The organism is Reichenbachiella versicolor (genome assembly GCF_003171675.1).
In the GTDB taxonomy this organism is placed as follows: Bacteria; Bacteroidota; Bacteroidia; order Cytophagales; family Cyclobacteriaceae; genus Reichenbachiella; species Reichenbachiella versicolor.
Window position 1 is genome coordinate 1 of record NZ_QFZQ01000007.1, and the last position, 115,343, is coordinate 115,343.

Annotated in this window: 92 protein-coding genes and 1 tRNA gene (1 of these 93 running past the window's edge); 41 read left to right on the forward strand and 52 right to left on the reverse strand. The window is 38.2% G+C overall.

The genetic code is table 11. The features are described from left to right. Positions 1-156 precede the first annotated feature (156 nt). Both DKG80_RS14390 and DKG80_RS14395 read right to left on the reverse strand, forming a co-directional pair. A tRNA-His gene (locus DKG80_RS14390) sits at positions 157-232 on the reverse strand. A gap of 71 nt (positions 233-303) precedes the next feature. Continuing rightward, on the reverse strand, positions 304-1,644 hold the full coding sequence (locus DKG80_RS14395) for a dihydroorotase (RefSeq protein WP_109832066.1): 1,341 nt from the start codon (positions 1,642-1,644) through the stop codon (positions 304-306). A 63-nt stretch (positions 1,645-1,707) separates the two neighbouring features. Between DKG80_RS14395 and DKG80_RS14400 the strand changes: the two genes are divergently transcribed. The 4 genes from DKG80_RS14400 (at position 1,708) to DKG80_RS14415 (ending at position 8,275) form a co-directional block, all read left to right on the forward strand. Next, a complete protein-coding gene (locus DKG80_RS14400) occupies positions 1,708-2,973 on the forward strand; it encodes a DEAD/DEAH box helicase (RefSeq protein WP_109832067.1) in 1,266 nt (421 codons plus the stop codon). A gap of 360 nt (positions 2,974-3,333) precedes the next feature. Continuing rightward, positions 3,334-6,222, forward strand: a complete 2,889-nt coding sequence (gcvP, locus tag DKG80_RS14405; protein WP_109832068.1) for an aminomethyl-transferring glycine dehydrogenase — start codon at positions 3,334-3,336, stop codon at positions 6,220-6,222. Positions 6,223-6,323: 101 nt separating this feature from the next. Further along, positions 6,324-7,367 carry a hypothetical protein gene (locus tag DKG80_RS14410; RefSeq protein ID WP_109832069.1) on the forward strand — a complete coding sequence of 348 codons (1,044 nt, stop codon included), beginning with the start codon at positions 6,324-6,326 and terminating at the stop codon, positions 7,365-7,367. Between the two features lie 92 nt (positions 7,368-7,459). Beyond that, on the forward strand, positions 7,460-8,275 hold the full coding sequence (locus DKG80_RS14415; RefSeq protein WP_109832070.1) for a hypothetical protein: 816 nt from the start codon (positions 7,460-7,462) through the stop codon (positions 8,273-8,275). Between the two features lie 140 nt (positions 8,276-8,415). Here the strand turns inward: DKG80_RS14415 and hpf are convergent, their stop codons facing one another. From hpf to rpsU, 3 genes are all read right to left on the reverse strand, one after another. After that, entirely contained in the window at positions 8,416-8,718 is a 303-nt protein-coding gene (gene hpf / locus DKG80_RS14420; RefSeq protein WP_109832071.1) for a ribosome hibernation-promoting factor, HPF/YfiA family, read from the reverse strand. A 28-nt stretch (positions 8,719-8,746) separates the two neighbouring features. Continuing rightward, positions 8,747-9,622 carry a tyrosine-type recombinase/integrase gene (locus tag DKG80_RS14425; protein WP_185140171.1) on the reverse strand — a complete coding sequence of 292 codons (876 nt, stop codon included), beginning with the start codon at positions 9,620-9,622 and terminating at the stop codon, positions 8,747-8,749. A 67-nt stretch (positions 9,623-9,689) separates the two neighbouring features. Further along, positions 9,690-9,884 carry a 30S ribosomal protein S21 gene (gene rpsU / locus DKG80_RS14430; RefSeq protein WP_109832073.1) on the reverse strand — a complete coding sequence of 65 codons (195 nt, stop codon included), beginning with the start codon at positions 9,882-9,884 and terminating at the stop codon, positions 9,690-9,692. A gap of 218 nt (positions 9,885-10,102) precedes the next feature. Between rpsU and DKG80_RS14435 the strand changes: the two genes are divergently transcribed. The 3 genes from DKG80_RS14435 to DKG80_RS14445 all read left to right on the forward strand — a co-directional run bounded on the left by DKG80_RS14435 (position 10,103) and on the right by DKG80_RS14445 (position 13,566). Beyond that, on the forward strand, positions 10,103-11,416 hold the full coding sequence (locus tag DKG80_RS14435) for a UDP-glucose dehydrogenase family protein (RefSeq protein WP_109832074.1): 1,314 nt from the start codon (positions 10,103-10,105) through the stop codon (positions 11,414-11,416). Next, a complete protein-coding gene (rfbB, locus tag DKG80_RS14440; RefSeq protein ID WP_109832075.1) occupies positions 11,416-12,453 on the forward strand; it encodes a dTDP-glucose 4,6-dehydratase in 1,038 nt (345 codons plus the stop codon). Before DKG80_RS14435 ends, rfbB begins: the two co-directional genes overlap by 1 nt. 63 nt (positions 12,454-12,516) lie before the next feature. Beyond that, complete coding sequence (locus DKG80_RS14445) at positions 12,517-13,566, forward strand: nucleoid-associated protein (protein WP_162555902.1); 1,050 nt, start codon at positions 12,517-12,519, stop codon at positions 13,564-13,566. A 2-nt stretch (positions 13,567-13,568) separates the two neighbouring features. Here the strand turns inward: DKG80_RS14445 and DKG80_RS14450 are convergent, their stop codons facing one another. Together DKG80_RS14450 and DKG80_RS14455 are read right to left on the reverse strand one after the other, a co-directional pair. Continuing rightward, a complete protein-coding gene (locus tag DKG80_RS14450; protein ID WP_109832077.1) occupies positions 13,569-13,967 on the reverse strand; it encodes a response regulator in 399 nt (132 codons plus the stop codon). Between the two features lie 80 nt (positions 13,968-14,047). Next, positions 14,048-16,372, reverse strand: a complete 2,325-nt coding sequence (locus DKG80_RS14455; RefSeq protein WP_109832078.1) for a PAS domain S-box protein — start codon at positions 16,370-16,372, stop codon at positions 14,048-14,050. A 259-nt stretch (positions 16,373-16,631) separates the two neighbouring features. Between DKG80_RS14455 and glyA the strand changes: the two genes are divergently transcribed. The 3 genes from glyA to rpiB are packed head-to-tail and all read left to right on the forward strand — an operon-like array spanning position 16,632 to position 19,220. Beyond that, positions 16,632-17,921: a serine hydroxymethyltransferase gene (gene glyA, locus DKG80_RS14460; RefSeq protein ID WP_109832079.1), complete on the forward strand. Its 1,290-nt coding sequence runs from the start codon at positions 16,632-16,634 to the stop codon at positions 17,919-17,921. Between the two features lie 3 nt (positions 17,922-17,924). After that, positions 17,925-18,785, forward strand: coding sequence for a twin-arginine translocase subunit TatC (gene tatC / locus DKG80_RS14465; RefSeq protein ID WP_109832080.1), 861 nt, complete (start codon positions 17,925-17,927; stop codon positions 18,783-18,785). A 3-nt stretch (positions 18,786-18,788) separates the two neighbouring features. Further along, positions 18,789-19,220, forward strand: coding sequence for a ribose 5-phosphate isomerase B (rpiB, locus tag DKG80_RS14470; RefSeq protein ID WP_109832081.1), 432 nt, complete (start codon positions 18,789-18,791; stop codon positions 19,218-19,220). A 57-nt stretch (positions 19,221-19,277) separates the two neighbouring features. Here rpiB and DKG80_RS14475 read toward each other — a convergent pair whose 3' ends face one another. Next, positions 19,278-20,678: a hypothetical protein gene (locus tag DKG80_RS14475; RefSeq protein WP_162555903.1), complete on the reverse strand. Its 1,401-nt coding sequence runs from the start codon at positions 20,676-20,678 to the stop codon at positions 19,278-19,280. Positions 20,679-20,885: 207 nt separating this feature from the next. Between DKG80_RS14475 and rbfA the strand changes: the two genes are divergently transcribed. From rbfA to DKG80_RS14510, 7 genes are all read left to right on the forward strand, one after another. After that, the gene (rbfA, locus tag DKG80_RS14480; protein WP_185140172.1) at positions 20,886-21,299 is read left to right on the forward strand and encodes a 30S ribosome-binding factor RbfA; all 414 of its coding nucleotides are present in this window, start codon (positions 20,886-20,888) and stop codon (positions 21,297-21,299) included. A gap of 14 nt (positions 21,300-21,313) precedes the next feature. Then, entirely contained in the window at positions 21,314-22,531 is a 1,218-nt protein-coding gene (locus DKG80_RS14485; RefSeq protein ID WP_109832084.1) for an ABC transporter permease, read from the forward strand. A gap of 11 nt (positions 22,532-22,542) precedes the next feature. Next, entirely contained in the window at positions 22,543-23,046 is a 504-nt protein-coding gene (locus DKG80_RS14490; protein ID WP_109832085.1) for a TRAP transporter small permease subunit, read from the forward strand. After that, positions 23,046-24,368, forward strand: coding sequence for a TRAP transporter large permease (locus DKG80_RS14495; RefSeq protein WP_109832086.1), 1,323 nt, complete (start codon positions 23,046-23,048; stop codon positions 24,366-24,368). Before DKG80_RS14490 ends, DKG80_RS14495 begins: the two co-directional genes overlap by 1 nt. Before the next feature lies 1 nt (position 24,369). Beyond that, complete coding sequence (locus DKG80_RS14500; protein WP_109832388.1) at positions 24,370-24,597, forward strand: 4a-hydroxytetrahydrobiopterin dehydratase; 228 nt, start codon at positions 24,370-24,372, stop codon at positions 24,595-24,597. Next, positions 24,598-25,275, forward strand: coding sequence for a 16S rRNA (cytidine(1402)-2'-O)-methyltransferase (gene rsmI, locus DKG80_RS14505; protein ID WP_109832087.1), 678 nt, complete (start codon positions 24,598-24,600; stop codon positions 25,273-25,275). 91 nt (positions 25,276-25,366) lie between these two features. Beyond that, complete coding sequence (locus tag DKG80_RS14510) at positions 25,367-26,158, forward strand: inositol monophosphatase family protein (RefSeq protein ID WP_109832088.1); 792 nt, start codon at positions 25,367-25,369, stop codon at positions 26,156-26,158. A gap of 28 nt (positions 26,159-26,186) precedes the next feature. Here DKG80_RS14510 and DKG80_RS14515 read toward each other — a convergent pair whose 3' ends face one another. From DKG80_RS14515 to DKG80_RS14530, 4 genes are all read right to left on the reverse strand, one after another. Continuing rightward, positions 26,187-27,281, reverse strand: a complete 1,095-nt coding sequence (locus DKG80_RS14515) for a serine hydrolase domain-containing protein (RefSeq protein WP_109832089.1) — start codon at positions 27,279-27,281, stop codon at positions 26,187-26,189. 61 nt (positions 27,282-27,342) lie between these two features. Continuing rightward, entirely contained in the window at positions 27,343-28,167 is an 825-nt protein-coding gene (locus tag DKG80_RS14520; protein WP_109832090.1) for a sulfurtransferase, read from the reverse strand. A 37-nt stretch (positions 28,168-28,204) separates the two neighbouring features. Further along, on the reverse strand, positions 28,205-28,618 hold the full coding sequence (locus tag DKG80_RS14525) for a BACON domain-containing protein (RefSeq protein ID WP_109832091.1): 414 nt from the start codon (positions 28,616-28,618) through the stop codon (positions 28,205-28,207). 154 nt (positions 28,619-28,772) lie between these two features. Next, entirely contained in the window at positions 28,773-29,285 is a 513-nt protein-coding gene (locus DKG80_RS14530; RefSeq protein ID WP_109832092.1) for a cupin domain-containing protein, read from the reverse strand. A 449-nt stretch (positions 29,286-29,734) separates the two neighbouring features. On the opposite strand from DKG80_RS14530, the gene DKG80_RS14535 reads away from it, so the two are divergent. After that, positions 29,735-30,022 (forward strand): hypothetical protein, encoded by a 288-nt coding sequence (locus tag DKG80_RS14535; protein WP_109832093.1) that lies wholly within the window; start codon positions 29,735-29,737, stop codon positions 30,020-30,022. A gap of 665 nt (positions 30,023-30,687) precedes the next feature. On the opposite strand, the gene DKG80_RS14540 is transcribed toward DKG80_RS14535, so the two are convergent. The 4 genes from DKG80_RS14540 to DKG80_RS14560 form a co-directional block, all read right to left on the reverse strand. Then, positions 30,688-31,803: a caspase family protein gene (locus tag DKG80_RS14540; protein WP_109832094.1), complete on the reverse strand. Its 1,116-nt coding sequence runs from the start codon at positions 31,801-31,803 to the stop codon at positions 30,688-30,690. A 10-nt stretch (positions 31,804-31,813) separates the two neighbouring features. After that, the gene (locus tag DKG80_RS14545; RefSeq protein ID WP_109832095.1) at positions 31,814-33,748 is read right to left on the reverse strand and encodes a LamG-like jellyroll fold domain-containing protein; all 1,935 of its coding nucleotides are present in this window, start codon (positions 33,746-33,748) and stop codon (positions 31,814-31,816) included. 18 nt (positions 33,749-33,766) lie between these two features. Further along, positions 33,767-34,672, reverse strand: a complete 906-nt coding sequence (locus DKG80_RS14550; RefSeq protein ID WP_109832096.1) for a hypothetical protein — start codon at positions 34,670-34,672, stop codon at positions 33,767-33,769. Between the two features lie 493 nt (positions 34,673-35,165). Further along, positions 35,166-37,031, reverse strand: a complete 1,866-nt coding sequence (locus tag DKG80_RS14560) for a histidine kinase dimerization/phosphoacceptor domain -containing protein (RefSeq protein ID WP_109832098.1) — start codon at positions 37,029-37,031, stop codon at positions 35,166-35,168. A gap of 158 nt (positions 37,032-37,189) precedes the next feature. Here DKG80_RS14560 and DKG80_RS14565 point away from each other — a divergent pair, with 158 nt between their 5' ends. Together DKG80_RS14565 and DKG80_RS14570 are read left to right on the forward strand one after the other, a co-directional pair. Continuing rightward, positions 37,190-47,905, forward strand: a complete 10,716-nt coding sequence (locus DKG80_RS14565) for a Tc toxin subunit A-related protein (protein WP_109832099.1) — start codon at positions 37,190-37,192, stop codon at positions 47,903-47,905. Positions 47,906-47,910: 5 nt separating this feature from the next. Next, positions 47,911-55,521 (forward strand): SpvB/TcaC N-terminal domain-containing protein, encoded by a 7,611-nt coding sequence (locus DKG80_RS14570; RefSeq protein WP_109832100.1) that lies wholly within the window; start codon positions 47,911-47,913, stop codon positions 55,519-55,521. Between the two features lie 504 nt (positions 55,522-56,025). Here the strand turns inward: DKG80_RS14570 and DKG80_RS14575 are convergent. The 3 genes from DKG80_RS14575 to DKG80_RS14585 all read right to left on the reverse strand — a co-directional run bounded on the left by DKG80_RS14575 (position 56,026) and on the right by DKG80_RS14585 (position 59,579). Beyond that, entirely contained in the window at positions 56,026-56,883 is an 858-nt protein-coding gene (locus DKG80_RS14575; RefSeq protein ID WP_109832101.1) for a glycoside hydrolase family 25 protein, read from the reverse strand. A gap of 742 nt (positions 56,884-57,625) precedes the next feature. Continuing rightward, positions 57,626-59,059 (reverse strand): outer membrane beta-barrel protein, encoded by a 1,434-nt coding sequence (locus DKG80_RS14580; protein ID WP_109832102.1) that lies wholly within the window; start codon positions 59,057-59,059, stop codon positions 57,626-57,628. Then, on the reverse strand, positions 59,052-59,579 hold the full coding sequence (locus DKG80_RS14585; RefSeq protein ID WP_245907017.1) for an RNA polymerase sigma factor: 528 nt from the start codon (positions 59,577-59,579) through the stop codon (positions 59,052-59,054). Before DKG80_RS14585 ends, DKG80_RS14580 begins: the two co-directional genes overlap by 8 nt. A gap of 157 nt (positions 59,580-59,736) precedes the next feature. Here DKG80_RS14585 and DKG80_RS14590 point away from each other — a divergent pair, with 157 nt between their 5' ends. Continuing rightward, on the forward strand, positions 59,737-60,894 hold the full coding sequence (locus DKG80_RS14590) for a DUF6786 family protein (RefSeq protein WP_109832103.1): 1,158 nt from the start codon (positions 59,737-59,739) through the stop codon (positions 60,892-60,894). Positions 60,895-60,976: 82 nt separating this feature from the next. Here the strand turns inward: DKG80_RS14590 and ald are convergent, their stop codons facing one another. Continuing rightward, positions 60,977-62,092, reverse strand: a complete 1,116-nt coding sequence (ald, locus tag DKG80_RS14595) for an alanine dehydrogenase (protein WP_109832104.1) — start codon at positions 62,090-62,092, stop codon at positions 60,977-60,979. Between the two features lie 378 nt (positions 62,093-62,470). Here ald and DKG80_RS14600 point away from each other — a divergent pair, with 378 nt between their 5' ends. The 11 genes from DKG80_RS14600 (at position 62,471) to DKG80_RS14655 (ending at position 76,524) form a co-directional block, all read left to right on the forward strand. Further along, positions 62,471-62,812, forward strand: coding sequence for a type II toxin-antitoxin system RelE/ParE family toxin (locus tag DKG80_RS14600; protein WP_109832105.1), 342 nt, complete (start codon positions 62,471-62,473; stop codon positions 62,810-62,812). Continuing rightward, positions 62,796-63,098: a helix-turn-helix domain-containing protein gene (locus DKG80_RS14605; RefSeq protein ID WP_109832106.1), complete on the forward strand. Its 303-nt coding sequence runs from the start codon at positions 62,796-62,798 to the stop codon at positions 63,096-63,098. The genes DKG80_RS14600 and DKG80_RS14605 overlap by 17 nt, the downstream gene beginning before the upstream one ends. A 75-nt stretch (positions 63,099-63,173) precedes the next feature. Beyond that, entirely contained in the window at positions 63,174-63,671 is a 498-nt protein-coding gene (locus DKG80_RS14610) for a hypothetical protein (protein ID WP_109832107.1), read from the forward strand. Positions 63,672-63,822: 151 nt separating this feature from the next. Continuing rightward, on the forward strand, positions 63,823-66,624 hold the full coding sequence (locus DKG80_RS14615; protein ID WP_109832108.1) for a VPS10 domain-containing protein: 2,802 nt from the start codon (positions 63,823-63,825) through the stop codon (positions 66,622-66,624). A gap of 243 nt (positions 66,625-66,867) precedes the next feature. After that, complete coding sequence (locus DKG80_RS14620; protein ID WP_109832109.1) at positions 66,868-69,018, forward strand: TonB-dependent receptor; 2,151 nt, start codon at positions 66,868-66,870, stop codon at positions 69,016-69,018. An 11-nt stretch (positions 69,019-69,029) separates the two neighbouring features. Continuing rightward, complete coding sequence (locus tag DKG80_RS14625) at positions 69,030-69,437, forward strand: DUF2141 domain-containing protein (RefSeq protein ID WP_109832110.1); 408 nt, start codon at positions 69,030-69,032, stop codon at positions 69,435-69,437. A gap of 9 nt (positions 69,438-69,446) precedes the next feature. After that, entirely contained in the window at positions 69,447-70,079 is a 633-nt protein-coding gene (locus tag DKG80_RS14630; protein ID WP_109832111.1) for a tetratricopeptide repeat protein, read from the forward strand. A gap of 566 nt (positions 70,080-70,645) precedes the next feature. Beyond that, positions 70,646-71,719, forward strand: a complete 1,074-nt coding sequence (locus tag DKG80_RS14640) for a sensor histidine kinase (RefSeq protein ID WP_162555904.1) — start codon at positions 70,646-70,648, stop codon at positions 71,717-71,719. After that, positions 71,716-72,456 carry a LytR/AlgR family response regulator transcription factor gene (locus DKG80_RS14645; protein ID WP_109832114.1) on the forward strand — a complete coding sequence of 247 codons (741 nt, stop codon included), beginning with the start codon at positions 71,716-71,718 and terminating at the stop codon, positions 72,454-72,456. The genes DKG80_RS14640 and DKG80_RS14645 overlap by 4 nt, the downstream gene beginning before the upstream one ends. A gap of 133 nt (positions 72,457-72,589) precedes the next feature. Beyond that, positions 72,590-74,146: an alpha-L-fucosidase gene (locus DKG80_RS14650; RefSeq protein ID WP_109832115.1), complete on the forward strand. Its 1,557-nt coding sequence runs from the start codon at positions 72,590-72,592 to the stop codon at positions 74,144-74,146. Positions 74,147-74,259: 113 nt separating this feature from the next. Beyond that, positions 74,260-76,524 (forward strand): T9SS type A sorting domain-containing protein, encoded by a 2,265-nt coding sequence (locus DKG80_RS14655; protein ID WP_109832116.1) that lies wholly within the window; start codon positions 74,260-74,262, stop codon positions 76,522-76,524. 49 nt (positions 76,525-76,573) lie between these two features. On the opposite strand, the gene DKG80_RS14660 is transcribed toward DKG80_RS14655, so the two are convergent. The 5 genes from DKG80_RS14660 to prfB form a co-directional block, all read right to left on the reverse strand. Continuing rightward, positions 76,574-79,828, reverse strand: a complete 3,255-nt coding sequence (locus tag DKG80_RS14660; RefSeq protein ID WP_109832117.1) for a ligand-binding sensor domain-containing protein — start codon at positions 79,826-79,828, stop codon at positions 76,574-76,576. Positions 79,829-79,994: 166 nt separating this feature from the next. Beyond that, entirely contained in the window at positions 79,995-80,537 is a 543-nt protein-coding gene (locus tag DKG80_RS14665; protein ID WP_162555905.1) for an inorganic diphosphatase, read from the reverse strand. A gap of 9 nt (positions 80,538-80,546) precedes the next feature. Then, on the reverse strand, positions 80,547-81,869 hold the full coding sequence (locus tag DKG80_RS14670) for a YihY/virulence factor BrkB family protein (RefSeq protein ID WP_109832118.1): 1,323 nt from the start codon (positions 81,867-81,869) through the stop codon (positions 80,547-80,549). Positions 81,870-81,874: 5 nt separating this feature from the next. Then, positions 81,875-82,774, reverse strand: coding sequence for a Ppx/GppA phosphatase family protein (locus tag DKG80_RS14675; RefSeq protein WP_109832119.1), 900 nt, complete (start codon positions 82,772-82,774; stop codon positions 81,875-81,877). A gap of 62 nt (positions 82,775-82,836) precedes the next feature. Next, positions 82,837-83,938 (reverse strand): peptide chain release factor 2 gene (gene prfB / locus DKG80_RS14680; protein ID WP_109832120.1). Its coding sequence is split into 2 segments (ribosomal slippage): positions 82,837-83,877 and positions 83,879-83,938, totalling 1,101 coding nucleotides; the frame shifts between segments, so codons are not numbered across the junction. Positions 83,939-84,117: 179 nt separating this feature from the next. Between prfB and DKG80_RS14685 the strand changes: the two genes are divergently transcribed. Both DKG80_RS14685 and DKG80_RS14690 read left to right on the forward strand, forming a co-directional pair. Beyond that, on the forward strand, positions 84,118-84,597 hold the full coding sequence (locus DKG80_RS14685; RefSeq protein WP_109832121.1) for a hypothetical protein: 480 nt from the start codon (positions 84,118-84,120) through the stop codon (positions 84,595-84,597). Between the two features lie 95 nt (positions 84,598-84,692). Next, positions 84,693-85,112: a DUF7793 family protein gene (locus tag DKG80_RS14690; protein WP_109832122.1), complete on the forward strand. Its 420-nt coding sequence runs from the start codon at positions 84,693-84,695 to the stop codon at positions 85,110-85,112. Between the two features lie 69 nt (positions 85,113-85,181). Here DKG80_RS14690 and DKG80_RS14695 read toward each other — a convergent pair whose 3' ends face one another. The 3 genes from DKG80_RS14695 to DKG80_RS14705 all read right to left on the reverse strand — a co-directional run bounded on the left by DKG80_RS14695 (position 85,182) and on the right by DKG80_RS14705 (position 88,146). Continuing rightward, on the reverse strand, positions 85,182-86,240 hold the full coding sequence (locus tag DKG80_RS14695) for a branched-chain amino acid aminotransferase (protein WP_109832123.1): 1,059 nt from the start codon (positions 86,238-86,240) through the stop codon (positions 85,182-85,184). 118 nt (positions 86,241-86,358) lie between these two features. After that, entirely contained in the window at positions 86,359-86,901 is a 543-nt protein-coding gene (locus DKG80_RS14700; RefSeq protein WP_109832124.1) for a cob(I)yrinic acid a,c-diamide adenosyltransferase, read from the reverse strand. Positions 86,902-86,910: 9 nt separating this feature from the next. Further along, positions 86,911-88,146 (reverse strand): metallophosphoesterase, encoded by a 1,236-nt coding sequence (locus DKG80_RS14705; RefSeq protein ID WP_109832125.1) that lies wholly within the window; start codon positions 88,144-88,146, stop codon positions 86,911-86,913. Positions 88,147-88,251: 105 nt separating this feature from the next. Between DKG80_RS14705 and aroB the strand changes: the two genes are divergently transcribed. Then, on the forward strand, positions 88,252-89,301 hold the full coding sequence (gene aroB / locus DKG80_RS14710) for a 3-dehydroquinate synthase (RefSeq protein WP_109832126.1): 1,050 nt from the start codon (positions 88,252-88,254) through the stop codon (positions 89,299-89,301). Here aroB and DKG80_RS21185 read toward each other — a convergent pair. Beyond that, positions 89,294-89,467 carry a hypothetical protein gene (locus tag DKG80_RS21185; RefSeq protein WP_162555906.1) on the reverse strand — a complete coding sequence of 58 codons (174 nt, stop codon included), beginning with the start codon at positions 89,465-89,467 and terminating at the stop codon, positions 89,294-89,296. The two genes, aroB and DKG80_RS21185, sit on opposite strands and share 8 nt — an antisense overlap. 231 nt (positions 89,468-89,698) lie before the next feature. Between DKG80_RS21185 and DKG80_RS14715 the strand changes: the two genes are divergently transcribed. From DKG80_RS14715 to DKG80_RS14730, 4 genes are all read left to right on the forward strand, one after another. Beyond that, complete coding sequence (locus DKG80_RS14715; RefSeq protein ID WP_109832127.1) at positions 89,699-90,922, forward strand: 3-phosphoshikimate 1-carboxyvinyltransferase; 1,224 nt, start codon at positions 89,699-89,701, stop codon at positions 90,920-90,922. Between the two features lie 695 nt (positions 90,923-91,617). Continuing rightward, positions 91,618-93,771 carry a methyl-accepting chemotaxis protein gene (locus DKG80_RS14720; RefSeq protein WP_162555907.1) on the forward strand — a complete coding sequence of 718 codons (2,154 nt, stop codon included), beginning with the start codon at positions 91,618-91,620 and terminating at the stop codon, positions 93,769-93,771. Positions 93,772-93,814: 43 nt separating this feature from the next. Further along, a complete protein-coding gene (locus tag DKG80_RS14725) occupies positions 93,815-94,306 on the forward strand; it encodes a YfiR family protein (protein WP_109832129.1) in 492 nt (163 codons plus the stop codon). Positions 94,307-94,338: 32 nt separating this feature from the next. Next, positions 94,339-96,858 carry a TonB-dependent receptor plug domain-containing protein gene (locus DKG80_RS14730; RefSeq protein ID WP_109832130.1) on the forward strand — a complete coding sequence of 840 codons (2,520 nt, stop codon included), beginning with the start codon at positions 94,339-94,341 and terminating at the stop codon, positions 96,856-96,858. 48 nt (positions 96,859-96,906) lie between these two features. Here DKG80_RS14730 and DKG80_RS14735 read toward each other — a convergent pair whose 3' ends face one another. The 5 genes from DKG80_RS14735 to DKG80_RS14755 form a co-directional block, all read right to left on the reverse strand. Next, complete coding sequence (locus tag DKG80_RS14735) at positions 96,907-97,743, reverse strand: PstS family phosphate ABC transporter substrate-binding protein (RefSeq protein ID WP_109832131.1); 837 nt, start codon at positions 97,741-97,743, stop codon at positions 96,907-96,909. Between the two features lie 249 nt (positions 97,744-97,992). Next, complete coding sequence (locus DKG80_RS14740) at positions 97,993-98,637, reverse strand: hypothetical protein (protein ID WP_109832132.1); 645 nt, start codon at positions 98,635-98,637, stop codon at positions 97,993-97,995. 34 nt (positions 98,638-98,671) lie between these two features. After that, positions 98,672-99,454 carry a glutamate 5-kinase gene (gene proB / locus DKG80_RS14745; protein ID WP_109832133.1) on the reverse strand — a complete coding sequence of 261 codons (783 nt, stop codon included), beginning with the start codon at positions 99,452-99,454 and terminating at the stop codon, positions 98,672-98,674. Continuing rightward, complete coding sequence (locus tag DKG80_RS14750) at positions 99,438-100,628, reverse strand: glutamate-5-semialdehyde dehydrogenase (RefSeq protein ID WP_109832134.1); 1,191 nt, start codon at positions 100,626-100,628, stop codon at positions 99,438-99,440. Before DKG80_RS14750 ends, proB begins: the two co-directional genes overlap by 17 nt. 449 nt (positions 100,629-101,077) lie before the next feature. Then, positions 101,078-102,148 (reverse strand): M42 family metallopeptidase, encoded by a 1,071-nt coding sequence (locus tag DKG80_RS14755; protein ID WP_109832135.1) that lies wholly within the window; start codon positions 102,146-102,148, stop codon positions 101,078-101,080. A gap of 148 nt (positions 102,149-102,296) precedes the next feature. Between DKG80_RS14755 and DKG80_RS14760 the strand changes: the two genes are divergently transcribed. Further along, positions 102,297-103,214 (forward strand): Ppx/GppA phosphatase family protein, encoded by a 918-nt coding sequence (locus tag DKG80_RS14760; RefSeq protein ID WP_109832136.1) that lies wholly within the window; start codon positions 102,297-102,299, stop codon positions 103,212-103,214. Between the two features lie 12 nt (positions 103,215-103,226). Next, on the forward strand, positions 103,227-104,297 hold the full coding sequence (locus DKG80_RS14765) for an Ldh family oxidoreductase (protein WP_109832137.1): 1,071 nt from the start codon (positions 103,227-103,229) through the stop codon (positions 104,295-104,297). A 289-nt stretch (positions 104,298-104,586) separates the two neighbouring features. On the opposite strand, the gene DKG80_RS14770 is transcribed toward DKG80_RS14765, so the two are convergent. The 18 genes from DKG80_RS14770 to rplF all read right to left on the reverse strand — a co-directional run. After that, complete coding sequence (locus DKG80_RS14770) at positions 104,587-105,168, reverse strand: hypothetical protein (RefSeq protein WP_162555909.1); 582 nt, start codon at positions 105,166-105,168, stop codon at positions 104,587-104,589. A 13-nt stretch (positions 105,169-105,181) separates the two neighbouring features. Next, entirely contained in the window at positions 105,182-105,472 is a 291-nt protein-coding gene (locus DKG80_RS14775; RefSeq protein ID WP_109832139.1) for an FtsB family cell division protein, read from the reverse strand. Between the two features lie 78 nt (positions 105,473-105,550). Then, on the reverse strand, positions 105,551-106,033 hold the full coding sequence (locus tag DKG80_RS14780) for a hypothetical protein (RefSeq protein WP_109832140.1): 483 nt from the start codon (positions 106,031-106,033) through the stop codon (positions 105,551-105,553). Between the two features lie 170 nt (positions 106,034-106,203). After that, complete coding sequence (gene eno / locus DKG80_RS14785; RefSeq protein WP_109832141.1) at positions 106,204-107,481, reverse strand: phosphopyruvate hydratase; 1,278 nt, start codon at positions 107,479-107,481, stop codon at positions 106,204-106,206. Continuing rightward, positions 107,478-108,584: a glutamine-hydrolyzing carbamoyl-phosphate synthase small subunit gene (gene carA / locus DKG80_RS14790; protein ID WP_109832142.1), complete on the reverse strand. Its 1,107-nt coding sequence runs from the start codon at positions 108,582-108,584 to the stop codon at positions 107,478-107,480. Before carA ends, eno begins: the two co-directional genes overlap by 4 nt. Before the next feature lie 117 nt (positions 108,585-108,701). Further along, positions 108,702-109,268: a 50S ribosomal protein L17 gene (rplQ, locus tag DKG80_RS14795; RefSeq protein WP_109832143.1), complete on the reverse strand. Its 567-nt coding sequence runs from the start codon at positions 109,266-109,268 to the stop codon at positions 108,702-108,704. A gap of 4 nt (positions 109,269-109,272) precedes the next feature. After that, entirely contained in the window at positions 109,273-110,262 is a 990-nt protein-coding gene (locus DKG80_RS14800) for a DNA-directed RNA polymerase subunit alpha (protein WP_109832144.1), read from the reverse strand. Positions 110,263-110,292: 30 nt separating this feature from the next. Continuing rightward, on the reverse strand, positions 110,293-110,898 hold the full coding sequence (gene rpsD / locus DKG80_RS14805; RefSeq protein ID WP_109832145.1) for a 30S ribosomal protein S4: 606 nt from the start codon (positions 110,896-110,898) through the stop codon (positions 110,293-110,295). 20 nt (positions 110,899-110,918) lie between these two features. Next, positions 110,919-111,311, reverse strand: coding sequence for a 30S ribosomal protein S11 (gene rpsK / locus DKG80_RS14810; RefSeq protein WP_109832146.1), 393 nt, complete (start codon positions 111,309-111,311; stop codon positions 110,919-110,921). Between the two features lie 8 nt (positions 111,312-111,319). Then, entirely contained in the window at positions 111,320-111,697 is a 378-nt protein-coding gene (rpsM, locus tag DKG80_RS14815) for a 30S ribosomal protein S13 (RefSeq protein WP_109832147.1), read from the reverse strand. Positions 111,698-111,699: 2 nt separating this feature from the next. Beyond that, positions 111,700-111,816, reverse strand: a complete 117-nt coding sequence (gene ykgO, locus DKG80_RS14820; RefSeq protein WP_073122828.1) for a type B 50S ribosomal protein L36 — start codon at positions 111,814-111,816, stop codon at positions 111,700-111,702. Positions 111,817-111,822: 6 nt separating this feature from the next. Beyond that, positions 111,823-112,041, reverse strand: a complete 219-nt coding sequence (gene infA, locus DKG80_RS14825) for a translation initiation factor IF-1 (protein WP_109832148.1) — start codon at positions 112,039-112,041, stop codon at positions 111,823-111,825. An 8-nt stretch (positions 112,042-112,049) separates the two neighbouring features. After that, positions 112,050-113,369, reverse strand: coding sequence for a preprotein translocase subunit SecY (gene secY, locus DKG80_RS14830; RefSeq protein ID WP_109832149.1), 1,320 nt, complete (start codon positions 113,367-113,369; stop codon positions 112,050-112,052). Positions 113,370-113,374: 5 nt separating this feature from the next. Further along, positions 113,375-113,818, reverse strand: coding sequence for a 50S ribosomal protein L15 (gene rplO / locus DKG80_RS14835; RefSeq protein ID WP_109832150.1), 444 nt, complete (start codon positions 113,816-113,818; stop codon positions 113,375-113,377). A gap of 22 nt (positions 113,819-113,840) precedes the next feature. Then, positions 113,841-114,020 carry a 50S ribosomal protein L30 gene (rpmD, locus tag DKG80_RS14840; RefSeq protein ID WP_109832151.1) on the reverse strand — a complete coding sequence of 60 codons (180 nt, stop codon included), beginning with the start codon at positions 114,018-114,020 and terminating at the stop codon, positions 113,841-113,843. A 5-nt stretch (positions 114,021-114,025) separates the two neighbouring features. Beyond that, positions 114,026-114,544 (reverse strand): 30S ribosomal protein S5, encoded by a 519-nt coding sequence (gene rpsE, locus DKG80_RS14845; RefSeq protein WP_109832152.1) that lies wholly within the window; start codon positions 114,542-114,544, stop codon positions 114,026-114,028. Positions 114,545-114,550: 6 nt separating this feature from the next. Continuing rightward, positions 114,551-114,898: a 50S ribosomal protein L18 gene (gene rplR, locus DKG80_RS14850; protein ID WP_109832153.1), complete on the reverse strand. Its 348-nt coding sequence runs from the start codon at positions 114,896-114,898 to the stop codon at positions 114,551-114,553. A gap of 8 nt (positions 114,899-114,906) precedes the next feature. Beyond that, positions 114,907-115,343, reverse strand: the 3' portion of a protein-coding gene (rplF, locus tag DKG80_RS14855) for a 50S ribosomal protein L6 (protein WP_109832154.1). It continues 115 nt past the right edge of the window; only the last 437 of its 552 coding nucleotides appear in the window; its start codon lies off the right edge, out of view; the stop codon is at positions 114,907-114,909.

Consider the following 115,343-nt stretch of genomic DNA (forward strand, 5'->3'; position numbering starts at 1 on the left):
ACGCTAAGCACCCACAGTTGTTGCCGTAGAGCACGTAGAAAAAATTTTTCTCTAATAGAAAACAGCTTAGATCATCAGTTATTTAGGTAATCTATGCATTGGTATGAAGAGACTTTCAGAAAAAAAAGCAGTACTTGAAAAAAAGTACTGCTTTAAGGGTGAAAGACCGGTCTCGAACCGGCGACCTCCGGAACCACAATCCGGCGCTCTAACCAACTGAGCTACAATCACCATTTTAAACCCGTCCGAAAACGGGAGTGCAAATGTAGAAATTGAATCATTTTTTCAAAACGATTCCTGAAATTATTTTCTATCAAAAAGCAATCTTGATCCTAATTGTGATTCATCAAAAGCACCTTGATCATAGGCTAAATGGCCAGACACCCAAGTTTTATCAATAGAGTTTTTAAACTGATACCCTTCAAAAGGACTCCAGCCGCATTTAGAAAGCACATTAGCCTTTTCTACTATCCATGATTTTTTAGGATCTACCAAAACAAGATCTGCATAATACCCTTCTCTAATGAAGCCCCTTTTCTCTATTTCAAATAGAATGGCAGGTTTATGACACATCTTTTCGACAATCTTAGGAAGTGAAATCTTACCGTTTTCATAATGTTCCAACATAGCAGGTAAGGCGTGCTGCACCAAAGGACCTCCAGATGGCGCATTTAGATATTTGTTATTTTTTTCATCCAAGGTATGAGGTGCATGATCCGTTGCTATCACATCAATTTTATCATCCAACATTGCTTGAAAAATCACATCTCTATCATAAGCGGTCTTAACAGCTGGATTCCACTTAATAAAAGCTCCTTTTGTTTGATAATCCTCCTCACTAAACCACATATGATGAATACAAGCTTCTGAAGTAATCTTCTTCTGCTCTAGAGGAATAGAATTATCAAACAATTCTGTTTCCTTAGCTGTTGAAATGTGTAATACATGGAAGCGAGTTCCATTTTTCTTAGCTAGCTCCACCGCACGAGAAGAGGATATATAGCATGCATCTTCACTCCTTATCAGAGGGTGAGCATTAAAAGGAATATCTTCTCCATATTTCTCTTTATAAAGAGCAGTATTATTTCGAATGGTCTCTTCATCCTCACAATGAGCGGCAATCAACATATCTACTTTAGAAAATAGCTCTGAAAGTGTTTTCTCATTATCCACTAACATATTCCCAGTAGAAGACCCCATAAAAACCTTTACACCACACACATCTCTATGATTGGTTTTGAGAACCTCTTCTATATTATCATTACTAGCCCCCATAAAGAAGGAATAATTTCCTAATGAAGACTTAGCCGCAATATCATACTTATCTTGAAGCAACTCTTGTGTGAGAGCATTAGGTACTGTGTTTGGCATTTCCATAAAAGAAGTGATACCACCAGCTACTGCCGCTCTACTCTCAGTATAAATATTAGCCTTGTGTGTCAGTCCAGGCTCCCTAAAATGAACCTGATCATCTATCACTCCTGGCAATAAATACTTACCATCAGCATCTACAACAGTAGCCGTATCGTGTGATAGGTTCATTCCAATTTTCTCGATTTTATCATCCTTTATCAGGATGTCTTGTGCCCAAAGAGTTCCTTCATTAACTACTTGAGCATTTTTGATCAGTGTATACTTCGCCATTGACTCAGACTATTTTTGATAAATTGCAGCAAAATTAGCTCGATCCCCATCAATCTCAATGACATGGTGCAAAAGATAGAAAATTTCGAAGACCTCAAGCTCAATAAGCAGATACTAAATGCGATCCATGAAGCTGGATACCAAGAACCAACTCTAATTCAACAGAAAGCCATCCCTCTTTCTCTATCAGGCCATGATATAATGGGAATAGCCCAAACCGGAACTGGTAAAACAGCGGCATTTGTTTTACCTCTTTTAATGAAACTTAAATATGCTCAAGGAAATGACCCAAGAGCATTAATACTTACCCCTACTAGAGAGCTAGCGATACAGGTTCAAAAGAATATAGAAAAATACTGTACTTATCTTGATCTAAGACATACGGTGATATTCGGAGGCTCAGGTGCAAAAGCGCAAATAGAATCTTTCAATGATGGAATGGATATTATAGTAGCAACTCCAGGAAGGTTCATGGATCTTTATCGCAACAGAACTTTTATCACCAAACAGATTAAAACCTTAGTTATAGATGAAGCTGACAAAATGATGGATATGGGATTCATGCCTCAAATCCGGCAAATTCTTGAAATTATTCCAGTAAAAAGGCAAAACCTGCTCTTCTCTGCAACTATGCCTGAATCAGTAATGAAATTATCTGAAGAGTTTCTAGAATTCCCGGAAGTAGTAGAAGTGACTCCACAAGCTTCCACTGTTGATGCAATAGAGCAAAAACTGTTTAAAGTCCCGAACTTCAAAACCAAAATCAACTTACTTGGACATTTGCTTAACAAAGAAGAATTTACCAAAGTCATTGTCTTCGTAAAAACAAAAGGTAATGCTGACAATATCTTCAAGTTCATTGAAAGAAAAATCACCAAATCTGTTAAGGTGATCCACGGGAATAAAGGACAAAATACGCGTATTAACTCTATTGATTCGTTCAAAGACGGTGACACTCAAATTTTAGTATCGACTGACGTAACAGCTCGAGGATTAGACGTAAGTATGGTGTCTCATGTAATTAACTTCGATGTACCATTGATTTACGAAGATTACGTACACAGGATAGGGAGAACTGGACGAGCAAAAAATGATGGAGTTGCTATCACATTTTGTAACATGGCCGAAGAATACTACATCAAAAAGATCCAAAAACTCATCAATAAAGAAATAGATCTATTCAAAATACCAGAGGGAATTGAAATAGAAAAGACCCCTTTTATAGAAAATCAAGAGATGTTAAGAGAAATCGATCATCAAAAACGAAAAGAAAATCCTGATTTCAAAGGTGCTTTCCATGATAAGAAGAAGAAAAAAAAGAAGCGCTAATAACACTCGTCTAGAATATCAATCAATTGATCGAAAAAAAGGGTCGCTTCATCCAATAAAGATTTCTGAGAGCAGTAAAGAAGCTATACTTGTACTTAGAAAGATGGATATAACAATCTTTCTTTCCATAGCTGGTTGAAAAGATCTTGTGGGGAATAGGTACAACGGTACCTAATCCCACAAGCATCGAACTCCTAAATCGACCCCTCACACCTTTCAAACAAATAATTTTCTTCTCATAAGATACATTTCCTGACAATAAAACAGGTTTTTTCTATCTACCTATTTGATAGTTAACGACTAAATTTGCGGCTTTTATAGAATTTAGACAACCCCAGATTAACCCCCAAGGATTTTTACATGACGGCAAATCTTAACGAGCGAACAAAGTTTTCGCATAGACATAATGGACCTTCCTCAGAAAAAATAAAAGAGATGCTTTCTCTTATAGGGTCTGAGAGCCTAGATGCATTGATGAATGAAACTATTCCTGAAAGCATCAGAAGGTATGGAGAATTAAATCTTCCAGAAGCTTTAGATGAGTTTAGTTATCTCCAGTCAATGAGAGAAATCGCTGATAAAAATAAAGTTTTCAAATCTTTCATTGGTCAAGGCTATTATGGGTGCGTAACTCCTACAGTGATCCAAAGAAACATACTTGAAAACCCAGGTTGGTACACGGCCTACACCCCTTATCAAGCCGAAATTGCTCAAGGTAGACTAGAAATGTTAATCAACTTCCAAACTATGGTCTCTGACCTTACTGGGATGGACTTGACTAACGCATCTCTACTAGACGAAGGCACTGCTGCTGCAGAAGCTATGACCATGCTTTTTGCAGTTCGTAAAAAAGACAAAAAGCAAGCAAATAAATTCTTCGTTGATCAAAATGTTTTTGCTCAAACCATTGACATACTCAAAACTAGGGCTACGCCTATTGGAATTGAACTTGTCATTGGAGATATCAAAGAGTTTGACACTAGCAATTCGGAATACTATGGGATCTTTCTCCAATATCCGAATAGTAATGGAACCGTAGGAGAAATTTCTACTATCATCTCATCGGCCAAAGAGCAAAACATTTCTGTAGCTGTAGCATCCGACTTGATGAGCTTAGTACTATTAACACCTCCTGGCGAAATGGGTGCTGACGTAGTGGTCGGCACTACTCAACGTTTTGGTGTGCCTATGGGATTCGGAGGTCCGCATGCTGGATACTTCGCCACAAAAGAAGATTATAAAAGACAAATCCCTGGTCGAATTATTGGAGTATCCATTGACAAGCATGGAAAGAAAGCTTATCGCATGGCACTTCAAACTCGTGAACAACACATTCGCCGTGAAAAAGCTACTTCCAACATTTGTACGGCTCAAGTTCTGTTGGCTGTTACTGCCGGAGCATATGCAGTCTATCATGGACCCGCAGGACTTAAACGAATTGCCACAAGAATCCATGGGTTAGCTCAATTAGCCGACAAATACCTTAATGCTCTTGAATTCACACAGAACAACAAGACATACTTTGACACACTTGACATTAGTCTAGCTGAAGATAAAAAACAGAAACTTAAGAAGCATGCCGAAAATCTAGCGCTTAATTTCAATTATTTCCATGAAGGAAAGGTTTTGGTATCGTTTGACGAGACACACACTGTAAATGAACTGATACAAGTATTAGAAGCTTTTCAGGCTATTTCGAACTGTACCTTCAATAGTAAAATTGTAGTACAGGACGCAAATCATGTAGAAGTATCAATTGGTCAAGAACATAGAAGAACTTCGGACTTTTTATCTCATATCAACTTTAGAAAATATCAATCTGAACATGAGATGCTGAGGTATTTGAAACACCTCGAAAACAAAGATTTATCATTAGCTCATTCCATGATTTCATTAGGATCATGTACCATGAAACTTAATTCTACGACCGAGATGATCCCGATCACTTGGCCTGAATTTGCTATGATACACCCATTTGCTCCTGCTGATCAGACTCAAGGATATCATCAGATAATTAATGAATTAATCACTTGGCTATCTGAAATTACAGATTTTGATTCAGTTTCACTTCAACCAAACTCTGGAGCTCAAGGAGAATATGCTGGACTACTTGTCATCAAGGCATACCATGCAAGTCTTGGAGAAGAGCAAAGAAACATTACTCTCATCCCATCGTCCGCTCATGGTACAAACCCAGCCAGCGCTGTGATGGCTGGAAATAAAGTAGTAATCGTTAAATGTGACGAAAATGGAAATATTGACCTAGAGGATCTTAAGTCTAAGGCAGAACTACACAGAAATGATCTTTCATCGTTGATGGTAACTTACCCTTCTACACACGGTGTATTCGAAGAAAGTATCACTGAAATTTGTAGAATTATTCACAAGTTCGGAGGTCAGGTCTATATGGATGGAGCCAATATGAATGCACAAGTTGGTCTTACCAGTCCCGGAATTATAGGAGCGGATGTTTGCCACTTAAACCTTCATAAGACTTTTGCTATACCTCACGGAGGTGGAGGACCAGGTATTGGCCCAATTGGCGTTGCAGAACATTTAACCCCTTTCTTACCTGGAAATGCAGTAATTAATCCAGCTGGAGAAAAAGCATCAGGAGGAATTTCTGCTGCACCATATGGCAGTGCTGGTGTATTAGCTATTTCTCACGGATATATAGCAATGATGGGAAGAAAAGGACTTGAAAAAGCCACAATGTTAGCAATTCTAAATGCCAACTATATTAAGGATAGGTTAAAAGATGAATTTGATATCCTTTATACTGGAAACAATGATCGGTGTGCACACGAAATGATTCTTGATTGTCGCAAGTTCAAAACAGCTGGTGTTGAAGTAGAAGATATTGCTAAACGTTTGATGGATTATGGATTTCACGCCCCTACAGTTTCATTCCCCGTAGCAGGGACATTAATGATAGAACCTACTGAAAGTGAGTCTAAAGAAGAAATTGATAGATTCTGTTCAGCCATGCTTTCTATCCGAGAGGAAATCAAGGAAATAGAAAATGGAGGTGATTCAGAAAATAATGTCTTGAAAAATGCTCCTCACACGGCGGAGTTAGTCACTTCCGATAGCTGGGATTACCCTTATTCAAGAGAAAAAGCAGCTTTTCCTTTTGAATATAGTAAATCAAATAAATTCTGGCCATCAGTTAGTAGAATAGACAATGCTTATGGAGATAGAAATCTATTCTGTAGTTGCATTACCATGGAAGAAATGGTAGAAGACTAATTAGATTCTTTTCAGAATCACACATAATACTGATCTAGATCAATGTCAAGAAGAGTCGTTGATTAAGATCAGTATTATCTTTGCTTAACGCAATTCTTCAAATGGCATTAATAAGCAAAAAGAAAGTACCATATTCCGTAAGCCCAGTCTTAAGAAAGTACCTAAGCAAGTATCAAAGAATTACGAGAGTCAATATTGAGTACGAAGATCTTCTAAGGTACGAAAATGCTTTCCCTTTATATGATAAGGATGGAGAAGATACTCTTTGGGAAACTGTGATATTCTCACAGTCTGACATGAAAAGTATCCATCACAATCTCAAAAAAATATACGCTGTAATCAAAGCTGATGGTGATACAAGTGTAATGGAACACCTAGTTATTGACAGAGTAGATATTTGTCAATACGGAAACACAAAACCATTTAGAGTAAGAATAGTCAACGAAATCAATGACAATTTCGACTATTTCTATATCAAGCATGCCGATGCCTCTAGAGTATATGGACTGGAATTGGAAGATTTATTGTCCCCAAATAGAATCAGCTTTGTAGTTCATAATAACACTTTAATTGAAGAACATATCATCGGAATCCCAGGTGACCAATTCATTAAACAAAACCTTGCCGACCCTTCAATCAACCAGACTAGACTCGCGAAAGAGTTTATAAAATTCAATGAACGCTGTTTCGTAAGGCTATTAGGAGATATGCATTCAAGTAACTTTGTTGTTAATATGATTCCTGATTTCGAAGAAGTTTCGTATCGACTTAGGGCAATTGACTTTGATCAACAATCATATGAAGGCAGAAAAAACGTATATCTTCCTCAATACTTTAAACAAAATAATCCATTAATAGATATTGGATTAAAAAACATGACTCCAAAAACTGCCAGACAGTATCAAAAAGAAGAAAGATCAATGATTGCCAATAGATTGAGGATTTCTAGACATAGAATCATGGATTTATTACGAGCTATGACTCATGATAAAATTGCTCCTGAAAATTACGTAAAGTCACTTCGCCAAGAACTAGCGGACTATTACGAAGAACCCAAATTTATGAACTGCAGCAATATGGGGGAAATACTTAAAGTGAGCCTTTGGATGCTTATTAAAAAACCAAACTTATATTATTTACATTAAGTAGAATCTTGATTTGGCAGCATATTTGTAGAATTAGGATTTAGTTTTAAGCGAAATCTCAATAGATTTAAAATCTAAAATCATATAGTTCTATGAAGATCAAATACATTCTAGCATTAACTATTTTATCTACTCTTTTGACCTCATTTGACCTTGTAGCTAAACAAGGAGTCAAAATATCGTCGACAACCAGAGATCTTAAATCCAACAGTTCTTCAACCACTAGTATTTACATCTCTAATACTCATGTAGCTATTGAAAACTCAGGAAGTAAAAACTCTACTATCCTATACAACTCTCTTAAAGAAGAGTTCACTTACATTGACAATACTAAAAAAGAGTATTATTTATTTGACAAGGCCACTTTAGTACAATTGAAAGAACAGGTAAAAATGTTTGCGATGATGATGAAGCAATTTGCTAGTCAGATGCCAGAAGACCAACGCAAAAAGCTAGACAAAATTATGAATCCTAGCTCAACAAGCATCTCTTATAGCAAATCACCTAACCTTGAAAAAGTGAATACATGGACTACAAGTAGATATGAAGGTAAAAATTCAAATGAAAAAGTCATTTCACTTTATATCGCCAACTATCAAAGCATTGGAGTAGCAGAATCTAATTTCAACGCGATGAAAAAAATGCTTGAGTTTGCTAAACAAAACCTTCAAGAAATTGGAAGTCTTTTACCTGCTGGTGGGGAGTTATCAGCTTTCACAGTAGATTCCAACTCTCCTATCATGAAAGAAGGAATACCTGTAAAAACATTAGCTTATGAAAATGGGGCTTCTAAAAATGAGAACTTAGTAAATAAAATTGATCTCACAGATATACCTGATAATAAATTTGTGATACCTACTGGATACTCTCGAAAAACAATCGACATACAAAACCAACTAGGCAAGTAAAAAGGGGCTGTCTCAAAAGCTCAAGAAATAAAAAATTAACTGTATTGTTCTAATAAGTAACAATTATTTCGAGTTGCTAAGACTGGTTGAATTGCATCAAAAACAAAAGAGGCTGCCTTTTGAGACAGCCTCTTTTATTATTAATGATGTGCCAATTGCTTTTCTTTTTTCTTCTTCAACTGTCGTCTTAGAGACTCAATAGCTTCATCAGCCCCGGCCTCAAAAGATTTAGCTTGCTCCTTAGCGAATAACTGAGCACCAGGAATATTCAATTTAATCTCAATCACTTTGTTATCACGTGATTCATCTTTCTCTACACGCATAATAACTTCACCGTCGACTATCCTATCGTAGAAAGTATCCAGTTTATCTGCTTTTTTCTGAATGAAGTCGACCAACTTTTGATCTGCGTCAAAATGAATGGAATGCATCTGAAGTTTCATAAGATTAATATTTAAAATTTAACAAAGTTTAAGCTTTGGGGTGAGCCAAATCGAAAGCCGACTTGAGCTTTTCCAAAGAATTATGAGTGTAGACTTGCGTAGCTGCCAAAGAAGAATGACCAAGCAAATCTTTAACTGCATTTAAGTCAGCCCCATTGTCTAACATATGTGTAGCAAAAGAGTGTCTCAATACATGAGGACTCTTTTTATGAACTGTAGTAGAGCTAAGGTTCTTTTTTACTATTCTATTAATCATAACAGGATAAGACTTCTTACCTGAATTTGTAACTAAAAGGAAAGTACATTGTTTTTGAACTGTATCATCCCTTAGCATCTTATACGTTTTGATTAATTCTAAGTTAGACTTAGAAAGAGGTAATATTCTCTCTTTGTTTCTTTTTCCAAGAACCTTAATTGTGTGATTATAGACATCAATATCTTTATCTTGAATTCCAATCAATTCAGACAAACGTATACCTAAACCATATAATAATTCAAGAATTAACTCTACCCTCTTATCTTCGAAAGTATTATCAAACTCAGAACGATCCAACAAATCATCCATTTCCCTTGCCTGAACAAAATGAGGAATTGACTTGTCCACTTTTAATGGCCTGAGAGATTTAACTGGATTAACTACAATAACCTCTCTGCTTAATAAGAAATTAAAAAAGGATCTGAGACTTGCTAACTTTCTATTGATAGATCTAGAATTGATCTTAGCCTCAACTAAACTAAGCACCCAAGCTCTAACATGAATGGGTTGGGAGTGCTCAATATCTACAATTGAGCACGAATCATTTAGAAATGACTCATACTGTAAAAGATCAGTCTCATAAGAATTTAATGTATGATCACTGTATCTTTTTTCAGATGATAAGTATTTAATAAATTTTTTGACCATTAGTATTACCTTAAAGTCAAGGCAATACTAACTTATCAAAAACAAGACTAAAAAACTACTGATTCTATTAGTAGTTTTCTTTAGCATACATCTTTTGCTTGTATGCCGCTTTAATTAATTCTGCTCTTCTCTTTACAGACTTTTTCTCGTGAAAATTTCTAGCTCTCAAAGTTTTTAAAACACCTGTTTTTTCAAACTTCTTCTTAAATCTTTTTAAAGCCTTATCTATTGACTCGTTTTCTTTTACGTTGATTATTAACATCTGTCCAATTTTTAAAAGGGCTGCAAAGATAAAAGTTAACTTTAAAACACACAACACTTTAAAGATTTTATCAATTAAACCAACAACTATCGAGACAATAAGTCAATAGTGATACAAATTATACCTTCTAATTAGTTGAGATTTTACTTTGCTTACTCTGATGTATTTGATAGGTTACTTATAGATTTGCCAACGTTAACCATAAAGCGTCAGATAATATGAAAAAAATCGCAGTAGTAGGAACGGGCTATGTTGGGCTCGTGACAGGTACTTGTTTCGCAGAGACAGGTAATAAAGTAACTTGTATAGATGTAGATGAAAAAAAAGTAGAAAAGCTAAAAAACAAAGTGATGCCGATCTACGAACCAGGACTAGATGTGGTGTTCGAAAGAAACATTAAACAAGGTAGACTACACTTCACCACTAGTCTTTCAGAAGGAATAAAAGACGCTGAAATTATATTTTTAGCCCTACCAACACCTCCTGGTGAAGACGGGTCTGCCGACCTTAGTTATGTGCTTGGTGTAGCAAAAGACTTAGGACCAATCTTGGATAAGTATACTGTTATTGTTGATAAAAGTACTGTACCTGTAGGAACAGCAGAAAAAGTAACTTCAGCTATTGCAGAGAATGCAACAGTAGAATTTGATGTTGTTTCTAATCCTGAGTTTTTAAGAGAAGGAGTAGCTCTAGATGATTTCATGAAGCCAGATAGAGTTGTTATAGGCACGTCTTCCAAGAAAGCTACAAAAATCATGGAAGAGCTTTATGAGCCTCTTGTTCGTCAAGGCAATCCGATTATCACTATGGATGAAAAATCTGCTGAGCTAACCAAATATGCTGCAAACTCTTTCCTTGCAACAAAAATCACCTTCATGAATGAAATCGCCAATATGTGCGAACTCGTAGGTGCAGATGTTGACATGGTTAGAAAAGGTGTTGGCACTGACTCTAGAATCGGTAAAAGATTCTTATTTGCAGGTATAGGATACGGAGGAAGTTGCTTTCCCAAAGACGTTCAAGCTTTAGCTAAGTCTGCTTCTGAGGTAGATTATGATTTTGCAATCCTAAAAGCAGTAATGGACAAAAACAACGTACAAAAACGTAAGTTAGTTGACAGATTAAAGGAACATTATGGAGAAAATCTATCAGGTAAAACACTTGCAGTCTGGGGATTAGCTTTTAAACCATATACTGATGACATTAGAGAAGCTCCTGCATTAGTTAATATCAAAGAGCTTCTTGATTTAGGAGTTACTGTCAAAACTTATGATCCAGAAGCTATGGAAAATGTAAAGGGCATTATAGGAGACAAAATCACTTATTGTGATGATGAATACGAATCACTTGATGGAGCCGATGCACTTCTAATCATGACCGAATGGCCAGTTTTCAGAACTCCCGACTTTGACAAAATTAAGTCTTCATTAAAAGATCCAGTAATTTTTGATGGAAGGAATCTGTATAATACAGATACTATGGCTGAACTAGGCTTTACATACTATAGTATTGGTAGAGCAACTGTAAAGTAATGAATTATAGTAAGAAAATTTTGATAACCGGTGGAGCAGGCTTCATCGGTTCTCATGTGGTTAGACATTTTGTCAATACCTATCCAGAATATAAAATCTACAATTTAGATTTTTTGACATATGCTGGAAACAAGGAAAACCTTACTGATATTCAATTAAAAGATAACTACAGCTTTGTTAAAGGTGATATCGTTGACCATGTTTTCATTAACAGTCTATTCCAAAAAGAACAGTTTGATGGAGTAATTCACTTAGCTGCAGAGTCTCATGTTGATAGATCCATATCAGATCCAATGGCATTCGTGAAAACCAACATTATTGGAACTGTAAATCTTTTAAATGCTGCTAAAGAGGTTTGGAAAGAAAATCTCAATGATAAATTATTCTATCATATATCTACTGATGAAGTTTACGGGTCCTTAGATGAAGGAGGTTTTTTCTTAGAAACTACTTCTTACGACCCACAATCACCATACTCAGCATCTAAAGCTAGTTCCGATCACTTTGTAAGAGCTTATCAAAACACTTACAAACTTCCAATCATTGTTTCTAACTGCTCAAACAACTATGGTCCCAACCAATTTCCCGAAAAGCTAATTCCTGTTTGCATCGATAAAATACAAAATATGGAAGAAATTCCTGTTTACGGAAAAGGAGAGAATATTAGAGATTGGCTATACGTACATGACCATGTCACTGCTATTGATAGTATTTTTCACAATGGAAAATTGGGAGACACTTACAATATTGGTGGGTTCAACGAATGGAAAAATATTGATCTAGTAAAGTTATTATGTCAAATAATGGACAAGAAGCTAGATAGAGATACTGGAACTTCTGAGAAACTTATAACTTTTGTTACGGATAGGGCAGGTCACGACTTAAGATATGCCATTGATGCTAATAAGCTTTCATCAGAACTTAACTGGAAGCCATCTGTTACTTTTGAAATCGGCCTAGAAAAAACAGTGGACTGGTATTTAGATAATAAAGTTTGGATAGACAATATTAAATCTGGCAGCTATCTCGAAGCTTAATATAGCATCTCAAACTTCATGAATTAATTAAAATGCAGCTGTGAGAAACCTAACAGCTGCATTTTGTCCATAACCCCATTTATTCTTCAATCAATGGTTGTATCAAACGAAGTAATAACCAAATATCTAATTGTTCATCGAATAGTAGATGGTAAACTGGTTCCTTCTAGAGAGGGTGCAGTTGTCAGCTCACCCGAAATCAACACTTGGTTGACAAAGTTCTTATTCAAACCATTTAATGCGGATGAAAAATTTGCTTTTCAAATAGAGGAAGCTTTACCAGAATTAATGGATCAATGTTCCAGTATCTTTAATGATCAAAATAATCTATTAGAAAAGTCTATCGAGATCGTAGAGCTCTATTTATCTACAGCTCATTCAAATAAATCAAAGGACGGAGAGTTCATTGTAGCATTTTTCGAAGATTGTATAATAGGTGATGAAGTAACTGACGTTATTGGACTCTTCAGAATTGAACGAAAGGAAACATTTCTTAAACTTGAGCCTACATATGATGCCTTTACACTTCACAAAGATGAAGGGATAAGCCCAACTAAAATTGGTCAAGGCGCAATGATCTTCAATACAGATCAAGAATCTGGGTATCAAATCTTACAAATTGATAAAATTGGACCTAAAAATGAGGAATTTTTCTGGACAGAAAGTTTTTTAGGCGCGTCCAAAGTAGTAGATAGTTACTACCATACTCAGCACCTTATTAATAATATTCAAGAATTTGCTCAGACAAATTTTGATGAAGATCAAAGCACAGAAAAAATCACTTTTGTTAACGATTCTATTGAATTCATGAAAGAAAGTGAAGTATTTGATCAGCAAGCGTATTCAGAGCAAGTACTTCAAGCACCTGAACTAATAGAGCAATTTGAAAGTTTCCAAGGAGAAAAAACTCAAGAAAACCCATTCCTCGAATCTGAGCAATTTGAAATTTCTAAGCCTGCTATTAAAAGTACAAAAAGGTATATCCGATCAGTGATCAAACTAGACAAAAACTTCCATGTATATGTCCATGGAAACAGAGAAAACATCTTGAGAGGGTATGATGAAGAAAAGAAAAAACACTTCTACACCCTCTACTATGAAGAGGAGACTTGAAATTAACTAGTAGCAGCAGCTAGGAAAATTTCTTCTAACTTATCATTGGTTATTGGCTTACTAACAAATTCTTTAACATCACCATGTTGTGTAGCTCTATCTATATCTGACTGAATCACTGATGAAGTTACCATATATAAATTAATACCTTCCTTCATATCATCAGGTAGTTCCTTAAACTCTTCCAAAAAGCCCCAACCATCCTTGACAGGCATGTTTACATCTAGTAATACTAGATCAGGCATATTCTTTACATCCGATTCATTATTAAAAAAATCGATAGCCTCTTGCCCATTATAGAACTTCAAGATGTCGCACTCCAAGCCTTTCATCTCCAATTGTTTCCTAATTATCAACTGAAAAACCTCATCATCATCTATTACTGCAATCTTTCTACTCATCTTTTATTCTTAAGGTATAGTCTTTATTCTATTTATATATTGGAAAGAATCTAGTTATGTTCATAAATCTCCCCAAATATTTATAATTCTCCAAAGGTAATTTTGAAAATAGAGCCCTTTCCTACTGTACTCTCAACACTGATCTCACCGCCCATAGACTCCACCTGTGCTCTAGTAATAAATAAACCAACTCCTCTTGCGTCGGCATTTTCATGAAAAGTTTTTCGAAGTCCAAATAGTTTAGAACCAAATTTCTCTAGATCAATTCCAAGCCCATTGTCTTCCACTGTCAAGTAACCTATTCCTTCTTTGTGGAATGCTGTTACTTTCACTAAAGGGATTCTATCTTGACTTCGATATTTCAAAGCATTAGTAATTAGATTTTGAAGAATACTCTCTAAATAAACTTTAGGATAATATATTGAAGGCATTTCATCAAGATTTACTTGAATATCCGCTTTCAATTCTTTTATCTCCTGCCCGATACTCTCTAAAATCTTGTCAATTATCCCTTGAATATTGAGCATTCTTCGCTCTTTGTCCAACTCCCATGAAGTCTTAACTACATCATTGAGTTCAACAATTGTCTCATCCAAATTAATAATTGTTTTCCTGATATTCTCCCATACAAATGCCTCATTTTCTGGAGAAGGATCATCATCTTTGATCTTCATCAAAGACATCATATTAGTAATAGGCGCTCTTAGGTTATGAGAGGCAATATGAGCAAATTCTTCTAATTGGCCATTTTGCTTGGCTAGATGGTCATTTAGTCCTTTCAACTTCTCATCATTTTCAAGAATCTGGCGTTGTGCCTCTTTTCTTTCAGAAATATCATAGAAGGCAATTTGAACTGCAGGTACGCCATCATATTCCACTAGAGTACCCATAGCTTCAACTTCTATGATCGAACCGTCAACGCAAATAAACTTTTGCTCATTTCTATGAGGTAGTTTAGTATTATAAATATTCGAAATTCTTTCTTGAGCGACTTTTTTTGAATCAGGATGAACGAAACTCATAGCTTCTTTCCCTATAAAATCAAAAATAGTTGCTCCTTTGGCCAATCTAATTGCTTCTGAATTTACGTGTTTAATGATGCCATTTGAGTGGATTATAATTCCAACTGGAGAATTATCAAATAAGCTTTGATATCTATTTGCTGCTTCAACGACTCTAGCTTCTCGTTCCTTCAGTTCATTTTCAATTCGCCGCAACTCTGTTACATCATTCAGGTTGGTTACAATTTTCTCAAACACCCCATCTTCTCCTTTCACAATAGTTGCAGAAAAAAGAACATCAAGGACTTCTCCATTTTTTTTCTTACACTGAAGAGGTACGTCTTTGCAAAATCCCTGTCTTTTAAATTTTGGAAGAACTTTTGAAATGGCATATGCCAGTGACTTTTGTGTTACAAACTGAAAACAAGACTGTCCAACTACTTCCTCTCGTAAATACCCTGTCTTTTCTAAAAAGAAATCTCCCACTTCTATCACAACCCCCTCATTACTAATGGAATTAAACAATGCCGGCGTATTATTATATAAGGCTCGAAATTTTTGCTCACTTTTTTCGAGCTTTTTTAAATTTTCCATTCTCTCCAGTTCAGTAGCTGCCCTAGTCGAGAAAATGGACAAAATTTTATCTACCTGACGAAATGATTCTGGCGCTTCCGTATACATAGCCGCCATCATACCTATTGGCTTATTTATGAATTGATTGTAGAAAACTGGAACTGCCACAATTCCTGTAAGCTGCCTATCTTTCAACATGAAAAAGTCAGGAAACTGTTTCTCAAAACCTGAACGAATCTCAAGTAAGCCATTCGAGGCTATAATATCAAACGGAGAACTATCTCTTTTACCAATTTGATTTTTACTAATGACTCCATTATCACATATTGACACTGTTTTCAATGTAGTTTTGGAATCATCAAGTAAGAAAATTGCAGTACAGTCAGATTTTAAAGCTTTCCCCAATTGAATTGTCAAATGATCTAAATAGGCATGACCAGTCCATGAAGCTGTACCCTTGTAAATATTCTGAATCAAATCAGCATAATCTAACAACTCATTTTCGCGCTGCTTTTTTTTGGTTACTTCTTTAATCAAAGCGATTGCTCGTTCACCATCTTTAGGCTCTACAAGAACTTCATAATGCTTTAATTGAGCCCCATAGACGTACGAAAAATAAGTAGTCATTGAATCATTATCATCAATAGACTGTATTACACAATCATATAGATCTCTAAGAAAATCGAAATGCTGAATTTTTTTTCCTAGTAATTGTAAATCAACTATAGCTAAATCTACCTCGTCATTAACATGAAGGTCTACTACCAACCCTGATCGTTCTATCATCAAAATTGGATCCTTGACGATACTAAGTAGATCTGCACCAGTCATAGAAGAGTTCTTTTCATTTTAGCCCTGTTAAAATTTCTAGTTTTTGACAGACAGTTGGAATACTGAGACCAATTTGAATAGGTGAATCCTCAATATTAATTGAATTCTAATCAACTCTAATACGCTTTTAAGAAAATAATATAGGGTAAAACCTAAAGTAGGTGTAAGTATTGGACTCACTGCATTCTATCTGATATTAAATCTTTGTAAAATACGGTGCTTCACCTAATTTTGCGCTTCAATAGAAAAACTAAACATCATGCAGAGAGATCAGGAAATCTTTAAGTTGATCGATAACGAAAAACACAGACAGGAAAGCGGTATCGAATTAATAGCTTCAGAGAACTTCACTTCACCACAGGTAATGGAAGCAGCAGGTAGTGTATTAACTAATAAATATGCAGAAGGTCTTCCTGGTAAAAGATACTATGGCGGATGTGAAGTAGTTGACCAAATAGAAGATATTGCAAGAGAAAGAGCTAAAAAGCTTTTCGGAGCTTCGTGGGCCAACGTTCAACCACATTCTGGTGCTCAGGCAAATGCTGCTGTTTTCTTGGCATGTCTAAAACCCGGAGATACTACTTTAGGGTTTGATCTTTCACATGGTGGTCACCTTTCGCATGGTTCACCAGTAAATTTCTCAGGAAAATACTTCGATGCTCATTTCTATGGTGTCGAAAAAGAGTCTGGTCTTATCGATATGGACAAAGTAGCGGCTAAGGCAAAAGATATTAAACCAAAACTAATCATTTGTGGTGCTTCTGCTTATTCTAGAGACTGGGATTACGCGAGATTTAGAGAAATTGCTGATTCAGTTGGAGCATTATTATTAGCTGATATCTCACATCCTGCAGGGTTAATTGCAAGAGGTTTGTTAAATGATCCTGTACCTCACTGCCACATAATAACTACAACTACTCATAAAACTCTAAGAGGTCCAAGAGGTGGTATGATTTTCATGGGAGAAGATTTTGAGAACCCTTGGGGTCTAAAAACTCCTAAAGGTGTTACCAGAATGATGTCTCAGGTACTTGACTCAAGTGTATTTCCTGGAATGCAAGGAGGTCCATTAGAGCATGTGATTGCCGCTAAAGCCATCGCATATGGAGAGGCATTGACCGATGAATATATGGACTATGTGATTCAGGTAAAAAAGAATGCTTCAGTAATGGCAGAGTCTTTCGTAAAGAGAGGTTATAACCTAATCTCGGGTGGAACGGAAAACCATTTAATGCTGATAGATCTAGGTTCTAAAGGTATAACTGGTAAAGATGCTGAAAATGGTCTAGTCTCTGCCGAAATAACCGTAAACAAAAACATGGTACCTTTTGATGAACGTTCTCCATTCGTAACTTCAGGTATGAGAGTAGGAACTGCCGCTATTACTACTAGAAACATGAGAGAAGGGGATATGGATCAAGTTGTAGAGTTAATTGATACTGTATTAATGAATCTTGACAATGAGTCCAAAATCAAAGAAGTAAAAGAAGAAGTAAACAACTGGATGAAAGAGTTTCCATTGTACGCTAATATTCCTTCTCTAGTATAAACGATGTCGAATCTGCCCCTTGATCAACAAACAGAAGTCAAATATGATGAACCTGTAGATCAAACAGAAATGTCATTTTTGGACCATTTGGAGGAACTAAGATGGCACATTATTAGAGCTTTTGTGGCTATCGGAATCTGTACGATAGCTGCATTTCTTTCTAGTTCTATCGTATTTGGCGAGGTCATTTTAGGCCCTTCAAGAACAGACTTCTGGACATATCAGATGCTGTGTAAGCTTTCAGACTTACTAGACACTGCAGCATTGTGCATAGACAAACTCCCTTTCATCCTACAAAGCCGTCAGATGACAGGACAATTTACAATGCACATTACATCATCATTTGCAGTAGGTATTGTCGTAGCTTTTCCATATGCATTTTGGGAGGTTTGGAGGTTTATAAGTCCAGGTCTATATGTCAATGAAAAGAAAGTAGCCAGTGGAGCTGTATTCTATGTCAGTTTACTATTCGCAATAGGTGTACTATTTGGATACTTTATCCTTACACCTTTGAGCGTAAACTTTTTAGCAAACTATCAAATTGATCCAAGCATCTTAAATGAATTTGATATTGTTTCATATGTATCTACTGTGACAACATTGGTACTGGCTTGTGGGCTTTTGTTTCAGTTACCGATGGTAGTATTATTCCTGACAAAAAGTGGTCTACTGACCCCTGAGATCATGAAGCAGTATCGTAAGCACGGTATTGTGGTAATATTCTTTTTAGGAGCTATGTTAACTCCTCCCGACCCTTTTAGTCAAGTATTAATTGCGATTCCGTTGATTGGATTATATCAATTCAGTATCATGGTATCGAAAAGAGCATTCAAAAAAAGAGAACATCAACTTAAAAACGCATAACAAATGAATATCGGAATTGGTGGCGATCATGCCGGGTTCGAATATAAAGGTGAAATCATCAAGTTTATAGAATCTAATGGTCATAAAGCTACTGACTTTGGACCAGGTTCTGCTGAATCTGTAGATTACCCTGACCATGTTCACCCATTGGCAGAAGCAGTAAAAACTGGAGACTGTACTTTTGGTATTTTGATCTGTGGAAGTGCTAATGGAGTAGCTATGACGGCAAACAAGCATCAAGAGATTAGAGCAGGATTGGCATGGAACAAAGAAGTAGCCGAGTTGATTCGTCAACACAATAACGCTAACGTACTTTGTATTCCTGCAAGATTTACGACTCTTGAACAAGCTATCGAATTGGTAAGTACATTCCTAAATACTGATTTCGAAGGAGGAAGGCACAAAAGAAGGGTTGATAAAATAAGCTGTAACTAAACAGTTTACTTAACAGAAAATAATTTGATTTTTACATCACCGAATTAACTAAGCCCACTATTGCTTTAAAATATATATTCCCAATCCTTGAGCTTCATACTGTTGCTCTAGGCTTGGGATTCTTTCGAAAAGATTGGGTATTACTTTTTCCTTATCTATAATCACCTCAGGCAAACTGTTTTCCAATCCTTTATTCACCTCAACTATATTATCATAATAATTAAGTTCATTTAAAACCTTTTTAGAAAGTTCCCAGTTCAAAAAAGGCGAACCTAATCGATTAAGAGTGTATTCGTCAATATCTTCTCCTATGACCCATATTTTTTGTTGCTCACTCATTGTATTTGATTCTTCTACTATTGCATTTTCGTAAATCGCACTTTCCTTAACAAAGAACCAACCATTCAATGCAAATACATTATTAAGTACTAAGAGTACTACTAAAAATGCTCCTGTAATCTCAGCGAACAACCAAAACTTCATGGTTTGTATTAAATGTGCCATAAAAAAAGCTAGGCCTGGAACAAACCAAATCAATTGATAAGAAGAAATCTCATTAATTACCACAATAGACATTCCTCCACCGACTAAACTAAAGAGCATTACGTTTTGGATTCGTACTTGAAAGTTAATGTACCTACCTACTTGAAACATTTTAAAAAAGGCAAACAACAGTATCAGTAGAGGTATTAACACTGCTAAGAATAATTTTGAAAAACCTACATATGAATTAGACGGAATCGACCAAACTGTATGAAAGAAGAATGAGTGGTAATACTCTGAAGCATCATTCCAAAAGTAATATACAGACGCCAGTGTCATTACAATGAGATACGCTGTCACTAATAAGAGCATCCTTCTAACAATAGAACCTGTAAACAATAATAAAGCTATCACGGTTACTCCTAGAAAAAGTACCATACTTAATTCAAACAAAGTAGCAATCGCTAGATAAATCCCCGTATGCACAAAAAGATCATCTCTAGTAGTATTATCCATTCGTTTGAAGAGATTATTAAGAGCCATTAAGACAAACGTCATCGCCATAAGAATTGGCGAAAGCGTCATGAAATCATAAAATAGATTCATGGCGAGTCCATAACAAAACGCTGGAATATAAGTCGATTGACTGTATGCTTTATTGTTAAGCAAGGTTTCATTGAATAGAATAGATTGAACAATAACCAGAATGGTTGACAGAATGAAATAAACCAATCTAGATTGACCAAAAAGAATATCTATCCATTTGTAAACAGAAACTGACAAGGGTCCATAGACTTCCCAAATATCTCTATACATCATGAAGCCATCTGCCAAACGGTCACCGATTAGCATCCATTTGAGTTCAGGAATAATCAAAGGTATCCCTGATATATAAAACGGCAATCTGATCAGTAAAACCAATGCAATAACTCCGAGAATTCGATAAGGGTCGTTGGCTCTGAAATATGCTATCAATGGGAATATAGTTTAATGAAGTCCCCTTACCCATGCGGACAAGAAATCTTCGAAATTTTACTTAATCCCGACCAAAAGTCGGGAGTTTAAACCCAGTAGGGTATTGCCCTGCAGTTAAATCATAATTCAGCTAAGAGCTTTAAAGCGTACGAAAATACGGTTTTATGGAACATAATTTAAATTTATCGAGATATTTGCAACCACATTATGAGCACAACTAGACAACGAAAATATAGCGGTCTAATCCAAAAAGACCTTAGTGACATATTTCAGAAAGATTCAAGACATTGGTTTGGGAACACATTTATCACAGTAACTGAGGTCACTGTTAGTCCTGACTTAAGCTTTGCTAAAGTATATGTTAGTTTGATGATGGTTGCTAATCCTGAATCGTTCGTCAATCAGATGAACGAAATGAAAAAGGAAATCCGAAAAGCACTGGGGACTAAAATTGGCAAACAAGTTAGAATAGTTCCAGATCTGTATTTTGTATTAGACGAGACGCTAGAAAAAGCACAGAGAATCGATGATATATTGTCTGGTCTAGACATCCCCAAAGATACTAAAGTGGATGATGACGACTATGAAGATCTCGATAGTGTAGACCTGGATGATGATTGATTAATGGAAGATTAATGAACTTCTCCCTGTTTATTTCTCGTCGTTACTTTTTTTCTAAAAAGAAGAAAAACTTTATCAATGTCATAGCCATTGTCTCAATGGTAGTCGTTTCGTTGGCTTCAGCGGCGCTTATTATTGGGCTTTCTGTATTTAATGGTATGGAAAACCTATTAAAGAGTATTTATGGTGAATTTGATGCTGCTATTCAAATCACTCCCTCGATTGGTAAATCAATGAAGCTATCACCAGAGCTTAAGTCTAATATTCTCAAAATCGATGGGATCGAAGACATAGTAGAAGTCATAGAAGATAATGCCTTTCTCAAATACAACAATTCTCAGAAAATCGTAAAGGTCAAAGGGGTTAGCCAAAACTTCATTGATCAAAAACGATTAAAGTCTGCTATCCGAGAAGGGGTCTATGAACTTGATAACGGAGAAGAGCCTAGAGCTATTATAGGGAGAGGTATTCAATACAAATTGGGAATCATGATGAAGAATGAATTCACGGCATTGCAGTTCTTCTATCCTAAAAGTGGCAACCCTAGTCGTTCAGCGCCTTACAAAATGTATAATCGAGCTAACATTATGCCTGGAGCTAGTTTTGCTTTAGAACAAACCTACGATGACAACTACATCTTTGTACCTATCAGTTTTGCAGAAAGACTTTTCAGTTATAAAGACAAACGAACTTCGTTGGAACTCATCATTCCCAACAAAAGTGATATTCCTCGAATTCAGAACCAATTAATCAAGGAAATTGGCGAGTCTTATACAGTTTTAAATGCTGAGCAACAACATGCCAGCTTATACAAAGCTCTCAAAATAGAAAAACTCTTTGTCTTCATCTTCCTAATGATGGTCATTGGTCTTGCTTCTATCAATATTTTCTTCTCTCTATCCATGTTAGTGATAGAGAAGAAAAAAGACATTCACATCTTATCTGCTATGGGTGCAAGCTCAGGGCTAATTAGAAAAATATTCTTGTCAGAGGGATTAATTATAGCCTTTGTCGGAGCTGGAAGTGGACTATTACTGGGACTAACAATTGCATGGCTACAGCAGACTTTTGGATTTATCTCAATGAATGTATCTTCAGCTGTGATGCCGGCTTACCCTGTCAAAATCATGGCAAGTGACTTTGGGTTTACAGCCATTAGTATCATTCTCATTACTTTCCTGACATCAATTCAACCTGCTAATAGAGCTTCAAAACTCGCTATTACCCAATAACTAAACCAACTATGAAAAGCCTATCAAACCAGATTGACCGAATCACAGAAACAATAGGTAAAGGCGTGTCATGGTTATGTCTTACTCTGGTAATTTTAATAGGGATTGATGTAGCATTACGATACATTCTCAACTGGAGTAGTTCAGCAAACCAAGAAATGGAATGGCACATATTCGCAACTCTTTTTTTACTAGGATCAGCTTATACTCTGAAACATGATAAACATGTGCGTGTAGATGTATTTTACGCTAAACTATCTACGAAAAATCAAGCATTGATTAACCTTATCGGAACAATAGTCTTCTTACTACCTTTTGCATTCGTAATTTTTTGGACGTCAATTCCATTTGCAGAAGACGCCTATAAGATCAACGAATCTAGTCCTGAACCTGGAGGCTTACCTCATCGATTTATGATCAAATCAATGATCCCAACTAGCGCTTTCATACTATTTCTTCAGGGCATTTCTGAATTACTCAAATCATTCAATACTCTGACCAACCATACTAACTAATGTACGAATATCTTCCGCTTCTATTATTTGCCATCGTATTTGTATTGATCCTTTTTGGATATCCAGTGGCTCTTACCCTAGGAGGCTTATCTGTAATAGCAGGATTAATCATCTATGATATAGATTTTTTCTACCTACTTTCACTAAGGATTTATGGTACGATGCACAATTTTGTACTGGTCGCCGTTCCACTGTTCGTATTCATGGGAATAATGCTAGAGAAGTCAGGATTAGCTGAAAGCCTTCTGGAAACTATGAGTAACCTATTTGGTCGACTTAAAGGAGGGCTTGCTATTTCCGTAGTCATAGTAGGTGGAATGCTAGCAGCTTCTACAGGTATTGTCGGTGCCACTGTGATTACGATGGGATTGATCAGCTTACCAACTATGCTTAAGAAAAATTATTCGACCGAGCTTGCTACAGGGATCATAGCATCATCGGGTACACTTGGTCAAATCATTCCACCATCAATCGTATTGGTACTGCTCGGTAGTGTCTTAAATGTTTCAGTAGGTGATTTATTTACAGCCGCCCTTGTTCCCGGTTTGACTTTAGTCATATTGTATATTCTCTACATTGTAATCATAGCTCAAGTCAAACCTTCTTCAGTTCCAAGTGTCTCTAAAGATGAACTTAAAGATTTTTGGGCAGAAGGTGCTTCTAAGAAAATCATAGTAGCATTTGTGCTTCCTTTTACTTTGATCGTGATGGTGCTTGGATCCATCTTTGCCGGTATAGCGTCTCCCACCGAAGCCGCGGCAGTTGGTGCTTTAGGTGCTATAGGGTTGACTGCTTTACAAAAAAGGCTAAACCTTAGTATTCTCAAGGAAGTAATACGTGATACCACCTTTTTGACATGTATGGTATTCATGATACTAATTGGAGCAGCTTCCTTTTCACTAGTATTTAGAGCGATGGGAGGTGATCGGCTTTTATCTGAAATGATAACTCAAGGGGGACTTTCAGCAAATATGTTCTTGGCTTTGATTCTTATCATCGTTTTCATAGCTGGATTCTTTATTGATTTTATTGAAATCATATTCATAATTGTCCCTGTAGCTGCACCCATTTTCACCTCACTAGGAATTGACTTGATATGGGTGGGGATATTAATCGCTCTTAACCTACAGACTTCATTTTTGACACCTCCGTTTGGGTTTGCATTGTTTTATCTGAAAGGAGTAGCACCTCCAGAAGTTAAAACCAGTCATTTATACCGCGGCATTATCCCTTTTGTAGTAATTCAGCTAATTTTATTATTGATGGTTATTCTATTTCCGGAAATGGTCTCGTTCCTTCCTGATCTTCTAAATGAAAAATAAAATGTGGCAAGAAATCGACAATCAACTCGTTCAAGAATTTACTTTCAAAAACTTCACTGAGGCATTTGGCTTTATGACCAAAGTAGCTATCGAAGCGGAAAAGATGGATCATCATCCTGAATGGAGCAATGTCTATAATCGAGTCACTATTAAGCTGTCAACTCACGATGCTGGTAATATCGTTACAGAAAAAGACAGAACATTAGCCGCTATCATCGATAATTTGTAAATGGAATTTAACTCAGATCTCTACCTTGTCCCTACTCCTATTGGCAACCTCGAAGACATCACTATTCGGGCTATCGAAGTTCTCAAGAATGTTGATTTAATCTTAGCGGAAGATACGCGAACTACTGGTGTTCTTCTCAAACATTTTGATATAAAGAACAACCTAAAGAGCTATCATATCCATAATGAACATCAACAGGTGGAAAGCATCGCTGAACAAATAGCCGAGGGAAAAAAAATTGCCTTGGTGTCAGACGCTGGTACTCCTGGCATTAGTGACCCTGGTTTTTTGCTCGTCAGAGAATGTATCAAAAAAGACATTAAGGTAGAGTGTCTACCTGGTGCAACTGCTTTTGTACCGGCACTGGTGAACTCAGGATTACCTTGTGATCGATTTGTATTCGAAGGTTTTTTACCTCAAAAGAAAGGTAGACATTCGAGACTGGAGGCTCTCAAAGAAGAAACTAGAACCATGATTTTCTATGAATCTCCGCATAGAATAGCCAAGGCTTTAAATCAATTCACCGAGTATTTTGGAGAAGATCGCCAAGTCTCTGTATCGCGTGAGTTGACTAAATTGTATGAGGAAAATGCCCGAGGAACTTTGACAGAAGTCATAGATCACTTTGGAGATAAAAAGGTAAAAGGTGAAATTGTAATAGTATTGGCAGGAAAGTGATCGCATCACCTTATCGCTCCGACCTCCTTTTTAAAAAGGCAATACTATAATCTGGATTGAAAAAGAAGAATATTACCTTAATCATACAAAAATGAAGCTAGCTGAAATCACCAACCATGTCGTGGATCTTGCTAAGGACTGTGGCGAATTCATGAAGAAGGAACGAGAAACTTTCTCTTCGTCTAACATCGAATACAAAGGTAAAAATGACTTAGTGAGCTATGTGGATAAGGAAACTGAGAAAAAGATCGTAGCTCGACTAAAAGAAATACTGCCAGAGGCGGGCTTTATTACGGAAGAAGGCACTGCTGGTTTGGATGGTGAAGAGCTTCAGTGGATTATTGACCCTTTGGATGGCACGACAAATTACATTCACGGATTGCCTTGCTACTCCACGAGTATAGCACTAGCAAAAGGAAAAGAATTACTTATCGGTGTAGTGAACGACGTAGCTCAAGGAGACTGTTATCATGCATTCAAAGGTAATGGGGCTTTTTGCAATGATCAAAAAATCGAAGTATCTCCCAACCCAACTTTGAGCAAAGGGTTAGTAGCTACGGGGTTCCCTTATTATGAGTTCAAAGGCATGAGTAACTATCTCAAGATCATCACTCATCTAATGCAAAACTGTCATGGGCTAAGGCGCTGGGGTAGCGCTGCTATTGATCTAGCGTATGTAGCTTGCGGAAAATACGACGGTTACTTTGAGTATAACCTCAACTCTTATGACGTAGCTGCGGGAGCATTATTAGTACAAGAAGCAGGAGGAACAGTCACTGACTTTTCAGGCAAAGATGATTTTCTTTTTGGCAGAGAGATTGTCTCAGGTAATTCTTCTCAATCAGAAATTTTGGAAGTAATTCAAGAGCATTGGGAGTTCTAATGGCTGAGATACGATCTAATCATTAACCTCATTTTACATCCATAAAAGCAGGTATCAAAACATCCTTCATGATAGCAAAGGGCAACTTATCATCTGGAGAATTATAAGCTCCTCCTGTAAATATGGCTACAATATCCAACTCAGGAACAATCATTATATATTGTCCACCGTTGCCAGTAGCCGCTATAGACCAGACTTCTTTACCTTGAATATCATATGGAATATTCCACCAGAGATATCCATACGGTATTCCTGCAATAGCAGTGATAGCAGTTGTCGATTCCTTTATCCAACCTTTTGAGACTATTTGATTCCCATTATTCAGTCCTCCATTGTGAACTAGTTGACCAACCTTTGCTAAATCTCTTGGCGTGGCATAGAGTCTTTTCGCAGATGAGATCACTTCTTTGGATGAAGTATGTCCCCAATACATGTTCTTAATCGCTAAAGGGTCAAACAAATACTTCTTGGCAAATTGGTCTACTGACATGCCGGATGCCTGCTCCAATATTTCCGCGAGTAACACAACTCCCATACTACAGTAGTTGGAAACTTTCCCCGGATCATTGACCATAGGTAGATCCAGTGTATACTGTAACCAATCATCTTTCTTGGAGACTCTGTCTTCTTGCCCCTTAGATTTCTTATCCCAATCATTGCATTCCAATCCCGTCGACATAGTGATCAAATGTTTGATTGTAATATGATTCTTACGATCATCTAGATTCTTTTTAGGAGTGGGGCTCTTGAGATACTTGAATATTGGATCGTTGATATCCTGAATCAATCCTTGATCCAATGCAATACCAGTCAGCAGAGAGATAATATTTTTACTCACAGATCGAAGATCATGAGGTGTGGCCGCATCATACCCATTGAAATACTCTTCTAGAATGAGTCGTTTGTTCTTGATTAATAAGACACTATGAAGTTGATGGCTCTGATCATCTAACTGATTGAACATGGCATACAATCTGGTAGTATCAATAGCTACGGATCTAAAATCTTGAGTCTGCCAACCGTCATTAAGTGTTTCTGGCTGTGTGTAATGGTAATTCTCCTGAGCAAATACAGAATCCGTTATTAGTAAAAACAGGAATAGGGAAGTACAGATAAATCTCATAATTGGGGAGTGTTTCTTTTATCTGAAGAAATGCTAGTAATGGGTGAGTAGTCGCCTACATTTATGTCAATAGATTTTGACGAGTAGCCCACTCAGTCCAAGAACCATCGAAAACGTACTTTTTATCTTGGAAAACCAATTCACTCGCTAGTAGAATTATACAAGCAGTGACACCCGAACCACAAGTAAATACTAACTCTCTTTTGTCCTCCTTTATCGATTTGAAAATCTCTGTTAATTCCTTTGTAGATTTAAAGAGACCATTTTCTAATACTTCTGTGTAAGGAATGTTTATCGAGCGAGGAATATGCCCACTTTTAATTGACTTTCTAGGTTCGCTCTCTGTGCCTTCGAACCTTCCAATAGATCTAGCGTCTACCAATAAATACTTATCGGAGTCGATATTCCGAAGTATGTCTTCGTAGTATTTTATGTCTATTTCTTCTCCAGAAAAAGTGAAATCTCCCGTATCAAAAGTAGATTCATACTCATTTACTGTCTGGTTACCTTGTTTGATCCATTCTGGCAAACCTCCATTCAAAACCGAAACGTCTTCATGACCAAATGCCTTGAACATCCACCATACTCTGGGGCTAGTATGAATACCTAAGTTATCATAAATCACGATCTTAGATGACTTATTGATTCCAAGTCTCTGAGAAGCCCATTCGAATTGACTTGGTGAAGGAAAGGTGTTAGGAAATTCACTTTCTAAATCAGAAAATTGGTTCTTCAAATCGAAGTGCCTCGCTTTAGGTATTACTTGATTTTTGAACTTGGATTCGCTCCCGTTGGCAGTGGAAATAGGACTGGAGTCCAAAATGACAAGATTGTCGTCATCTAAATTGTCCTTGAGCCAATCTACTGACACTATGTAGTCTTTCATGATTTTGCTTTAATCACAGGCTGATAGCCTATTTGGTTTAATTTCCTGATTGAGTGACTTTTATACTATCAAAATAGTTTCCTGCTTGCAAGGCAATTTTCAAGACTCTTTCGTCAGCAGAGCTGTTTTCAGTCATTGAAATATGAATTTCTTTAGCATTTTTTCTTTCTACAGTAAATTCTGTTTCCTCAATCATAAAACTCTCCTGAGTCGTGTCAATGTCTGTAAGGTCATAAGTCCAATCATCATTTAAACCTATGGCATCTATCCACCACCCAGCTCCTTCAGTAGTTATCATTACAGTATTGGGTTCGGAGGTGAAACTTATCTCTTTTTCTGAGAGCTTTATATTATCACTCCACTTGCCATCAGGATCTTCAGAAGTAGAATCACATGCGAATAGGCTTAAAAAAAGGATTGGAATAATTTTAATAATCAGTTTTTGTTTCATTGCTGGTTGTCTTTATTCAGTTAGTTATTTCATTGAGGATTAATCTTAGAATAGATGGAACAATCTATTCCAAAATACTAAGAACAGCCACTCTATAAAGGTAAAAGGTAACTTTGGAATTTTCGTTTTTTACCCGCCTTATACCTTGGAAAACCTATTGTCTTATCGGTATCATATTGGTTTCATCTACTGGGAAGCTGTCATACTTATTATACAGTTTTAAATACTTCTGGGGATCTACAGGATCTTCACTTAGTATCTGAAGCAGGTCTCGAAAGAAGCCTTCCCGCTTTTGTGATGGGTTGAATATCAATGTGAGTTTAGCACTGTCATTCGTATCATTTTTGAATCCATGTGGTGTAAGTCTAGGAACATATATTACTGTTCCCGGATGGGCCTGATACTCCTTATCTCCTGTTTGAATAGTAACCGTACCTTCATTGACAATAAACGTCTCATCCATGAATCTATGGTAATGCAACTTGGCTCCTATTGCCAAGGGAGGAAGTGAAATTTCATAAACTCCAAGCTGATCATTGGACATCTCGCTGGTGACCTTGAAGGTAATCGAAAGGGTACTAAGCTCTAACCTTTCTCCTTCTCCTTGCTCGATCATCATAGCATTGTCTTGGAGAAGATCTTCTTTATAATTTTCTTCAACACTCATATACACTCTAATTATAGTTGCCCAATATCGGACTTGACCACTATTAAACCTGATCAAGACGATTGCCTATTACCCGTTCTTCCAAAAATGAAACAACCGTAGTTTTGAACTTGTCTTATTGAAAGATAGAACAACCGTAGAATCTTTTGAGTTAGTACACCAAAAAATGACAGTACTAAATAGACCATTTTGGGAGACGCTACTACTCATCTTCGATTTATAAATGTCGTTGCACTTACACTTAAAATAACTGCATTCTCTTTCCAGTTAATTCATATCTTTGACCTGTCAACACATTTTATTAATCGCAATGCGAAAATTTCAAAATCGGTTTAAACAGAAGATACTGGGAAGGCATACGGGTGTAAGTCCCGAGACCTATCTGAGCATTGCTTGGAATGTGTTGACGGTGACCTTCCCTCTTTTTATTAATTACAATTCAAATTCTAATGTCAACACAGAATGGTCAAAGTACTTGTCAGAGCGGAAGTTCGGCAGCTACTTCGGTGGATACACGTCAAGTATCAGAAAATTCAAAGTCTTTAACCCCTGCTCAAATTGAGTTTATCGGTTACGTCACATTTCATGGTATTGAAGACTTTATTAAGTCTTTAAAGATGATTCATGATTTTGCACTGTATCACACGGATTTGTGCTTTGACACAAATGAAAAGTCCGCTCTTTTTGATTTGAAAATTCTCTGGGAAGGATTTGAACGAATTAGAACAGAGTCTTAAAAGCTTAGGAGGACTATATCGGTAGTCCTCTTTCTTTTTGAAAATGTTAGTTGTTTGAATTCTTCCGAAGGGTAACTTCAAACTTAAAGATGAAATCCTAGTGTCTCCTGACACGACCTGCTCATAAAATCATCTCTATATCCTATAATCTGTCTAGTAATTCACAGTAGAACCAGTGCAAAACTTCCCCCCAAGGGCTATTAACTAACCGTATTGAAACATGACACACTTTACTGAATAGACCCATGCATACAGTAAGAGGTTTTCAGGATCTTCCCGAAAGTGTGCTGCAAGTAGCGAGAAGCTTTCGGATCTTCGCGATTAGCTCCTGCAGGTTGCAGGAAAGTCTCGGGTGTACCCGACGGGCTCCTGCAAGCTGCAGGAAGGTTTCGGGTCTTCCCGACGGGTCGCTGCAGGCTGCAGGAAGGTTTCGGGTAAGTCTGAAAGCCCGCTGCAGGCTGCAGGAAGCTTTCGGGTAGTTCTGAAAAGGTGCTGCAAGTTGCAGAAGACCTTCAGATGAACCTTGAGGCTTAAAACCAAGGGGGCTTTGGTAAAATAGAATTATTACCCTACTAGACTGCGCAGGTCTAATAGGGTAATTCGTATCTAACTGCCCATACTCAGTTCGCCTTTGAGAACGAACTGTACATAGTTCTACTTTTCTTCTATTTCTGGATGAAAACGAAATCTCCACCTTCATCTCCTGTCCCCTGCATCACTCCGTACTGAGGAGTACTCGGAGAATTGTTCAATACGGCTGGCTTGATATCGTAAAACATCTGCTCTGTGGTCAGGTATTTGTCACCGTTAGTATTAAGTTTCTTAAGTAGGTATTTCATGAAAGCACTTTCGTCTGGGACTTCAGTCAATGTACCACTTGTGATCGCTTTTCTACTCACCATTTTGTTGAGCTTGAATACCCCCATGCTGGCATTGTTGAAAGCTTTACGGGTCTTGAATATCGATCCTCCGAAGCATGCATCCGTGATCAACAGTGTATGCTTAGTGTCGATCTCCTTCACATAGTCTGTGATGGTATTGTTGCGTAGCCACGCTCGCTTCCTGCCTTTCTCAGCATCGGATGGCAACCAGTATCCGATCTGTGCCTCTTCATCCCAGTAGCCATGCCCTGCATAAAAGATCAGTAAGTTATCATTTTGAGTCACCTTGGCGCTGAGGTTGTCAAGCTCATCTAGGATATCGTTTCTCGTAGGATTCTTGAGTAAAACGGCATCTTCCTGCTGAAAGGTGTACTTTTCTAATAGCAAATCATACAGAGCCTTAGCGTCATCTATTGGTTTGTCCAGTGTCGTGATATTCGGGTCATCGTATTCCTCCACCCCTATCACCAAGGCATAATACTTGGATTTACCCGCTGTAGCACCTTTGCGCTCCTTGGAGATCGTAAAGTTCTTTTGCGTGACGTTTCCGACATTGTCGATGATCTTGAAGATCAAGGTATTTGCTCCTTCGACATAGTTATTGGACACTGTGAAATACCCTGATTCACTTGTCGGTACTACTTTGTCTTGAAACAGTAGTTCACTGACACCACTGGGGTGGGACACGATTCCTTTTATCTCCACCCTACTCTCTGAGGTCTTGATAAAACCACGACTCTCTCCTGCTAGATAATCTGGACTAATGATCTTGAGTGTAGCAGGTACATCTTTGGAATAGTCTACGGTGATCTTGTTGGTAAAACTCCAAACGGACTTTTGTCCCATAGCAGTACTGATGGTCAATACTGCCAATAGAATATATGCGTGTAAATATTTCATCTGTTGTTCATTAATGGGTTAGAATGATTTTCTCTTGATGACTGGTCGTGCCAAACGCATTGGACACAGTATAGTCTAGTAGATAGATGCCTTTGCTCAGTCCAGCTGCGTCAAGGTCTAGTCTAAACCTTCCTCCGATAGACTGCTCTGTAGAATGGTATAGCTGCTGTCCTGACCAGCTAGAAATATTGACATTTAGCTCTCCTTCTCCTTGAATGAAAACTTGACCTGTTGAAGGGTTAGGATAAACACTTGAGCTACCACTGACCAATTCTTCGATCTCGGACGATGTACCATAGGCTATGGCAAATGCATGAGCGGACTTGGTCTGATCGTATCTGTATTCTTGAGTGAAGCGCATGTCTATTTTAGCTCCAGACTCTTGGTCTATCAGCCATAGCTCCTTGCTAGGATCGATATCCGATTGTCCCCAGCTCAAGACTGTTTCGCCCCAGCTCGTGCCTACATTGGCATTGAACTCCCAGAGAAATGATTCGGTCTCTGCACTGAGTACCTCACTAGATCGACCATTGTCAAACTGAATATCTGCATATTCTCCACCTGGTCTAGGTAGCAATGGTGCATTGACTACTTCTCCTTCATGCATCCCAAACTGAGAGACATGACTGGCATATTGACCATTGGTGATGTCTAAGTCTACCGTCCACCCTGTGTTGGACTCTACAGTTCTAGCTCTGGAAGCAATGTGATCAGCATAGTCATGTATGTCGATCGGAATGGTGATTTTTATATTGTCTTCATTACAAAATAGAAATGCACCTCTATAGGCTGGAAGTTGATTTTCATGATCTCCTTCGTCTAAAAATGTGCCGTTGTACATATAAAGTGTCGCTGGAGTGAAAGCCCCTCCTGCCGTCACTAAGGCATGCAAAGCGGTATTGCCTATTTGATTGATATCGTAATCGATCACTGCGTTCCAATCCAAATTCACAGGAAACATATTACCGATGATATTCCATCCTTTGTGCAAGGTGATGGTCATTTCACCAAAGTCACCTACAAAAGGTGGTGCCGGAGCGAATGACCCAATTTCGAATGTCGTCCGACTGGTGTTATTCATCCAGTAGCCTCTTCCTGCCTCGATATTATCTGTTGGGGTAAGGTATCGAGTCTTATCTCCATCATATTTGGCCACTACCCAGTCCGTAGTAGGTATATCACTGATATCTGGAATGGCGGTGGACAAAGGGGTAGTGCCTGTAGGAAACCCTACTAGACGATATGAACTGGTCTGTCCGAATTTGGGTAATCCAGTGATCGCAGGGTTGGGCTGTCCATTGTTAAACTCCTCAGAGATTTCAAAGTGTGAAAATGCTCGGTCATGGATCTGTAGGTCATCGACTGTACCGATGATGCCATTCAGCATGATGCTTAGTTCTGAAGTCAGTTTATCTGCTTTGTTGATATCTTCTAAGCGACCATTGATATAAAAGTATATGGATGTGACTTCGACTGATTCGATAGTCTCTGTCTTCCTCACTGCCGAAATCATCACCCACTCTCCTAGCGGAATAGTGAATGGCGACTGGTCTGTATCTCCGGGATCGCTGTAGAAAAGGTACATACTATTGTTGTCAGGAATCATGGAGAGTTCTTCTTCCTGAGCGTTGTAGTTGCTCTGATAGATATAGCCTGTATTTTGTACCTGATCGTATTTTACCCACAGGGAAATCGTATAGTCATCTAGCAACACTGCTGTACCATTATTGATCGTAAGGGCTTGCCCAGTGGTCATCTTGAGAGCCGAATTGGCATTTCCATATCTATCCGTGGTATAAGCTCCTGTCAATGCCAGTGATCCTGCTAGATTATCTGTATTGTCATCATCAGTATTACCGTCAAATGCATAGTAATAGTACGCCTGACCTACGGTGAAGAAGTTCACCCCCACCAATATGGTCAATATGAGAATTAATTTTTTCATGTCAATAAGTCGTTTGAATTAGAAAGAAAATCGGAAACCAGTTACCCCTATCGGTGGAGCTGGAGCATCTGGAAGATTAGAAGGATTGACCGTGTCATCCGTTCCTGGATCTGTGGGATCTGTCGGGTCCGTAGGATTGGTCGGATCGGTAGGGTCTGTTGGGTCGGTAGGATCAGTCGGGTCTGTTGTGCCTTGATTAGGCTCGTCTCCTGGGACACTGGGTGATGACGATCCGCTCAACTGATCGATCAGGAAGTAGGTTCCTCCTGCTACTGCAGCTCCTATCAATATCTTGGACCAGAGTGGCATTCCTTTTTTCACTTTGATATCGTTGGAGTATACGAATTGCTTTGGGTTGTTAGAGGTACTCAATCTGAGACTGTAAACGCCTTTATCCTCTGGAGCTTTCCATAGTCCATAGGTATTTTCTTCATTGGAAGCTATTGATTGCCACTCGCGACCATCTGCTGAGTAGTCTAAGTTGTACTTTGACCCAGCCTCTCCTCCTGACCAAGTAGCTTCTACTGTACGGCCGGGCTTTACATTCTTCGACAAGTCTTTGGTAAACTTCAGCGGGCTATAGGTCAAGTCGGCCACGACCTTAAAGTCCAACTCTCCTTTGTAGCCCGCGAAGGAACTCTTACCATCAATGGTGATTATTTGTCCATCTCCAGGGTTGACATCATCATGTTTACCATTGATGATGTTGAGAGGGGTTCGATACCCATCTCTGGAGGAATAAATCTCAATATCAAAACGCTCTTCAGTGCTTTCGTAGGCTTTCAGGTCAAAAGATATGACCAGATACTTTTCTCTGGCTTGGACGGACAAGTTCTCTATGGACTGACCGTAGCTCGATAGTGCTCCCAGACACAGTAGCATCAAGGCGCACCATGTGGTTTTACTTGGTTTAGTACTCAACATATTCTATATAGTTTTCAACATATTCAACTTCGGATAGACAGGTTTTCCGAAGAAATCGAAGCCGAGACGCTGGGGGATAAAAAATGGTTGCCTCGGTATAAAATATTTTTTTGAGGAAAACTCCTTTTAATGAGCAGAGTGGTCTTGAGTCAAAATGAAGGGGCTTCTATGACCTTAGTGGATGTTTCGCGCTGCTGCTTATGTGGTTTTTATATAATGCAGATTGTAAGTATATCGTCATCCGAACAGCGTGAAGTGATCTGTTTTTTCTCTAGTATGATGAGAAGCTTGTTCTCCCTCAGGAGATAGGAAATAAAACAATTTTAAAATGTATTGGATTGCTATAGTTAAAGCATGAAACAGGTTTGAAAAACCTATGATAATACTTCTGGAAGGTAAAGCCAGAAGTATTATCCAATCAAGCATGTTCATAAAAACATCCGAATGCCATTGATTAGCTTCACTCGTTAGTAAGAATGAGAATATATTATTTTCATAAAAGATGATCTCTATGCTGTATCGCCCACATAACCAATGAGTTCTTTTTATTGGGAATATTCAGCTTCTTTACAATGTTGTACCGGTGATTACGTACTGTTTTCTCACTGATATTAAGCTCAGAGGCTATTTTAGCACTAGGCTGTTCTCTCGCCACCAGCTTAAGGATTTTCAATTCCTGTAAGGTCAACCCATCAAATACCTTTCGGAGACCTTCCATCTTTTTAACTTCCTCCATTGTTAATTGTGCTGTTGTCGCCAACTGACTCTTGGTAAAGGGTTTCACCAAATAGTTGGAAGGTTTAATGGGCAGGGTAGACTTCAGTGTTTGCAAGTCTGTGTATGCTGTAATGATGACCACTTTTGTCCAAGAAGCTTTTTCTAAAAGGACTTTTACGAAATCAAGTCCCGTTTTTTCATCACTCAAATTGATGTCACAAAAGATCAAGTCAGGAAAGCCATTTTCTATTGCGGCCATGGCCTGATCATAGCTGTGTACTTTTGTTGTAGTAATGGATTGTTCTTTCAGTACCTCGCAAATATCACGGGCAATGATTTCATCATCTTCCAGCACTAAGGCAGAGGCTCTGCTATCAATCAACGGAGCATGTAATACTACCTCCTCATCAATGGTGATGATGTGTCGTACCCCTTCTCCTTCCTCCATCACATGAGAGCCATTCAGTTGAGCCGCCAAGTCAGAGATCAACTCAAGACCAATACCAGAAAAGTATTTTCTCTGTAGGTCTTGACTAGTAAAACCTTGACCATTGTCTTGTATTAGCAAAGTCTGTGTACTACCGTTTTCGGTATACCTCAGCAGTACCTTACCAGACTTGCCTTCTGGAAATGCATGTTTAAAGGTGTTGGTTAATATTTCTGTGATGATCAACCCGAAATGAACTACTTTTTCTGGCTTGATATATACATCCGCAATTTCAATATCCAGTTCAATGTTTCGACGATCTACTTCAAAGATGGCGCCAAGGTGGGTCGTGAGGTTTTTCACATACCTTCGCAGAGGAACGGCGTTGATTTCAGGTATATTGGAAAGTTCATGATGAATGATTGCCATTGACTGAATCCGTGATTGTATAGCATCATTGCCATAGAGCCATCCACTTTTTGCGTCTGTCACCTGTCTGCCTTGTATATTGAGCAGACTACTAATCAGCTGCAAATTATTGTTTACCCTGTGATGCACTTCTTTTAGCAGTAGCTTTTTTTCTGAAAGCATCTTCTCTAGTTGCTCTTGATGGTTACTTAGGTTCACTCTGAGCGAATGCATATTGGCCAGCACAAACAGCGAAGTGCAGACAAACATCATAATGTGCAGACTCATTACCTCATGTTGGTTAGTTGCGGTGAGTGGCTTGAAGTACCCAATATGATGCAGTACAATGCTACATATAGCCAATACCGTTGTCAATACACTATGGAAAATGAGATTTCGTTTCTTTTTGAGAATGGCTCCAAAGTAGGAATACAAGCAGATCAAAAATACCCAGCTAGCTACCTCTACGTCATAGGCAACATGTAGCGTAAAAACACTGGTATAGCAGCCAAAAAGAAATAACCCTTTAGCAGAGCGTATTTTCCCTAATTGATTCATTCGAATGATCCCGGCACTCTGTACTAAAAAAAACAGAGAGAAGAGGAAACTGTAGATCTGTACTCCCATCAATGGGATCGATATTATCTGAGTCAATAGAATAACGACGATCGCAAGCAATGCGGTACTGTTCAGCAAGTGAATAATAGGTCGTTGATCAAGTGGTTGTTTAGCTGCTCCAGTGTGGACCATTTTTTTAATGATCGATATCACTGGCTCAAAACTAGAGAAGACATTTTTAGCTTTCATTATTTAAAATTTGCTTAGTTGAAAAAGCCAAATATGATAAAAATGAGGCCTACGCCTCATTGATTTTTCCTTCCTCCACGGTAAAATTTGAGTGTACAGCTCATTCTTTTCAAATAACGCTATCAAATCAAAAAATCATCCAAATAATAAACTCAGTTATGGCCAGCTCTTCTTCTAAACCAACCTATACCAACCTTTTTAATGATAAGGGATATTACACGGTAGAACCGCATCGATCAGTACTATCACCCGGAGCGTATTTAACAGAGCTATTAGAACTTGTTGAAAACAATATTACCGTAGGCTCTGGTGGCAATTCTTTACAAAAAAGACGCCCCGATCTGTACAACCTAGAATTGAACAAAGCCAATACAGACAATGAGCTTTCCAAATTAGAAATAGTTATCCAAGTACTCAATAAGCAACTGAATGGGTCAAGTCTCTCAAACGCTAAATACCCATTCAGTTTACCCTACAATGAGGCACTGGAAAATATCCGCATCTACCTTACACAAAATAATACCTCACTGCCCAAAATCTGGAAATCGCTGATTCCACAAGACCAGCTTACCTCAGAAAATACAAACGCCATCTACCTGGAAACGCTTACGCTAAGCCATGAGCAGTGGAGCCAGTACACAACAGAATATGTACCCGAAAACCTGTACAAATACTATGGATATCCCCTAAGAACGAACGATGGGCAAATCGTGACTGATTGCTCCAACGTGCAGACCTTTCTACAACAAACAGGACTATCTCAAACACAACTCAGGGAATTGGTCTACCAGGACTTGAGTTCTGAAGAGATAAGTAAAACTTCAGACAACCCAAGAGCCAACTTCTACATCAATGTAACCAATAAAGATGGGAACTATATTGAGATCAATGGAGAACAGCTTGAAGGCCTAACTGCGCATAAGCTCAACCATATCATGCGTTTTGTGCGTTTAGCGCAGGCAATCGGTTGGTCATTCACTGATTTGGATTGGGCATTGTACACGGTAAGTAAAGTCATTGATGGAGATAAATCAACCATTAACGACAAAGCTTTACCCTATCTAGCATGGATGCAGCATTTGAAACAGAACAAAGGTTTATCCATAGACCAATGTTGCGCAATGATCGGCACACTGAAAAATTATGGACATAAAGATGCCCAACCCACATTTTATGATCAGGTATTTAACAATCCCGCCAATCCCGTGCAGTTAAAGTCAATTACTACTCCGCTGTACTGGCAAGTGATACCATCCAGCACTCATGCGCCAGACAACAATACACAAATTCAAAATATGTTGTCGGCTGCACTGAAAGTGAGCCACAGCGACCTGACTGCCATAGGCACCCTCGTTTTGAATAACCTACCTTCTTCGTTCAATGAAATTGACCTGACCAATGAAAACCTGGGACTTATTTACCGCTTGAGCCTCTTGCCCAAAATCACTGGGCTATCCATTTCTGAATCTTTGCTGGCCGCAGTGTTGATTGGTAAAAGTCAGGATTTAAACCAGTCTTACACCACCAAAATAGCAAAGTTTCCTCCTGCACTCACGGCATTAATGGATTTTTCGGAGTGGTTAAGTGCCTCTCCTTTTTCCCTGTATGAGTTGCAATTCATTTTAAAAGGACAAAGCAACTCCCCAGCCATACAAAACAACATTCTTGGTCAGGATACAATCACCAATTTCCTGGAAGGTTTGGCTAGTGCTCTGGAAAAAGTACAGCTAAAGGAAAAAATCTTTTTCACTGAAATAGGGTCACAGGTACGAACATTTTTTGCTCAGCTGATTCCTAAACTCACTAAAAACGAGCCTTTGATACAAAAGTTCAAAAAAACACAACCAAAAGGGCATCAGACGAGTAGTGAAATTCAAATATGGCTACACAATTCGCTCTCCAGCAATGCGTCCACTTATCAGGAAGCCATCTCTTCCTCCATTTATCAGTCACTTATCCCTGCCTACATAGATCAGAATGCCATTGTTCATTGCCATAATATGGGTCAAGACTTACTAAAAAATACAGTAAAAGCTATTGCCCAGGCCATTGCTACTACTATTGATCAAAAGAAAGAGTCAGCTACCGTAAAAAGTTTAATTAGTGAATCGGCTGTTTCCTCACTTGTCAATGCCATTGTTCAAACACTGAACAATTTTTACCAAAGTCAACAAAAAACGTTAGTACAACACCTCTCTGCATTGTACAAAGTCCCCACTCAGATAGGTACTCAACTAAAAAAGATTGGTGAGCTCAACATTGAGCTACTAGTAAGTTCAGAACTCAAGCCAAAACATATCCTATCTGGTGTTATCGATCATCAATCGGTTACCCCGTTAAAATATGACCTGAAGATCGCAACACCATTTTTGCAGAAGCTACAACAAACAGCCATGCTTGTAAAGGCTACCTCCCTTTCTAGTGCAGAACTCAGTTACTTTCAGTCATTAATTTGTTATCCTTTAGAGCTAGATGTTATTAAGTCTATTGTACAATTCAAAGAGTTAGTTCATCATTTTCAGGATACGCAGAACAAGCTATTAAATATTCTGAGAAGAAGTTTGCCTTTCAAAATAGCAGTATCCTGTTTTTACAATGATAATGACAAATTATATATAGGGTCAAAATCTGATGGTTTGTGGAGGTTTGATGGTGTTGATTGGGAGTCGATAACTCCCCCTGGATCACCTCCACTTAATCGGGAAATTACAGCGATCACTGAATTTAATGGATTATTATTGGTTGGTGTCAAGGAAGATGTTGAATCTGGAATAGGTTTATTCATATTTGATAAGACCAGCAATAAATGGACTTCTAATGCCTCCTTTTCCAGAAATACCGCCCATCATTTCTGTGAATACAACGGTGAATTATATGGTGCGGCCAGTGGTGGTATCTGGAAAAGCGTTGATGGTACCAATTGGACTTATAAATCCTATAATGGGGGAACAGTCAAAACGATCTGTACTTTTAACAATACCCTATATGCAGGTACGGAAAACAAAGGATTATTGCAGTTAAAGAATGGCGCATGGATTAATGTAGCCAGTCAAACAATCAATAAATCTAATCAGTTAGGTGCTTCTGCGTGCATACATTCTTTATGTGAGTTTGATGAAAAGCTTTTTATCGCAGCAACGGAAGGGAGTAAGAATATAACAAATTCCGGTATTTATTTTTTAGATAGTACCGGTACACTCTCACACACTCAAGATGGACTTCCCTCTTCTTCAACAGTCAAAAATTTGCGACTATCAAATGGCACATTTTTTTGCATTGCTTCTGCAGAGAAATCCAATAATTTTCAATGCTATAAATCCGAAGATGGGAAAACATGGAGTAAGCTACCCAATGAATCATCGAATCAGGAGCAACTTAAACTAACAAATTTGTGCCCTTTCAATGGTGAGCTTTATGCCGGCACAGCAGCTCATGGATTAGTACAATTTACGGAATCAGGATGGAAACCTTTAACGGATGAAAGGATAAACGCACTTACAAAGCTGAGTAACTGGCCTGTAAATGATTTTCATCTACTAATTGACGATAATAAAATAAGCCCAGCTGATTTTTCAGTAGCCACCATTGGTTTGATGAAAAAGTATGTGGATACGGCTACACTACTGGGGATTGATATTTCGAAACTGATTGACTCTCTACAGCTGACGTCAGCTGATGCCTCAACAGATGTGACCACAGCAACTGATTTTGCCCATTCACTCTGGGGCGGGCTCAAAGCACAGAACAAAAAGCAACCCAAGGTACTCTCCAAGCTGGAAAACAAACGCAATGAAAAGCTTCGAAATGCACTGGTCGCTATGATCATCTATCAACAAAAAAAACTATTATCCGAATATTCCGATAACGCAAGAGGACTTTACGAATACCTACTCATTGATGTGGAAGTAAGTGGTGTAGTAGAGACTACCTATGTACGTGAAGCCATTTCTGCAGTACAGCTTTACATTAACCGGGTACTCAACCAGCTAGAACCCGATACGACTATTAACAAAGGCAGCCAGTTGAAAGAGCTCTGGGTATGGATGCAGAGCTATCGGGAGTGGCAGGCCAACCGTGAAGTATTTCTATACCCCGAAGACTATATACAACCACAGTTACGAGTAGACAAAACCGACCTCTTTACCAAAGCGGAGCATGCCCTGAAGCAAGCCGACCTCACCAATCCGGATGCCGTAGAAAAGGTATTTAGCAACTACATGAATGGATTGGAAGAACTTGGAAACATACAAGTCATCAGCTGTGCGGCTCATGCTTACCAACAAGAAGATGTACAAGGCAAGCAAAACTTCAAAGAACTGCTCATGATTGGTGCGGGACCTTATGGTCATGGACAATACTACTACCGCATTTCCAAATTTCGAGATGCCTCTCCGCAAGGGCAATATGAACCATACAACTGGGGGCAGTGGAAAAAGATCAACATACAAATGCATACGGTGGAGTATCAACCAGGCAAGTATGGGATTCCAAAACCGATTTTTGCTTTTGGACGGTGGAATATTCTGTGGATTGAGCAGCAAAAAAGCAACAGTATTACTAACCAGTCTTCTGATACGAAATACGATTATTATACAGGTAAAGTAAACCTAAGCTATCTCGATATAAATCATCAATGGATAGTTCCTGTCAATATCGAAACAATTGATATTGAAAGTACAGGGATATCTCCATTAATATCAACTGATCTCAACGCAGGCACAACTACAGTTTCTTATGTCATTTCAAGAAAATTCGAGACTGAAATCCTAACTAATCATCCAACCGGAAGCAAATTAATAACGATAGGAGCCTTTAACAATTGGTATTATTATCCCTATGACAAGAATGAAATCATTGAACTACTTAATACAAAGGCATATCAAAAAACGCAGAAATTTAAATCAATCACAGCGATAAAAACTTACAATGGAAAAACGTATTTAGGCACTAAAAAAAATGGACTATGGTCTTCACAAGATGGAGTAGCTTTTACACAGATTACATCTAACGACATTCCCACAGAAGGGAACATCGCTACCATTAAGAGTTTTAAAGGTAATTTATACGTAGGATTTAGTCATAACTCTCTATCTCATGGGTTATGGGTGTATGGTGTAATCACCAATAATACATGGGTACAAGCATTGAATAGCAAAGATACGAGCTACACAATAATTGAAGAATATGACGGTATCATATACGTTGGAACAGAAAACAAAGGGCTCTGGTTATCCTCAGACGGAATTAGTTTTCAGCAATCCTCCATGGTCAATCAGACGATCACGGTAATTCACTGTACCGAAAAAAGTGTTTATGTTGGAACTAAGAAAAATGGATTTTGGTCTTCACAGGATGGAGTAACTTTCACACAGGTTACATCTAACGACATTCCCACAGAAGGGAACATCGCTACCATTAAGAGCTACGAGCGTAATTTGTATGTCGGGTTTAACTACCTGTATACCAATAAAAAAACTATTTCATATGGGTTGTGGGTGTATGGCCCAGTAACCAATAATAAATGGACACTTGCATTAAATAACGCAGGTACGAGCTACACAATAATTGAAGAATATTGCGGAACCATATACGTTGGAACAGACAATTTAGGTCCTTATTCTTCTTCAGATGGAAAGAATTTTATTCAAATTGATGGGGGCGTTCCTAACAAAGGACACGTGGCTTCTATAAATATTGCAAATAATAGTTTATATGTAGGGTTTAACTACATTTCTAGCAACAAAAAAGCTATTTCATGGGGACTGTGGAAGTATGACAAAGGTAATTGGAGTTGGGTATTGAATGATGAGCGAGTCAACTATACAATCGTTGAGGAATACAATGGATTAATTTATGTTGGAACCAAAGGCGATGGGTGTTGGATTTCTGAAAATGGAACAGACTTTCAGCAACTTTCAATAATTCCAAATAATTCCAATATATCAGTCATTAATCCTCTTTATATTGTTGCAGAAGATGAATTGTATACAAACTGTGCTTTATTAGGAGAATCAAACTATGATACAATATCAGTATATTCCGATGCAAATTTTCAAAACATCCAAAACGAACCCAAATGGTTCATATCGAGTAAACATCAAGCACAATACCTAAATATATCTAACTCCAATGGAGGTGATCAAACGACATACAATGTCTACCGCCTTAACAGCACAGCCATCCTCCCGTTGGCAAGTTTGCTTAACGGTCCCAAAGGCATTCAACATTTGCTGACCCTTCGGGCACAGGAAACCAAAGAATCACCTTTTAGCAAGCTCGAACCCAACCCAACGTACATCCCACCGGCCAATTATCCACCGGCCAGTATTGGTTTTACGGATAAAAGTGCCATGCGCATGTACTACTGGGAGTTGTTTTTTCATCTACCATTCCTAATTGCAGAAGCGCTAAAAACAGCACAGCACTTTGCCCATGCCAAAAAATGGTACGAATATATTTTTAATCCAGCTGAGCAAGGGGGGCCAAATGGTCTCACGAGTCCTTCTTTTGGTGCTCCTAAACATTTTATTGATTATCGTAATACAATCTATGCCGGAACGAATACAGGACTGTTTTATCTGGATGGAAACAACTGGATTTGTGTAGATAACATGACGCTTGCAAAGGCTGAAATCACCTGTCTTGCAGATTTAAATGGTACGCTTTATGCGGGAACATCAACTGGTCTTTTTCATCTAAACGGCAACAGTTGGGAAGCCGTGCAGGGCAGTCTTAAAAATACAGGCCATATTACCGCTCTTTGTTATATAAATAGCGCGCCCTGTGCCGGAACCACGGTCGGATTGTTTTATCTGGATGGAACGAACTGGATTTCTGCGACTGGAAGTCTTGACAATACAGGAGAAGAGGTAACATGCCTTGAAGCTTTAAACGGTACAGCTTACGCTGGAACAACAAAAGGGCTGTTTACACTTGCTAACTCTTGGCAACCTGTTAGCGGCGCTCTTAAAAACAAGGGCTATATCACCTCTCTTTCTTTTATAAATAATCATCCTTATATCGGAACCAAATACGGGTTGTTTTTTGGCACCAATGGAAACGAATGGAGCTATGTGAGTAACGAGACGCTTGCAACGGTTGAAATCACCTGTCTGAAGATTTTAAATGGAACGGCTTATGCTGGTACTACTCAGGGTCTGTTTTATCTTAGTCAACATTGGCTTCCTGTAACAGATGAACTCGAAAACAAGGGCTACATTACATGCCTGAACTATTTTAATGGCAAATGTTACGCCGGAACGACAAACGGATTATTTTCCCTTTCAAATAACAATTGGAATCTGGTCGAAGAAAGTATTTTCAGTAGTTCCAATATCACATCTCTGTTTACCCCCTCCAGTGGCATTCTGTATGCAGGAATACAGAGCGGTGAAGTTTACACCACGCTTGATGGTTCTTCATGGAAGAAAACCGATCCATATGTGGACGATAAGTATTGGCGTTTTTTGGGTCTAAGAGAAAATAACAATTCTGTTCTGGCAAAAGAGTTAAGTCAAACTGCGTTGCAACAAGAATGGAATGACCTGGAAAATGCGGTACAATTATACGCCAGCGAATCTGAGCCCTTTGATCCGCAAGCCATCGCACAGTTGCGACCCATTGCCTACCAAAAGACCATCGTCACTCATTACATCAACAATCTCATCTCCTGGGGTGATTTTCTCTTTAAGCAAAACACCCGTGACAGCATCAATGAAGCAGAAATGCTGTATGTGACAGCTTATAACCTACTTGGAGAGAAACCTGTAGATCTGGGACAGGGCAATTACTCAAAAAGATTGGCTCAAAATATTCCTTCAGGTATTACTCAGGTTTGTGTATTCAGAGATGTATTATATGTAGGAACTATAAATAACGGCTTATGGAGTTACACAAATGACACTTGGAGTCAAATAGAAGAAAATATTTCAGGATATGAATTCAAAAAATACTTCCACATAAAGACCTTATATGTTTATAATTCAAAATTATATATTGGTATTGAAGGATCCAGTGCAGATTCATATGGGAATATATACATATTCGATGGAGAAAAATGGCACTTCAGTTTTAACAACCTACCAGACTGGTCAACCGTAAGCTGTTTGTATCATTATGATGAGGTAATTTACTGCGCCGCAAGCCTAGGGAATGGTACTAATAATGGATTTATATATTATTCATACCCTAGTAAAAAAGATGCTAAATGGTACAATACTCAATTCCATTTTAGTAGTGAAGTAACTGCAATATGTTCTTTCAACAATTATCTATATTTTGGAACATCATCAGAAGGCCTGTATCGTTTCCATCTTTTCCAACAAAGTAATTTAGAGTTAGTCTTATCAGATGTTGGACCAGAATATGGTGCAGAAAAGCTTGATAGTACCTCGACAATCAAAAGTTTAAGTGTTTTTTGTGGTAAGCTTTACATCGGTGGGGTTCAAAATTCTAATATCTATGTTTATGATGGTATCGGCTGGGAAATAAGTTTTGAAGGTTTACCCGCACAGAGCACCTTCAATAGTATATGTACGCATAGCGGAAAGTTGTACGGAACTGCAAAGGGAATAGGACAAGAGCATTATAGATTGTATCAATCATACAATGGGAAAAACTGGCAATTTGTTAAAAAAATAGGAAAAGCAGACAGTTTACGTTTATACGTAACTGGAGAAAATTTTTGTGTTGTAAAAAAAGAAACAACCATAGAAGTCCATGAAATTTATTGGAAAAGGAACATTACCATCCCCCGCAACCAACAATTCCTGAGTTATTGGAATGAAATTCAATCCCGCCTCTACAACATCCGTCATGGTCTCACCATCAATGGTCAGATCGATGAACTACCGTTATTTTCACCACCCATCAATCCCATGCAGTTGGTGGAGGCTGTCGGTTCTGGTGAAAGTATCGAAGAAGTAACTACTTCAGTACATGCCATCGTACCTCATTATCGCTTTGAGGTCATGATCGAAAAAGCAAAAGAAGTAACCGCAACAGTCACCCAACTCGGGCAATCCTTGCTTGCAGCTTTACAGACAAAAGATGCCCAGAGGCTGGCAGAGCTCTACAATACCAATCAGGGGAATATCTTACACATGACCCAAACGAGCAAGCAAGATCAATTACAAGCTGCTAAACAAAATATTTTGGCCTTGCAAAGTGGGTTAACCAACGCGCAAAACCGTGAACAGCACTATACTAATCTGATCAATGAAGGCTGGTTACCAGAAGAAGATGCCGAAATAGCACTTCAAGGGATATCAATGCTCATTTCAGCCGCCACAGAACCCTTGCTGATCGCATCATCCTTTGCAAACCTGATCCCAACGATATTCGGGTTGTCCGATGGTGGTTTTCAACCAGGTGCAGCCCTTAGTCAAATGGCACAATCTATTCAATTGCCCGCTGATTTACTTAATCAATCCGCATCGCTTTTAGGAACCGTTGCTGGTTATAAACGCAGGTCCCAAGACTGGCAACTACAAAAACAATTAGCCACTGATGATACCAAACAAATACATTCACAGATTGTAGCTGCCCAGTACCAGCAGGATATGGCAAAACAGGAAATTGATTTGCTCAATGAAAACATCAAACAAAACCAGAAAATCGCCCAATTTTACCTGAGTAAGTTCACCAACGATCAATTGTACAGTTGGTACATTGGGCAAGTATCTTCCTTGTACTATCAAGGGTATCAACTGGCAAAAGACCTTGCTTATCAGGCACAAAATGCCTGGCAGTTTGAGAATATCGGACGTAAAAAAGACCTGGCAGACTTCATTACCCCGGGAAACTGGAACAATTTGTATGAAGGCTTATTGGCTGGTGAATCGTTGCAACTTGATCTACAGCGCATGGAAAAAACCTATATGGACCAGAACCAGCGCAGGTTAGAACTACGAAAAACAATTTCCCTGGCACAGTTAGATCCGGTAGCGTTGATGACGCTCATCCAAACAGGTCAGTGCCAGTTTGATCTCACGGAAAAGGATTTTGCGTTTGACTTTCCTGGCCATTATTGTCGTCAGATTAAAAGCATCGCCATTACCATCCCCATGATTTTGGGACCATACCAAAACATACACGCTACCCTGACCCAGCTCACCAATAAACTGGTCAGTACCGATGATGACGATGGAGTGCATGCAGTAAAATACCTGCTAAATCCAAAAGAAGGAGGCCAAACCGCTTCATTAGTTGTAGATCTGGTGCCCAACCAGCAAATCGCTCTAACGCAAGGCATGAACGATACGGGGCTGTTTGAGTTGAATTTTAATGATCCACGTTATCTGCCGTTTGAAGGCACAGGGGTTGTTTCTTCTTGGTTATTGGAAATGCCTCTAGAGGAAAACTCCATTGATTTTGAGAGTATAACAGATGTTATCATTGAACTCAGCTACACCGCATTGCAAGGTAGTGCGCAATATAAGTCAAGTGTTCAAACTGCAAGACAACAGTTCAATGGTAGTCAATTCATCTCATTGGCTCGACTCAACCCTGGTATATGGAATAGCTTTGTAAATAAGCCAGAAACTCCCATGCCCATTCACATCAATGCCAAAAAATGGAGAGGTGTAGGAAAGCAAGACACACCAACGAGTCATAAAATCAGTCTCTGCGCCATTACCGAGGGAGAAACGAAACTGTCCGGCAGCAATGTGTTTAGTTTGGCCAACAAAGAGTCCCATATTACATTCAACTCTTGGCACAATAACATTGCAACATCTTTAGAGAACGTCCCCTTCTTTTCAGGCACTCATTTGGATGGCACTTTATATGTAGGAGGTGGAAGTAATCTGCCTAAAGGGTTAAAAGACCTTATTTTAGTAATAGACTATACGGTTAATCCTCCAGCCTCTAACTGATCAAGATGGGACAGGCAATGAACAACAGCAGCCAGGGTTCCAAGGGAATTCAGGTCATCAACCCTTCCTTACCAAAGGGAGGCGGCAGTGCAGCAGGCATGGGACAAACGTTTACGCCCAATGAATTCAATGGCAGTGGGTCGCTTACCATTCCTATACCAGCATCACCCTGCAGAGATTTCGAGCCGTCCATGAGCCTCAATTACAGCACTGGCAATGGCAATTCGCCATTTGGCATGGGCTGGGAACTGTCCACACCAGAGATCATGCGCAGAACGTCCAAAGAAATGCCGCATTACAATGATGAAGACACCTTTTACTACTCCGCAGCTTCCTTTTTGGTGCCTGTACGCAATGAAGACGGCAGCCGAAAAACCAAAACAGAAGGAAACTATAAGGTCTGCGAATACCAAAGTCGCACGCAAGGCAACTTTGACCGAATCGAATGCCATACCAACATGCTAGACACTGCCGATGTATTCTGGAAAGTAAGAAGCAGTCAAAATATCGTAAGTATTTATGGCAAAAACCGCAGTGCTCAGGTATTTGATCCCAATGATCCCAGACGTATCTTTAAATGGTTATTAGAAGAAACCTATGATGATAAAGGCAATCACCAACTCTTTCAATACCAAAAAGAAAACAAAGACAATATCCCCGAAAAATACCTCAACCAACATCGTGATACACAAACGAACACCTATCTCAGTGCTGTTAGCTATGGTAATGACCAGGCGATCACAGACGGTTCGCTGATTTTGGGCGAAAGCAGTACCTATCTGAATCAGGTTCATTGGCATTTTGAAATCCATTTTGACTATGGATCATGGGACATCAACCCCAAAGCAAATTCAGATAAGGCGGTCACCGATACAGGCACCTGGCTATGCAGGAAAGATCCTTTTTCAGAATACAATGCGGGTTTTGAAATTCGTACCTGGCGATTGTGCCAGCGCATCCTGCTCTTCCACCGTTTTGAAGAGTACAATAGTGGCAACCGCTTTCTCACCAATGTCCTCACGCTGAACCATAAACCTTCTACCATAGCTACCCAGCTGAAAGAAGTGACCCACACTGGCTATCAATACCTGGATCATGCACCGTATCGCACCAAAAGCCTGCCAGCACTTTCCATGACCTATCAGGAATTTCCACCTTTGCAAAAAGACTACAAGCCCCAAGCATTTGAGCAACTGGAAGACATGAATGGTAAGGCCTTAACACAGGCTATCGATGGTTCTTTCCAGCTCATGGACTTGTACAGTGAAGGCATTCCTGGTATTTTGTATCGCAGTGGAGAAACGGTAAGCTATCGATCACGTGTTTACAATGGTGATGAGGTCCCACGTTTTGGAGCGCCACAAAACATTTCTTTTCCAGTAGGACGTGAGGATGAACAATTGACTCTCACAGATCTGACAGGTGATGGACATTTGGATTTACTCGTGAGCCAACCCCAATCAGCCGGATATTATGAATTAATAGACCAAAACCAATGGCATAATTTTAAAGCTTTCGAACAATTTCCTAGCAACTTTCTGCAACAGGAAATCAGCCATCAGGATGTGACTGGTGATGGTGTGGCAGATTTGGTGTTGATAGAAGAAGAACGCGTTCGGGTCAATGCTTCCATTCGAACACAAGGTTTCGCTAAGGGAAATTTTCAAACACGCAACACCGATGTACCTACCTCTAAACCAGATGCACCCAATGCAATTTTGTTTTATGCTGATATGCTGGGCAGTGGATTGGCACAGCGCGTGAAAGTCACACAAAATACTGTAGAGGTATGGCCGAACCTGGGGTATGGTGCCTTTGGAGAAAAAGTAACCATGCTCGATGTGCCTGATTTTGGGGATGATTTTCATATCGACCGTCTGCTGTGGGCAGACATTGATGGGTCGGGTACCACAGACCTGGCCTATTTGTATCACGATCATATGGCCATCTATTTCAATCAAAGTGGTAATGGTTTCAACACGACACCTCTGAAAATTAACCTGCCTGCCTTCTGGGACAATGCAGATCAAGTACAATTTGCAGATGTGATCGGAAATGGCACCAATTGCCTCGTGTTTCAACAGACGCATCCCAATCCTGTGGTTCATTATTATAACTTTAACAAGACTACAGGCACCTCAACAAACCCGGCAGGACATAAGCCCTATCTGCTGACTCAGATTGATAATAATATGGGCGCCATTAAGACAATGACCTACGGGTCTTCATCTTGGTGTTACCTCAAAGACAAACAACTAGGCAGACCCTGGGTCACTCATATTCCATACGCAATCAATGTATTGACGAGTGTGACCCATCATGACCAGATTTCCAATACCACCTTGGAAAACTGCTTTCATTACAGCCATGGCTATTACGATGGGTTCGAACGCGATTTCCGTGGATTTGGCAGGGTAGATCGTACCGATACCAATTCCTTTGATCAGTTCACCGCTTCCGATTCTGGTAAAACAGCGGCCTATGAAGCCCCCGCATTGCTTACCAAAACCTGGTACCATACGGGAGCCTATCTTGCCCACCATGACCTGATGAAGCAGTATCAAAAAGAATACTGGCAGGGTGATCCAAAGGCACAAGTGCTACCAAACACTGAATTTGAATGGCTCGATACGGATTCCAGCTATGAAACCATACGCAATGCCCATCGTACCCTGCATGGTGCTGTGATACGGAGTGAAGTCTATGGCAATGACGATACGCCCTGGCAAGAGACGCCATACTCCGTTTCACAATCGCAGTTTACCGTGAAGCAACTACAACGCTTGTTTACCAATAAATATGCGGTATTTCTCATGCACGAGCGGCAATCCATCGATTGGGACTATGAACGCAATGCCAATGATCCACGTGTGACTCAACAGTTTGTACTGAAAATAGATGCGTATGGACATGTCTTGCAATCTGCCAGCATTGATTTTGGGCGGAGAAGTGATCAACTGCCTGATGATCTGGATGCACAGACCAAAGCACAACAACAAAAAGTGTGGGTAGCAGTGGATGAAAATACCTTTTTTAATATAGATCAAACCAATACCAAGCAACTGGGCATCCCCATTGAAAGTAAGACCTTCGAAATACAAAACATCCCCATCAGCACTACATCCATGGACTTTTCGAGAATGGAGAAGCTGATCGCAGATGCAAAAAGTGGTCAATATGAAAAGAAACTATGGCACTGGGAACGGCATTACTATTACGATGCGGCCACAAAAGCCGCACTACCTTATGGCCAAGTAACAACACCCTTGCTACCATATCGCATGGAAATGGCCGAGTTTGACAGGAACCAACTACTCAACGATGAGCAATTCGGCAGCTTAATCACTTTTACAGGAAACGACAAAAAGCAGGAGGTTGCAGCTTTTGTTCATGGTTTATTGACGGGAGAGGAAAGCGCCCATCATGGGGCGAAAGGTGGTTACCAACAACCGATTGGTTCAGGAGAGGACAGCCAGTACTATTGGAACCCGGGAGCAACCCAACACTATGCAGATAGCAACCACTTTTATTTGCCTACCTCACATACAGATCCTTTTGGAAACACTACACGATATCATTACGACAACTACCATATGTTTGTGCATGAGGTGGTTGCACCTTATAATAACATAACTCTAATCAGCGACTTTGACTACCGCACGCTACATCCAGCCACTATTGTTGATCCCAATCAAAATACCAGCTCAGTGATTGTAGATCCGCTAGGTATGGTGATCGCCACCAGTGAGCAGGGTACGCAAGCAGATCAAACGGTAGGTTTTGCAGCACTGGATGCATACAAAGTCGTGGAAGTTGATACATTGGACGACATTTTCACCCATCCAGAAAAATACCTACAAGGTGCCGCCACCTTCTTTTATTACAACCTCCATGCCTGGAAGGATCACAAAATCCCCAACCATACGGCCAGCTTGAATTATGACGATTATACACGTGTAAATGGACAAAGCGCTTCCCCAAGTCCCAGCATCCAAATGACGGTGAGTTACCACGATGGGTTTGGTCGGGAACTACAAAGCAAAGCCTACTGTAATGAAAAACAAGACACCCGAAGTTGGGATGCCCAAACACAAAAGGTCAGCATCCAAAAAATGGCCACTTGCTGGCTCACGTCCGGGGCGACCGTCTACAACGACAAAGGCCATCCGATACAGCAGTATGAACCCTACTACGCCCCAGACTGGCAATACACGGACGAATCAGCTTTAAACCAGGTAGGCTATTCGGCCACCCTGTTTTATGATGCATTGGGAAGACAGGTGCTTACCCGCAGCGCACAGGAAAGGGTTGGTAGTTCAGGTGCTATCATACACGAAGGTTTTTTTACGAAGACGTTGTTTGGTTCTTTAATAAATGGAGCGGTCAAAGAACCTGCCTATCAGGGATTTCTCAATGACAAACTATATGCAAAGCTAGGAAACAGCACCCAAGGTCACACGATCACCTACACAGAATTGGTGCCTTCTCCTTGGAGCGTCTTGCAATATGATGCCAACGACTGCCTCAACCTGAGCGTTTACGCCCCCACACCGGATGCCAATATCGATCAAGACGCAATAGAAAAGTCCAAAGCCTTTATCAATACCCCAGTACAGCATTGGGAAGATAGCCTAGGGCACACCGTACAAAGCATGCAACTTAATGTACTGGAAACTGAACAGGATGCCCGATACCTGACCTATGACCTGATGGGCAATGAACGCACTAGTGCGGATGCACGCTTGCATGCACAGCAGTTGGATAACTTTACCTATAGCCATAACCTGAGCAAAGAAGTGGTAAAATCCGTTTCCTCAGATGCAGGGACACGTTGGATGCTCCATGATGTGATGGGCAAGCCCATTTACTCCTGTGACTCCCGTGGCACTCAGCTGTTTATGACCTACGATGACCTGCAACGCCCCGTGCAAAACTATGTAAGCAAAAAACCATCCACAGAAGACCCTCTGGCATTAGACCAAATCACCGAAAAAATCATTTACGGAGATACTGAGGACAGTAATGGCAGCCCTTATTTTCAACATCCAGAGGCGCTTAACTTACGTGGCAAACCCGTCATTCAACTGGATCAGGCGGGATTGAATGTGATGCCTTCCTATGACATTAATGGTCATGGACTGTTAACCGCACAGTGGCTTAGAAAAGAGTACGAAGCGGAAGCGAACTGGAACCATATCAGTAAAAGTATACTTGAAGCACTGGCAGCAAATCTAGCAGGTAAATACCAACGTCACGATTTTGCAGAAAATATACTGCCACAAGAATTAAGTACTCTGATGATGCAGATGGGGTCAACAAACGCACCAGCATGTTTTGTGACCAGTACCGCTATTTCAGCCATTGGTCTTCCTATTGATAGCACAGATGCCGATGGCAATGTCACTACTCCCAATTACAACAGCCTGAATCAGGTAAAGTCGGTGGCTGTAACAGCAGGTGAGCTGGGAACTAAAGCTTCCAGTACTGGTATGACGCCCGGTATTTTGAACATTGCATACAATGCCAAAGGGCAAAAAACGTTGGTGCGATATGCGAATAGGGTAAAAACGACTTATAGCTACGATCCATTCACTTTTGAGTTGACCGGTATTAAAAGCATGCGTAGTTCGAGTACAGATCATACCAAATTGCAAGACTTGGAATACCACCATGATCCGGTGGGCAACATTACCTCTGTGATTAACAACGCCATTCCCACCACCTATTACAAAAACAATGTGGTGGACGCTAAAGCCAGCTACACCTTTGATGCGCTGTACCGCCTGATCTCCGCTACCGGACGCGAACATGCAGGCATGTGGCAAGCCGCTCAGGAAGCTAAGTCGGTGGCAAATAGTAATCCGCCTTTATACCAAACACCAGCTCCAAGCAAGAGTGATGCGAATGCCTTGCTCACTTACACCCAAAACTATGCCTATGATAGTTCTGGCAATCTTTTAACAACAAAGCATTTACGCAATGCCACAGGAGCCAACACTACCATACAAAAAAATAGCATCGTAGCGACCAACAACCAGATAGCCAGCAGCAGTTTTGGCAGCAACTCAACGGTAGATTACCACTACGACCCGAATGGCAATATGCTGACCTTAAGCAATAACCAAACGTTAGCCTACAATTACCGAGATAATATCTCATCTGCTTCCGCAAACGGTACTCAAAATAACGAATATTATGTGTACAACAGTGGCGGCCAACGCACCCGAAAAGTGACGGTATTCCAAAACGGGACGAATACTACGATTAAAGAAGTATTGTACATTGGCGGAATAGAAATCAGGCGTAGTGGTACACAAACCAGCACGGGTACAAACTGGAACAAAAGCTGGCACCACAAGCGCCTGATGGAGGGAGATGCGTGCTTTTGTGATTGGCGCTATTGGGAAAGTGGACCTTTAAATGAAGGCACGAAAAAATCACAATTACGCTACCAGCTCACTGATTTTCTCACAAGCAGTAGCACCGAGCTCGATGGCAAAGGTAAGCTCATCACCTACCAGGAGTATTTCCCTTATGGAGGCACCAGCCTCATGACAGGAAAAAACCAAACCGAAGTAAAAAACAAGCACTACCAATACAGTGGCGAAGAAAAAGACCGTTTTACCCAGCTCTACTACTACGGCATGCGCTACTACTGCCCTTGGCTCAGCCGCTGGACGGCTACCGACCCGATTGGGATTCGTGGGGGGTATAACCTTTATGGCTTTGTAGAAGGCAATCCGGTGAGTGATCGGGATGTGGGGGGGATGGTCAATGCCTCAGCACTTGTAAGAATGAGGGCTCGAAAATCAAAAAAAAATACTCAACAAATTAATGCAAATCGCATTGCAAAATACAAAAAAGGAAAAAGCTATAAAGATGGTACAATTCGGGTTCACCTCAAGGGAGAAAGAAATTTATCGGGATTCACCTCTGGTGTTACTCCTGTTTTTTATAGTAACCGAGATGGTGCAAAATGGACAGATCAACAAGAAGATCGTAAAAAGGTAGTAGCTAAACATTTAAAAAGTCAACCATATACGGATGGAATATTTTGGTTTGCGGAAGTTTCACATGGATTGGCTGCATCGTTCAATGGAGGGAATGGAGTCTTGGAAGCATTTGCAGCATCTCCTCATCAAAACACAGAAATATTAGCAATAGAAGATGGTATTAGAGAACTGCATAAAGGCGGAAATGCAGGTGAAATCAAAGTTAAAGTTACCGCATATGTTTATGATACAGGAGAAAAAGTGGGTACGCTAAAAGCCATGCGCTACAAAATACTATTAAATAACAAAAAAGTTTTTGATCATTTAACAGATGGATACAGGCCCAACATTGATATCTCAGAAGCTTCTTCTTTGAGAAACTACGTAAGCAATCTAACACCTTCATCTCCAGTTCAAGAACTGCACACCAAACCAAGTGTAAAAGTTGCGAAAAAGGCTCCTCCAGCTAATAGAAACAAAAAAATAGTATTTGCAAAACGGAATAAAGATAAAGTATTTAGCAATACCTCAATAACTGATATTTACCAACCTGGTAAAGGATTACGAGGTAGAGGTCAACGAGAACAGGTAGCGGCTTTATTAAGAAAAAGTAAGATGTACTAAAAAGGTAGTATCTAAGAATCCCGCTATTTCCAGCTGTTTGAGATCTGTCAAGCTGTTCGTGATTTGCAATCGCGAACATATCCGCTGTTCGGGATATGTCAGCTATTCGACATTTGTAATGTCGAACCCGCTGTGCTGAATTTGCAATTCGGTATTACTATCATAGGATCTGCGATCCGATAAACGCTAATGTAAAATTGGTTTAGAAAATCTGTGATAAAACTTCTGGATTACAAATCCAGAAGAGCTGTTAATCAAAAAAACAACCTGCTGTTAGGGAAGGGTATAGAATAAAAAAAGAGCTGTGCCGAATTTGCAATTCGGTGCAACTATCGTAGGTTCTTCGAACCGCATTATACAATGGGCTTACAAAGCCTAAGATCGTCCTTCCAGATTGCAAATCTGGAAGCGCTGTTTAAACTATAATAATTCCATTACTGCTAAAATCACAAATACAGAACAACCACAATGAATGACATTTTTTTTGATTGCTTTTAAGAGCATTCACTCGTTAAGGTCTACCATATTTTTAAGAGGCACAGCCGATATATCTAAATCTATTTGTGTAGAAAAAGCATGGTAGTTATCACTTCTTTGCCATATTAAATAGCCTTTTTGTTTCCAAACATTTGGAATTAACGGGGCTTGATGGCCGCTGTATTCGGCTAGCCAAAGATCGTATTTAGAAAATTTAGCATCGGTGATGTACTCCTGAATAAAGGCATAGTCTGAATAAATGATTGGTTTTCGTCCGCTCAACTTTTCCAGTTCTTCGAGGAAATTTTTAATCTGTTTCTGTAATTCAAGAGCAGTTTGACCTTTTACAAGTCCGCCTTGTTCAATATCTAAAATGGGAGCAATATCATAGGGTTTGATATCTTTAATCACGGTATAAAAATGCTGTGCCTGTGCCTTAGGATCTTGTGAGCAGTCATAAAAATGATAAGCACCTCTCAATAAGCCTTTCTGTTGGATTTCACGCCAATTAGTTTTAAACATTGGGTCTACATATTGGGTACCTTGAGTGGCCTTACAGATTGCAAATTGAATACTATCACTGTGGGCAGGTAATTTCTCCATAATGCTTCCCTGATAATAGGAAATATCTATTCCATAATTATCCTTTGAATCATTTTTCAATCTGTTTTTTAAACTAGTTGGAATTTTCTCAGTAGCAACTTGAGGAACCTTGATATCTAAGAAATTGAAAATGGAACTTTCTATGGGTAGATTCTCATTTTTCTCAGCTACAGTACATGAAAGCGAGATACAAATGCCTATAATGATTTGATAACCATACTTTCCTATTTTCCTGATCTGAGTCCATTTGTACATTTCTATTTCCTGATTATTTTGTTGCATGTTAAAAGATTTCAATGAGACGTTAAAAAGCTTCCTGAAATCAACTAAACTAAATAGTTATCACCTCAACGATGTTATTATAAAAGTTATATCGGATAAGACGTAATTGTTTAATAAAGATACAACTAAACTAATTGACTTAGAACTATCTAAAGTCAAAACTTGAGTTGTGTTGATCAATATTCGCTTAGTATCTAACTAATGATTTCTCACCTCATTTTGCATAACGGCTCAAAACATAAAAATCATCAAAAACGAAAAATTATCCATTGTCTTCAAACCTTTAAAGCTACTTCCAGTACTACAAAAAAGATGAAAGGGCTGGAAATACCCGATTGGATAGATTAGCAATCATTGCCATCTTATTCTCAGAGAGAAAAACAGCAATTTGAGTAATATCATCAGAGATTTTAAAAAGTTCACAGCTAAAAAATTTACAGAATCATAGAAGATAAAATCACACAGGTGAAGGAGAATTTTATCTCATATCCAACGAAGCCATATATTCCAGATAACATATCTTCCCTTTGAGTCCATATTGTTCCAATGAACCTTTTGGATTAAGGTCATCAGTTCAAACTGAACCGATGACCTACCTGTCTGTTTGGTACTAATCCAAAACAATCTTTGGGGACTTTCAATAAGTCTTAATTACAAAAAAGGAGGCTTAAAACAATGATTATGAAAAGCATCTCCGCCGAGACGCGGCTCTCTTGAAAATGGTTGCCTATACCTAGGATTATTATTTCAACTTGATGATTAGGAGCGCATGGCCTTGTACAGAGTTGAACTTTTCATTGAATCCCCCTAGCGATTGACCTCCAACAGAATGCTGCAATTGCATGGCATAGTCCAACTTACTATTGATGGGGACTCTGAAACCTGCTCCATATCCTACCGACGGGAAAGAAAATGATTTTCCATCCTCTACATCAGCATTTAAATATTGATCATCAAAAGTTTCAAACTTATAAGACTCACTCAATAGCAATCGTGATCTCAATGATACCAAAGCATATGGTTGGAACTTTTTGTCTGGCATCAAATAAACTTTAGCTTCTAGTGGGATATCCATCCACTGTACAGTAAACTTCAACTCTTTGGCATCCGCTAAGTCAGCTGCGGTCAAATCTTCGAAAACACTCAAGTCTAAATCATCTATCTCGTAGGATTCACCATTACCTATATGATATTCCAGTCCTGAGGATACACCTATGTATTTGTTGAACTTGTATTCTACACCTCCTAGAAAAGCTCCGTTGAACATATTTCCAAAACTAGTAGGAGCTATTCCAGGCCCCATTCCTCCATAGAGGCTCCACGATCGATTGGCTATTTTCTTTTGCTGCTCACGCATCTCTTGTCGTCTAGCTACTGCAGCACTATCTTCTTCCATTACTTCAACTGAGTCTATCGGTATAAGCTGCTCTTCATTTGAATCAGCAGAGGCCAATGAATCCGAAATAGCCTTTTGCAGTTCTCTTTGCTCTTGTTCTAGAGAGGCAATAATCTCGTTGCGAAGTTCATTGTAGAGTGCTTCTCTTTCCTCTGGTGTCAATCCTATTGACGCTCCTCTCGTAGATTCCATCCCATCATTTGCTAGTTCCGGCTGAGAAGTTGATGTAGGAGCTGATGCGTAAAAAACTGGCTGATCGGCAGTTCCTTCTGGTAATATTTCGCTTAGTAGCTCTGGGTCTGACTTCATAGTTTCTATCAACTGAGTCATCGCTTGATTGACCAACACTTGAGAATCTAATGCCGTCATCGGGCGATATGCTGCGCCTGACCTAGTATAATTTGATGAATAGATCGTATCGAGTCTCTGTCCATCCTGATCAATGTACACTCTCCTATAAGATCGCTTAGCGATAGAGTCATAGTAAATGATTGATTCACCTCCACTGATCTGATTCATCGCCAATGTTGAATTCCCAACTTGATGCAATTCAATAATTCGCTCCTCCAGCATGAAGGTTCGGTAGATCAAGAAAATAGTAGTCAAAAACAATACTGCACTAGCAGCTGCCAGATACTTAACTGTTGACGACGAAGCGTAGCTGGACACTGATGGCAAATCATCAAGCATACGAGCCATCTGTCCCGGTGGCGGTCCACCCGGATCAATGTGGGATTCCAGTTTCCCTTTCAGTATATCGTCAAACTTCGATTCATCCATTGCTCACCTCCTTTCGGCCTGAGTCCAATAGCATTTTTTGTAGCTTCTGTCTAGCTTTCGATAAGTTAGACTTTGAAGCACCTACCGATATTCCTAGCTCTTTAGCTATTTCATCATGTTTATACCCTTCTATCGCGTATAGTGTAAACACCATTCTGTATCCGGGAGTGAGTTGCTGAATAGCATCCAATATCTCCTGAGCACTCATCTGCGATAGTGCATCTTCATTGAGATCGGCTACTTCATTCTCTACGACGTCTAGTTGACCGATCTCTAGTCTTTTCTTTCTGAAAAAGTCAATGGAGGTATTGACAATAATTCTTCTAAACCATGGCTTGAAAGAATCAGCATTGGTGATGGTATCAAGCTTTCCAAACGCTTTAATAAAGGAATCGTGCACTATCTCTTGTGCCTCCTCTCTAGTGTCCGAAAATCTCAAACCTACACTCATAGCATATCCATAGAAGTCCTCATATAGAGCTACCTGACTCTTTCGATGGCCTTTAGCGGCCTTCTTCAATATTTTATCTAAACTGCTCAATTCAAGAGCTCACCGCCCAGACGGGATAAGGTGGCGTATGGTTGCCTAAGGTTGAGAAAGTTGCAAATATAATGCGATCATTAAGACGAAGAGCCAAGAATCGTAATAGCTTTATATTCACCTAAATGTCAAAATCATGAAATACCTACTCCCCTTACTGTTGACTCTTGCGTCTTGTCAATCTTCTGACTTGATCAACTATTCTACTGACAAGAAACTAATAGAGAACAAAACGGAATTAATAGAACTCTATAACAACGACGGTCAATCTCGAATACTCATCGCTCCTGCATACCAAGGTAGAGTATTGGCAAGCACTCTAAACTGTACCAAAGGACAAACTATTGGCTGGCTAAATAGAACTGAACTAACAAAAGACACGGTACATGGTGGGCAAGTGGGAGGCGAAGATCGGTTATGGTTTGGACCTCTGGGTAGTCAATTCTCCTTTTACTACCAACAAATTGAGCCTATTCATGAAGATAATTGGCTGGTTCCAGACTCTTTCAATAATGTAGCTTATGAAGTGATCGAACAATCTAACGAACATGTAAAAATGAAGCAAGACTTTCTTCTCCAAAACTTCGTGGGAACCGAATTTGATATTGAAGTATATCGTGAAGTTGAGCTTCTGCAACCTGACAACTTAAATAGCTATTTAGAAGCTGAGATCCCTGAGGGTTTAAATGCTGTAGCATTTGAAAGCCGTCATCAAATGATCAACTCTGGTGATAGTACATGGCGCAAAGAAACTGGGCTTGTGGGGCTTTGGAGTTTAGGAATGTTTCCAGGTACCGATGAGACGACTGTATATGTGCCCTTGAAATATGACCTTTCACTATCTGACATTTTTCAGTACTTCGAAATTGACAACACTGACATACTGAGTATTAAAGACAAGCTTTTATCTTTTAAAGCCGATGGGTTGCTCAGAAGTAAATTCGGGATACCTAGCCAATATGCTCCTGAGCTAATCGCTTCTTATTCAAAAGATAGAAAACTACTTACTGTGGTTCAATACCAACAAACTGAGGATAGTCTCTACTATAATGGCCATGTAAGCGTTCAAGAAAATCCGTACGATGGTGAAATAGTCACGAGCTACAACAATGGTCCATTAGATCAAACTTATGCAGAAGAAAGGACTTTCTATGAACTAGAATCTCAATCTGCTATGAGAGAATTAGCTCCGGGAGATACCCTGACGCATTATCACAGGACCTTTCATTTTTCAGGAGAGTTCAAGGATTTGAAGGAACTGGCTAAAAGAATTGGAATTCAATTGGGGAATTAGGTTTATTATCAAATACAAAAAAGCCTATCCAATCTTCTGAAGAAACTCATTGATTGGACAGGCTTAAATTCTTTAGTTATTCTCAGTCAAGAAACTTCTCCACATCTGAATAATCAAGATCAAAAGTTTCTGAAACTGCCTTATAGACAATTTCTCCATCTATGACGTTAAGGCCTTTTTTCAACTCTTCGTTATTCTTACATGCCTGCTTCCAGCCTTGATCTGCTAACTGAATCGCATATGGTAATGTCGCGTTGGTCAATGCCAAAGTAGAAGTATATGGCACTGCTCCCGGCATATTAGCTACACAGTAATGTAGTACGTCATCTATGATAAAAGTAGGATCTTCGTGAGTAGTAGGGCGACAAGTTTCTATACATCCTCCTTGATCTACTGCTACATCTACTAAAACCGTCCCTGGAAGCATATCTCCCAGCATGTCTTTAGTAATCAAATTCGGAGCCTTTGCACCGGGTATAAGAACTGCGCCTACTATCAAATCATGGGATTTGATCAGTTTTCTAATGTTGTACTCGCTAGACATCATGGTATTGACATTGGCAGGCATGATGTCATCCAAATACCTTAAGCGAGCTAAATTGAGATCCATAATCGTGACGTCGGCCCCCATTCCAGCAGCCATTTTAGCAGCGTTAGTCCCTACGACACCTCCTCCAAGTATCAATACCTTAGCAGGCTGTACTCCTGGTACTCCACCTAGTAGAATTCCACGGCCTTGCATAGGCTTCTCCAAATATTTAGCTCCTTCCTGTATCGACATACGACCAGCGACTTCAGACATTGGTACCAATAATGGAAGACTTCTATCAGCTTTCTCTACTGTCTCATAAGCCAAACAAACCGCATTGCTTTTTATCATTGCTTTGGTAAGCGGCTCATAAGATGCAAAGTGGAAATAGGTAAATAGCAACTGCCCTTCTCGTACCAACTCGTATTCTGGCTCGATAGGTTCTTTCACCTTCATGATCATTTCAGCAGTAGCATAAACATCTTCGATAGTAGGCAATATTTTCGCCCCAGCACTTGTATAGTCTTCGTCTACAAAACCACTCATCTCTCCAGCAGATGCCTGAACGAACACTTCATGCCCTCTTTTGATCAACTCATGTGCTCCCCCAGGTGTGAGCGCTACCCTACTCTCATTGTTCTTAATCTCCTTTGGAATTCCAATTATCATTTTTGTCTCTGTTGTTTAATAAAAGATAATGTTGTTGTCATTCTCATTTCAGAAATCTGAAATGACTATATAGGGCTAAAATTAATGGGTACTATTCTAATTGACAGTGCTGATTGAGACGTTTCTATGAGTCTTCAAAGAGCTTCAGTCTTTTATTTCCTCTCAGCTAATTAATCCCATAAAACAAGCTGCGAAATATTGGTTCTATATACGTTTCGACTTTGCTTTTTAATTTGAAGTAGTGACGTATTGATGGATCACTAGAGAGGGGGGATTGATTTTTCTAACCTTGCCCGTAAGACTGAAATAAGTAGCATAGTACCCTATTTCACAAAAAAGTAAGTTTCACTTTAGTACAACTTACAATATCTTTGTTATGTGAATAACAAAATAAGGACTGCCGTCTTCTTTAAAGATTACTTTGAATCCTTTTTCGTTAAACAATCCGAAAAAGTACAGAGAAAAATTATTTGGACTATTAGCTTAATTGAGGAAATCCAGAATGTTCCAGAGAAATATCTTAAACATATCAAGGGAACGGATGGGCTTTATGAACTAAGAGTTCAGGTAGGCAGTAACATTTATCGAATATTTTGCTGTTTCGATGAAGGTAAATTGGTAATTCTAATGAATGCTTTTCAAAAGAAAACTCAAAAAACGCCTAAAACTGAAATCGAAAAAGCTTTGAAAATAATGAAAGAGTATGAACAAGAAAAGTAACGTAGTCACCCTTGATGAATTCAAAAACAAACATTTTGGAGAAATTGGAACTTCAACGCGCAATGAGCTGGAAGAAGGATATGATAACTTTAAAATTGGAGCACTTATTCATGATGCTAGAATAGAAAAGGGTTTGACTCAGGAAGAACTGGCTATCAAGATAGGAACTACTAAATCTTACATATCTAAAATTGAAAACAATATCAAAGAAGTCAGGCTTTCTACTCTGAAGAAAATCGTTGAACTTGGTCTTGGAGGCCGACTTGATTTATCGATAAAACTATAAACACTAATAAGAAGGGTGTACATAGCTTTTTTCAACTAAAGCAATAAGCATCTTTGTGAATTCAAAAATAGAACCATGAAATACCTGATATTTCTATCAACCATACTTTATACGAGTTTTATTCAAGCTCAAACTGCTAGAGAACCTATTTATTTCATTAATTCTATACAAATACCTAGCATTTCAAAAGAGACTTATATTAATCCAGATAACATCAAGGATCTAAGGGTAACTCATGAAACGACTAATGGGGAAATTCGAATAACATCGAAAACTGACTATTCTGACTATTTAACCATTGAAGAAATACTTCAAAAACACTTTAACTCTGATGTATTAAATAAGGATCATTTCATCAAAATCAATGGAGAAGGTTTGTTTAAACTTGATAAAATCAGAATAGACCCAACTTTCTACATTTACACTAAAACAACTGACATATCCCAAGCCATATACCTTGGAGAAAACTATAACAACCTAACAATTATTGATATTCAACTCGAAAGGAAAAAGAGAAAACCTGAAGTTTATATTAGAGGTATTGACGAAATCACTGAAGCACTAAAACCTTAGAATAACCAAATCGCCCCCCTCAAATACCTAATAATTTACCGCCCTTAGCTGACTCATTTCATACTCAACAGCTATTGTCTTTATAGCCCTAGGATTCGTTATTTGTATAATTCGGTATCACACCGATTAGCAGAAACAGATACGAGAATTAATGAAGACTAAAATTACAATCATGCTGTGCTTGCTTGCATTGACTGCAAGTGCACAAAAGAGCTTTGTCAAAAGACTCCAAACTGAAAGAGTAGAATCTACGGGGCCCATTACATGGACGCAAACATCACCTGGTAATGCTGGTTTCGCGAATATGATGCGCTACCACCCTACTATTCCACAGTTCGTGACGCAGTGCCCAGATATGTGGAATATCTATCAGTCCGAAAACAATGGGGATAGCTGGTATAGCATCAAAGACTACGATGGTAATGGTGACTTTTACCACATAAGAGAGTTGTTGTATTCTCATGCAGACCCAGATTTTGGGGTAGCGATAGAATCTTCGAGACACTGGTATACTGAAGACAGAGGAAAGGCATGGAATTTCATCCCAAACTGCCCTTGGTACAAAGCCAAGCCTGACGGTACGGATCAACAGGGTTGGTTCAAGAAAGTAGCGTCATTGGGTCTTGACCCTAATGATAAAATGACTTGGTATGTAGGAGGTGGTGCGAATGTCCGTCAACAAGAATGGCTCTCCTGCTACAAAGACATTACCATTAACAATCCTCACGGTAAAGAAGAGCGCTTTACGGGTAAACTTTGGAAAACAACCAATGGAGGAAAAAGCTGGAAGGAAGTAACAAAAGGACTTCACGACAAAGCACAAGTTGGTGTCATCATAGTCAATCCTGCTAATTCTGATGAAGTCTATGCGGCTTCTAACTACGGACTTTTCAAGTCCACAAATGGTGGAGGAAGCTGGAAAAATATCTCCGAAGGCAAGTTGGATAACAATATCATCATGGATATGGACTACTACTATGATAAGGAGTCCAAAGAACTTACCCTATACTTGATCGATCAGGTACAGTATCTACCAGATGGTCAAACTACAAAATGCAATGGAGGTATTTACATGACTAGCAATGGAGGTAAATCTTTCACCAAGATGAATGGAGATCTCGCGCTTGATATTAATCGTCTTTCTGGTGGGGTACCTAAGAACTACTACCAATACATTGGCATCTGGTTTGAGATGGAAGGCAAGAACAATTACTTCAAAGGGCAAGCGGCTAAGAAAAAATATCCAAAACTACCTACTGCTGCGCTTCAGTGTTTTAGTATGATCAGTGCTGACCCTAGTAGAAAAGGTGCGGTATATATCGGCTTTGCTGACCCACAAATTGGAAACTCAATCATGCCGGGTCGTCTTTGGGTAACAGAGAATGATGGTAAGAAATGGATCAATACTGCTAGACTTTACCAAGACGCTTGGGAGCGCGACAAGGAATATTGGATAGAACGCGGTAATCCATATAATGAAAACATGGAGGTAGGACACTACTCTCCTCACATGAGGTTTGGTACTAACTATGCTTTGAGATCGATGAGAGGTTTGGACGTAGGTGTGGATGGTAGCGTAATGATCGTATCTGATCACAGTACTATGCTAAGTACCGATCATGGTAAGACTTGGAAACAGAAAGACGAAGTTTACACAGAAAGTGGAGCTATCATCGGTACTGGAAACAGTAATCTTCCAGGTTTAATAATTCATCAAGACAAGAGATTGGAATCAGCAGTATTAGGTTCGGGAGAGCACAGAGTTTGGATTCCTACGGATGACAGTCCAGACGACAGAATCGCTCTTAAGTATATTGAAAGTCCCCCCGCTAGTGTTATTTCAATAGCTTCTGATCCTTATGATGGTCAAACAGTCTACGGTACGTCTAGCCGTCAGGAGGATAAGCAGTTCATCTTCAAAAGCACAGATGGTGGGCACAACTGGGCTAAGCATGGTACAGCTACCCCAGCAACCAACAAATGGCTGGATGACATGTACACTAATGGACTTTGTGTAGACCCGATCAACAGCCAATATATGTATCACGGTATCACCAAGATTGTAAATAAGAACAAGGGGCATTTGGCTGGCTTCTACAGATCAGAGGACGGTGGTAAGACTTTCCAACAAAGCAATAAAGGTTTGCCAGCCCCTGTCAGAATCAGTGATATCAAGTTTGACCCGAGAGATGAATCTAGAAAGTCTCTCTTTGCAGCGGCTCAGAAAAGTGCGTTTGTACAAGAACGTCCTAATGCTGAGGGTGGCCTATACTATTCTTCGGATCGAGGACTTTCTTGGAAAAAAGTAAAAACTCCTGCTCAGATAGATTGTGTCATGAAAATGGCTTTTGATCATTCTGGTAGATTGTATATCACAACTGGCTATCGTCAAAATGGTCAAGGACTTTGGTATACCGATGACTTTGGTAAAACTTGGGTACAGGCCTTTGCTTATGCAGGTACTCGATCAATTGATATATCACCATTTGACAGAAACCTTGTAGTGGTGACTACTGAGTATATGGCTGAAAATCCTGGTGTATTCATCAGTAGAGATAGAGGTAAGACATGGGCTAAAAGTAACAAAGGACTTGGCACTCCACACAAAATCGAAGACATCAAATTCGACATCTATGACCCAAAAGAAATCTGGAGTGCGACCAAAGGCTGTGGATTCTACAAGGGTAAAATGGATATCAACGACCCTATTCAGGTAGTAAAAGTTGAGAAAGGATCAATTGAACTTTCACCGGGAGCTACTTCATCACTGAGTGCCCAAATCATAGCTAAACAATATGCTAGCCAAAAAATTACTTGGAAGTCTGAAAACGAGACTGTGGTCAAATTCAACAAAAAAGGTGAGCTAGTAGCAATCGGCAAAGGAAATACGAAAGTATGGGCAACTACTGCTGATGGTAGATTCGCAGATCATACAGTAGTGACTGTGAAGTAAAATATAAAAATGGTTATTGCGAGGAACAAGGATGTGGCAAGCTGGTCCGCTATGAGAAAATCAGGAACAGATCGCTTCGTTCCTCGCTATTGACGTTTTATTAGATTCTTCTTCTTACTTAATAATAATTAACCTTTTTAACCCCAACCCACAACTCATCCTACCTATTCGACGGTTCGTCAGACTTAAATTCTGATCGCCACACCAGTTCTTCATGTTTGTATCATCAAAACAAACAAAAACATGAAAGGACTAGCGTTCATCTTACTTATTCTCAATCTAGCTACTCAAGCATCCGCCATCACCATCAGTGGTATAGTTACATCTAGCGGAGAAGCTCTTCCCGGTGTCAATGTTTATATCCAAGACAGCTACGATGGTGCTACTTCTAATATGGATGGTCTATTCTCTTTCGAAACTAGTGAATCTGGTAGCCACACATTGATAGTGAGTATGATCGGATACCAACCGATCCAACAGGAAATAACAATCAACAACTCTCCTATTCAGCTCAACTTCAATCTAAAAGAGGAGATCAACCAACTTAATGGCGTCACTATTACAGCAGGAGCTTTTGAAGCTAGTGACGAAAAAAAGTCTACTATACTGAAACCATTAGATGTAGCCATGACTGCTGGAGCACTAGCAGATATCCCTGCTGCTATGAATACGCTACCTGGAACTTCTCGGAATGCTGAAAGTGGTAGACTCTTCGTCAGAGGAGGTACTGCTGATGAAACACAGGCATTCATTGATGGTCTCTGGGTGAATAGCTTCTACAACCAGACTCCAAATAATATCCCCACAAGGAGTAGATTCAGTCCTTTCCTATTCAAAGGCACCTTCTTCAGTACTGGGGGCTACAGTGCAGAATTTGGTCAGGCATTGTCTTCGGTACTGTCACTCAACTCTGTAGACGTCGCTCCTGAGACACAAACTGAGCTAGGACTAATGACTGTAGGAGGTCAAGTGGCTCATACTCAAGCTTGGGAAAACGCATCGGTATATGGACAAGTGGGATATATGAATTTGGACCCTTATATGAATCTTGTCGAACAAGCATACGACTGGAAAGACGGTATTACTTCGTATGATGGCACATTCATGTACAGTCAAAAGATAACTGGAGATGATATGCTGAAAGTTTATGTCACCGGCAATCAATCTGACTATGGAGTGGTCATACCAAGTCCCAATAATACCACAGGTGACTATGTACAAAGTGATAATCACAACTTCTATTTAAATACCAGCTACAAAAGAGCGATCAATGAGAACACCTCTGCTTACTTAGGGTTAGCCTATGGAGAGCTTGAAGATATGACTCAGTTCAATGAAGTCAGCATCAACACCAATGAAACCTCTACTCATGCTAAGACTTATGTCGCTACGGACTATAGAAATGTAACCATCAAAACCGGTGCAGAATGGATATTCAAAAGTTCAACTCAACTCACCGATGTAGATACAGCAGTCTTTAAACCATCATTCAAAAACTCTCAGCTAGGTGCGTTTTCAGAAGCAGACTACTATATCACCAAAAGCTGGACAGTGAGAGCCGGACTGAGATACGAACACTATGGATTGACTGACCAGCATGTCTTTTCACCTCGTCTATCCACGGCATACAAAACCAGTGAAAACAGCCAAGTGTCTTTTGCTTATGGCAAATTCCATCAACTGGCTCCCAACGACCTGCTATATATCAATGATCAGCTTTCATATGAAGAAGCTGACCACTACATGCTGAGCTATCAATTGACTAAAAATGATTTTACCCTCAGAGGAGAAATTTATCAAAAGAACTATGATGAATTGATCAAGTTTGACCCTAGCCAACAGTTCAACCCTACGCTGTACGACAACAGTGGATCTGGCTACGCTAGAGGCTTTGACTTCTTCTTTAGAGATGGCAAGACGATCAAGAATGCTGACTATTGGATTACCTATTCTTTCATAGATACCAAAAGAGATTTCAGAAACTATCCCTACGAAGTAAGACCTCAGTTCGCTGCAATGCACAATATCTCGGTGGTCTACAAACACTTTGTACCTGAACTCAAGACACAGTTTGGAGCCAGTTGGAGCTTCAACTCTGGACGACCTTACAACAATCCCAACGAAGAGGAATTCAACGGAAGCATGTCTCCGAATTATGCAGACCTGAGTTTCAATGCTGCATACCTGCACCGATCAAATGTCATCTTCTATGTGTCGGTATCTAATCTGACAGGTCGAGACAATGTATTTGGATATCAATATGCCAATGCTCCAGATGATCAAGGCGTCTACAAGGGAATGCCAGTTGGCCAACCAGCACCAAGGTTTTATTTACTGGGTGTGTTCATCACACTCTCCAAAGACAAACAGAAAAATCAATTAGAATATTTATAAACATAACAACTATGAGAACTAAACTAATCACAGCGGTAATTATGCTAGGCATGATTGCCACTACTCAGGCTGAAGACTTGAAAGTAGTCATCAAAAACATCAACGGAAAAGGCAACGTGAAGGCAAGTCTTTTTGATTCAGAAGAGAACTTTTTGAGAAAAGGTAAGCGAATAAGTAAAGCTGTCAACGAGGAAGGCGACATGACAATCATCTTCAAAGATGTGACGCCAGGTACCTATGCAGTCAGCATCCTTCATGACCAAAATGCTAACGGTAAAATGGACAAAACCAACTATGGTAAGCCTACGGAGCCCTATGGATTTTCTAACAATGCCAAAGGCTTTTTTGGACCTCCATCATTCGAAGATTCAGCATTTGAATTGAATACGAACAAAACAATTGAAATCACCCTTAAATAATATAAGAACATGAGAACGCTATCAATAATTCTATTCACTATCCTTTCTTTAACAGCTTGGGCTGGCAACAAATATGAAGATCAAATGACTTCATCTATTCAGTCCCTCTATCGCGCCTCCCCTAATGAGCTTGATCAACTGACTAATAAGTTTAATAGAATCGGACAAGCTGAAAAAGACAAATGGGAACCATACTACTATGCTTCTTTGAGCCAAGTATTCAAGTTTTTCCAAACTACTGACAATACCGATCGAGATCTCGTCATCGACCGATCATTGGAGATCTTGTCATCAGCTGAGTCTATTGCTCCAGCCAACTCTGAGGTGGTGGCTTTGAAAGGATTTGCTCTCATGATGAAGATGACTGTAGATCCAGCTACTCGTGGAAAATCAATGGGTGCTAAAATAGGTGCGACACTTGGCAAGGCTGTTCAGCTCAACCCCAATAATCCTAGGGCAGTACTTTTTCTAGGGCAGATGCAAATGGGAACGGCTGAGTTCTTCGGAGAGTCGACTGACGACGCATGCCAAATGGTACTGAAAGCTGATCAATTATTCAAAGAACAAGAAGTTTCAGATCCTATAGCGCCAAGCTGGGGAAACTACGGAATAGAAGAATGGCTAGGAAAGTGTAGCAAATAATACTTATAAATTGGGACGAGGTCTGACACCATATTCAGTGTCTGTAAAAAAAATTAGCTCCTCGTCCCTCGTCTGAGTACGCCAATTATTTTTCTTTCTCCAAGTACAGTGACTTGGAGCTCGTAGATTTTTCAGATTGAGTAATCCAACTGGCGAGAACGAAAAAAAAAGTTTTTTTTGAAAAATCAGCCCGCGAGAAGCTCGTAGATTTTTTTTATCGAAAAATCCACCCTGAATAAAGAGAAAAAAAAATTTATGAGGAGTAATCAGTACAGAGTAGACCAAAAAATAATTTTTTCGCATTAATCCACACTGCGCAGAGCTCATGGATTTTTTACGCGCTTCAAGTCAGTAGATGTCGTCAAAAGAAATTTTTTTGGATAAAAAATACGACAGGAATGCTACAAAAAAACTCAAAAAGGAGACTCGAAAGAGAGAAATAGCTTGATGAAAAGCTTAAATCTTTATCTCAGAGTGAAATAGAAAGAAATTTAATTTCAAGCTGACACTGGTAGCGATTATTCTGATTAACAATGAATAAACAACAAACCTTAGATTTGTCAAGGATGAAAAATACAGAATATCACATGTACAAAGGGGGGAAGAAGATGCTCTTCAAAGTAGTAGCCTTACCATTGGTTGGTAGCATTATTATTGCCTTTGGCTTCTGTCCCAACTGTCTCCAAACCGGACACTATGAAGAGTATATTGTCAATGTCTTCTTTTCATTTGTGCTATGGAATGCAATAAGCATGGGTAGCTATGTTTTTGTCGTCAAGCCATTGGACAAATATTTACCATGGCTTGAGTACCCTGTAGCAAGAACAATCATGAGTATAGTCATGAGCATATCTTATGTCACCATCATTCTACTTGTACTTTACTACATATTGTTAGAGGTATACTACGGCTTTGACTTCTTTCATTTACTCAATAATGGGAAGCTTACTAAACCCATCATCTACTCTACTTTGATTGCAATATTTATTTCTCTCTTCTTTCATGCTAGAGGTTTCTTCTTTGCATTTAGAGAGGCGGCAGTTCAAAACGAAAAACTTAAAACTGAAAGTATCAACGCTAAGTTTGAGTCTCTCAAAACTCAGGTAAATCCACACTTTTTATTCAATAGCTTAAATGCACTGACCATGCTAGTAGAAGATAAAAGCGACGGTGCTGTTGACTTTATTCAGAAACTATCAGGCGTATATCGTTATGTCTTACAGCAATCTGACCAAGAATTGGTTTCATTGGTCGAAGAACTAGACTTTGTTCATTCTTATGTTGACTTACACGAAATACGTTTTGGTGAAAACTTCAAAGTAGATTTTATCCAAAATGAGTCAATCAACGATACTCAAATGATACCTCCGCTTGCTCTGCAGCTATTGATTGAAAACAGTATCAAACACAATGAAATCTCTTCAGACCGACCATTGAACGTCCAAGTAACTATAGAGAACAATGCAATCATTGTCACTAATAATATCAACCCGATCCGAGTAGAAAAGAGAGATTCTACTCAACTAGGCTTGAAAAATCTACAACTGCGATACAGTTTCCTGACCAATGAATCTGTTGAAATCAATCAAACCGAAAAGGAATTCTCTGTTAAACTACCAATACTTAATCCAAAATCATGAATGCACTCATCGTAGAAGACGAAGTACTAGCAGCCAATAGACTAAAAAGAATGCTAGGTGAGGAAAAAGTAGACGTAATAGCTACTAAGGATACTGTCCGAAACACTGTTTCTTGGCTAGAAGAAAACCAATCAAGCATAGACCTCGCTCTGTTTGATATTCAACTGGCAGATGGATTGAGTTTTGAAGTATTCGAAAAAATGAATGTGAAATGCCCTGTAATCTTCACAACGGCGTATGATCAATATGCCATCAAAGCTTTTGAAGTCAATGGAATAGACTACCTACTGAAACCGGTAAAAAAGGAAGACTTAGTACGTGCCATCAGTAAAGTAAAACCACAAGCTCCAACACTTAGTCCAGAACTAATCAATAGCCTCATCAACACACAAAAAGACTACAAAAAGCAATTCGTCGTCAAAGTCGGTGAGCATATCAAAATGATCAAAACATCTGAAATATCTGCATTCACCAGTGAAGACAAGGCCAATTACTTGATCAAAGAAGATGGGTCAAGAGTTTTGATAGATCAAACGCTAGACAAGGTAGAGAGCTTAATTGACCCAAAGGAATATTATAGAATCAATCGAAAATTTATTATCAAGATGGATGCTATTCAGGATATTATCGCTTTCTCTGGAAGTAGACTGAAATTGACCTTGACGAATTTTGAATCACAAGATCTACTTGTGGCAAGAGAAAGGGTCAAAGACTTTAAAAGCTGGTTGGAGACGTAAATCATTAATTCGAGCTTTTCAGTTAATTCCGATAATTCTCGTAAAGTCCCGATATCTGCACCCATTTTTCATCCAGTTTGCACTATAGTCAAGGCAATTTTGAATCTATTGTTTCCATAGTTCAATACACTCCATGTACAAAGCTCTACATATATTTATAAGCGTCAGCCTTATCTCAATTATAAGCTGCCAAACAAAATCAGATTCCAATAAAAGATACTTCAGTACATCGGATTCCTCGCTAGTCCAATACCAAGTTCCAGAATGGTATATAGATGCTAAGCTAGGCTATTGGGTCACATGGGGAATATATTCCGTGCCAGCCTACGCTGGAGACCATGCTGCTGAATGGTATGGTAGATGGATGTACAATGTCTATGACAGTTCAGGAAATGACAAAGGGTACTCTTTTGACTCAAGAGGTCTGAAGACTGCGATGCATCATCGTGAAAAGTATGGTGACCCTTCAGAGTTTGGTTACAAAGACTTCATTCCAATGTTTAAAGCCGAAAAATTCGATGCAGACGAATGGGCAGATTTGTTCCAACAAGGTGGTGCAAAATTCTTTACGATGATGGCCATGCATCATGATAACTTTTGTCTCTGGGACTCAGAAGAGCAGCACTTCAACTCTGTGAATATGGGGCCTCAAAAAGACTTTGTTAAAGCCATGAAAGAAGCTACCCAAGCTAGAGGTATGAAATTCGGAGTATCCAATCACTCTGCCTGGAACGGACATTTTTTTGAGTATAATCATAGAAATGGTTTCGATGGCTTGAAAAATGAAACTCAAAACCTCTATGGAAACGGCACTGTAGACTCAGCAGCGATCTGTCGCTGGTGGCGTATCACGACAGAGCTCGTCAATAAATATCAGCCAGACTTATATTACTTTGACTGGGGATGGAATATCAAACCATTTGCAGAAGAGCATAGAAGAAACTTTTTAGAATACTACTACAACAAAGCTATTGACTGGAACCGTGAAAGTTTCCCCTCTCCGGATGTAGTTATAAATTATAAAAACAGAAAAAAACTACCCGCAGGCTCTGCCGTACTAGATCTAGAACGAGGAGGAATGATAGAAAAAGAAGAACGAGTTTGGCAAAACGATACTTCATTAGGTCTACATAGCTGGAGTTATTCACCTGATGAAGAATACCGATCCGCCAATCAAGTGATAGATATGCTAATGGACATCATTTCTAAAAACGGTATTTTATTGCTAAACATTGGTCCAAAAGCAGACGGCACTATTCCTCTTGAAGCTAAAATCCCAATCTTAGAAATTGGACAATGGTTAAATATAAACGGAGAAGCTGTATATGCTACCAGACCATGGGAAGTATTTGGTGACGGACCTACTACTCCAAGTGAAAAAATGCACGGTGATCAGGTTGAGTATTCTTCGGCAGATGTTCGATTTACTCAAAACAAGTCTGGAAATATTCTATACGCTACTTTTCTAGGTTACCCAGGTAAAGAAGCCATTTTAAAACAGTTAAATTCAATCGCGTTTGATATGTCTGAATTAAATAAAATCACACTTTTAGGACTGAACCAAACCATTGACTTCACCCAAACTAAAAAGGGGTTGACACTTCATATTCCAACATCAGTTCAAAATTCTTCATTCGCATATTCATTCAAATTAGAATTTATTAATAGTATTCCTCAATTGAACGACTAGAGAAAACCTAGTAAAAAGAATCGAAGTTTTCAGGGGGAAAATGGATTGGCTTATTCATCTATTTGCTTCTATTATCATTTGAAGTTTATTAGTCAAGCACAAAAGATAAGACTATGAAATTCATAACAGCCCTCGTACTGTCTTTGATAGTATTCTCTACGCAAGCGTCAGTAGTAGAAGTGTACGTTTCTGTCAATGGTAATGACGATACTGGAGATGGTACCTTAGCAAACCCTTACCGAACTATCCAAAAAGGTTCCAACATCCTATCCACTGGTGGCACTTGCTATATCATGGAAGGAACATATCGTGAAACAATTACAGTTAAGTACCCTAATCAAACCTTCACCAATTACAATAATGAACAAGTAATAGTCACAGGGCTAGATATACTCCCTCCTACCCAATGGACTCTTTATAAAGATGGTATCTATCAAAACTCCTTCAGCGGATTTGAAACTCAATTCACAGAAGTATTCGCAGAAGGAGCGTACATGCATATGGCTCGCTATCCAAGCAAAACCAACGGAGATATGATGGACGTTCATTCCAAAGAAGGTGGATATGGGTACTGCATAGCTCACAATGCTATAGCTGATGAACCTACAAGAAAAGTAGAATTCCCTGATATGCCCTCTTTTCCTGCCAATCACTGGGAAGGAGGCTATTTCAAAGGAATCACAGGTTATACATGGATGAATCCACACGGAATTATCGCTGCCAGCTCTGGCACGCAACTCAGTGTCACCCCCAAATTTAAACAGTGGATTCAAAATGAAAAACAAGTCCCCGGACATGGATGGGGCTATATATTTCACCTCAATGCTCTTGATATTGAAGGTGAATGGTACTGGAAAGATGACAAAATATACTTCAAACCACCATCTCAAGACATCTCAAAAATGATAATCGAAGCCAAAAAACGACAATGGGCATTCAAAACCTCAAAAAACAATACGACCATAAAAGGATTGCACATCAAATCAGCAAGCATAGAAATCAAAGCCAACAACTGCCTAGTTGAGAATACAACCATTCGTTACCTATTTCCATATTTCTATCGAAAAAGCTACAGTCACACATTCAAAGAACAAGGGGGGCTTTATATCAATGGAAACGATAACACCTACAAAGGGTGCTATGTTGCACACTCCTGGGGTAATGGGTTTTCCATCGAGTCTGGATCTGGAAATACCATTGAAAATTGCTTCATTGATCATATAGGATGGAATGCACAATTCACTTCCAGTATTCTAACTCATGCACGCAATACAACTATCACTCGATGTACAATGGGTGCCACTGGCAGGTTTCACATTAGATTTCAAAACAAAACAGACATTACCTATAGTGACTTCTACGACTGTATGAAAATGGGACAAGATGCAGGATCTATTGAAGCTACTAGCGGTGGAGCATATGCTACCGTATTGGACATCGATGGTTCTGAAATTGCATATAATCATATCCATGATAGCAACACTCTTCCAAAACATCGAGAAGTAGAAGATGATAAACAGTTTGTTGTTGCACTATACATTGAAGATGTCGCTAATTACACAGCACATCACAACCTCATCTGGAATTTCAAAACTAAACCTCGACACGATGGTGCTTTCGTATACCTTGGTCCTAGAAGAACCGAAATCTACGACGTACATTATTACAACAATACAGTCTGGAACTGCGACTGGCGAATAAGAATCTGGAATCGTGACAAAATGGGAAACATTAGAGATACGAAATTCTATAACAACCTGATGGACTCTAGAATGATAGACGATGATGGAAATGGAGTAGATACTGATCTAATCCCTAAAATTGAGTTTAAGAATAATATAGATTTTTCAACTGCGGATGATCACTTTGTAGACAAGGAGTCAGATAAATTCTTCCTCACTTCTACTTCTTCAGCTATAGATGCAGGAATCGAAATTGCAGGTATCACAGATGGATATAAAGGAGCTGCACCAGATATCGGAGCATTTGAGCATGGTGTTACTCCTTGGAGTGCTGGATCTGAAGTGACTATACCCGAATTCATTCAAAAAGAAGATGAAGATTTTGGTACTATTATGTCAACAGATGAAGAAGAAACAGACCCTGTAGAATTATCTATAGAGACTTCTCTCGTGAGCGGAGTTAATATCTATCCAAACCCTGTTACTGGAAATATTCTCCATGTCCAAAGCGACTATGTTAAAATTGATAAAATTGAAATTCTAGGACTAAATGGAAATGTGATTTTCTCTCAATCAACACAAGGTACCTCTTTGGTAATTCCTCTTAACAATTACCTATCCAAAGGAATGTATCTAATGAGAATATCAACTAAAGATTTTACCCAAACATCTAAGTTGATTCTATCTCATCCATAGCGACTCATTTGGATTGAAATAAGGCATGTATTAAGAATGCCTTATTATTCTAAGCTCTATCTATAGGCAAAACAACAACAAAAGTAGTTCCTTGCCCTTCTTCAGACTCTAATTCAATTTTTCCCTGTAGAAGGTCAATTGCCTCTTTCACAATGTAAAGTCCTAAACCTGTTCCCTTAGAAGAAGAGGAGCCTCTGTAGAACATTTCAAATATTCGTGGCAAAACTACTTTTGAAATACCCCTTCCGTTATCAGAAATGAAGAGGAAATGATTTTCATTCTTTTGTTCATAGCTAATACTAACCCAACTGTTTTCTTTGCTCAAGTCACTATACTTGACAGCATTATTGATCAAATTGTTAATGATTATCTGAATCCTAATCAAGTCAGAATTAATTTCTAGAGAGTCATCCAAATCTATCTGAAAATCAATCAAGGAAGCATTTTCCATATATTTAATACTCTCAACATGGTCGCTAACTATTCGATTCAAATTAATTTCCTCAAACTTTAGTTCAGTTCTAGAATTTCTACTGAATACTACAAACGTATCAATAACATTCTCCAGCTGCAGAACACTTTTTTGTATGTAGTCAAAGTACTGTTTTGGATTCTTATATTTTTCATTAGCTACAATTCCAATTAGTCCTCTAATCGACTTTAGAGGAGCACTCAACTCATGAGCAGTACTATATATAAACCTGTCTAACTGTGAGACAATAACATTGAGACGTTTAATAGTTTTCTTTAGCTCAGCAGTTTTATCATCTATCTTTTGCTCTAGATTATGATTAAGGTCATCAAGAAGTTGGTTTTGCTCTTTGATTTTTTTAGTTCGATCATCTACAGCCGTTTGCAATTTAAAGTTGGTTAAAACCAATTGTCTTTCGCGAATTCTAGCGTATTGATAAATTGCAAAAATCATGAATATGATCATTCCAATATAGAACCAAGAAGTTCTCCAAAAAGGTGGTTGAATGGTAATTTTCAATTGTGCTCCCTCTTCATTCCATAGTCCCGTGTTATTCGAAGCCTTGACGTGAAACACATAATCTCCCGGTGGAAGATTAGTATAGGTTGCCTTCCTATTTCTAGAACTGGTAAAAACCCAATCCTCATCAAACCCATTTAATTTATAGGCATATTGATTTTTCCCTGGTCCAGTAAAATTAATCCCCACAAAGTCAAGAGTCAGCATATTTGACCTCCAATCCAGTACCAAAGTCCTGATACTATCACTATCAACAATTATGGATTTATCCCTTCTAATATTAATATCCTCACCAACGACATTGACATTGGTTATATACACAGGAGGCTCATTAGGGTTTTCTACGATTTTGGATGGAGCGAATCTACAATACCCATTAATTCCTCCAAAAAACAACTCCCCTTGATTAGTTCGAATCGAGGACTGAGGAAAAAATTCATCATGTACCAAACCATCCTCTTCATTATAGGTTGCAAACAACCCTGTTCTTTCATTATATCTTAAAATACCATCTACATATGATATCCAAATATTGTCGTGTACATCTACTTCCATCGATTGCAAATACATGGAAGGGAGTCCATTTTCACCTGTGTAATGCTTGAGTTGTTCAAAGTGTTCATCAAAAATAAAAAGTCCTTGATTATATGATAACACGTATATCTTACCAAAAACTGAGAATTTGATGGTTAAAATTTCAGTCTCGTCTCCGCCTGCTATAGTTACTTGATCAAAGACTAATGTCTCCTCATTGAACTTATAAATAGTATTGAATCGAGTCGTATAAACTTCCTCTCCATGAAAAAAAAACAACGTGGACAATCCTCTTAGAGGCATATCCTTATCAAAATTGACCGCCAATAGTTCCCCCTGCGTATCCAAGGTTAGAATTGTCCCAAATTGTGTAGCTATCCATAATCTACCTCTCGAGTCAAATTTCAAACTCCACAGAGCACCTTTATTCAACCATTCTTCTATCTCTTCTGAAAATTTTGCCTTTTGCAATTGCCCTTTATCTTTATCAAAGACATAAATTCCCTTGTCCCAAGTCATAATCCAGTAAAGACCATTTTGATCTCTATCTATAGACCTAACTACCTCCGGTAATTCTACATTTGAAGACTTTATCATGCTCTGAAGTGAGGTAAAATCACCTGTCTTTAGATTAAAAGTTGTCACACCTCCTCCATCAGAGCCAATCCAGATATCATCATTATCATCTTCAAAAAAACAGCCGACAATCGTAGAGCAAAGGGCATCACTTTCCGAATTCCCCAATCTTTTATATATCTGAAATTGTTCCTTCTTTGGATTATAATAATAGACTCCTGATCTTGAGGTTCCGACCCACAGAATTCCCTCATCATCTTTCGAAAAACAAAACACACCTTCGGTTTCTAATTCTGGAATAGTTACTTTGTTTGTTTTTTTATCATACATATTCACTCCACCTTGGTCTACTGCGATCAACACATACTGATCATCTAACTCGACCATATTTCGTATGATACTCCCATTTGTCCCTCCTTCAGATAAGGTGGTAGGAACTTGATAAAACCGTTCTTTTTCAGGATCAAAATGAATAACTCCCTGAGCTAAAGAACCAATCCAAACCAAATTGTTTTGGTCTACCATCAGTTTTTTATGATTAAAAAAACCAGGATCATGCTTTTCATCAGGTATAAACCTTGACCTCTTCTTATTTGGCATTACTTCCCAAATACCATAATGATCTGAAACCAACCAATACCTACCCGTCAGATCTTCAGTAAAGCCTGTAAATTTCACGTTCGACATACCCGATGGAATAGATATAGGTACTCTTACAAATTTGTCATTGGCTTCGTCGTAGTAACAAATGCCCTCTCCACAGATTACCCATAGTCTATTTTGACTGTCTTCATAAAGTGTCATCACAAAGTTTCCTGGAAGTGACGAAGAATCCGTAGGATCATGATAATATCTTGTAAAAGTCTCTGTAGAGGCATCATACCTATTGACACCGTGCATGGTAGCTACCCAAAGTCTATCTTTATAATCTTCCCCTACCCATGTGATGAAATTGTTACTAAGTGATAGAGAATCATATTGATGATAACCAAAGACCTTTACAGAATAGCTATCGTGACGAATCAAACCATGTCTACGCATACCTATCCACAGGTACCCCTCACTATCTCGGTGTACTACTCGTACTTGATTATCAAAAGGTACTTCTGTCTTCAAAGGAGAAAAGCTCAACTTTGAGCCTCCAAACGCATCAATTGTAATTAAAAACGTAACAATAAATATCCTTAGAAGATTTCTTACCATTTAGTAACTATCCTGAGACAAAAGTTAATAAAACCGTGTCTCCTTGAAATGATTTACACTACACACTACCGTATAAAATGAAGTTATGTATAACAAGTTAAAAAAAATAGGTTGACCTCTCGATCAACCTATCAATAAACTTAAGCTCTATTTTATATTTTACCTACTATTTACCTCCATATGGGTACTTCTGCTGATAATCTTTGAATGCTTGTTCTACAATCTTGATCGCAGCTTCTTTATTTTGAAATTCTTCTACATGTACTGTTTTGTTCTCTAACTTTTTGTAATCTTCGAAGAAAGACTGAAGCTCTTTGATAAAATGTGGGGCAAGCTCCGTGATATCATTAATATGATTGACGCTCATATCATTCGCAGCCACAGCGATAATCTTATCATCAGCTTCTCCCTCATCAAGCATTCCCATCACTCCTATCACCTTTGATTCTACGATACACATAGGAACCACATCAATCTGTGATAAAACCAAAATATCCAATGGGTCACCATCATCACAAAAGGTACGAGGTATAAAACCATAATTTGCTGGGTAATTTATAGAGGAGTAAAGTACTCTATCCATTCTCAATAGCCCACAATCTTTGTCCAACTCATACTTAGCTCTTGTATTCTTAGGGATCTCAATAATTCCCTCTACCACCTCTGGTGCGTTTTCCCCATAGGAAACGTCATGCCATGGATTCATCATAATTCTAAATTAAATTTCAGTAAGTAGTTTATTATTATCGCAATTTGCCAAAGTCTTATCCAGCTTTGACAGTAGTTTATCCACTTTTTGGAAGTCCTTGTCTTCACGTTGAAACAACTGCTTATGTCCCAACCCTTCAAACTTATTTAACACATAACTCACAGTCATATTACTTATTGCCGTAGCAGGGATATATATATGAGTTGCTTTTCCGTCAGGCTTGCTTCTAATCAATAAACCCGAGTCAACAAGTAAATTAACAGAATCTGAAACGTAGCGATGTGGTATCGATAACGCATCTGCTAGGCTCTTCTTTGTAAATGGATTATTCTCTTTTTCAAATGCTCTTGCGATAGTTAACATTACGAGAATAGCTATTCTTTTCTTTTCGTTGATACTAAAGTCTGATTCTTTTATCTCAGGCACATATTCTTTTTCCTTTTCTAGTGCAAAAGCAAACTCTCCTCCAATACAAGTAATGGTCCAGCTCAACTGTGTAAATGTAAAAAACAATGGTAAAGCCGCTAAACTTCCATAAATCGCATTGTACTTCGTTACCCCCACGGAAAAGTTAATAAAACCCAACTGTACCATCTGAAACACAGTACCTGTTAATATACCTGTCAAAATCCCAATTTTAGGATTGACTTTGACATTCGGCAATATGATGTAGATAAGCGAAAACATAATCCAGATCAAAAAATAACTGGAGAAGTTAGCGAGTAGAAATTCTAAAGGACCATTAAACAGCTCAACTTGTAGCTTCTTTCCAAAATCACTGACTTGTGTCCTAAAAAAAACTGTTGCTGCACTTGATGTCAAAATAAGAATAGGTGAGAATACCACAATGGCAGTATAATCTGTAAACTTTCTTAACACCGTACGTGGCCGTTGCTTGCCCCAGATACCATTAAAAACTAACTCTATATTGTTGAGCAATCGCATTACAGTGAAAAATAGTATCAAAATGGATACACCGGCAATGACCCCTCCTTTAGCACTATCAATCATTCTTTGAGCCATTTCATAGGTGGTAGTTACCACTATCTCCTGTGCTGGAAATAATTCACCTATTACATCCTCCACACTGATCTCTAGACCGAAGCCTTTCAAGATACCAAACAATAAAGCCATTGACGGAACCACTGACAATATTGTCAAATACGTGAGAGCAGAGGACTTTAAAAATATTTGATCCTTTTTCACCTCGCGCATAACAATAATTACTATGCGTAGTACTCTAACAAGTATTCCTTTGAACCCTTTCGGATCATTTCGCAGCCAGATATCCGTTTGGATATAGCGCTTGATCTCCGAATACTTTTGTTTCATACAAGTTAATTTCTAAAGCTAAATAGCCCTGCGGTGGAAATGTTTTTTTCATAAAGGTAGGCCATGATACCATCTTTAAGCCCTACATCTGGTACCAATATTTTCTGTGCTCCTGACCGCTTCATTGCATTAATATAAATACCTGATGCCGGAATAATCACATCTGCTCTATCAGCATTCATCTGAAGTTTGTGCATTCGCTCCTCATAATCCATCTTAGTTAGATCTTTGAGGCAACTTTCCATAGTCTTAATAGATAAGAATTCACCTTTTTGACCACTCGAAACTTCAAATAGCTTCTTGATATTTCCACCTGTACCAATAGCCTTAATTTCTTTTTTAGAGTCGACATACTTATCTATCCATTCATACATTTCCTCCCAAGCTTCGTGCCTATCCTTATCGTTTAATAATCTGACTGATCCTATGGGAAAAGATTTTGCAGCTATCTTATCATACCCGTTATATAGATTCAATTCTGTACTTCCTCCTCCTACATCTATATGAATGAATTGATCTTCACCTAAGTGATACGAGATTACCTTATTGATCAAATCAGCTTCTTGATCACCTGATATAATATTGATCTTAAGCCCTACTTCCTTCCAAACTCTATTGGCTAACTCTTGACCGTTTTCGGCTTCACGCATAGCAGAAGTGGCACATGCGTAATACTCATCCACTTTATAGAGATCAATCAAGATTTTATAGGCTTGCATAAGCTTCACAAAATCACTTTCTCTTTGCTCTCCTATCCTTTTCTGGGTAAATACATCTCCACCAAGACGAAGTGGAAATCTTACAAATTCAAGTTTTTTAAAAGTAGTTGAATCACCGTACCGAATAACATTGGTGATCTGGAGACGAACGGCGTTCGACCCTATATCTATTGCTGCAAAAATCATTAGTCCAAATTTTAACCTTAAAACTGGAGAACATTATCCAGTCTTAAGGTTTATGTAAAGCCTCAATTTTCTTTTTGAGAATCAGCTGATGTCCCCATCAAAAAGGCTTTTATATAGTCATTGATATCCCCATCGAGTACGTTTTGTACATCTGTTCGTTCTACTCCAGTACGAGCATCTTTTATTAACTTATATGGGTGTAGTACATAATTTCTAATCTGACTACCAAAATCCACTCTCATCTTACCTGCTTCTATTTCATCTCTAGCCGCGTTTCGTTTATCAACTTCTATTTGATACAACCTAGACTTCAACATCCTCATAGCATGTTCCTTATTTGCTAATTGAGAACGCTCTATTGAACATACTATGACAATACCTGTTGGCTTGTGAGTTAACTGAACTTTAGTTTCTACCTTATTGACATTCTGACCACCAGCACCTCCAGATCTAGAGGTTTGCCATTCTATATCTCCTTGGTTTACTTCGACTTCGATAGTATCATCAGCTACAGGATATACATAAGCTGACGCAAATGATGTGTGTCGACGACCTCCTGAATCAAATGGCGAAATTCTTACCAATCTGTGAACTCCTGTTTCCGACTTGAGGTTTCCGTATGCAAATTGCCCTTCGAATTCAAGAGTAGCAGATTTTAATCCTGCCGTATCCCCAGGTTGATAGTTGAGTTGCTTGACTTTATAGCCATTCTTTTCTCCCCACATCACATACATTCTCATCAAGATAGATGCCCAATCTTGAGATTCAGTACCACCAGCACCAGGATTGATTTCCAACACTGCTCCTAGTTGATCTTCTTCCCCACTGAGCATTCTTTTGAACTCCAACTCTTCAAGCGCTTCTAAAGCCTTAGAATATTCCGCATCTACTTCAGCTACTTCTACTTCTCCTGCTTCATAGAATTCTTGCATGGTCTCGGCATCTTCCACTAGGCTATTGACCTTAGCAAAACCATCTGTCCAGACCTTCTTGGATTTGATTTGTTTTAGAATTTTTTCGGCTTCTTTAGGATCATTCCAAAAATCAGCCTGGGTAGTAATCGATTCTTCTTCTTCTACCTCTTGGACTTTGACATCATAGTCAAAGATACCCCCGCAGTGCACTCACGCGGGCCTTTAAATCTTTTAGTTGATCTGCTGTCATCTATTTTTTATTGAAACTATATCGATTATCATCGATACCTCTAAATTATTCTATGCATACTGCATAATAGAAAATGGCAGCAAAGTTAGGTATAGAATAATTTATGATGGTCAATACATTAGATTCTTTTATCTTGCCTTTTACTATCATGTTTGAAAGAGAATAAATTAGATATGAAGATGAGATTGATTCACGAGGCAGAAGACGGGATTTTCGAACTGGATGAGGAAAAACATATTTTCTCTATTACTTGGAAAGATACAGTATCTGAAGCTACAGTTTCAAGAATACTTGGATTAGCTGCAAAAGCTGTCTCCGCTATGGAGGTAGTGCACTGGATACTTGATAGACGAGAGCAAGATGGATTTACTCCTGAAGCAAGAGTATGGATCAAGACACGTTTTCTAGAAAATATGGGGATTGAAGCCATGCAAAAAACAGATAGAATGGCTGGAATCAATTCTCTTCATGAGATTACAGAAATTACTTCAGATATATTAATGGAATCAATCAAGAAAATTAATCCCGACATTGTTTACCATAAATTTGAATCTCCAATTCTAGCTCAAGAATGGGTAACTGGAAATGAAAAAAAGACCAATAGCACTGCTTCTACTTCAAAGCGTGATAGAATTAAAAATATTTTTAAGAGGAACTAAATCAAAACCTAACCAACTCAAAAGAAACATTTAAGCAACTACATTAATATTATTGTTTAGTAGATTAGTAAAATAAGTTTATTTAATCTACAGAGATGAAAGTACTTAGTGAGAAAAAAGATGCTTCATTATTTCATGATGAAGTTAACGGTATCGTAAAATTTAAATGGAACGGTACTGTGACGATCGAAACACTTAGTGAGCTTGTTCAAAAAACTGCTCAACTCACACAACAAGGAAAATGTTCTTATATCATGTTTGATAGAAGAGAATTAGAATCCTATACTCCTGAGGCCAAAAGCTGGATAAAAGAATATATGAAAAACGAAGGTAAGGCAATAATCAAGAGTATATCCAAAATTGGAGCAGTGACATCAAAGTCTACTTTTGCACAGTTGGTATCTACAATTTTAGTTGAGGTATTAAAACTTTACAATCGAAACATGCAGTACAAGACTTTTGAAACACCAGAGCTAGCCATATCATGGTTACAAGAAAAAGAAACTGTGGCTTAAAAGTAAGATCGTAAAAAAAGCCATCCTAACAGTTGTTAGAATGGCTATTAATATCGTCACCAGTCAAAATCAAATTTTACAAACCCAACCAAATTTATCCTCGACTTGACCTGTCTTTATTTTATCCAGAGTATCAAATAATCTATCACAAAGAGGTTTCTCCTTTGGCAATTCATATTGCTTGCCCTCATATCCAATCATTCGAATTTTGGAAATAGTAGCGGCAGTACCTGCACCAAATACTTCTTGTACTTCTCCCTTTTCAATTGAATCAATCAACTCTTTTACACTAAGCTGTCTTTCTTCGACTTTAATTCCCCAATCTTTAGCTAGAGTTAAAACACTATCTCTTGTGATTCCATGTAATATTGAATCACTTGTAGGAGCCGTAATCAACGTATCATTTATGTAAAACAGCAAATTCATTGTACCAGCTTCCTCGATCATTTCATGATTCTGCCCATCAGTCCAAATCAATTGATGATACCCTTCTTTCTGAGCTTGTAGTGCTGGATATAGTGAGGCTGCATAATTACCCGCAGTCTTAGCTGACCCTACTCCTCCTCTAACAGCTCTTGTATAATGAGTCTCTATTTTTACATTGACTTCCTCTGAATAATATGCTCCAACAGGCCCCGTAAAAAGAAGAAATTTATAAGTATTAGACGGTCTAACCCCTACATAAGGATCATTTGCAAAGATTAACGGCCTTATATATAAGGAAGTATCTGGCTTAGTAGGTATCCAAGCTGAATCTAACTTCAATAGTTCAGTCAAAGCAGACATGAATAAGTCTTCAGGAATAGGCGGAATACACATACGTTCAGCACTTTCAATCAGCCTTTTCGCATTGGCTTCAGGCCTGAACACAAAAATATCACCTGCATCATTTTTGTAAGCTTTTAATCCTTCAAATATTGATTGGGCGTAGTGTAAAGTTGCATTAGCTGGGCTAACAGATAAATCTCCGAACGGCTCGATACGTAAGTTTTTCCACTCACCATCTTCATATTCTGCCACAAACATATGATCAGAATATACTTTACCAAACTCAATGTTATCAAAGTCTACCTGACTCAATTTAGAATCGGTGGTTTCTTTGATGTCAAAAGCAAGTGTGCTCATCATATCTGTAAAAATTGGTTATAAAAAAAGACGCACTTTTAGGATACGTCATTTTGGATTATCAAAGTTATAGTATTTAACCATTTTCCTGATGATTTACATGAATTTAGAAACAGTATTCTCAGGAACCCCATGGAATTTCTACAACTTTTAGTTGTTTACTCATCCATCTAGACAGGATGAATAAATAATCTGATAGACGGTTTAGAAATTTCTGTATTATTTCTAAAACATCTATTTCCTCTGCTAATGCTACTACTCTTCTTTCTGCCCGTCTACAAACTGTACGAGCAATATGAGTATGAGAAATCTCTACATGTCCTGAGGGAAGAATAAAAGTTTTTAGTTCTGACAACTCGCTGGTCATCGAGTCCATTCTATCTTCAAGTTGTGAAATGACTTTCTCATCAATATTTGGCAAATCTTTACTATCAAACTCTTCACTTTTAGCAAGATGTGAACCGATATCAAATAATACACTCTGAATCTTAGTATGAAAATCTCTATTGAATTTGTTTACTTCAAAATCTGCGACAAGTCCAAAGTGACTATTTAACTCGTCTATAGTACCATAAGCTTCAATTTGAATATCTGACTTGGAAAGGCGATCGCCCCCAAGTAGACCTGTCGTACCATTGTCTCCCGTTTTAGTGTAAATTTTCATCACTGATAACTAAGCTTTCTTTAATTCAAGTATAGTTATTTCAGGAAGTATTCCAATTCGGCCAGGGTATCCTAAGAAACCGAAGCCTCTATTAACATACAAATTCTGATTTCCTTCAGTGTACAGGTCTGCCCATTGTTTGTAAATATACTGTGATGGACTCCATCTAAAATCACCTATTTCAACCCCAAATTGCATCCCATGAGTATGACCTGATAAGGTTAAATCAATATCGGAAAAATTAGGTCTGATTTGAGCATCCCAGTGACTTGGATCATGAGACAACAATATTTTAGCATCTGCCTCTACATTATGCATGGCTTCTTTTAATTTTCCATATTTAGCAAAACCACGATCACCCCAATTTTCAACACCTACAATAGCAAGTCGCTCACCGTCTACTTCCAAATACCTATGCTCATTCATCAAAATATCCCACCCCATATTTTTATGGGATTGAATAAGATCTTTAAGGTTTTGTTGTTTGGCTTCTAATGAAGTCCATTGTTTATAATCTCCATAATCGTGATTCCCAAGTACAGAAAAACTTCCCAAGGGTGCCTTTGCTTTTTCGAAAATCTCTAAATAATCTTTTACTTCTTTAGACTCGTTATTCACTAAATCTCCAGTAAAAAGAAAAAGATCTGGCTTTTCTGCCAACATCATCTCTACTCCTCCTTTTACAGCTGTTTTATTAAAAAAACTTCCACTATGAATATCTGAAAGCTGTGCAATCCTGACTCCGTCAAAAGCTCTGGGAAGATTTGCTATTTTCACTTCACGTTTTCTAACCCTGTAATCATATGCTCCAGATATCACACCAAAACTTAATGTAGCAGCAGGTATGGTCCCAACAGCCAAAGCTGTTTTCGAAATAAACTCTGAACGACTCATACCTTCTGCCGATGCGCCCCCTCCATTTTGAAAGACCCCTGCATACAAATATTTACCCGCTCTATAAATATCCTCACTAAAAAGTACAATACCAGCAAAGAACTTACCCAAGAAATTCAAAGCAACAGAACTGAACATAATTGTCTTCAGTAGTGCATTATCAGAATCTACTGATCTCCAAAAAACAATTGACAGATAAGTGATAAAGGTAAGTATCCAATATATAGAATGAACCAATGTCCGAGTGGAACTAGACCAATTTTGGGTAACTACTTTAACCGCCTGAAAGATGTAATAATCCAAAAAGGCATAAAAAATTAAAAAAAGAATAAATACGGTTGTTCTTTGCATGATCCAATACTACGCAAGCTAAAGATATGGGTTACTGAAACTTTCAAGGGCTTTATCAACAAATTTTAAAACGCCCATATACTTTTGCATCTCAAATTGAAAACTATGCAAAACCACAGTACTGAAATCACTAGAGATATAAAGCAAAGTATTAGTAACTACTTAAGCGATAAAAAATATAGTAAAATAGCGGTTTTAGTTGATGAAAACACCCAAAAGCACTGCTTACCGAAAGTGATTGACGTACTTCCTGAGCATTACTTAATTACTATTAAAAGTGGAGAAGAGAATAAACATCTAGGTACGTGCGAAGACATCTGGATGGCAATGACCGAAGCAAGTTTTGACAGAAAAGCTCTGTTGATTAATCTTGGAGGAGGTGTAATAGGTGATATGGGAGGGTTTGCAGCGAGTGCATACAAACGTGGTTTTGATTTTATTAATATACCTACCACTCTTCTTTCCCAAGTCGATGCAAGTGTTGGAGGAAAACTAGGTGTTGACTTTCATGGTTTTAAGAATCACATTGGTTTTTTTAAAGAACCAAAGACCGTATTAATTCACTCTGATTTTTTCGAATCTTTACCTAAAAATGAATTACGGTCTGGTTTTGCAGAGGTTATCAAACATGGTTTAATTTACGACAAACCATATTTCGAAAAGGTAAAAACAATCAATCCGTATAATGCTGATTTGACCGAACTTGTGTCAGAGTCTATTGAGATTAAAAAGAAAGTGGTCACTGAAGATCCCTTCGAATCAGGTATAAGAAAAATACTAAACTATGGGCACACAATAGGTCACGCTGTAGAATCATATTTCCTAGAAAAGCCAAAGGAAAAATTATTACATGGAGAAGCTATAGCTGTAGGAATGATTTGTGAAGCTTATCTTTCGAAGAAACTAACAGGATTATCCAAAGAAGACTTAGAAGAAATTTCTGACTACCTAATAGAGGTTTATCAACCGAAAGTGATAGAATCTTCACTGTTTGATGATATTCTGAAATTGACACTCCAAGACAAAAAAAATGAAGGGGGAATTGTGCAGTTCAGTTTATTGAAATCAATCGGGGAATGCACTGTAAACATTCCCGTATCGACAGCTGATATGGTAGATAGCTTATTTTATTTCAATCAAAAGATATCTAAATAAACATCTTTTCCTTTTGAATTTTAATAGCCTGTTGCTTGCTATTTTTAGCATTGGGTCTATCGCTTTTCAAAAACAGGAAAGCAGCCGTACCTAGCGCTGCACCCACTGTTAATTTTGTAATTAAACTACTTCTCTTTTTTCTTTTTCCTTGAATCATATCTTTCATAGTTAATGTAGATTACTTTACGACGTATCATAAATTCAGTTGAAACATTAGGAACCAAATTCCATACCGAAATTCAAAATTGACGATATAAGACTTTCGAATCCTGCCAAAAAACTTCCGAATTCTGCATAATCTAGATTTCTTCCATCAACTCAAACTGAACAAACACCATTATCTCAAGGAATCCTTTTAATATTGCCGTCCAATTAGACTTTACAAGATTATTAGATCATGAGTACATCGATTTCACTTGCAAAAACCAACTCTGTTTCGCTAGAAGTACCATTAACCTCATCAAAAAGTGAGAGTAACCGAGCCCTACTAATTAAAATCTTGGGAGGTAATAAAGCAGAATTAAGTAATCTATCTTCTGCCAGAGACACTCAAACCATGACTACTCTTCTCAATTCTGATGATTATGAATTAGATGTTTTGGATGCAGGTACGGTAATGAGATTTATGACTGCGTATCTAGCCACTAGTAACAAAGAAAGAAGAATTACCGGTACTCCAAGAATGTGTCAAAGACCTATAAAAATCTTAGTAGAAGCTTTGAATGAACTAGGCGCAAACGTAAAGTATGTAGGAGAAGAAGGTTATCCCCCTCTTGAATTCAAACCTTTTAGTGAGCAGAAAGTTGACGAACTCACAATTCCTGGTAATATTAGTAGTCAGTATATATCTGCTTTATTAATGATTGCCCCTACTTTACCCAAAGGGCTAAAAATTAATTTAGAAGGTGAAATTTATAGTCGTCCATACATAGAGATGACATTGAATTTAATGAAACACTTCGGTGTAGAAAGCTGTTTTGAAGGCAAAATAATATCTGTAGCATCACAAGAATATGCTGCTAATAGCTATACTATTGAATCCGATTGGTCAGGAGCTAGTTATTGGTATAGTTTTGCTGCTTTAGCAAACACAGCATCAATCAAGTTAAAAGGCTTAAGGGAAGTCTCTAATCAAGGTGATAGTGCAATTGTAAAAATCATGGAAGGATTAGGTGTCAAATCTACTTTTAATGGAGACGTAGTGACTCTCACGAAATGTGATCAAAAATCTCATTTGGATATAGATTTCAAGTCATGTCCTGATCTAGCTCAAACAGTCTTCGCATGTGCCGCAGCCAAAGGTGTATCTCTTAAAATGACAGGACTTGAAAGTTTAAGAATTAAAGAGTCTGATCGTACTGCTGCTATGGCTACAGAACTTGGTAAAATAGGAGCTAAATTAGAAGAAACGACTAAAGGTGTATGGGAATTGACTCCAGCTCCATCAATAGACCAAACTATGGGTGTGACATTTGACACTTATGATGACCATAGAATGGCAATGGCTTTAGCACCACTTTGCACTCAATTGCCAGTAATTATCAATGAACCTGAAGTAGTTGTAAAATCTTATCCCGAATATTGGGATCATTTAAGATATGCTGGAATTTCTACTGAATAAAGGTTAGAATAAATTACAATCAGAACAATCAATAAACTGGAAGCCCTAATAGATTTTCCAGATTAGTTATGAATTCATTATTTGAACCACAATTCCTTTAATTTAAAAGTTAACATTACTTGTTTCAAGAAAGTATTATTTGAATCCACTACACCTATAAAAAATAGCATAATTAGTTAATTATCAATTCGAGTCACTAGAATCAATAGTCCTACTGTTTAGCAATTTATATTGACTTCTAATACTCAAACAAAGTAACTGTGCTGTACAAAAAATGTATATTTCACTATTAATAAAAACGAAAGAAAATCTGTTTTTTTAGGCCAATAGTTAGCAACTATATGCTCTTTCTAGATTAACTTCAACATTGATGATTATGAATGATTCTAAGTATGATATTGAATACAGCAATACAAAGCAAAAGCTTCTGGACGTTCGAGTATATTTATTATATTGACATCTAAATTGAGACAACAAGCAGCATTTTAACAAAAGCACATCAAGGCTTACCTTAGACTTTATTGTGAATTCGTCTATCGGATAAAAACTACGTAGTCTTTAGGAATAAACCCTATTGAATTTTTCGGTGAGATGCTTATTGTTTCCCAACTTAAAGGATAGAAACTTTGCACTAGTGATATATCTGGCCCATTAAAGAGTTCGGGTCGATAATGTTTACATCAAAAACCAAAAACATGGATTTTAAAAAATTCATTGCAACTGATAAGATTAGCCTTTCAATTAGTAAGAAAATTTTCTTAAGCTTCTCATTGTTAATTGCAGTAACAGTAATTATCGGAATTATTACAATATATAGACTATTTGATAGCTCTGATAAGCTCAATGTAATTTCGGAACAGGTTAATCCTACCCTGAGTAATTTAGATGAGTTTAAAACATTAGTAAAAGATGCTAAAACCTATGCTACTAACTGGGTATATGTAAGTAGATACGAGAAAGATAAAGAAAAGCTAAAAGCTATCCACGAAAAAAAATTCCCTCAAATCAGAGACTCATTGATGGCAATTGGAGACTCTCTAAATGCTTCAGTGGAGAAATACGCAAATATTCAAAGTCTTGTTCTTTCGTTCGAATCCGTATTGAATGATCAACAAACAATAATGACGAGTCTCAATAATGGACTTGCTTATGAGGATGCAATGACACTTTTCATATGTGAGGACTTAATTGAAAGTAGTATTATTCCCACATCTGATGAAATCATTATAAAACTGGATGCTGAAATTGAGAAAAAGAATATACTTTCTGAAGAGTTAAAAGAAGGCCTCGTAGGTTCCTTTGACACAGTTTGGAAAACTGTTTTGTTTTTAACTCTAATCGCCGTAGCAATTGCCGTTCTAATATCAATTTTCCTCTCTAGTAGTATAACAGCACCAATCAATGTAATTAGAGAGAAAATAGCTGAAATTAGTATAGGTAAGATTCCTGAAAAACTCGAAACCAGAGCTAAAGATGAAATTGGTCAGATGAGTAATGGTATCAATACATTAATTAATGCATTTAGTGCTTCTTCACAATTTGCAAGTGATATCGAAAAAGGTAACCTAGATAGTATCTTCAAAGCATTGAGTGATGATGACGTTCTTGGACATTCCCTTTTATCAATGAGAAATAACATGAAAGGTGTTATAGATGAGACTAATGAGGTGGTAAGAATGGCTAGTGATGAAGGTAACCTTGATGCTAGAATCAATATTGAGAATAAAGAAGGAGCATGGAAAGGTCTAAGTATTACAATCAATGAAATGCTTGAATCTATTGCTGTTCCAATTCTAGAAGTCAATGACATTGTAACGGCTATGGCTGATGGGGATCTTAGTAAAAAATACGACGGTAGTGCAAAAGGTCAAATTGGCGAGTTGGTAAACAACTTGAATATCGCTACGAATAATCTAAGTCAACTATTAACACAGATTGCACGAAGTGCTGACTCAGTTGATGACTCCTCAGTCGCTATGTTAAATGCAAGTGAAGAAATGAATTCTACAACTAGCGAAATTGCTTCCGCTATTAGTCAGATGAGTTCAGGAGCTCAAAATCAAGTAAATAAAGTAGAAGAGTCTTCTTCCCTAGTAGAAAAAATATTGAAGTCTTCAGCTGACATGGGTGATAAGGCTAAAAATATTCAGAATGCTGCTCAGGTAGGTGTGGAAAATAGTGAAAAAGGTAAGCAGATGGTTGACAACCTTGCAGTAAGCATGGAAGAAATATCTGACTACACAGACAAGACTACTGAGTCTATCAAAGTTTTAGCATTGCGTTCTGCTGAAATAACTAGAGTACTGAGTGTAATTACTGAAATAGCATCTCAAACAAACCTTCTAGCATTGAATGCAGCTATAGAAGCAGCACAAGCTGGTGATGCAGGTAGAGGATTTGCAGTCGTAGCGGAAGAAATTAGAAAACTAGCTGAGGATTCTAAACATTCAGCGCAAGAGATTGAGAAATTAGTAGATAGTGTAAAATCAGATACTGATCAAGCTACTCAAATGATGCAAAGCATGAATAAGAGTGTCCAAGACGGAGACAACGCATCCAAGTCTGCTTCTGCCACTTTCAATGAAATTGCTCTATCTAATAAGACTACACTTGAATTAAGTGAAGGAATAGTTTCAGCTACCCAGTCACAGACCTCTGATATGAATCAAGTTGTTTCTATTACCGAAAGTGTGGTAGTGATTGCTGAGCAAACTGCTGCCGGTACTGAAGAAATAGCTAGTTCGGCTAGTGAATTATCCGCAGGTATGGAAAATTACAATCAGAAGTCTGAGCAGCTAACGGGTATAGCAGCTTCTTTACGTACAGAAGTTCAAAACTTTAAATTGTAGTTATACTGATTTTTAAAAGAATACGTTCTTAGATAAGAGAATTATGAAAACAAGAAAGACTTTATTTATTATATGCTTTCTTTCAATCGTTAGCCTTTCGGCTTCTGCACAAGAAAGTAAATTCAAAGCGCTATTCATATACAAATTTGCAGAGTATATCGAATGGCCTTCAAGTCCATCAAAAATAGTAGTTGGAGTAGCGGGTAAATCTGATGTCTTCAATCAGTTGTCAACGTTTGCAGCTAGTAAGGATAATCTAGAAGTGAAAAATATTAGTAGTGCCAGTGATTCAAAAAGCTGTAACATTATCTTCTTACCCAATGCACAAAGTGGCCAATTAAATAGTTATGTATCAACTATTAATGGCAATAGCATACTTCTAGTAACTGAAAATAGTAAGCTAGTACCACAAGGAGCAGACATCGGGTTCTATTTAGAGCAAGGAAAATTGAGATTCCTTATCAATAAAGGTAGTATAGAGTCTAAAAAAATGGTTCCTAGTTCAAAACTACTAGCATTAGGAAAAGCAATATGATAAAATAATAGCAACACAAAAAACCAACTACCATGAACCCAATAAGATCATTAAAAGTAATGGTCTTGGCTTTTTGCTACTTAGTATTACCCCCACAAGCAATAGCTCAAGAGCTTTTTCCTCAAGATGACATACTCAGTATGTCTCTTGAGGATCTTATGAATATAGAGGTCACTTCTGTATCGAAAAAAGCAGAAAGACTCCAAGATGTAGCTTCCGCTATATATGTAGTAAATTCAGATGACATTAGACAGTCTGGTGCTACTACTCTTCATGAAATACTTCGAGATGTACCCGGATATTGGGGTACCCAAGATGAATACAATAGTGTTTATTCAGGAATCCGAGTATCTCAGCCTTATAATGCAGACCCCCAAACTGTTCTATACCTTTTAGATGGAACCCCGTTACAAGAGTTGATGGGACAGACTTTTTCTTTCATCAATTTTGATATCCCTTTAGATGAAATAGAAAGAATTGAAGTTATAAGTGGTTCTGGGGGAACAATTTACGGTGCCAATTCAGCTACGGGAGTGATAAGCATTTTCACTAAAGATCCCGATAAATATGATGGTATAAATGTAAGAGCTGAGGGAGCCACTCCAGGTTATGCCAATGCAACTATCAGGGCTGGAGGTAAAATCAATGATAAACTTGCAATATCTGGATATACAAAATACAGATACTTTTCAGGTTGGGAATCTTTGGCCGGTAAGTTCGAAGACGGTGCTAACAATGAAACATTAGGTGAGAATGGAACTGCTTTTACCAAGGACTTTAATAAGTCTATGTATTACAGTCTTGGATTGAAGGCAAACTACAACATTTCGTCCAAGGATAAGATTTCGTTTCGCTCTCATTTTAACGGACGTCAGAAAACGACTTACACTAATTCTCTAGGTAAAGAATTTTTATTTGAAAGAACAGATATTAAACATGAAAATGATATCAACGCCTCAAGATTTGTAGGAAATATAAGGTACGATCATAATTTCTCAGATAAGCATTCTTTCTTTTTAAGAGCTTCTACCAATATTGAAAATGACTTTTACAGATTGGCTGGAGGCATGGATATTTCTAATGCGATATATGACTTTGAAATTCAAGATAATATTTCTATTGGAGCTTTTAATGATCTGAGTTTTGGAGCGAATTATAGATTGGTCAACTTTGATATTCACAATATTGTAGCGCCAAATCAAATTCAATATTTAGACCCTAAAGCAAATGAGTCTTTGAAAGGAGCATTCATTCAGGACAAACTAAAACTTCTGGATGGTAAATTAAATTTTACGGCTGGGATAAAAGCAGAAAACTACTCTCTAGTCAATGATAAATATTACATCTCCCCAATGGCTAAAGTAGCTGGAATAGTTAATGAAAGATTTACGGTTTGGGGCGGATTCACACAATCATACACGACTCCAGGGTTTAATAATACTAATATTGACTGGTTCTTATTTCAATCAGCGTCTGACGAAACGTATGACTTAGTAATATATGATCAAATCTACAATCAAACCGCTACACAGGTTGCTGACCTAGTATTTTTAGATGCGTATAATACTGCAAGAAATGGAGGAGCATCTCAAGAAGAAGCAGTCAACTCAGCAAATGATTTTATTTCGAGTGATCTTGGTCAAAGCACAATAAAATCAAATACTGAAGCATATATTCAAAGCGAAGAAGGGCAGGCACTTTTGAATGGTACTACTCAGAATGTAAAAGATCAAACCTTGACTACGGCAGTTAAAAATGGTTCTAATACGACACCTACTCAATTTCAAACTTGGGAATTAGGATTCAAGGCTCAACTATACAGTCATTCTCAAGTAAATGCTACTCTATTTCATACCAATATTAGCGATGCAGTTTCTGCAAGTCCTGGAGATCCATTGGCATCTCAATTGAACCAACCCTCTATTACAAGACCAAATGAACAAGTAAACTATTACTTATATGGAAATTATATGAAAGGTGTAAATAAAGGAGTTGAATTAAGCGTTCAAGCATTTCCCAGAGAGGATATCGTGTATAAATTTTCTTACACTTATCAAACAACAGAATGGGAGTTACAAGACAATCCTGATTTTAGTAGTGATATTATTGAAAACACCGAAGAAGCTCCTGCAACTCCTTTTATGCCAGAGCATATTTTCAGATTTAGGTTAACTCAAAGTTTTGGTGATCACTTGACGTTCAATATTCAAACAATATATGCTAGCAAACACTTTTCTGAGTTAAACTATTTCTACGACAGACTTGAAAGATACGAAATGGTGGCAGAAAATGACTTGAGAGATTTAGACGCAGCTCTAGGTCTGGAAGAAAATCAAGGATATGACTTTACACCAGTAGCTGTAAATAACGATCGTTTCATTTTAAATGCTCGTGTAGAAAAACGTTTTCTAGATGGCAAACTCACGGCTTATGTTTTTGGGAATGATATTCTAAATGAGGGAAGAGTTATGAGAACCGACCAATTAAGAAATGTTACCTTAAGCCAAATAGGAGCTATGTATGGACTTGGTTTTAACTATCGTTTGAAATAACTGTGCGAACTGGTAGGGATAGTCACAAAATCCACAAAATAATTGCTCTCAATACATAGAAGAGGCCACTATCAAACCTTGCTCGTCAAGAATATCTTTACCTCTATTAGATCTAATATATGACAAGAAAGCTTTTACGTAGTCATTTTTATCTGATTTAAAATATATTCTTAGCGACCTTTTTAATGGATAATGCCCTTCGGATATTGTTCGAGTAGAAGGGTAAATAAACATTGAATCATCTATAGACTTAGTAGATGGTACTTTTACATCTTTGACATTCAAAGTCACATAGGCAAAACCAATGTAGCCTATGCTATTGGGGTCTGCATTGACTTTAGCAACTATTTCATTGTTCTTTTCCGCTACCAAAGCATAGTCAGGAATCGTATCTAGTCGAAAATGTTCCCTGAAGAACTTTTGCGTCCCTGAATTTTCGTCTCTTATAATGGGTTTAATAATACCCGGTCTACCGCCTATTTGTCCCCAATCTGTATAAGTACCGTCATATATGCCTGTTATTTGCTCATTAGTTAATTGATCTATGGGATTACTCTCATTGTTAATAATTATAATTCCATCATAAGCCACTATCATCTCATCAACACCATGACCTTTACCAAGAATATCATTGACGTCAAATGGATAGGAAGATAGTCCAATATCAGCTAAACCGTTTGCTACAGATGGCAATGCTGTTTTACTCCCTCCTCCTTCTAATTCTAACTTAATTGAATCTTGAATACTCTCAAAGTCATTCTTTAAAGCCTTAAAAGAACCAAACATCGATTCACTCCCTTTTAGCTTAACAGTAAATTTTTCTGACTTATTTGATTGACACCCTATCAAAATATATAGGGTAATTAATAGATATAAAACTCTCATTCTACTGACTAGTTAACTTGTATTATATGGAGTCTGAAACAGCATTCCAGTAATACAGGTAGGACAAGTTTCATAGCTTCCAATTTAACCGCAAAAGAAGACATTTAAGTAGACCGGATCGTCCCAGTACAGTTATGTATATGCTATGGATTTGTAAATTTTAGCCTTAATAATTGATAGACTATTGGCATAGAAACAAAAAAGACCACCTAATAGTGGTCTTTCTTTGAATAATATTTCTTGTATCAATCAGAGATTGATTCTATTTTCATGCAATGTATTAAGAGCAGTTTGAAGCTCTCTTTTGAGTTTAACTTGACTTTCCCTAGCCCTATCTCTGTGCTCGGCATATTCCGTTTCAAGACTATTATATGCTTTTTGAACTTTTTTAGTAACTACATTACTTCTCATGAACATAAGGTAAACGACTATCACAGCCACCGCTAGAGCTACTATAATACTCCATACTATTATTGTGTAGGCAATCTTACTCATATTCATTCCTATGAAGGAAATAGAATCGTTTAGGGACATACTTTCAGTAAGCTGTGTTTCTAATTCAGCAATTCTAGTATCTCTTGACTTCACATCTGCCTCAAGCTTAGCTACTTGCTCCAATCCACTTTTTATGCTTTGATCTTTCAATGCAAGTGTATCTGATACTACTTCCCAAAACTCCTTCAATTTCGGCATTTTCATCATGCGATACTCCTGCCACGTATTCGTTTCCTTATCGTAGAAAGTATTAAACTGATCTTGAATATTTTCCTGTCCCCAAGCAGTGGATAATGTTAAGACAAGAATGGTTGCCGCAAAAATTTTCTTAATAACTCCCATAACCATTTGAATGAAATAAAGTCTCAAAACCTTCACAAAAGTAGAACTAATTACCATGTGAACAAAAAACTAATAACTTGATCCTTTATTGTTAAGTTGGAATGAATTTAGTGAATGGAATATTTCCTTCCAAAGTCTTTCTGATAAAGAACTGATTGGCTCCATTTACTAAGTAGGTGGTCACACCCGCTTCAAAACAAATGCGTACAGCCGCTACTTTGGTAGTCATCCCTCCTGTACCTAGACCGTTATCGATTTCTTCAATATAATTAGACAAAGAATCTAGCTCGGTAATTTCAGGTATCAATTCTGCATCACTGTATTTCTTAGGGTTCTTATTGAAAAGTCCATCTATATCTGACGCTATAATTAACTTTTCGGCTCCAACTAATGCAGCGACTAATGCTGACAATTTATCATTGTCTCCTAGTACTAATTCCTCTACCGCTGTAGTATCATTTTCATTGATAATAGGAAAGTAGCCATGAGCTATCAACTCGTTAATTGTGTTCTTTGTATTAGCTCTTGATTCAGGGTTTTCAAAATCCTTGTATGTCATCAGACATTGAGCTACTGGTAAACCAAAATCTCCAAAGACCTCATTGAATACTTGCATTAGTTTTGGCTGACCTATTGCCGATAGCGCCTGTTTAGAGTCAACCATATTTCCCCAGCGATTGATATTTACATATTGCTTAGCCAAAGCGATAGCTCCTGAGGAAACTATAGTAATATCATAATCATCTCTCAACTCGACAATTTGACGAGCAATGTCTTCTATCTTCCCGCGAGAAATTCTGTCCGTACCAGCTGTCAGTGTAGAAGTACCTATTTTGATGACCAGACCTGGTCTATGCTTATCTGATTTGACCATCTCCTGATATGAACCATTTGTTAGTCACTAATTGACCTAAACCTACTGGGCCTCTAAAGTGTAGTTTTTGAGTACTGATTGCTATTTCCGCCCCAAAACCAAATTGTCCTCCATCAGTAAACCTTGAAGAAGCGTTGTGATATACAGCGGCACAATCCACTTCATTTTGAAATTGTACAGCTGACTCCTTATCTGAAGAAACGATAACTCCTGAATGCCCTCCTGAGTATTGATTAATTTTAACAATAGCTTCATCCATCGTATCCACTATTCCAAAGAGAATGTCTGCTGACAAAAACTCTTCTGCATACATCGACTTTTCTTTCATCGAAGTCACATTGTTAAACTGAGAAAAATACTCTCCATCTCCATGTATAACCAATTCCATTGCCTGAGCCGCAGTGATCACTTTAGCCATCCATTCATCTAGCCCAGCAATATTCTTATTGAACAACACCTTATCTATGGCATTGCAGACACTTAGGCGGCTCTTACCATTCAGAATCAAGTTCAATGCTTTGTCTAGGTCTGCATTTTCATGAACATAGATAAAGTTGTTACCTCTACCACTGATAATCAATGGAACCGCTGTATTGGTGCGTATATAGTTAATTAAACCATCTCCTCCTCTAGGGATAATCAAGTCAAGATTATACGGATTGTCGGCAAGTAATCTTTGGGTCTCCGTTCTATCTATATCTAGATAGGTAACAAAGTCCTCTGCTATTCCATTTTTAGATAAAGCTTCTTTCCATAGCTTTACTAAGAAAAGATTAGAGTTTCTAGCCTCTTTCCCTCCTTTTAGCATGATCTTATTGCCTGCCTTGAAAGCACTAATGGCTGCCTCTATCGTCACATCTGGACGAGACTCATAGATAATGAGAATTTTACCGAATGGTACTACACGATTTTCAACCTTCATTCCATTGGGGTGATCGTACTGGCTCAATACTACGCCTTGAGGATCTTCTAAATCGATCACTTCTTCGACTGCTGATACCATACCTTGGACTTTCTTTTCGTCAACCTTCAATCTGTCGACCAGCGTCAAGTCTAAATCACCCGCTTTGTCCAAATCAAGTTTGTTTTGTGCTATAATATCATCACTGTTACCAGCGATCAAACTAGCAAGGTCTTTCAAAACCTGATTCTTCTGTTCTGTGGTCAAAATCATATAACTATTGTATTTCTTTTAAAAGAAGTCTGCAAAGGTAAAACATAGATCGGAACATCTAATGACTGATATTCTGTGCTATTGATGATTTCTACCTAGAATAAATCATCAATAGGATGGTAGAATTGATTTTTTAGTGGAATAATTCATTCCTGACATGGTAGAACCGCCCCCTGGTACGGTAGAACTCATTCTGGCGTGGTAGAATTCATTGTCATCATGGTAGAACTTGTTCTTGGGTGGAATATGTTATTGTTCACACGGTAGAACCCATTAATATACTAGTAGAATCGATTCCTCACATGGTAGATATGATTCTTGTACGGAATAGATCAGTAGTTAAATGGTAGGGTTGATTCCTGATATGGTAGAACTAACTATTTATTTGTATAAAAAGTCATTACCTCAGTAGAAACCAACCCTATCAAGTTATTAGGATATCTAGCTACCTATTTTATGTATCTAAAATCATGTCCTGACTTTAATTGAACTAAAAAGTCATAAATCAAACTAATGACCCCTTCAATATCATCGTAGTGTGCTGTTTCTACAGTAGTATGCATGTATTTAAGAGGTAAAGAAATCAAAGCTGACGCTACACCGTCTCCAGAATATGCAAATGCGTCAGTATCTGTCCCTGTAGATCGCGAAGTGGCAGCTCTTTGATATGAATTCTCTGTAGTATCGGCCACAACAATTAACATGTTCAGTAAATTATTTTGAACAGCTGGGCCGAAAGTCAATACTGGGCCTTTTCCTGCTTTCTGATCTCCACTTTTCTTTTTGTCGTACATTGGTGAATGTGTATCATGACAAACGTCTGTAACGATAGCCACGTCAGGTTTTATTCTAGCTGCCATCATCTCTGCTCCTCTCAGCCCTATTTCTTCCTGAACTGCATTGACCACATACAATCCAAAAGGCAACTCAACTTCATTTTCTTTCAGTCGTCTTGCCACCTCTGCGATCATAAATCCTCCTATTCTATTGTCTAACGCTCTTCCACAAAGAAACTTTTCGTTCAGATCCATCAACTCGTCATCAAAGGTGATAACGTTCCCTACTTTAATTCCTAATTCTGTTACTTCATCTTTAGACTCACACCCTACATCAATAAAAATATTGTCTAATGATGGAGACTTTTCGTTATTCGCTTTTCTGACATGAATGGCTGGCCAACCGAAAACTCCTTTAACAATACCTTTGTCGGTAAATATATTGACTCGTTTAGATGGTGCTATTTGGTGGTCTGATCCACCATTTCTGATCACGTATATGTAGCCACTATCATCTATATAATTGACAAACCACGAGATTTCATCTGCATGAGCTTCAATTACCACTTTATATTCTGCCTTTGGGTTGATCACTGCCGCCGCCGAACCATAGATGTCGGTGATATACTCGTCAGAGTATTGTTTCATATAATCCAACCAAATTTGTTGCCCACCAGATTCAAACCCTGTTGGTGATGGGTTATTGAGGTATTCATACAAAAAGTCTTTACTCTGCTTATCCATAATTTATTGTTATATAATCTCAGAAAAATTCGTTCAAAGATAGTACGAGGCTTTCATACGAAAAGGCTATTTATTTCGTCAAATAAATAAGGCTTCGGAAAGCAATCATGAGAGGAGAATTGATAAATTAGCGCAATTTTAAAAGCATATGAAGGTAGGTGTCATTGATATGGGAACTAATACTTTTCACTTGCTGATTACTGAAAAGAATGATTTCAACTCGGTTTATCACAAGGAAAAGGTAGCTGTTCGAATAGGTAAAGGAGGAATCTCTGATGGAATCATAGCTGATGATGCCGTGGCTAGAGCTATCAATACGCTTTCGGACTTCAAGCAGACATTGCAAGACTTAGAGGTAGAGGAAGTTTATGTAACTGCAACTAGTGCTGTTAGAAGTGCGAAGAATCAAGCCGATTTTATAAAAATTGTAAAGGAAGAAACCGGTTTCGAAATCAATGTTTTGTCTGGAGAAGAAGAAGCGTTTTTAATCCATCAAGGAGTGAAGCAATGTATCGACTTTGACCATGAGACGGGATTGATTGTAGATATAGGTGGTGGTAGTATTGAGTTTATTATCGCGGATGAGCTCGATGTGAAGTGGCTTAAGAGCTATGAAATCGGGGGACAGAGGTTAATCGATGAGTATCATAAGTCAGACCCAATTCTTCCAGAAGAAATATCAAACCTGCAGAAGTATCTGCATTCAGTTTTGCAGGAGGTTTTCGAAGAGTGTAAGAAACATAATGCTCAATACTTAATTGGTTCTTCGGGATCATTCGACACTTTCTGGGATATTCACAATAAAGGAGTTTCTACTGCAGAAGACAAGCCTATTTTAACAGGAGATGAATTTCAAAGTATCTATGATCTAATGATCACTAAGGACAAAACAAGTAGACTTGAAATCCCAGGAATGATTAGAATGCGTGTCGACATGATAGTTGGGGCAGCTATAGTAACCAAAACTATTCTTGATGAATGTAGCTTTGACCTTATCAAAATATCTTCCTATGCTTTGAAAGAAGGTGTATTGGCCTTCGGTTTACCCAATAGGAAACAAGCATAACCCTACATTAATATGTATTCATACGATCAACTCTTCAACTTTTCGAAGGAAGTATTTATAGCTATGGGACACAGTGAAGAGATGTCTCTTTCAGCTGCTAAAGTTCTAATCAGTGCAGACCTTAGAGGTGTCGACTCTCATGGAATAGCTCGACTCAAGGGGTACGTGAGACTATGGGAGGTCGATCGAATAAATGCTCAGCCAAAGATCAAAGTAGTTCATGAAACACCTTCTACTGCTGTGGTAGATGCTGACGGAGCTCTTGGACTAATAGCTGGTCCTGAGGCTATGAAAATCGCGATGGAAAAGGCCGAAAATGTTGGCACCGGTTGGGTGAGCGTCAAAAACTCAAATCATTATGGCATTGCTGGCTATCATTCTATGATGGCTCTTGATAAAGATATGATTGGTATTTCGATGACGAATGCTAGTCCGCTAGTAGCTCCTACTTTTTCCAAAGAAAGAATGCTAGGTACGAACCCTATTTCTGTTGCAATTCCTGCTGACAAACAACCTCCATTCGTTGCTGATATGGCAACAACTACTGCTGCTAATGGTAAACTGGAAGTTCTTCAGAGAAAGAATGAAGAAGCTCCATTAGGTTGGGTTCAAGACAAGGAAGGTAAGCCTACAACTAACGCTAAGGGTGTACAAGAAGGAGGTGCATTATTACCACTAGGAGGCGATAGAGATCATGCCTCTCACAAAGGTTATATCTTAGGCTCTATTGTAGATATTTTCTCTTCTGTATTGTCTGGAGCTAATTACGGGCCTTGGGTTCCTCCGTTTGTTAGTTTTATTGATCCATTACCAAACCTAGTAGGCGAAGGGCTTGGGCATTTCTTTGGCGCTATGAGAGTGGATGCCTTTAGACCTAAGGAAGAGTTTCTTGGTCATATGGACAACTGGATTGAAAGGTTTCGAAATGCTGAACCTGTTAATTCAGGAGTAAAAGTTCAAATACCTGGAGACTATGAACGTGGTATGGAAGCTGAAAGGTCCCAAAAAGGTATTAAACTACTTGATCCAGTGATTGAAGATTTGAAAGGGCTAGGAGATAAATTTGGAATTAAATTTCTATAATAGTCGAGCTACTCAGTTACATGTTTGCCCTATTATCAGGGCAAATATTAGATGAAGACCAACTAATTATACGAAACAAAATAGGCAAAAAGCAAAAAAATCTCTCACCCAAGTCTGTTGAATATCTACTGGTATTTTATAAGAATTCAAATCAAGGATCAATAAATGAAGCTTAGCGACCCAGAAGCATCAGATATTTTCGAGATTTTGAAACTACTGGATCAAGGAGTAGCGAATCAAAACCAAAAGACTATAGTGACTGCCACTAAGCATACAAAAATGCTCACTATTAAAAGCCTACCATCAAACCCGCACTAAAGACATAAGGCGATGTATATGGTCCATTGTCGCGATAAGTTCCATCATCGTCATAATTAAGGTTATACAGTAGCTGAATAAACACTCCGATATTACCCTTTTTTTGAAGAATCCCCCCTCCTAAAAGAAAAGCATCGTAATTCAATTTTTCATTAACAAAACCGGAATATTGAATACTCATAAATTCATACTGAGCAGCTGCGAAAAGAGGTCCAATAAGGATATATCTACTAAATAAATTCCCTCCCCAAGTATCTGACCTAAGATCAGGAGTTGACGGAATATCCGACTCTATCTTAGTATAAATATAATTTGCTCCTACGCCAGCTGATAACCTCTCCGTCACCTTATATCCTACTGTAAGTCCTACATTGACATAGGCTCCTCCAGCTCCAAAGGACAAACCTAAACCAGGTTGGACAAAGACCTTATCTAGCCAATCTCCTTGTCCAGTACTCTTTTTATTTGATTGACCCTTATAATTCTCTTTATACTGACCAAAACAAAAAGTAGAACTCAAAAAAAATAACGCAATTAATACGGGCTGTTTCATATGAATTCTTTGTTTATTCCTCAAGAATGACAAAAACATCTTCATTGTCTTTTTTCATGTAGTATTTTTCACGAGCAAACTTTTCGAGCTTGTCTTTATCTTTCAACAAAGCCTCTCGATCTTGTTCTACTTCCTTGACCTTATCCTGATAGTATTTTTTTTCTTGCTCCAGTTCAATCAGCTTACTTCGAAGCTGGTATTGAGAATAAAAATCATTCGAGTCAAAAAAAAGCATCCAGAATAGGAATCCAACACCAACGATCAAATAGAAATTAGTAGGTATTTTAATTTTTGGCTTGAACATAGTTAGAAACCTTATTTTTATAATACAAAATCACGAATCGTTTTAATCAATCACAAAAGAGAGATGAAGAAAAACTAACTAATAGTCATCCCCATTTTCCTCTTGCTCTTTCATTAAAGCATCAATGTCTAAATATTTATCCTTGACAGCAACCACTTCTTTATCAGAGAAATTCATTTCACCGTAAATAGATTTTAACTGCTGCCTAGTTACTGCCTGATACTCTTCTGGTATATTTTTAAGCTCTTCCTCCATTCTTAGAGACATATAGATATATGTAATCCGCATCATCTTGGTAATAGCTTCCGTATTATCAAAACCATACTTTTTAGCAATAGCATAAGCTTGTTGATTAGACTTTATCGATGCCAAAATATCTGTTGGTTTAGCACTCTTAAAATCACCCTGATATTCATAATCTATGTTCTTAGATTCATTCATCATACCGCGATAATTCTTCAACCAGGTGGCGACATCAGCTGAATTTACCTTAACCTCCTGAGCCTGTGTATTAATAATTACACTAAATATTATACTAATTACAATTAGAATATTTTTCATTTTAATATTTTCAGGTGAAATAATACACTAAAAGTAACAAGATATATTTAATGATCTATTGACCTTAAAGCATTTGTCAATTGATATCAATTTCGCAATTCACTAAAACCCTATACTAAAAAAGCTGTCTAAATAATTAGACAGCTTTTTAACATTATTTGATTCTTGGTTTACTTACTAGGGTACTTAGCTATTTCTCCTAGCTCTTCTTCAATTCTTAGTAATTGGTTGTATTTAGCCATTCTATCAGATCTAGAAAGAGATCCAGTCTTGATTTGTCCAGCATTAGTAGCCACTGCAATATCAGCAATTGTAGCATCTTCTGTTTCACCAGATCTATGAGAAACTACAGCAGTGAAACCTGCCTTGTGTGCCATCTCAATTGCGTCTAGAGTCTCAGAAAGAGAACCAATTTGATTGACTTTAATCAAAATTGAGTTTGCAGACTTCTCTTCTATACCTCTTTGAAGGAATTTCACATTAGTTACAAAAAGATCATCTCCTACAAGCTGGCACTTGTCACCAATTTTCTCAGTTAACATTGCCCAAGTAGACCAATCCTCTTCTGCACAACCATCTTCGATAGAATCAATTGGATACTTTTCTACCAACTCAGCCAAGTAATCAACTTGCGCTTGAGCATCTCTTACCTTACCATTTGGTCCTTCAAACTTAGAGTAGTCGTATTTACCATCAACATAGAATTCTGAAGAAGCACAGTCAAGACCGATAGTGATTTGTTCACCTGGTTTGTATCCAGCTGCCTCAATTGCTTTAATTACGCTATCAAGAGCCTCTTCTGTACCACCTGTAAACGCAGGAGCAAACCCTCCTTCATCACCTACTGCAGTACTCAATCCTTTTTCCTTCAAAATTTTCTTCAAAGCATGGAAAGTTTCTGCCCCCATTTGCATAGCCTGTGAGAAAGTCTCAGCCCCTACAGGTCTAATCATGAACTCTTGAAAAGCTATAGTAGCATCTGAATGAGATCCACCATTTATGATGTTCATCATTGGAACAGGCAGCGTATAGGCATTAGTTCCTCCAATGTATCTGAATAATGGCAATCCTAACTCTTCAGCTGCTGCTTTAGCTACTGCTAAAGAAACACCTAATATTGCGTTAGCTCCTAGCTTAGATTTAGTGTCAGTACCGTCCAAGTTGATCATTAGTTGGTCAATATATCTCTGATCAAAAACAGATAGACCGATCAATTCGTTTTGGATAGTAGTGTTTACGTTTTCAACAGCTTTCAAAACTCCTTTACCAAGGTAGGTTCCTTTATCAGCGTCTCTAAGCTCTACAGCTTCGTTTACCCCAGTAGAAGCACCTGAAGGAACAGCAGCTCTACCTAGAACACCGCTCTCAGTTACAACATCCACTTCAACTGTTGGATTTCCTCTTGAATCCAGTATTTGTCTTGCAAATACACTTTCGATCAAACTCATGACTTGTGTTTTTTAATTAGTTCAATAAAATCGTCAAAAAGGTATCTAGAATCATGTGGTCCTGGAGAAGCTTCTGGGTGGTGTTGCACCGAGAAAACTGGCTTATCCTTCATACGAATTCCAGCTACCGTATTATCATTAAGATTAATATGGGTAAGCTCTACATTATCTGATTTTTCGAGAGATTCTGAATCAACAGCGAAACCGTGATTTTGTGAAGTCACCTCGCTTAATCCTGTTATAATGTTTTTAACTGGATGATTTAGACCACGATGTCCATGATGCATTTTGAAGGTAGAAATACCATTTGCTAAAGCGATTACTTGATGCCCCAAACAAATACCGAAAGTAGGCTTACCTTCATTAATTATCTGTTTTACTGTATCTATTGCGTAATCCATAGCTGAAGGATCTCCAGGGCCATTTGAAATAAAATAGCCATCTGGATTCCAGTCTTTTAATACATCAATAGCAGTTTTTGCTGGAAACACTTTTAAATGACAATCTCTACTCACCATATTTGATAGTATAGATTTTTTAACCCCTATATCCAGTACTGCTACTTTATATTGATTTCCTTCTCCTAGTTCATAAACACTTTCAGTGGTAACTTTAGAAGCAAGTTCTAAATGATCCATACTAGGAACTTCGTTTAGCTTCTTTAGCAATTCATCTTTGCCATCAATCTGAGACGTTATAATTGCATTTTGAGCCCCTGAAGTTCTAACATGTTTTACTAGTTTACGTGTATCCACACCAGCAATTCCGACTACTCCATGCTTAAGCAAGTAATCATCTAACGTTGACTCTGCTTTATCTCTACTATGAATCTCTGAAAATTCATTAATTACAATTCCATTTACTTGAGGATGTTCAGATTCTTGTTCTAAATCCAAAGAACCATAATTACCTATATGAGAATTTGTAGTTATTACAATCTGACCAAAATAAGAAGGGTCTGTATATATTTCCTGATATCCAGTCATCCCTGTATTAAAACAGATTTCTCCACCACTAGTACCTTCACTACCAATAGAAAAACCTTCCAAATACATTCCGTCTGCTAATAAAAGATATGCCTTCTTTCTGTCTTTAATTTTCATACTTCTCAGTTGAGGGTGGGGTGAATTTTCCCCGCAAATTTGAATAAAAGTTACGATATAAAAAAAGCCATCTCGATTACAATCGAGATGGCTTCAATATGTTACTAATCAGTATAATTACTGCTTATCTTCTTTTTCAGAATCAGTACTTGCATCATTATCAGAAGATTCTTCTGATTCAATTTTAGCCTCTTCTGATTCTACTTCCTTAATAACTTCAGCCTCTTCTACTACTGAAGAAGCTTCAACAGCTTCAGCCTTCTTTCCGCCTCTTCTACTTCTTCTCGTCTTAGTTTTAGCAGGAGCTGCTTCTTGAAGCAATAACTCATTGAAGTCAACAAGTTCCATAACAACCATTTCTGCATTATCACCTTGTCTAGTTCCAGTTTTAAATATTCTAGTATATCCACCCGGTCTAGTGGCTACTTTCTCCGCTACTTCACCAAAAAGTGTGGTTACAGATTCCTTATTCTGAAGGTATGAAAATACAACTCTCCTTGAGTGTGTAGTATCAGCCTTAGCCTTAGTTATAATTGGCTCTACGTATTTCTTCAATGCTTTTGCCTTCGCTACTGTCGTAGTGATTCTTTTATTCAAAATCAATGAAGACGCCATATTCGATAGCATAGCACCTCTATGAGATGCAGTTCTACCTAAATGATTAAATTTCTTCCCGTGTCTCATTATTTTACTCCTCGTCTAGTTTGTATTTTGACAAATCCATGCCAAAAGTCAAATTCTTATCTGCCACCAACTGCTCAAGTTCAGCTAACGATTTCTTTCCGAAATTTCTAAATTTCATCATATCTGAAATCTCTAACCTTACAAGATCACCTAAAGTAGCCACATCTGCAGCCTTCAAACAATTATAAGCTCTTACGGAAAGATCTAAATCATTTAATCCTGTTTTTAGAAGCTTTCTCATGTGCAATAATTCTTCATCTACAGCTTCTGGTTCTCCAGTATCTAATGAATCTAAAATCATTGTTTGATCAGAGAACAACATAAAGTGCTGGATCAAAATATTAGCAGCACCTTTAAGAGCGTTTTCTGGATGAATCGACCCATCAGTTTCGATATCCAACAGTAACTGCTCATAATCCGTCTTTTGCTCAACTCTTGTATTTTCAACAGAAAACTTCACATTTTTTATTGGAGTGAAGATGGCATCAATCGGAATAAAGCCAAAAATTTGCTCTTCTGGTTTATTTTCCTCTGCTGTCACATATCCTCTACCTTTTTCGATTGTCAATTCAATCTCAAAATTTACAGATTCATCCAAATTACATATTACATGATCTGGATTTAGAATCTCAAAAGTAGAGGTAGCACCACTGATATCCCCAGCCTTGAATTCCTTCTGACCAGAAACGCTCACTACTATTTTGCTATCTACTGTATCCGCTACCTTCTTGAAACGAACCATCTTAAGGTTCAGAATGATCTCAGACACATCTTCAACTACACCTTCAATAGTAGAAAACTCATGCAATACCCCAGGGATTTTTATACCAGTAATGGCATATCCCTCTAATGAAGACAACAATATTCTTCTTAATGCATTACCTACAGTTACACCGTAGCCCTGCTCTAATGGTTTGAAAGTAAATAAGCCATGAAAGTCATCAGCTTTCTCCATAACCACCTTCTCAGGCATTTGAAATGCTAGTATTGACATAATAATTCCTTTATTAAAAAAATTAATTTATTACTTAGAGTACAATTCGACGATTAATTGCTCCTTTATGTTTTCTGGAATCTCTTCCCTTGTAGGTAAAACCGTTATTTTTCCAGACATTGAAGATCCATCCCATTCTAACCAAGGGTATTTACTGACCGATCCTCTTGATAAACTCGTAGTTACAGCCTCTAATGATTTAGACTTTTCTCTTACTGCTACTATATCTCCTAATTTCAATGAAAACGAAGGAATATTGACTACTTCTCCATTTACCGTAATATGCTTATGAAGAACTAATTGTCTAGCTGCACTTCTAGTAGGAGCTATACCTAATCTGAAAACAGTATTGTCTAATCTTGATTCTAACATTTGCAGCAGAATAGTACCTGTGATACCACTCTTTCTAGAAGCATGATCAAAAAGATTAGAAAACTGCTTTTCTAATAATCCATAAGTATACTTAGCCTTTTGCTTTTCTGCTAACTGTATAGCATATTCAGACTGCTTTTTTCTTCTGCCTCTACCGTGTTGTCCTGGAGGGTAATTTTTCTTAGCTAATACTTTATCTGGGCCGAAAATAGGATCGTTAAATTTACGAGCTATCTTAGTTTTTGGTCCTCTATACCTTGCCATTTCTTATAAATCCTTATGAATTAAACTCTTCTTCTCTTAGGCGCTCTACATCCATTATGAGGTAAAGGAGTTACATCTTTGATCATAGTAACCTCTATACCTGAATTTTGAAGCGTTCTGATAGCAGATTCTCTACCAGCACCTGGTCCCTTTACAAAAACCTCTACTTTTCTAAGGCCTAGTTCGTAAGCCTTTTGAGCACAATCCTGAGCTGCTACTTGTGCAGCATATGGCGTGTTTTTCTTAGAGCCTTTGAAACCCATTTTACCAGCAGACGCCCATGACACTACTTGTCCTGAATTATTAGTCAAAGAGATAATAATATTGTTAAAAGAAGCCTTGATGTGAGCTTGACCAACAGGCTCTACTACTACGACTCTTTTTCTTCCTTTATCTTTTCTTTTGTCAGCCATGTCAAAAATTATTTAGTAGCTATCTTCTTGTTAGCAACTGTTTTTCTCTTTCCTTTTCTAGTTCTTGCGTTGTTTTTCGTATGCTGACCACGAACTGGTAGACCTTTTCTATGTCTAAGTCCTCTGTAACATCCAATATCCATCAAACGCTTTATATTAAGCTGAACTTCAGATTTAAGTACTCCTTCCACTCTAAAGTTCTCTGAAATAATGGCTCTAACTTTACCAGCTTGCTCTTCAGACCACTCATCTGCCTTTGTGTTCCAATCAATGCCGGCTTCAGTCAAAATTCTTTGAGCTGAACTACGTCCAATTCCGAAAATATAGGTAAGAGCTATTTCACCTCTTTTATTACCTGGAATATCTACTCCTGCTATCCTAGCCATAATTATCCTTGTCTTTGCTTAAACCTTGGGTTCTTTTTATTAATCACGTAAACCTTACCGTTTCTACGGATTACTTTACAATCCGCACTACGCTTTTTAACAGACGCTTTAACTTTCATGTCTTTTTACTTATAGCGATATACTATTCTACCTTTTGTCAAATCATATGGAGACATCTCCATCTTCACTTTGTCTCCAGGTAGGATTTTGATGTAATGCATTCTCATCTTACCTGAAATATGGGCTATAACCTCATGCCCATTTTCCAATTCCACTCTAAACATTGCATTCGACAATGCTTCGATTATTGTACCGTCCTGCTCTATAGAAGCTTGCTTAGCCATATCTTTAATTACGCTACTGCGATGTTTTGTGACCTACCTCGTATTTTGCCAGACTTCATCATTCCTTCATAATGCCTCATTAACAAATAACTTTCTATCTGCTGTAGGGTATCAAGAATTACGCCTACCATTATCAACAAAGACGTACCTCCAAAGAACTGTGCAAAATTACCACTCACACCTGCCATTTGTGCAAAAGCTGGAAGTATTGCTACTATTGCTAAAAACAATGAACCAGGAAGTGTAACTCTAGTTAGCACAGTATCTATAAATTCAGAAGTGGCCGCTCCTGGCTTTACACCCGGGATAAATCCACCATTTCTCTTCATATCGTCTGCAATCTGATTTGGATTAATAGAAATAGCAGTATAAAAGAAAGTAAACAATACAATCATAATTGCGAATGTCAAATTGTACTGCCAAGACTGAAAATTAGAGAACGTAGCGCCTATAAATTGAGCCACATCACTTGATTCAGCAAAATACCCAGCCACCATAGCAGGCAAAAACATTAAAGACTGTGCAAAAATTATTGGCATTACACCAGCACTATTTACTTTTATAGGAATATACTGTCTTTGCCCCCCGTAAACCTTATTACCTACGACTTGTTTTGCGTACTGTACCGGTATTCTTCTAACTGCCTGAGTCAATAAAACAACAGCCATAACTACAAAAAACAACGCTACTATTTCTAAAAGAAAAAACAATGCTCCTCCCATGCCTCTAGTCATTGCTTCCTGAACAATACTACCAGGAAACCTCGAAATGATACCAATCATAATCAACATTGATATCCCATTTCCTATTCCTTTATCAGTTATTTTTTCACCTAACCACATGCAAAAAATAGTACCTGCAGTCAGTATAGTCAAAGCAGAGGCATTGAATAAAAACTTATTCTGAACAACAATTGCTTCAGCCGGTATTGAAGCCGCTAAATATGCACCACCTTGTGCAAAGGTGATTCCAATCGTCAACACTCTAGTAATTTGATTTATCTTCTTTCTACCGCTATCCCCTTCCTTTTGTAGTTTCTGGAAATAAGGAACAGCCATAGTTAACAATTGAATTACGATTGATGCCGATATATACGGCATAATTCCTAATCCAAATATCGAAGCATTACTAAACGCACCGCCTAGAAAAGCGTCCAAAAGACCAAAAATACCTTGAGCCTTGTCTGCTAATTTTGACGGATCAATACCAGGTAATACTACAAAAGATCCCAATCTAAAAATGATTAGGAATCCAACAGTATTTAAAATTCTGGTTCTTAATTCTTCAATAGTGAAGATATTACGTATCGTGCTGAAAAATTTCTTCATAGTGCTTAGACAGCGGTGGCAGTACCACCAGCTTTTTCTATAGCTTCAATAGCTGATTTTGAAAACAAATGAGCAGTTACTTCTACTTTAGCAGACAGCTCTCCTCTACCTAATATTTTTACTACATCATGCTTACCAGCAAGACCGTTATTTAATAATGTCTCCAAAGTAATCACAACTATACCCTTGTCAGCTAATGCCTGAATAGTATCCAAGTTAATCGGTTTAGTTTCAACTCTATTAGGACTTTTGAAACCAAATTTAGGAACTCGTCTATATAAAGGCATCTGCCCACCTTCAAATCCGGCTTTTCTAGAATATCCTGATCTAGACTTTGCACCCTTATGACCTCTTGTAGAAGTCCCCCCTCTACCTGATCCTTGTCCTCTACCAATTCTCTTGCTAGATTTTACCGAACCTTCTGCTGGCTTTAAAGTATTTAATTTCATCTTTTTAAGAATATTCTATTTCTTACTTATTTTCTACAGATACTAAATGACCTACTTTATTGATCATTCCTTGAATCTGAGGTGTTAATTCCTTCTCAACAGATTTATTAATTTTTCCAAGACCTAAAGCCTGAATAGTCAACTTTTGATCTTTTGGTCTGTTGATCGTACTTCTTTTCTGTGTTATTACAACTGTAGCCATCTTAATTACCCATTAAAAACTTTAGATAACTCTACTCCTCTTTGTGCAGCTACTGCATAAGGATCTCTCATCTTGGCTAATGCGTCAAAAGTAGCTTTTACAACATTATGCGGATTAGAAGAACCTTTTGATTTAGCCAATACATCATGAACCCCTGCACTTTCCAACACTGCGCGCATTGCACCTCCAGCGATTACACCTGTACCAGGAGCTGCAGGTTTCAATAATACGAAACCACCCCCAAATTTTCCAAGTGCTTCATGAGGTACAGTCCCTTTGTATACAGGCACCTTTACCAAATTTTTCTTAGCATCATCAATTCCCTTAGTAATTGAATCTGTCACTTCATTAGCCTTACCTAGACCGTAACCACAGACACCGTTGCCATCACCTACGACAACTATAGCAGAAAAACTAAATCTTCTACCTCCTTTTACAACCTTAGCTACCCTCTTGATCGCAACTACCTTTTCTTGAAGGTCTATTTCGCTTGCTTTAAGCGTTTTAATATTTTGCTTAGACATAATCAATTAAAATTTAAGACCTCCCTCACGCGCTCCGTCAGCTAAAGCCTTTACTTTACCATGATAAGGATAACCACCTCTATCAAATACTACTGAAGTAATACCTGCTCCAGAAGCCTTTTCAGCTAACTTCTTACCTACCTCTTTAGAAATTTCTATGTTCACAACAGACTTACCTAATTCTGCCGATGATGTAGATGCAAGAGTATGACCATTAGCATCATCAATCAACTGTACATAGATACCTTTATTGCTTTTGAAAACAGACAATCTTGGTCTCTCAACAGTACCGTTAACTTTATTACGAATTCCTCTACGAATTCTTAATCTTCTTTGCTCTTTAGTAATTGCCATCTCTCGTATTATTTAGCAGCAGTTTTACCAGCTTTTCTTCTAATAATCTCTCCAACGAACCTAATACCCTTACCTTTATAAGGTTCGATTTTTCTTAGAGTTCTAATCTTCGCAGCAACTTCTCCTACTAACTCTTTATCGGTAGATTCTAAAGTCACAATAGGGTTTTTACCTTTTTGAGTCTCAGCACTAACCTTAACTTCAGTAGGGATTTGCATAAAAATATTATGCGAATAGCCTAAGTTCATTTCAAGAACTTGTCCTTGAGTTGCAGCTTTATATCCTACCCCTACAAGTTCTAATTGCTTTTTGTATCCTTCAGACACTCCTATAACCATATTATTGATTAATGATCTATAAAGACCATGAAGTGCCTTGTGTCTTTTTTGCTCAGTTGGTCTTTTGACTGTCAATTGACCCTCTTCTACCGCAACGGCAAAATCAG

Excerpts from the sequence above, each read along its gene's own strand:
- DKG80_RS14395 (WP_109832066.1), bottom strand. The coding sequence starts at position 1,644 with ATGGCGAAGTATACACTGATCAAAAATGCTCAAGTAGTTAATGAAGGA.
- DKG80_RS14400 (WP_109832067.1), top strand. The coding sequence starts at position 1,708 with ATGGTGCAAAAGATAGAAAATTTCGAAGACCTCAAGCTCAATAAGCAG.
- gcvP (WP_109832068.1), top strand. The coding sequence starts at position 3,334 with ATGACGGCAAATCTTAACGAGCGAACAAAGTTTTCGCATAGACATAAT.
- DKG80_RS14410 (WP_109832069.1), top strand. The coding sequence starts at position 6,324 with ATGGCATTAATAAGCAAAAAGAAAGTACCATATTCCGTAAGCCCAGTC.
- DKG80_RS14415 (WP_109832070.1), top strand. The coding sequence starts at position 7,460 with ATGAAGATCAAATACATTCTAGCATTAACTATTTTATCTACTCTTTTG.
- hpf (WP_109832071.1), bottom strand. The coding sequence starts at position 8,718 with ATGAAACTTCAGATGCATTCCATTCATTTTGACGCAGATCAAAAGTTG.
- DKG80_RS14425 (WP_185140171.1), bottom strand. The coding sequence starts at position 9,622 with ATGGTCAAAAAATTTATTAAATACTTATCATCTGAAAAAAGATACAGT.
- rpsU (WP_109832073.1), bottom strand. The coding sequence starts at position 9,884 with ATGTTAATAATCAACGTAAAAGAAAACGAGTCAATAGATAAGGCTTTA.
- DKG80_RS14435 (WP_109832074.1), top strand. The coding sequence starts at position 10,103 with ATGAAAAAAATCGCAGTAGTAGGAACGGGCTATGTTGGGCTCGTGACA.
- rfbB (WP_109832075.1), top strand. The coding sequence starts at position 11,416 with ATGAATTATAGTAAGAAAATTTTGATAACCGGTGGAGCAGGCTTCATC.
- DKG80_RS14450 (WP_109832077.1), bottom strand. The coding sequence starts at position 13,967 with ATGAGTAGAAAGATTGCAGTAATAGATGATGATGAGGTTTTTCAGTTG.
- DKG80_RS14455 (WP_109832078.1), bottom strand. The coding sequence starts at position 16,372 with ATGACTGGTGCAGATCTACTTAGTATCGTCAAGGATCCAATTTTGATG.
- glyA (WP_109832079.1), top strand. The coding sequence starts at position 16,632 with ATGCAGAGAGATCAGGAAATCTTTAAGTTGATCGATAACGAAAAACAC.
- tatC (WP_109832080.1), top strand. The coding sequence starts at position 17,925 with ATGTCGAATCTGCCCCTTGATCAACAAACAGAAGTCAAATATGATGAA.
- rpiB (WP_109832081.1), top strand. The coding sequence starts at position 18,789 with ATGAATATCGGAATTGGTGGCGATCATGCCGGGTTCGAATATAAAGGT.
- rbfA (WP_185140172.1), top strand. The coding sequence starts at position 20,886 with ATGAGCACAACTAGACAACGAAAATATAGCGGTCTAATCCAAAAAGAC.
- DKG80_RS14485 (WP_109832084.1), top strand. The coding sequence starts at position 21,314 with ATGAACTTCTCCCTGTTTATTTCTCGTCGTTACTTTTTTTCTAAAAAG.
- DKG80_RS14490 (WP_109832085.1), top strand. The coding sequence starts at position 22,543 with ATGAAAAGCCTATCAAACCAGATTGACCGAATCACAGAAACAATAGGT.
- DKG80_RS14495 (WP_109832086.1), top strand. The coding sequence starts at position 23,046 with ATGTACGAATATCTTCCGCTTCTATTATTTGCCATCGTATTTGTATTG.
- DKG80_RS14500 (WP_109832388.1), top strand. The coding sequence starts at position 24,370 with ATGTGGCAAGAAATCGACAATCAACTCGTTCAAGAATTTACTTTCAAA.
- rsmI (WP_109832087.1), top strand. The coding sequence starts at position 24,598 with ATGGAATTTAACTCAGATCTCTACCTTGTCCCTACTCCTATTGGCAAC.
- DKG80_RS14510 (WP_109832088.1), top strand. The coding sequence starts at position 25,367 with ATGAAGCTAGCTGAAATCACCAACCATGTCGTGGATCTTGCTAAGGAC.
- DKG80_RS14515 (WP_109832089.1), bottom strand. The coding sequence starts at position 27,281 with ATGAGATTTATCTGTACTTCCCTATTCCTGTTTTTACTAATAACGGAT.
- DKG80_RS14520 (WP_109832090.1), bottom strand. The coding sequence starts at position 28,167 with ATGAAAGACTACATAGTGTCAGTAGATTGGCTCAAGGACAATTTAGAT.
- DKG80_RS14525 (WP_109832091.1), bottom strand. The coding sequence starts at position 28,618 with ATGAAACAAAAACTGATTATTAAAATTATTCCAATCCTTTTTTTAAGC.
- DKG80_RS14530 (WP_109832092.1), bottom strand. The coding sequence starts at position 29,285 with ATGAGTGTTGAAGAAAATTATAAAGAAGATCTTCTCCAAGACAATGCT.
- DKG80_RS14535 (WP_109832093.1), top strand. The coding sequence starts at position 29,735 with ATGTCAACACAGAATGGTCAAAGTACTTGTCAGAGCGGAAGTTCGGCA.
- DKG80_RS14540 (WP_109832094.1), bottom strand. The coding sequence starts at position 31,803 with ATGAAATATTTACACGCATATATTCTATTGGCAGTATTGACCATCAGT.
- DKG80_RS14545 (WP_109832095.1), bottom strand. The coding sequence starts at position 33,748 with ATGAAAAAATTAATTCTCATATTGACCATATTGGTGGGGGTGAACTTC.
- DKG80_RS14550 (WP_109832096.1), bottom strand. The coding sequence starts at position 34,672 with ATGTTGAGTACTAAACCAAGTAAAACCACATGGTGCGCCTTGATGCTA.
- DKG80_RS14560 (WP_109832098.1), bottom strand. The coding sequence starts at position 37,031 with ATGAAAGCTAAAAATGTCTTCTCTAGTTTTGAGCCAGTGATATCGATC.
- DKG80_RS14565 (WP_109832099.1), top strand. The coding sequence starts at position 37,190 with ATGGCCAGCTCTTCTTCTAAACCAACCTATACCAACCTTTTTAATGAT.
- DKG80_RS14570 (WP_109832100.1), top strand. The coding sequence starts at position 47,911 with ATGGGACAGGCAATGAACAACAGCAGCCAGGGTTCCAAGGGAATTCAG.
- DKG80_RS14575 (WP_109832101.1), bottom strand. The coding sequence starts at position 56,883 with ATGCAACAAAATAATCAGGAAATAGAAATGTACAAATGGACTCAGATC.
- DKG80_RS14580 (WP_109832102.1), bottom strand. The coding sequence starts at position 59,059 with ATGGATGAATCGAAGTTTGACGATATACTGAAAGGGAAACTGGAATCC.
- DKG80_RS14590 (WP_109832103.1), top strand. The coding sequence starts at position 59,737 with ATGAAATACCTACTCCCCTTACTGTTGACTCTTGCGTCTTGTCAATCT.
- ald (WP_109832104.1), bottom strand. The coding sequence starts at position 62,092 with ATGATAATTGGAATTCCAAAGGAGATTAAGAACAATGAGAGTAGGGTA.
- DKG80_RS14605 (WP_109832106.1), top strand. The coding sequence starts at position 62,796 with ATGAACAAGAAAAGTAACGTAGTCACCCTTGATGAATTCAAAAACAAA.
- DKG80_RS14610 (WP_109832107.1), top strand. The coding sequence starts at position 63,174 with ATGAAATACCTGATATTTCTATCAACCATACTTTATACGAGTTTTATT.
- DKG80_RS14615 (WP_109832108.1), top strand. The coding sequence starts at position 63,823 with ATGAAGACTAAAATTACAATCATGCTGTGCTTGCTTGCATTGACTGCA.
- DKG80_RS14620 (WP_109832109.1), top strand. The coding sequence starts at position 66,868 with ATGAAAGGACTAGCGTTCATCTTACTTATTCTCAATCTAGCTACTCAA.
- DKG80_RS14625 (WP_109832110.1), top strand. The coding sequence starts at position 69,030 with ATGAGAACTAAACTAATCACAGCGGTAATTATGCTAGGCATGATTGCC.
- DKG80_RS14630 (WP_109832111.1), top strand. The coding sequence starts at position 69,447 with ATGAGAACGCTATCAATAATTCTATTCACTATCCTTTCTTTAACAGCT.
- DKG80_RS14640 (WP_162555904.1), top strand. The coding sequence starts at position 70,646 with ATGAAAAATACAGAATATCACATGTACAAAGGGGGGAAGAAGATGCTC.
- DKG80_RS14645 (WP_109832114.1), top strand. The coding sequence starts at position 71,716 with ATGAATGCACTCATCGTAGAAGACGAAGTACTAGCAGCCAATAGACTA.
- DKG80_RS14650 (WP_109832115.1), top strand. The coding sequence starts at position 72,590 with ATGTACAAAGCTCTACATATATTTATAAGCGTCAGCCTTATCTCAATT.
- DKG80_RS14655 (WP_109832116.1), top strand. The coding sequence starts at position 74,260 with ATGAAATTCATAACAGCCCTCGTACTGTCTTTGATAGTATTCTCTACG.
- DKG80_RS14660 (WP_109832117.1), bottom strand. The coding sequence starts at position 79,828 with ATGGTAAGAAATCTTCTAAGGATATTTATTGTTACGTTTTTAATTACA.
- DKG80_RS14665 (WP_162555905.1), bottom strand. The coding sequence starts at position 80,537 with ATGATGAATCCATGGCATGACGTTTCCTATGGGGAAAACGCACCAGAG.
- DKG80_RS14670 (WP_109832118.1), bottom strand. The coding sequence starts at position 81,869 with ATGAAACAAAAGTATTCGGAGATCAAGCGCTATATCCAAACGGATATC.
- DKG80_RS14675 (WP_109832119.1), bottom strand. The coding sequence starts at position 82,774 with ATGATTTTTGCAGCAATAGATATAGGGTCGAACGCCGTTCGTCTCCAG.
- DKG80_RS14685 (WP_109832121.1), top strand. The coding sequence starts at position 84,118 with ATGAGATTGATTCACGAGGCAGAAGACGGGATTTTCGAACTGGATGAG.
- DKG80_RS14690 (WP_109832122.1), top strand. The coding sequence starts at position 84,693 with ATGAAAGTACTTAGTGAGAAAAAAGATGCTTCATTATTTCATGATGAA.
- DKG80_RS14695 (WP_109832123.1), bottom strand. The coding sequence starts at position 86,240 with ATGATGAGCACACTTGCTTTTGACATCAAAGAAACCACCGATTCTAAA.
- DKG80_RS14700 (WP_109832124.1), bottom strand. The coding sequence starts at position 86,901 with ATGAAAATTTACACTAAAACGGGAGACAATGGTACGACAGGTCTACTT.
- DKG80_RS14705 (WP_109832125.1), bottom strand. The coding sequence starts at position 88,146 with ATGCAAAGAACAACCGTATTTATTCTTTTTTTAATTTTTTATGCCTTT.
- aroB (WP_109832126.1), top strand. The coding sequence starts at position 88,252 with ATGCAAAACCACAGTACTGAAATCACTAGAGATATAAAGCAAAGTATT.
- DKG80_RS21185 (WP_162555906.1), bottom strand. The coding sequence starts at position 89,467 with ATGAAAGATATGATTCAAGGAAAAAGAAAAAAGAGAAGTAGTTTAATT.
- DKG80_RS14715 (WP_109832127.1), top strand. The coding sequence starts at position 89,699 with ATGAGTACATCGATTTCACTTGCAAAAACCAACTCTGTTTCGCTAGAA.
- DKG80_RS14720 (WP_162555907.1), top strand. The coding sequence starts at position 91,618 with ATGGATTTTAAAAAATTCATTGCAACTGATAAGATTAGCCTTTCAATT.
- DKG80_RS14725 (WP_109832129.1), top strand. The coding sequence starts at position 93,815 with ATGAAAACAAGAAAGACTTTATTTATTATATGCTTTCTTTCAATCGTT.
- DKG80_RS14730 (WP_109832130.1), top strand. The coding sequence starts at position 94,339 with ATGAACCCAATAAGATCATTAAAAGTAATGGTCTTGGCTTTTTGCTAC.
- DKG80_RS14735 (WP_109832131.1), bottom strand. The coding sequence starts at position 97,743 with ATGAGAGTTTTATATCTATTAATTACCCTATATATTTTGATAGGGTGT.
- DKG80_RS14740 (WP_109832132.1), bottom strand. The coding sequence starts at position 98,637 with ATGGTAATTAGTTCTACTTTTGTGAAGGTTTTGAGACTTTATTTCATT.
- proB (WP_109832133.1), bottom strand. The coding sequence starts at position 99,454 with ATGGTCAAATCAGATAAGCATAGACCAGGTCTGGTCATCAAAATAGGT.
- DKG80_RS14750 (WP_109832134.1), bottom strand. The coding sequence starts at position 100,628 with ATGATTTTGACCACAGAACAGAAGAATCAGGTTTTGAAAGACCTTGCT.
- DKG80_RS14755 (WP_109832135.1), bottom strand. The coding sequence starts at position 102,148 with ATGGATAAGCAGAGTAAAGACTTTTTGTATGAATACCTCAATAACCCA.
- DKG80_RS14760 (WP_109832136.1), top strand. The coding sequence starts at position 102,297 with ATGAAGGTAGGTGTCATTGATATGGGAACTAATACTTTTCACTTGCTG.
- DKG80_RS14765 (WP_109832137.1), top strand. The coding sequence starts at position 103,227 with ATGTATTCATACGATCAACTCTTCAACTTTTCGAAGGAAGTATTTATA.
- DKG80_RS14770 (WP_162555909.1), bottom strand. The coding sequence starts at position 105,168 with ATGAAACAGCCCGTATTAATTGCGTTATTTTTTTTGAGTTCTACTTTT.
- DKG80_RS14775 (WP_109832139.1), bottom strand. The coding sequence starts at position 105,472 with ATGTTCAAGCCAAAAATTAAAATACCTACTAATTTCTATTTGATCGTT.
- DKG80_RS14780 (WP_109832140.1), bottom strand. The coding sequence starts at position 106,033 with ATGAAAAATATTCTAATTGTAATTAGTATAATATTTAGTGTAATTATT.
- eno (WP_109832141.1), bottom strand. The coding sequence starts at position 107,481 with ATGAGTTTGATCGAAAGTGTATTTGCAAGACAAATACTGGATTCAAGA.
- carA (WP_109832142.1), bottom strand. The coding sequence starts at position 108,584 with ATGAAAATTAAAGACAGAAAGAAGGCATATCTTTTATTAGCAGACGGA.
- rplQ (WP_109832143.1), bottom strand. The coding sequence starts at position 109,268 with ATGAGACACGGGAAGAAATTTAATCATTTAGGTAGAACTGCATCTCAT.
- DKG80_RS14800 (WP_109832144.1), bottom strand. The coding sequence starts at position 110,262 with ATGTCAATACTAGCATTTCAAATGCCTGAGAAGGTGGTTATGGAGAAA.
- rpsD (WP_109832145.1), bottom strand. The coding sequence starts at position 110,898 with ATGGCAAGGTATAGAGGACCAAAAACTAAGATAGCTCGTAAATTTAAC.
- rpsK (WP_109832146.1), bottom strand. The coding sequence starts at position 111,311 with ATGGCTGACAAAAGAAAAGATAAAGGAAGAAAAAGAGTCGTAGTAGTA.
- rpsM (WP_109832147.1), bottom strand. The coding sequence starts at position 111,697 with ATGGCTAGGATAGCAGGAGTAGATATTCCAGGTAATAAAAGAGGTGAA.
- ykgO (WP_073122828.1), bottom strand. The coding sequence starts at position 111,816 with ATGAAAGTTAAAGCGTCTGTTAAAAAGCGTAGTGCGGATTGTAAAGTA.
- infA (WP_109832148.1), bottom strand. The coding sequence starts at position 112,041 with ATGGCTAAGCAAGCTTCTATAGAGCAGGACGGTACAATAATCGAAGCA.
- secY (WP_109832149.1), bottom strand. The coding sequence starts at position 113,369 with ATGAAGAAATTTTTCAGCACGATACGTAATATCTTCACTATTGAAGAA.
- rplO (WP_109832150.1), bottom strand. The coding sequence starts at position 113,818 with ATGAAATTAAATACTTTAAAGCCAGCAGAAGGTTCGGTAAAATCTAGC.
- rpmD (WP_109832151.1), bottom strand. The coding sequence starts at position 114,020 with ATGGCTACAGTTGTAATAACACAGAAAAGAAGTACGATCAACAGACCA.
- rpsE (WP_109832152.1), bottom strand. The coding sequence starts at position 114,544 with ATGTCTAAGCAAAATATTAAAACGCTTAAAGCAAGCGAAATAGACCTT.
- rplR (WP_109832153.1), bottom strand. The coding sequence starts at position 114,898 with ATGGCAATTACTAAAGAGCAAAGAAGATTAAGAATTCGTAGAGGAATT.